Genomic DNA, 91,381 nt, shown 5'->3' on the forward strand with positions numbered 1-91,381 from the left:
CGGTGATATTGGTGAGGTCACGGACCTGAGCTCCGGCCGCTGTGAGCGCGAATTCGATGAGGTAGCCGAGGATGTTCTGTTCGGTGAAATCCTTGGAGCCCACGGTGATCTGCACACCGTCGAGGGCGGGAATCGGCTCGATACTGCCCGGCCCGACCGGCAGCGGGACGGCGCCTCCGGCCTCGAGACCGCAGGCGGCGACCACGGCGACCAGTAGCGTCGCCGCCGCGGTGGCCGCGCTGCGTCCGAGGTGCCGTGCTCGCCGCTTCATCGCAGCCCCCGCGGTCCGAGGAATTGTTCGGCCAGCGCCCCCAGCCAGTCGACGAGCAGTGCGAGGGCCACCGCGAGAATCGCTCCCACCCACAGCGTCACGTTGTCGCGCAGTTTGTAGCCGGTGTCGATCAGAATGCCCAGACCGCCGGCGCTGACCAGGAACGACAGCGTGGCCGTGCCGACGGCCAGCACCAGCGAGGTGCGCAGCCCGGCCAGGATGTAGGGCACCGCGAGCGGGAATTCGATCCGGCGCAGTACCGTCATCGCCGACATGCCCTGTCCTCGTCCGGCGTCGACGAGTGCGGGATCGACCTGCTGATATCCCAGAATCGTATTGCGCAGCACCGGAAGTAGCGCGTAGAAGGCGATCGGCGCGACACCCACCCAGAAGCCGGTCTGCTCGGTCCACAGATAGGTGAGCACGATGAGACCGATCGCCGGCGCCGCCGCACCGATATTGGCGATGCCGACGAACAGGGGAGTGAGGCGCCGGTAGCGTGGCCGAGTCAGCAACGTGCCCAACGGAACCGACACCACGACGACGATCAGCACCACGGTCGCGGTGATCGCCACATGCTGGCGGACCACGGTGCCGATCGTGGTGGGATTGATACTGGCCTGCTGCGTCGCGGTGAGGGTGCGGTCGAAGGCCCACGCCAGCACGCCGGCCGCGAGGGCCACGGCCAGCACCGGCTGGGCGAACAACCGGATCCGGTCGGCGCGGCGCTCGTGTCGCTGAACGGGACTCATGGCCGGTCGCCCGAATTCGCCGCGGCCGCTTCGTGTTCGGCGCGGGTGCGCGACAGGTGTGCGACCAGGGTGTCGATCGCGACCAGGCCTGCGTATTCACCGCGCGGCCCGGTCACGACGGCATTGGCGGTACTTTCGGCCAGCAGCGTCTCGAGTGCCGCCTGCAGCGTCGAATCCGCCGTGACCGTGCCGGTCACCGGAACGCCGGCGACGTGTAGCGAGCGTGCCTGCGCCAGTTGCGGTTCCGATACCCAGCGCAGCGGCCGGCGGTCGGAGTCGAGGATCAGCCCCCACTTCCACTCCTGAGCGGCCAGCGCCGCGCGCAGCGTGTCGACCGGATCGTCCTGCGCGGCCGTGGCGCAGCTGCCCAGTTCCACATCGGCGACCCGGACCAGCGTGAGCTGTTTGAGTGCGGCGTCGGCGCCGACGAAACCGGCGACCGTCTCGTCGGCGGGTCCGGCGAGGATCGCGGCCGGGGTGTCGTACTGGAGGACGCGGGAATTGTTGCCGAGCACCGCTATTCGGTCTCCGAGCTTGACGGCCTCGTTGAAATCGTGGGTGACGAAGACGATCGTCTTGTGCAGTTCGGTCTGCAGCCGCAGCAGTTCGTCCTGCAGCAGTCCGCGGGTGATGGGGTCGACCGCGCCGAACGGCTCGTCCATCAGCAGTACCGGCGGATCGGCCGCGAGCGCGCGGGCGACACCGACTCGCTGCTGCTGGCCGCCGGACAGTTGGCGCGGATAGCGGCCGCGGAAGGTCTCGGGGTCGAGTCCCACGAGATTCAGCATCTCGTCGACGCGCGCCCGGACCCGGCCACGATCCCAGCCGAGCAGTCCCGGAACCGTGGCGATGTTGCGGGCCACCGTCATATGCGGAAACAGGCCGGCCTGCTGAATCGAATAGCCGATCCGGCGCCGTAACCGGTCCGGGTTCACCGCGGTCACGTCCCGCCCGGCGATGGTGATGGTGCCGGAGGTCGGTTCGATCAGGCGGTTGATCATCCGCATCGTGGTCGTCTTACCGCAGCCCGAGGGGCCGACGAACACCACGATCTCACCCGCCGGAATCGTCAGCGAGATCCGGTCCACCGCCGGATCACGTTGGCCCGGATAGTGTTTGGTCACCGCGTCGAGCACGATCTCCGCGGGTTCGTGGTCGGTGCGGTCGGCGGTCGCGGTATCAGCCACGGATTCCCCTCGAGGTGGTGAGCCGGCCGATGCCCACGAGGATGGCATCGAGCAGCAGGGCCAGCACGATGATCAGCACCGTGCCGGACAGTGCCTGCGGGACGGCGGTCGGACTACCCAGCCGGGCCAGGCCGGTGAAGATCAGATTGCCCAGGCCCGGCCCCTTCGCATAGGCGGCCATCGCCAGAATGCCCATGCTCATCTGGGTGCTGATCCGCATTCCGGCCAGAATCGACGGCCACGCCAGCGGCATTTCGATCCGGGCGAGGATCCGGGCGCGGTTCATGCCGACCCCGCGCGCGGCGTCCGAGACCGCCGGATTCACCGATGCCAGCCCGATGATCGTGTTGCGCAGAATCGGCAGCAGCGCGTACAGCACCAGCGCGGTGACCGTCGGCCGCACGCCGAGGCCCAGCACGGGAATGAGCAGTCCCAGCAGCGCGAACGAGGGCACGGTGAGGACGATGCTCGCCGCCGCGGTGGCCGCCGCCGAACCCCACGGGCTGCGATAGACGACGACACCCAGGCACACCGCCACCGCGGTCGCGATCAGCACGGACTGCACGACGGCCGAAACATGCAGATAGGAATCGGTGAGCAGTTGTCTGCGATGGTCCACCAGAAAGGTCCACAGAGTATCCAGGGCGATGACCTCCCAGAGCTCGGCGGCGTCCGAGCAGTCTATCGATCCCGCGGCGCGGGCGCAGGAAACAAGCGAGACCGGCGTGTGTGTACCGGCGCCGGATGCGGCGGAACCCTGACCGTCCCTCGTACGTCCTATATCTCAGGAGGCCGATTTCCGGTCGGGGACGGAGGGATTCATGAGTGCCACAGGTGCTCGAAGGCTCGGGCGTACTCGCTGGGTGTTGCCGGCGGCGCTGGTGGTGATCGGCGTGCTGGCAGCGGGAGCCGTGGTGGCCCTGCCCTGGTGGCACGATCGCACCGCCGCCATCGCCGGGCAGCGGCTCGACGATTTCCCGGATATCGATGTGAGCGCGCTGGATTCGGATCGCGGTCGCATCGTCGCGGTCCTGCGCACGGAATACGCACACCCCGGCGACGGACCCAAATACGCACAGGGCGCGGATGAGCCGTGGTGTGCCGATTTCGTCAGCTGGACCATGCGTCAGGCCGGCCGGCCGCTGTCCAATCCGAATTCCGGATCGTGGCGGATTCCCGGTGTGGCGACGCTGCAGGAGTATTTCGAAGCGAACGGCCGATTCTCGGCGCTGGGTTCCGGATATTCGCCACGCCCGGGCGATGTGGTGATCTATGCGCCCGGCAGTCCGTTCGGGCAGCACACGAATATCGTGCTGGCGGCCGGTGACCACACCCTGACCACGATCGGCGGTAACGAGCGCGGTTCGCTGCGCATTCACCGTTACGACCCGGCGGCGGTTGGCGGTATCGTCGGGTTCGGCCAGATGTGAAACGTTTTCGTCCACCGTTGGGCGATCGACGGGGATCTGCGTGCAGGTGATCGGTGGAGGAGTGGGAGCAGATGGCAGAGCCCGGCGCGCACGACGAGACCGAATGGATGGACTACTCCGACTTCGGTGAACGTTTCGTGGTGCACGCGGTCAACCGGGATCGGATCGAGGCCGCGGTGTCCGGGATGGCCGGACGGGGAATGAGTATCGGGCCGTTCTCGATCGGTCCGGCGGGGCTGGCCGGGCTGGTGGCGGAGGGCAAGGTCGGCAAGCCGGTGATCGCCCGCAGCGAACCGCATGTCACCTTCGAGGTCCGGGTGCCGGTGTCGATGCACCTCACGGTGACTCTCGGTGGGCAGCAGTTCCGGATCGAAGCCACCGTCGAGATCGACCTCACCCTGCACGCGCGAACTGCCGATCCGCTGCTGATCGTCATCGACATTCCGCGGGTGCGCTCGCGCGACGTGAGTTTCGCCGTCCGCGCGGAGGCGGTCGGCGCCGCCGTCGACGTACTGCTCGACCCGATCGCCACTCTGGTTCAGCGTGAGGTCGCGAGCCGGCTCAACGCCATGCTCGCCGATCCCGCTGCTCGACGCGGCCGGGTGTTCGACATCGAGGCGATCATGAACGGCACGCGTTCGGAGCATGTGCTGCGCACGGACTTCGAATGGATCGACTACGCCGAGTTCGGCCGGCGTTTCTTCCCGCTCATCGTCACCCCGGATCGGGTCCGCGACGTGGTGGAAGGTCTGGCCGGTCGCGCGGTCGAAGTGGGTCCGCTGCGTACCGGGCCCGGTGAGGCGGCGACGGTCGAGGTGCAGGGGGCCGTGCGGATGCCGCGGCTGGCCCGGCGGGACGGCGACCATCCGGTGTCGTTCGATCTGACCATTCCGGTCGGGCTCGACATCACCGTCGACGTGCTCAAGGCGAATCGCTATCGCGCCGAGGTGGAGGTCGGGTTGCTCCTGGTGGCGCGGGCGGGTGAACCGCTGCTCATCGTGATCGATGTGACCCCGCCGCGCAGCGCCGATGTCGCCGTCGAACTGCAGGCCGAGGGATGGCGCGCGAAGGTGCTGGGGTCGGTCGGCAAGATCCGCCGCCAGATCGCCGCGCAGGTCGCCCAGGTCATTCGTGCGGAACTGGCCGATCCTCGGGGCCGCACCATCGACGTCGCCGGCCGGATCGATGCGGCCACCTCCTGACACCTGTTACTTGTGGTGTTCATGTGACCGGATTGGCCTAGCGGTTCATATGTGCATGTGGTGAAATGAGTCCACGTTCGAGGCTTCCGGCGCGTGGATGACAGCAGTGTTGTCGTCGGGGAAGGCGCGCCGGACACGCTGGCATTTCCACCGGTCCGCGGGGTGGCCGGCATCAGGTGAGATCTCTATATCGCTGCAGCGCGAAGGAGTTTTCGATGCGTTCCGTTCCGATGACCCGCCGCACCTTGTTCGGATATGCCGGTGCCGCCGCCACCGCAGCCGGTCTGGCCGCGCTCGCACCCGCCGTCCTCGCACCGACCGCCTCCGCCGACAACGTCCTCGGCACCCTGCTCGACTATGCCGGCGGCGTGCCCGAAGCGGCGGCGATCCGCGCCGCGGGACATGCCGGCGCGATTCGCTATGTCTCCGACCGGCGCCCGGGCGCGGAATGGATGGTGGGAAAGCCGTTGCGCGCGAGCGAGGTCGACGCGCTGCACGCGGCCGGGCTCACCGTGGTGTCGTGCTACCAGTTCGGCAAGGGTGCCACCGCGGATTGGAAGGGCGGGCTCGAGGCCGGCAAGCGTCACGCCGACCGCGGTCTGCAGTTGCACCGCGAGGCCGGCGGCCCGGACGGGGTGCCGATCTACGCCTCCATCGACGACAATCCGACGCCGGTCGATTTCGCCACCCTCATCGCGCCGTACCTCGAGGGCTGGAAATCGGTGCTCGGCAACGAGAATGTCGGCGTCTACGCCAATGCGCCGACCATCGAACTGGCCAAGGTCGCCGGCCTGGGTTCCTGGTACTGGCAACACAATTGGGGGACGCCGAAGGGGTTCGTGCACCCGGCAGCGAATCTGCACCAGGTCGAGATCGACGATCGCACGGTCGACGGGGTGGGAGTGGATGTGAACAACATCCTCACCGCGCAGTACGGGCAGTGGTGATCACCAGCGCGTGGTGAATCGGCAGCTACCTACGTTTGGCAGTGGCAGGTGGGGTCGGCGAGCAGATCGGGTTCGTCCGGGACGACCGTCAGTGCCGGGCGCGCCTCGGGTGCGTCGCGCACGCCCATCCAGGACAGCAGCGACCATCGCGACAGGCCCGAGAACGCCGAGCCGAGGCTGAAGAACGAGCCCACCGAACCGACCGACAGCACCGATCCGACGCTGCCGATCGACAAAACGGAGTAGGCCGAGCCGATCGAGAGGATCGACCGTTCGGATCGGAACGACAGGATCGAGCGATGTGATCGGGTGGACAACACCGATCGGTAGGAGCGTCGCGACATCACCGAATGCCCGGCTTTCCCACGCCGGCCGCGGGGGACGGCGCCGGTGTCCGACGTGACGGGTGCAGACCGTTCGAGCTGATCGACAGTCGACATACCTAGCGGTCTACCACAGTCGGGGACATCCCACGGCGCATTGACAGCAAACGGCCCGGAGTGTCGCCTTCGCGACATCTCCGGGCCGTCGGGAGCTCGAGATCAGTTCTGCGGGCGTACCGCTGCGGGCTGCTGCACCGCGTGCGCGGCGGGCACCGTGCCGGCCGGGTTCACCGGAGCCGCGGCCTGGGCGGGGCCCGACGCCACGGTGAACAGGCCCAGCGTGGGCAGGAACGAGCAGGTGATCGGCGCCTGATCGGCGGCCGGCTGGGTGGTCAGGGAACCCGCGATCACCGAGACGACGCGACCCGGGCCGGTGTCCACGATGGCCGACAGGGTGGCCGGACCGTCGGGGTTGATGTGCGCCTCGTCGGTCAGCGCCACGGTGCCGCCGCGGTGGTTGTCCAGGTTGTACCACTGGACCGTCATCGGCGGATTCTGCTGCGGCGTCAGACCTTTGGTGCCCAGTGCGGTGAACACGAAGCCGGCCTGACCGGCGGCCGGTCCGGGCGGGGGCAGTTCGGCCGGACCCGGAACCGCGAGCGCGGTGCCGACCGAGTCGGAACCGGGGCCGATGCAGTCCTTGCCGATGGTCGGGTACAGGAACTGCGCGATGGCAGGACCGTTCTTCGGGATCTCGGGACCGCCGCCACCGCTGCCGTTGAGGAAGGCGACGATGGCCTGCAACGTCTGCTTGACCTGCGGCGGCAGATTGGACTGCTCGAGTAGCTGGATCGCCTGATCGAGAATGGTCTGAGCGCCCGGCGAGGCGATGTTGCCCGCCTGGGCGGCAGCGCCGACGATGGCCGGAGCCAGCGATGCGATCGCGTCGACCGGAACGCCCTCCGGGACCAGCGGAACATCAACGGCCTGGGCCTTCGGTGCCGGTTCGGCAACCGCGATCGTCGACGCGGCGAGTGTCGCGCCGGCTGTCAGGGCCAGCACGGACAATGCGAACCGCGTTCCTCTGGTGCGAAGCACTGGTGTTGCCGTCCTTAACCTCGGGGTTACCTCGTCATGTGATGCGAGAACATCGTGCGATGCGGGCATCGCTTCGCGACACTCTAAAGACAGTGCCGCCGTGTTGTACAGCCATGGGTGTGATCTTGCCTGCACCGCCCGGCAATTCCGATCACCGCGCCCGGCGCGTTATCAGAACATAACCTGTATCTTTGGCCTCCGCTTCGCTTCGGCGGGGTCTCGGCCCCCTGGGCCTCGATTTTTCCCTCCTCCGCTCAGTCCAAAATCGAGGCGGGCCGAGACCTGCTGAGGGTGGACACGTCGTCGACGTATGCCCGGGGCTACGCACGACGGGAAGCGAGGGCAGAATTACCGCCCGTGACCCGACACCTCCGTTTGGCCGACATCCGCGTGGCCGGGGCTGTTCTGGCCGTATCGGTCGTGGCCCGTCTGGTGCTGATGTTCGTGCTTCCACACGGGCTCGACGTGGTCGACCTGCGCGTATACGTCGAGGGCGCGGCCAATTTGGGCAGTGGGCATCTCTACGACTTCGTCTATGCCGACAAGACTCCGAATTTCCCGCTTCCGTTCACCTATCCGCCGTTCGCCGCGGTGGTGTTCTATCCGCTGCATTTCCTGCCGTTCGGGCTGGTGACGCTGCTGTGGTTCGGGTTGATCGTGGTGGCGCTGTACGCGTCGGTGCGGATCGCTTTCGCGCTCTTGCCGGGTTCGGCGGCGGAGTCGGATCGGCGGGCGGCGGCGATGCTGTGGACCGCGCTGGGGCTGTGGCTGGAGCCGACGCGGACGACGCTGGACTACGGACAGGTGAATGTGTTCCTGCTCCTGGCCGGGCTGGCGGCGGCGTACTCCGCCCGCTGGTGGCTGTCGGGGCTGCTGGTGGGTGTGGCCGCGGGCGTCAAGCTGACGCCGGGGATCACCGGTTTGTATTTCCTGGCGCAGCGGCGGTGGGCGGCCGCGGTGTGGTCGGCGGTGGTGTTCGCGGCGACGATCGGAGTGAGCTATCTGATCTCGCCGTCGGAGACGCGGACCTATTTCGGGCCGCTGATCGGTGACGCCAACCGCATCGGCCCGGTCGGTTCGGTGGTCAACCAGTCGCTGCGCGGGGCGCTGAGCCGCATTCTCGGCCACGACGCGGGAGCGCCCTGGTATGTGGCGGGGCACCGCATCCCGTTCGGGCCGTGGTGGCTGGGTGCGGTGCTGCTGACCGTGGTGCTGGCCTGGTTCGCTTGGCGCGCGGTCGATTTCGGCGATCGGCTCGGAGTGCTGCTGGTGGTGCAGCTGTTCGGGTTGATGGTGTCGCCGATCTCCTGGTCGCACCACTGGGTGTGGTTGCTGCCGCTGATGATGTGGCTGGTGCACGGTCCGCTGCGTTCGATCGCGGGGGCACGGGTGGTGGCCGGATTCTGGCTGGTGACCACGCTGGTCGGCATTCCGTGGATCCTGACCTTCTTCCAGCCGACGATCTGGGAGATCTCCCGCCCGGCCGTCCTGGCCTGGCTGGGTGCGATCTACGTTTTCGGCGTGGTCGCGACCTATCTGTGGATCATCTGGGCGGGCGCGCAGCGCGGGCGGCCGGGCACACCGGTGTCGGCGCCCGCGGTCGCGGCGGGTTCGGTGGCGGGTTAGGCCGGTTCAGCTCTGATCGGCGAGGCGGTCGATCTGGCCGGCCAGCGCGAGATCCTTGCGGGTGATGCCGCCCTCGGAGTGGGTGGAGAGGGTGAAGGTGACCCGCCGCCACCGGATATCGATATCGGGGTGGTGGTTGACCTTCTCGGCGGATTCGGCCACTCGTCGCACCAGTTCGATGCCGGCCATGAAGGACGGGGCCTCGACGGTTCGGGAGATGCTGCTGCCGGTGTGGGTCCAGGCGGGTAGTTCGCGCAACCCAGTGGCGATCTCGCTGTCGGAGAGCAATGGGGTACTCATACTTTCGGTTCTACCCCAGCGGTCGTGGCTCAGGCCGCACGCGCGAGTTTGAGAGCCTTTTTGAGATCTTTGCCCTTGACCCCGGCGGCCTGGCACTTCTTCATTTTCGAGACCACGACAGGGCATTTCAGGCAGCGCTTCTTCTTGCGGCAGCACTTTTTCTTCGGTGTGAGGTGTGCGACCTCCTTGGCCTTCACCTTGCCCATGCGGCCCAGGGTAACCAACCATGATGCCGGAAACGGTGGCCGACCGGGTTTCGGTACTGTGTAGCTGGCCGCATGTCCGGTGAGATCAGTCCACCTGCCTTGTTCGGACCCGCTACGGCGCGGGTCGGCCGCAACCCATTCATTCAGCAGGAGGATTCAACGTGTCGTCTGTCGAGTTCCGCAATGTCGCCATTGTGGCTCATGTCGACCACGGCAAGACGACGCTGGTCGATGCCATGTTGCGGCAGTCCGGTGCCTTCGCCGAGCGTGCCGAGCCGGTCGACCGGGTGATGGACTCCGGTGATCTGGAGCGCGAGAAGGGCATCACCATTCTCGCCAAGAACACCGCGGTGCATCGTCATCACGGCGACGGCAGCGTCACTGTGATCAACGTCATCGACACCCCCGGTCACGCCGATTTCGGCGGCGAGGTCGAGCGCGGTCTGTCCATGGTCGACGGTGTCGTACTGCTGGTCGACGCCTCGGAGGGGCCGCTGCCGCAGACCCGGTTCGTGCTGCGCAAGGCACTGGCCGCCTCGCTGCCGGTGATCCTGGTCGTGAACAAGACCGACCGTCCCGACGCCCGGATCGAGGAGGTCGTCGAAGAGAGCCACGACCTGCTGCTGGATCTGGCCTCCGACCTCGACGACGAAGCGTCCGAGGCGGCCGAGCTGGCGCTGGATCTGCCGGTGCTCTACGCCTCCGGCCGCGAGGGCAAGGCCTCCACCCAGCGCCCCGAGAACGGCAGCGCGCCGGATGCGGAGAACCTCGACGAGCTGTTCGAGGTGCTGCTGAAGTACGTGCCCGCGCCCAAGGGCGACCCGTCGGCCCCGCTGCAGGCGCACGTCACCAACCTGGACGCCTCGCCGTTCCTCGGGCGCATCGGGCTGGTCCGCATCCACAACGGCACCCTGCGCAAAGGCCAGAATGTCGCGTGGATGCACGGTGACGGCGTCAAGACCGTGAAGATCACCGAGCTGCTGCAGACCATCGGCGTCGAGCGCAAGCCGGGTGAGGAGGCCGTGGCCGGCGATATCGTCGCCATCGCCGGTATTCCGGAGATCATGATCGGTGACACTCTCGCCGATGTGGACAACCCGGTGGCGCTGCCGCGTATCACCGTCGACGAGCCGGCCATCTCGGTGACCATCGGCACCAATACCTCGCCGCTGGTCGGCCGGGTGCAGGGCCACAAGCTGACCGCCCGCATGGTGAAGTCGCGGCTGGATCAGGAGCTGGTCGGCAACGTCTCGCTGCGCGTGCTCGATATCGGCCGTCCGGATGCCTGGGAGGTGCAGGGCCGTGGTGAGCTGGCGCTGGCGATCCTGGTCGAGCAGATGCGCCGCGAGGGTTTCGAGCTGACCGTCGGCAAGCCGCAGGTGGTCACCAAACAGGTCGACGGCAAGGTGCACGAGCCGTTCGAAGAGCTGACCATCGATTGCCCGGACGAGTACCTGGGCGCGGTCACGCAGCTGCTGGCCGCCCGCAAGGGCAAGATGGTCCAGATGAGCAACCACTCCGCCGGGTGGGTGCGCATGGAGTTCATCGTCCCCTCGCGAGGCCTGATCGGTTTCCGCACCGACTTCCTCACCGAGACGCGCGGCACCGGTATCGCCAACGCGGTCTTCGACGGCTACGCACCGTGGGCCGGCGAGATTCGCGCCCGCCACACCGGCTCGCTGGTCTCCGACCGTGCCGGCACGGTGACCCCGTTCGCGATGATTCAGCTCGCCGACCGCGGCCAGTTCTTCGTGGAGCCGGGCGCCGACACCTACGAGGGTCACGTGGTGGGTATCAACCCGCGCGCCGAGGATCTCGACATCAACGTCACCCGCGAGAAGAAGCTGACCAATATGCGCTCGGCCACCGGTGACGTGCTCGAGACCCTGGCCAAGCCGCTGCAGCTGGACCTCGAGGGCGCCATGGAGTTCTGCGCCGCCGACGAATGCGTCGAGGTGACCCCCGAGATCGTGCGCGTGCGCAAGGTGATCCTGGGCGCCACCGAACGCGGCCGCGAGGCGTCGCGTCGCAAGGCCCGCGACCGCGCCGCCCAGAACGCGTAGGAGGCCGAAAACACTAGAGTACGTCTCGTGATGTCGGGAGTTCGTATGCGTGCAGGGCGGCGCGTGGTACTGGTGCTGATGCTGGCGCTCGGAGTGCTCACCGCGTGCACCGCCAATCCGCCGCCGCCGATCGAGAGCACCGACAGCCCGAAGACGACTCCGGCTACGCCGACGAAGTCCACGGTGGTGGTGGCGGTCGACGACATCGGGATCGGATTCAATCCGCATCTGCGGTCGAACCAGTCGCCGGCGACGAATGCCGTTGCGTCGATGGTGTTTCCGAGCCCGTTTCGTCCGGTGCCGTCGCCGACCGTGCCCGGGGGAACGGAGTGGGTGCCGGATGCGGCGTTGATGGTGTCGGCGGATGTGACGCCGTCGGATCCGGCGCAGCCGGATCAGTTCACGCTGACCTACAAGATTCAGAATCAGGCGTCGTGGTCGGACGGGGCGCCGATCGCGGCCGAGGATTTCCGCTATCTGTGGCAGCAGATGATCAGCCAGCCCGGGGTGGTGGATCCGGCGGGCTACCGGTTGATCAACGATGTGAAGTCCTCGGAAGGCGGCAAGACGGTCACGGTGACGATGAGTCAGCCGTATCCGGCTTGGCGGCAACTGTTTTCGGATCTGCTGCCCTCGCATCTGCTCAAGGACGCACCGGGTGGTTTCCAGCGGGCGCTGGCCGTGGAACGTGGGCTGATCGATCAGAATCCGATCTCCGGCGGGCAGTTCCGGGTGAAGCAGGCCGACGCGGGCCGCGAGGAGATCCTGCTCGAACGCAACGACCGCTACTGGGGTACTCCGGCGGTGCCGGATCAGATTCTGTTGCGGCGCGGCGGAACTCCGGCGCAGCTGGCCGAATCGCTGCGCGCGGGGGACGCCCAGATGGCGCTGGTGCACGGCGGTGTCGCGACGCAGGCGCAGCTGGCCGCGATTCCGCAGGTGCGCACCGCGATCATGCCGCAGGCGCGGGAAATGCAGATGGTGCTCAACGGGCGGTCAGGGGATCTGGCCGATCCGCGGGTGCGCCATGCGGTGCTGGGGCTGCTCGATCCGGCGTTGCTGGCCTCGGTGGGCGCCGAGACCGGCGCGTGGGTGGATCCGGTGCGGGCGCAGATCCTGGCGCCCTCGGATCCGGGATACGCGCCGACGGCCCCGCCGCGGCCGTCTCCCGACCAGGCGTTCGGGCTGCTGGCCGACGCCGGATTCGGCCGTGCGCCCGAGTCTCCCGCGGCGGGTAATCCGACGACCTCGCCCGCGCCGCAGCCGCGTCCGGTCGCCAAGAACGGCCGGACCCTGACGATTCGGATCGGCGCGGTGGACAAGGATCAGACCACGCTGGCCGTCGCGAACACCGCCGCCGACCAGCTGCGCAGCGCCGGAATCGATGCGTCTGTGCGCAGCCTGCCGGCCGATGAGCTCTACGGCAAGGATCTCGCGGACGGAACCGTCGATGCCGTGGTCGGCTGGGAGCGGGCCGGTGAGGATCCGGCGACGATCCTGTCCTCGCGGTACGGCTGTCCGCCGGTCGCCGCGCCCGGTCAGGAGGACACCTCGCAGATCGATGCCATCCGCAAGGCGCCGAGCAATGTGGCCGGGATCTGTGATCCCTCGCTGCAACCGCAGATCGACGCGGCGCTGCGCGGGGTGGATGTGCCCAAGGCGATCGGTGATGCGGAGCCGAAGCTGTGGGATCTGGCGACCGTGCTGCCGATCGTGCAGGACACCGGTGTCGCCGCGGCGAGTTCGCGGATGGACGGGGTTTCGCTGAGCGGTTCTATTCAGGTCGGAATCTTCGGCGGCGCGAGTACCTGGCGGCGGCTGTCGTGACCGCAACCGGCGGACTGGTTCTGGTACACGCCCACCCCGACGACGAGTCGATCGCCACCGGCGGCACCATCGCGCACTACCGCGCCCGTGGGGTTCCGGTGACCGTGGTGACCTGCACGCTCGGCGAGGAGGGCGAGGTCATCGGGGAGCGTTGGCAACAGCTCACCAGCGCCCACGCCGATCAGCTGGGCGGCTTCCGCATCCACGAGCTGACCGCAGCGCTGGCCGCCCTCGGTGTCGATGCGCCGCATTTTCTCGGCGGGGCGGGTCGCTGGCGGGATTCCGGGATGACCGGTACGACCGCCGACCCCAAGCCCTTGGTGCCGACGCACCCGCGTGCCTTCGTCGATTCCGGGCCGGCCGCGGTGGCGGAGTTGAGCGAGGTGCTGCTGCGGCTGCGCCCGCGCGTGGTGGTCGGCTACGACCCGCGCGGCGGCTACGGCCATCCCGACCATATGCGTGCCCATCGGGTCACCATGGACGCGGTGGCCGCGGCGGCCGAAAAGGGTTGGGATACACCGAAGGTGTACTGGACGGTGACCGACGCCGACGTGCTGCGCCGGCATACCGAGGCCTTGGCCCGCCGCACGGTCGATCGTCTGCCCGGGGCCCTGCCGAGCGGATGGCGGTTGCCGGCGGTGGGCGAGCTGGCCTGTGTGTCGAGTGAGACCGTGACCACCACGGTCGATGTCTCGGATGTGCTGGCGGCCAAGCGCGCCGCCTTGCGCGCGCACGCGACTCAGGTGACGGTCGCGCCCTCGGGCCGCGAATTCGCGCTGTCGAACAATGTCGCCCAGCCGGTGTTGCCGGAGGAGCACTACGTGCTGGTGCGTGGTCGTCTCGGGCCGGTGGGCCCGGACGGACACGAGGACGATCTGTTCGCCGGGCTGGATCGACCGTGGGAGCCTGCACCGGGGCTGGCCTGATCGTGGGTGCTTCGGCTTAGACTGCTGGGCATGTACAACTGGAGCCTGCAGGACGCCATCGTCGCGTTCGTCGAGAGCCAGAAGCCGAACTGGCAGGCGCAGCACGATCTGTACCTGTCGGTGCTCTACGGATTCGTCGATATGCAGAGTCATCTGTTGACCCTGCTCGGCTTCCCGCCGGTACCGTGACGGCCGCGACGACCAGCCGGACCGCGTATGTGCCCGGCGGGTCGAAGTATGCCTGGCCGGTGCTCGGCGGCGTGCTGGCGGCGGTGCTGGTGTTCGACGGGCTGCTCTCGGTCGTGCTCGAGGTGCTCTATCTGCCGCTCTACATCGGCGCCACGCCGTTCCCGATCGCGGCCCTGGTCGCCGCGGTGGTGAACGTGCTGCTGGTGCGGGGAATGGGTGTGGTCGTGTCGCGCCCGGCCGCGATGGGGCTGCCGGTGATCGCGTGGCTGTTCGGATTCCTGATCTGCTCGACCACCGGGCCCGGCGGCGATGTGCTGCTGACCGATTCGTGGACCTCTCCGCTGTTGCTGGCGTGCGGCATCGTGCCGGTGGGTTTCTATCTGTTCCGCCGCGCGTTCCTGCGTCCGAAGGCCACGCCCGCCACGCTCTGAACCGGTGCCGGTCGCGGGAAAGGCATTGCTGGAAAGAGATATCGGCGAACGGCTGTAGCGGGCCGGAGGGTCGGTTAGTCTCTCAGGCGTTATCTGTGGTTCTGCCGCCCGGCGGGTGGTGTGGTTAGGAAGTGGGGGCCGGTTGCTCAGCTGGCCGGTTGGCTCGGGTGCGCCGAGATCCGAATGCGCGCGGACATCGCCCGACAACAGGAAGATCACCCGTGGTTGAGTGGTCGAAGCTTCCTGGATTGCCTGTGAACACAAAGGATTCGCGCTGGCTCGGCCTGATGAGCCGGGGTGTGCGCGGGCGGGTCAGTGTGCGCGTGCGCCTGCTCGCGATCGTGCTGATCTCCAGCGTCACGTTGCTCGCCATCGGCGTGGGCGCGGCGTCGTATCTGGTGCGGTCGGGCCGCGATGCCCGGCAGTGGGCCGAACTCGCCAGCAGCACCGCGGCTCCCGCGGTCGCCATCATGGAGACCTTCGGTGAGGAACGCCGGCTCTCGATGCTGCAACTGGCGGGTGATCCCAGCGCCACAGCACAATTGACGGTGGCGCGGCAGCGCTCGGATGCGGCGCTGGCCGCCCTCACCGCCAAGGGCGACGAGGCGCAGAAGATGAATCCGGACAACTCCGGAGCCGATATCGCCGCCTACGGCCAGCTGCTCGCACAGTTGCCGCTGGTGCGTCGCGGCATCGATTCCGGCCAGGCACCGGCCGATCAGGTTTTCGGACTGTTCAGCCGCTTCACCGCGGCGATCATCGATGCCTCGATGCTGGCTGCCCGGGTCGCACCGGACGCCGGCATCGCCGTGCAACTCGGCTATGCCGTCCAGGTGATGCGGGCCGCGGAGGCGCTGTCCGAAGCCACGACACTCGGTGAATTGTTCCTGGTGACGAACACGTCGACGCCCGCGCAGTGGACCCAGTACATCAACTATCTGGGTGAATACCGCGGCCAGATCGCCTATTCGCTCTCGGTGCTGAAGGGCCAACGCGCGGATCAGCTCGACGCGATCGTGAACAGCCCGGCGTGGGCCCAGATCAACGAGATGGCCGATGCGATCGCCGCGCGCGGTCCGACACCGGGCACCGACGATGCCGACTCGAGTACCCGGGCCGGCGACACCACGCGTTCGCGTACGACCCGGCCGACCGCGAAACCGCTGCCGATGACCCTGCAGGCCTGGCAGGACGGTTCCGCGCAGATCGCGTCCGGACTGCTGACACTGTGGCAGGACAAGAGCCGGGACGCGCATGCCGAGGCGCGGGATCAGGGTGACCGCACCGCCATCGGATCGCTGGCCGGCGGCGGTGCGGTGTTGCTGGTGTCGGTTCTGGCCTTCCTCGCCTCGCTGGTGCTGGCGAACCGGTTCATCGGCCGGATGCGCCGATTGCGCCGCGACACACTGGAATTGGCCGATGAACGGCTGCCCGACATCATGCGCCGGGTGTCGGCGGGCGAGACGGTGGATGCCCCGTTGGAGGTGTCGCGGCTGGACTTCGGTTCCGACGAACTCGGCCAGGTCGCGCAGGCGTTCAACCGGGCACAGGTGGCGGCGGTATCGGCCGCGGTCGCGGAATCGAATACCCGCGCCGGTATCAACACGATCTTCCTGGATATCGCCCATCGCAGCCAGGCGCTGGTGCATCGTCAACTGGCGCTGCTGGACCAGGCCGAGCGGCGCGAGGAGAATGCCGACCAGCTCGAATTGCTGTTCCAGCTCGACCATTTGGCCACGCGCGCCCGCCGCAACGCCGAGAATCTGATCATCCTCGGCGGTAAGCAGCCCGGCCGGCGCTGGCGCAATCCGGTGCCGCTGATCGAGGTGATTCGCGGCGCGGTCGCGGAAAGCCTCGACTACACCAGAATTCGCATCGGCCGCATTCCACGCACCCGGGTGATGGGCACCGCGGTCGCCGACCTGATCCACCTGCTGGCCGAGCTGATGGACAACGCCACCTCGTATTCGCCGCCGCAGGCGCGGGTGGAGGTGCATGCCGCGGTGGTGGGTCGCGGGGTAGCGGTGGAGATCGTCGACCAGGGCCTGGGCATGACCGCCGACGAGCTCGACCGGCGCAACGAGATGCTTTCGCATCCGCCGGAGTTCAGTGTGGCCGCACTCTCCAGCGACACCCGGCTCGGACTGTTCGTGGTCGCGAAACTGGCCAACCGCCACGGTATTTCGGTGAAGCTGCGCGAATCGGTGTACGGCGGCGTGCGCGCGGTGGTGCTGATCGGAACACCGGTGCTGGAAGCCGGCGACGTGAACGGTACGGAGTTCGAGGATCCGGGACCCGCCACCGGTGAGTTCGCCGTGCTCGGACCGGCGACCAACGCTTCCGCCGTCCGTGCCGAAGTGGTTGTCGCCGAGGATGTTCCGGTGACCGAAGTGTCCACGCCACCGGCGACCGATCCGGACCCGGGCACACGACGCTCGGCCTGGTTCACCTCGGCCTCCGAGCACATCGATTCCGCGCCCGCGACCGGGGTGTTCGGTGCGCCCGTGACCACTCCGGGCGTGGTTCGCGCCGGTGAGGGCCGCCCGCCGCTGCCGCGCCGGGTGCGTTCGGCCGATCGCGCCGATACGCCCGCGGCCGGCTCGAATACCGTTCGGCAACGCACCGCCGATCAAGCTCGCAACCTGATCAGCGCCGTCGAGCAGGGCACTCGGCAGGGCCGCCGACCCGCTGCCGAAACCGGCTCCACGGCATCACAATTCGACACAGACGAGGGTGAAGATGGCTAATCCCAACCGAAGTGACGTCGGCTGGCTGCTCGATGATCTGGTGAAGGGTCTCACCGGCGTGCGCTACGCGGTCCTGCTGTCCACCGACGGACTGCTGCTGGGTAACTCCTCGGAGCTCGAGAACTCCGATGCCGAGCGGTTCTGTGCGATGGCTTCCGCGCTGCACAGCCTGGCCCGCAGCGCCGGACACCATTTCGACGCCGGCGGTGTCTGCCAGACCATGGTGGAACTCGACCGGGCGGTGCTGTTCATCACCGCCGCGGGCGACAACGCCTGCCTGGGCCTGCTGGCCGCGGACAACGCCGATCTGGGCATGGTCGCGTATGCGATGAACCAGACCGTGCAGCGGGTCGGTTCACATCTCGCCGTCGACCGACGATGAGTCACCGTGAACGACGGTGACGCCTGGTTCGACGACGAGGCCGGACCGCTGGTCCGGTTGTACGCGGTCACGCACGGGCGTGGCCGCAGCAACCGGCCGGAGCTGGACATGCTGACCCTGGTGGTCGATATCGGCCGGGGCGCGGCGCTGCGCCGCCACGAACCCGAGTACGCCGCCATCGTGGAGTTGTGCCGCACACCGCAGTCGGTCGCGGAAGTCGCTGCGCGGCTGGAACTTCCGCTGACGATGACGAAGGTGCTCATCGGCGACCTCATCGACGACGGCCGCCTCGAATACCGCCAGCCTCGTCAGGACGAGGCATCCGACGTAGGCCTGCTGCAGGCGCTGCTGGACGGTATTCGCGGACTCTGACACGGCGGAGTACCGCCGGCACTGCTCAGCGCAACCGCGCCGCAAGGCGTTTCGCGTTCATATGGGCGATCGCCTCGATCGAGACCATCGGATTCACCCCGGACGCGGTGGGGAAGCAGGACGCGTCGGCGACGACGACGTTCGGCACGTCCCAGGTGGCGCCGTCGGGGTCGGCCGCCGACATGTCCGGGGAGCCGCCCATCCGCGCCGAACCCATGATGTGCAGCGCGCCCATCGCGCACTGCCCGGGTTCGTAGCCGGCGGCGGCGCACGCGGCGGCGAATTCGGCGTGCGACCCGGTGCGTCCGGGCTCGTAGGCGGGGCCGGCCTGCTGGCCGGAATAGATGCGGCGTGCCCCGGCGGCCTCGAGAATCTGTGCGGCGCCGAGGATTCCGGTGTGCAGATGGCCGCGATCGTGGTCGGAGAGCCGATAGGAGACCACCGGTTCACCGTTCTTGTCGACGCCGACACTGCCGTGGTCGCGGTCGCGGGTGATCACTCCGAGGGCCACCGACTTGTTCAGTTCCAGCAGATTCGTCCGGTAGGCCGCCGCGCCGCGCCAGTTCATGAAACCGACGCCCATGCCGGGATGGATGGGACCGGTCTCGTAGATGACGCCGTAGCCGTTGCCGTCCAGATCGCGGTGCTGACGGCTGATCCGGGCCTGCATACCGCCCTCCCACGGCCGGATCGGCTCGTCGAAGACACCGAAGACCGCCGCGGCGGGATGCAGTCGCAGATAGTCGCCGATGTTCTTGTTGCCCAGACCCGATCGCTTCAGCAGCGCCGGGGTCTGCACCGCACCGGCGGCCACGACCACGGCGCGGGCCCGCACCTCGATCGGGCTGCCGTTCGAACTCACGGCCGAGACTCCCTCGGCGCGACCGTTGTTCACGAGGATGCGCCGCACGTTCGCGTCGACCACGAACCGGGCGCCGTGCTCGGCGGCGTCGGCGAGCCAGGTCTTGGTGACCGACTGCTTGGCGCCGACGCGGCAGCCGTAGGGGCAGCGACCGCATTCGACCCCGGCGTCGCACGCGTCGCCGACATTGCGGGGCAGGGCGTCGATATGCCAGCCCAGAGCGGTGGCGCCGCGTTCCAGCACGCTGTCGCGCGCCGAGAGCGGGGAGTGGCGGTCGTTGACGCCGAGACGGCCGGTCACCGCGTCCAGGGCGGCGGTGAATTCGTCCTGCGCAAACTGCGGCACACCGAGTCCGGCCCATTCGGCGCGCACCTCGTCGGGCGTGCGCAGCGAGGTGCTCCAGTTGACCACCGTGCCGCCGCCCAGGCAGGTGCCCGCGACCAGGGTGATCTGGCCTTCGCTGGTGGCGGGCGGGCCGGGTGCGTACAGATTGAGCAGGGCGTCGAGTTCCCCGGTGCCGAAATCCCGGTCGTCGTAATAGTTTCCGCGTTCCAGCACGATGACGTCGAGACCCGCCTCGGCCAGTACGGCGGCGGCGGTGCCACCGCCGGCCCCCGAACCGACGATGACGACATCGCAGGTCAGTGTGGTCGCTGCGGTCGGACGCAGCACGGAGAGGGCGGGCGCCGGCGCCGAGGCGAGCGTGCCGGGCGGGCCCGGATAGTCGATGGCCTTCCACAGCGGGTGGCTACCCGTGGGGCCCGGCGTGACGTTGTAGGACAGCAGAGCGGCCTGCTTGAGCGCCTGAAACAGCGTGCGCTTCAGCGCGATTCGGGAATCGCCGAGGCGGAGCAGGGTGCGCTCGCGCTCGTCGGCGGTCAGCGCCGAGAAGCGCCGGCCCCGGTTGCCGAGCAGTACCCCCGCCAATCGGGAATCCCACAGATCGAGCAGGGTGGCGAGCTGTTTCGCCTCGGAGGGGCGCGGGTTGCGGCTCAGGATGTCGAAAACCGTAGCCACGGAACCTAATTCGGTCGCCGACGGCAAACTCAGCCCGTCGCCCGGTGTGAACGTATCGCAGATCAGGCCCAGGGCTGCGCGCTGCTTCGCTGTCGGATCCATAAAAGCTCACCTTTCACAACACTGGGGTGAGTTGTATCACGATGCGTGAATCCGCGCTTACTTATCTGCCACATACACGCAGATATGGCTCATTTTCCGGGTGCGACGCCGAGTTTTGACGGGAGAACTGCCGGTCACATGCAGTTCGGTGATCGGTGCCGCGCAGCAGCATCGGCGTCAGGTTGCACGCAGTTTCGCGACGGTGTGGTCCGGTGTCGGAACGGGCGTCGTCTCGTGTTCCGCACGCACGCCCAGCTGCCCGGGCGTCACCTGGTCGATCAGCGCCCACGCCCGTTCGATGGGCAGATCCACGATGCCGTACTTCTTCTTCCCGGCCGCGCTGGCCGCGATCACGGTCGCCAGTCCCGCCCGCCGCTGGAAAAAGGTCTGCCGCACGGTCCACCCGATCACACCCGGCGCCTCCAGGCAGTCACGGTCGCGATCCAGCGATCCGCGCCGGGTGATCAGCCAGACCGGACGCGCGCCGTCCGACGGGATCACCGCATGCCCCAGTCCGCGATATCGATCGTGTGCCAGCGCCGCCGCGAAGAGCGCGACGACCGCGAGGAGAATCCAGGCCCACAGCGGAACATGAAGTCCGGCAAGGGATATCGCGACCAGGAGGGCGAGCAGGACCCACACGGGCATGAAAGCGCGAGTGTAGCGCCGGCGCCGTGCGCGCGGGCCGTGCTGTTCGAGCGCCACCAACGCGGGGGCGGCGGCGGACGTGATCGCAGCGCCGCCCGCCGGGGTGGCGTCGGTGCGGCGGGATCCGCTGGTGAGGAGCTGGGCGAGGGTGCGGTCGACGGCGGCGCGCGGCGCTTGGGGGAGGAGCTTCTGGCGCGGGCTGGTGCCGGTCATGATGGCCTCGAGTTCGGCGCCACCGGCCAGCCGGAGCAGCAGCGGTTCCTTGACCGTCGCACCGCGCAGTCGGGACAGGTCGAGCGTGGTCTGACGGGTGGTGAACAGGCCGCCGCGGATATGCAGCGCCGCGCCGTCGTCGAGTACCCGCAGCCCGAAATACGTGGTGAGGTAGCGGACGCAGGCGGCGATCGCGGCGATCACCAGCAGCACCGTGACCGCCCCCGTCACGGCGAGGGCGATGAAAACCGCACTGTGCTCGGTCAAGTCCTGCACGGCGTGCGAACGCACCAGCACATCGGCGACCCCGACCTTCGCGGCCAGGCCGATCACCGGCCCGACGATGGCCAGGCCGGTCAGCGACAACGGTGCGTACCGAACCCAGCGCGGCTGCCAATGCCCGATCTCGATCGCTTCGTCCGCGAGATCGTCGGTATCGCCGCTCAGGGCTCGCTGGAGTGCGGACCGGCCGGCGGTGATCCCGTTGTGGACCGAAGTGCCTTGATGTGCGGGCGTATTCGAATGGGCACGGATCCTAGGTTCGGTCGCCGATCCGCTGTCGGCCGTGTGACCGAAAGACCCGGGATTCGCGTTCGGCGTGCCGGTTGCCGCACCGGTGCCCGGCTCCGTGTTCTCGGCCGGCCGCAACAGCAAGGCCCGCAGTTCGGGAACCTGCCGCGCATCCACCCCGTCGAGGTGAAACCGCTTCTCCCGATCGGCGTGCTGCCCGGTGCCGATGACGAGCACCACCAATCCGAGCAGCCGATGCATCAGGTCCGCGTGCACGTCCACCGACCGAATCCGGGTCCGCGGCACGGTCAGGGTCCGTCGCTGCAGCAAGCCCCGGCGCAGTTGCACGGAGTCGGCGCCGATCCGGTAACTGGTGGTGAACCACCGCGTCAACGCGAACGCCACGATCACCACCGCGACCGCCACCGGACTCCACGCCGGCCCGCCGCTCTGGGTCCCCACGATCACCGCGCCCAGCAGCACGGGAATGTATTTGAACAATTCCCGCACCGGATGCACGAGCAGCATCCGCATATCCAGCCGGCGCCAGTCGGCGGTTGCCCCCACTTGCGGATCACTCACGTCGCATCCTCCCGATGAATCGACGCGATATCGGTCAGCCGGTTCACGGTGCGCTCGGCGACCTCCAGATCCAGCGCCGCGATCCGCACCGCGCCCGCCGAGGAGGCCGTGGTCACCGTCACCGTCGCCAACCCGAACATCCGCTCCAACGGCCCCCGATGCGTATCCACCGTCTGCACCCGCGTAATCGGCGCGACCCGGCTCTCCTGGTTGAACCACCCCGTCCGCGTGTAGACCGCGGTGTCGGTCACCTCCCACCGATGCACCGCGTATCGCCACACCGGCACGACCCCGACGCCGAACCCGGCAGCGACCACCGTCGCCGCCACCAGAGCGAGCGCCCACGCCCGATGCGAGCCGTCCAGCACCACCCACACCAGCTCACCCACCAGCACGAACGCCCAGAAGATCGCCGGCCCGGCCGCCCACAACAGCGGTGCCCGCCGACTGGCCCGCCACGCCGGAGCGGCCGATATCGTGCGCGCGGGCGAGACTTCCGGCGACCGGGTCATACCAGCCATCGTGACATGTTTCAGGTGATCCATCGGTCGGCGAGCCGATCGACCCAAACGGGACATTCCTCGGCGCTGTCCGGTGGGGCGTCGACGAGCACCAGTTCCGTGATGCCGAGATCGCCGAGCAGGGCGACGTCGGCGCGGGCCGGGTTTCGCAGGGCCACGGCCAGGTACAGGTCGGCGATATCGCGTCCGGCGTCCGCGCAGAACCGGGCCAAGAGTTGTAGCCGGTTGCCAACCGCGGACACGCCGTCGAGGTTGAAGCCGTACCAGCCGTCTCCCCAGTCGGCGACCCGCCGCAGCGCTCGGTCGCTGTTTCCGCCCACGAGGATCGGCAGATGGGGCTGGGTCGGTTTCGGGTTGACGCGGATGCTGCGGAAGGAGACGTAGTGCGAGTCGTAGGTCGCGGGGTCGTCGCGCCACAGCGTTCGCAGGGCGTGCACGTAGTCGGCGGTGCGGGCCGCTCGCCCGTCGAATGCGATGCCGAGTGCGTCGAACTCGTCCCTGGACCAGCCGATTCCGATGCCCAGACCGAATCGGCCGCCGCTGAGCCGGTCCAGTGATGCGGCCTGTTTGGCCATGATCACCGGGTTGTGCTCGGGCAGCAGGACGATGCCGGTGGCCAAGCGGATGGTCGACGTGACCGCGGCGGCGTAGGTCAGGCAGGCGAACGGATCGAGCCAGTCGGCAGTGGCCGGGACGGCGATCCGGCCGTCGTCGGAGTAGGGGTAGGGAGACGACGAGTCGTCGACCATCACCACGTGCTCGCCGCACCACAGTGTCGCGAAACCGCGGCGTTCGGCATGCCGGGCGGTCGCCCGGACGATCTCCGGCCGGGAGCCGGAGCCGATTCCCAATCCGTGTAACCCGAATCGCATGGCATCGCCGCCTCGTATGTATCCGGTGTGACCGGCAGCCTAACGCGCCCGCCACCTGTCGACGCTCTCACCAGCGCACTCGTCGGCGGCGTCGTTCCGGGCGCAAACTGGTCGCCCGAAGCAGGAATAACCCGTGAAGGCCCCCGGGTTGTCTCACGTCACAGGGCACCGAAGGGAGAACACTCGGATGGTTGGCGCATGATCGACGGCGTGAACGAACAACCGCACACTGGGCTACCGACTCCTGGTGTACCGCCCGTTCCGCCGAGTTCTTCGGCCATGCGCAGAGCCTTGCGGCGTGCGCGCGACGGGGCGACGCTCAATCTCGACGAGGCCGTGGTGCTGCTGCACGCGCGCGGTGCGGATCTCGAGGATCTGGCCGCCTCCGCGGCGCGGGTGCGGGATGCCGGGTTGCGGGAGACGTATTCGGGGGACACCCTGCCCATCACCTATTCCCGCAAGGTGTTCATTCCGCTCACCCGCCTGTGTCGCGACAAATGTCATTACTGCACATTCGTGACGGTGCCCGGCAAGCTGCGCGCCGACGGCCACGGCATGTATCTGGAACCCGACGAGGTGCTCGAGATCGCCCGTAAGGGCGCCGAATTGGGTTGTAAGGAAGCGCTTTTCACGCTGGGCGATCGCCCGGAGGACCGCTGGCCGGAGGCGCGGCAGTGGCTGGACGAGCGCGGCTACGATTCCACTCTCGACTACGTGCGCGCCATGTCGATCCGGGTGCTCGAGGAAACCGGCCTGCTGCCGCATCTGAATCCGGGGGTGATGAGCTGGGCGGAGATGTCGCGACTCAAGCCGGTCGCCCCGTCGATGGGCATGATGCTGGAGACCACCTCCGAGCGCCTGTTCACCGAGCGCGGTCAGGCGCATTACGGCAGCCCGGACAAGGATCCGCAGGTCCGGCTGCGCGCCCTCACCGATGCCGGACGGCTGAGCATCCCGTTCACCACCGGCATCCTCGTCGGCATCGGTGAGACCTACGCCGAGCGCGTCGACTCGATTCTGGCGATCCGCAAGTCGCACAAGGCTTTCGGGCATGTGCAGGAGGTGATCGTGCAGAACTTCCTGGCCAAGTCCGATACCGCCATGCGCGACACCCCCGATGCGGATCTCGCGGAGTTCCGCGCCACGATCGCGGTGACCCGGTTGCTGCTGGGGCCCAAGATGCGGATTCAGGCCCCGCCGAATCTGGTGTCGCTCGACGAGTGCCGGGCCCTGATCGATGCCGGTATCGACGATTGGGGCGGGGTGTCGCCACTGACCCCGGACCATGTGAATCCGGAGCGGCCGTGGCCGAACCTCGAGGTGCTCGCCGAGGTGACCGCGCAGGCCGGCTATGTGCTGACCGAGCGGCTCACGGCCCATCCGAAATATGTACTCGCCGGCAATCCCTGGATCGACCCGCGCGTGCTGGGACATGTCGGCGCACTGGCGGATTCGCGCACCGGACTGGCCCGCGACGTGTATCCGTCCGGTCGACCGTGGCAGGAACCCGACCAGTCCTGGGAGTCGCTGGGCCGGGTGGATCTCAACACCGCCATCGACACCGAGGGCCGCAATACCGAGTCGCGCAGCGATTCCGGGCTCGACAGCGACGGCCTCGGCGCCTTCGGCGACTGGGAAACCGTTCGGGAACAAGTACTTTCACTCAGCGCGCCGGTGAAGCTCAACACCGACGTGTTGAGCGCCCTGCGCGCCGCGGAGAAGGATCCGGCCGGGCTCACCGACGACCAGTACCTGGCGCTGGCCACTGCCGACGGCCCGGAACTCGACGCCATCGCCGCGCTGGCCGATCAGCTGCGCCGCGACACCGTCGGCGACGACGTGACCTACGTGGTGAACCGCAATATCAACTTCACCAACATCTGCTACACCGGCTGCCGGTTCTGCGCGTTCGCGCAGCGCAAGGGCGATGCCGACGCCTTCACCCTCTCCGCCGACGAGGTCGCCGAACGCGCCTGGGAAGCGTATGTGGAAGGCGCGACCGAAGTGTGCATGCAGGGTGGCATCGACCCCGACCTGCCGGTCACCGGGTACGCCGATCTGGTGCGGGCGGTCAAGAAGCGGGTGCCGTCGATGCATGTGCACGCGTTCAGCCCGATGGAGATCGTCAACGGCGCCTCGCGCGGCGGGCAGAGCGTGCACGATTGGCTCTCGGCGCTGAAAGAGGCCGGGCTGGATACGATTCCGGGCACCGCGGCGGAGATTCTCGACGACGAGGTGCGCTGGGTGCTCACCAAGGGCAAGCTGCCCACCTCGGCGTGGATCGACGTCATCACCACCGCCCACAAACTCGGCATTCCGTCGAGTTCGACGATGATGTACGGCCACGTCGACAATCCGAAGCACTGGGTCGGCCACCTGCGGGTGCTGCGCGGCATCCAGGACGAGACCGGTGGGTTCACCGAATTCGTGCTGCTGCCGTTCGTACACCAGAGCGCGCCGCTGTATCTGGCGGGCGCGTCGCGGCCGGGGCCGACGATCCGGGACAACCGCGCCGCGCACGCGCTGGCCCGCATCATGCTGCACGGGCGCATCGCCAACATCCAGACCAGCTGGGTGAAGCTGGGCATCACCGGCACCCAGGTGATGCTCAACGGCGGCGCCAACGATCTGGGCGGTACGTTGATGGAGGAGACCATTTCCCGGATGGCCGGATCGGAGCACGGCTCGGCGAAGTCGGTGGCCGAACTGGTCGAGATCGGCGCCGGGATCGGTCGCCCGGTGCGGGAGCGCACCACTACCTACGGGATACCGAAACACCAGGTGTCGGCCCTGCCGCTGACCGTCGGCTGATTCGTCGGCGCCGCCTGGCGGACCCGCGCCGCGGAACTTCGGAGGCGGGCGTCGCGCACACCGGCGGCTCCGGCGATTCGGACACCGCCGGACCGGCGAATCGGACACCGCCGGACCGGGCGGCGAACAGCGCCGGAGACGGTGTGTCGCATCCCGTCGGGATCGACAAGTTAGGCAAGGCTGACCAGTTGTAATGTGAGTCCCCGGGATACTGTTGCGCGGGCGGAAGTGTCCCGCAGGCAAGGACAGACTAGGAGAACGGCAGTGCCGTACATCATCGCTGAACCGTGCGTTGACGTGAAGGACAAGGCGTGCATCGAGGAATGCCCCGTGGACTGCATCTACGAGGGCAATCGCATGCTGTACATCCAACCCGACGAGTGCGTGGACTGTGGTGCATGTGAGCCGGTGTGCCCGGTGGAAGCGATCTTCTACGAGGACGACACCCCGGACCAGTGGAGCGGGTACATCAACGCGAACGTCGACTTCTTCGACGACCTCGGCTCGCCCGGCGGCGCAACCAAGGTCGGCAAGACGGACTACGACGTGCCGTTCATCGCCGCGCTGCCGCCGATGGCGAACGAGTAGGTAGCGCCTCGGTGATCCGCGATCGTGTGCGGGTCAGCAGTCTGCTGCCCGATTTTCCCTGGGACACCATCGCCGGGGCCAAGGCTCGCGCCGCGGCGCATCCCGACGGCATCGTCGACCTGTCGGTAGGCACACCGGTCGACCCGGTCGACCCGCTGATCCGCGCCGCGCTCGACTCGGCCGCCGCCGTCCCCGGGTATCCCGCCACCTACGGCACTCCCGAACTGCGGGAGGCCGCGGTGGCGGCGGTCGCGCGCCGCTTCGGCATGTCCGGCATCGGCTCCGATGCGGTGCTGCCGGTGATCGGCACCAAGGAACTGATCGCCGGATTGCCGCGACTGCTGGGCCTCGGCCCCGCGGATCTGGTGGTGATTCCCGAGGTGGCGTATCCGACCTACGAGGTGGGTGCGCTGTTGTCGGGTTCGCGAATTCTGCGGGCGGACGGCATGACTCGGCTCGGCCCCGAATCGCCGGCGCTGATCTACCTGAACTCACCGTCCAATCCCACCGGCCGGGTGCTCGGCATCGACCATCTGCGCAAGGTGGTGTCCTTCGCCCGCGAACGCGGCGCGATCGTCGCCTCCGACGAGTGCTACCTGGGCCTGACCTGGGACGCCGAGGCGGTATCCATCCTCGACCCGCGCGTCAGCGACGGCGACCACACCGGTCTGCTGGCCATCCACTCGCTGTCGAAGACGTCGAATCTGGCCAGCTACCGGGCCGGTTTCGTGACCGGCGACGTCGAGTTGATCCGGGAGCTGCTGGAGGTGCGCAAACATTCCGGCATGATGGTCCCGTACCCGATCCAGGCCGCGATGACCGCCGCACTGGCCGACGACCGGCACGAGGCGCAGCAGCGCGAACGCTACCGCGCCCGCCGCGAGGTGCTGCGAAAGGCGTTGGAGGAGGCGGGTTTCCGCATCGACCACTCCGAGGCCGGCCTGTATCTGTGGTCCACGCGCGGCGAGAACTGCCGCACCACGCTGGACTGGCTCGCCGAGCGCGGCATCCTCGCCGCACCCGGTGACTTCTACGGCCCCACCGGCACCGAGCACGTGCGCATCGCCCTGACCGCGACCGACGAGCGTATCGCGGCCGCGGCGGTCCGGCTGTCCGCCTGAGACGGCGGCCGGGCCGCGGCTCGGTTTTCTCAGCAATCAACCGGCGACGCGACGCGCGTCGTACTCGTCGGTTTACCGCAGCATCGCCCCGATGCGGGACTAGCCTGGCGTTATGGACGCTGTCACGGTTGTCCCGACTCCGGCGAACGAGCCGGTTCACTCGTATGCGCCGGGGAGCCGGGAACGAGAACTATTGATCGGCAAACTTGCCGAAATCTCCGGGCGAACGGTCGATGTGCCGCTCGTGATCGGCGGCAAGCATCGGCCGGGGACCGGGCCCCGCTCCGAGATCGTGATGCCGCATCGGCACGAGCACGTGCTGGGCACCTACGCCGATGTGACTCAGGAGGAAGGCCGGGCCGCGATCGAGGCGGCGACGGCCGCCGCGCCGCAGTGGCGCGCGCTGCCGTTCACCGAGCGCGCCGCGGTGCTGCTGCGGGCCGCCGACCTGCTGGCCGGGCCGTGGCGGGAGACGGTGGCCGCCGCGACCATGCTGGGGCAGTCGAAATCGGCGCACCAGGCCGAAATCGACGCACCCTGCGAGCTGGTGGACTTCTGGCGGTTCAACGTCGCCTTCGCGAGCCACATTCTGGCGCAGCAGCCGGAATCGTCTGCGGGCGTGTGGAATCGGATGGATTATCGCCCGCTCGAGGGATTCGTCTACGCGATCACCCCGTTCAACTTCAGTGCGATCGCCGGGAATCTGCCGACCGCGCCCGCGCTGATGGGCAATACCGTGGTGTGGAAGCCCTCACCCACCCAGACGCTGGCGGCGTACTACACGATGCGGGTGCTCGAGGAGGCCGGGCTGCCGCCGGGGGTGATCAATCTGGTCACCGGTGACGGCATCGAACTGTCCGAGGCCGCGCTGACCGATCCGCGCCTGGCCGGCATCCACTTCACCGGCTCCACCCGCACCTTCCAGCACCTGTGGCAGCGGGTGAGCGCGAATATCGGCCACTACCAGGGATATCCGCGGCTGGTGGGAGAGACCGGCGGGAAGGATTTCGTCCTGGCGCACCGCTCGGCCGATCCGGACGCCTTGCGCACCGCGCTGATTCGCGGCGCCTACGAATATCAGGGACAGAAATGTTCGGCCGCCTCCCGCGCCTACATTCCGCGCTCGCTGTGGCGGGAGATGGGCGACGATTTCCTCACCGAGGTCGACGAACTGAGCTACGGCGACGTGGCCGATCTATCCAATTTCGGTGGGGCCGTGATCGATCGGCGCGCCTACGACAAGAACGTCGCCGCGATCGAGCGGGCCCGCGCGGCCGGTTTGGGCATACCGGCGGGCGGCACCTACGACGACAGCGAGGGCTACTTCGTCGAGCCCACCGTGCTCCTGGCCGATACCCCGCGCGACGAGGCGTTCACCACCGAATACTTCGGGCCGATCCTGGCGGTGTACGTGTACGACGACGATCACCCCGAAGCCTTCGATTCGATACTGGCGGAAGTGGATTCGGCGGCGCCCTATGCGCTCACCGGCGCTGTCTTCGCCCGCGATCGGGCCGCGATCGACCGGGCCGCCACCATACTGCGCTTCACCGCGGGCAATTTCTACGTCAACGACAAGCCGACCGGCGCGGTGGTCGGCCAGCAGCCCTTCGGCGGTGCCCGCGCGTCCGGCACCGACGACAAGGCCGGGTCGTATCTGAACCTGCTGCGCTGGGTCGCGCCCCGGACACTGAAGGAAACCTTCGTGCCGCCGACCGATTACCGCTATCCGCATATGGAGTCGGAATGAACGGCTTATCGGTGGCCCCACCCGGCAGGCGACGATGAACCCGCTGCGCCCCGCGATCCTCGCCGCCGCCGGATCGGTGCGGATGAAGCGGGCGATCACCGGGTTTCCGGTCACCGCCGAGGTCGTGCACCGGTTCGTGGCCGGTGAGAACCGCGCCGACTTGGCCCCGGTCGTCGGCGAGCTGCTGGGCAGCGGCCGGATGGTGAGCGTCGACTTTCTCGGTGAGTACACGACCGAACGCTCGATGGCCGATGACGCCGTCGCCGAATACCTCGCGTTGATCGATGATCTGGCCCGATGGAACCGCTGGCAATCGGCGCAAACCGTTGCGCCGGTAGAGGTTTCGGTGAAGCTCTCGGCGCTGGGACAGTCGCTGGGGCTGGCGGGCCCGGAGATCGCCACCGCGAATCTGCGGACCCTGTGCGAGCGGGCGCAGCAGGCGGGGGTGTGGATCACCGTGGACGCGGAGGACCACACCACCACCGAAACCACCGAGTCGACCGTGCACATGATGCGTGCCGACTATCCCTGGCTGGCGGTCGCCACCCAGACCTATCTGCGCCGCGCGGAGGATCGCTGTCGCATCGCCGCGGCCGAGGGCGCGCGAATCCGGTTGTGCAAGGGCGCGTATCGCGAGCCGGAGTTCGTCGCCTACCAGCGCGCCGCCGATGTGGACGAGTCGTATCTGCGGTGCCTGGAACTGCTCATGGCCGGTCCGGGGTATCCGATGGTCGCCACCCACGATCCGGTCATGATCAGCGCCGCCCACGACATGGCCGGCCGGAACGGGCGCGCCCCGGGCGATTTCGAATTCCAGATGCTCTACGGCATCCGCTCGCTCGAACAGCGGCGCCTCGCCGAGGACGGGCACGCGGTGCGGGTCTACATCCCCTACGGCAACCAGTGGTACGGCTACCTGATGCGAAGGTTGGCCGAACGTCCGGCCAACCTCGGCTTCTTCCTCCGCGCCCTCGCCGAGCGCTGAATCAGACCAGCGGTCGCCCGAAGCGCCGGCGCAACCGCATGTCCGCGAGGTAGAAGTTGAACGGGAAGACCCGGATCACCGTGGGCATCCGCGTCCACACCGCCGAGATCGTGCGCAGGACGAATCGGAACCGGCGTTCGTCGCGTGCGGTCCAGCGCATCCCCATCTCGTCGCGCAGATGCTGGGGCAGCAGGGCGGTGACGGTGAAGCGATGGAACCGCCCGGCCAGCAGCTGAATCAGGCGCGGCTGCATCTTCAGGTCGATCAGATCGTTGAAGTAGCGGCGCACCGGCTCGTCGATGGTCTTCGTCGCGAGGTTCTCCTCCCAGAACGCGTAGAACGCGTCCCGGTCGGCCGGCCACATCTCCGGACGCATCTGCAGCCCGGTGCCGAGCCGGACGCTGTAGCGGTAGAAACGCTCGGCGAGTTCGGGATCCATCGGTCCGCGCATGCGCCGGTACAGATCGTCGACGCCCCAGTACAGGCAGGCCGCCACCCACAACTGCAACTTCGGATCGAAGGCGTTGTACTTGACCGGGCTGTTCGGTCCCGAATGCACCGGGCGGTGCGAGGTGTTGACCGCCTCCCGATAGCTCTGCACGTCCTCGTCGTTGCCCAGCCAGGCCACGGCCAGATAGGTCAGCGTGGTGCGCAGCCGCTTGAGCGGGTGCAACGTCACCTTGCCGCTGTCGACCGTGCTCTCCAGCACGCCGTAGCCGACCGGCGGATGGCTGAGCTGCATGATCACGTTCGCGGCACCGCCCAGGAAGGCGGCCACGCCGTCGATGTGTTCGCGTACCGTCTCCGGGGTCAGCTCGTCGCCCGGAATCTCGGGCAGCGGCTCGGTCGCGCGCAGGGGGGCGGTCATCGTCGACTCGTCTCCTGTTCCTCCCCGCCGGATCGGCGAGAGAATATGAGAAGCTTTCGTATAAACCTTCTCATCGGTGTGGCATCGTGTCAATCGAGGCCGCTGACCATATGGGATGATGAGAGCGTCACCGTGTCCGCGACCCGGGCGAACGAGAGGAACCACCATGACCGGCTCGACCAGACTGTCGACTCGGCTCCTGCCGCTGGTTCGCGGCGCGGGTCCGGAGGACCGCAATCAGACCACGGTACTCGACGCGGCACTGCTGGCTTTCCTCGATTTCGGCATCAAACGCACCAGCATGGTCGAGGTCGCGCGGCGCGGCCGGCTGTCGCTGGCGACGCTGTATCGGCGCTTCGCCGGCAAATCCGATCTGATTCAGGCCGTCGGGCTGTGGCAGGCACGCCAGTTCGTGGAACAGGTCGACGCCGCCGTGCAGCGCCAGATCGATCGCGACGCCAGCGCCGAGGATCAGATCGTCGAACTGTTCGTCGCCTTCCTGGACGGGTTGCGCGGCAACAAACTGCTGGACCGGCTGCTGACCACCGAACCAGAGGTCGTGCTGCCCTACCTCACCGTGCAGGGCGCGCCGGTGATCGAGCTGGGGCGCGACTACGTCGCCGAGTTCATCACCCGCCTGCAGACGGAAGGCAAACTGCCACAGTATGACCCGCTGCCGCTGGCCGAACTCGTCGCGCGCAACGCGCTCTCGCTCGCGCTGACTCCGCAGACGCTGATCCCGGTCGACGACGAGGCCGCCTGCCGGCAGTTCGCCCGCGACCACGTGGTCCCCGGCTTCCGAATTCCCTAGTTACGGGATCAGCCCATAAGGTCCGGATCGTCGGGCCGTGGTGAAATCTGTTGTGCCAGTGTTAGACTGGGGTATCGGGTGCCGAGTATCTCGGTGCTATAGCATTCGCTCGACGCATTGGTCTGCTGTTCCATCGCTGTCTTCGTGACCTCTCCAGATCTTCGCGGCGGTGCCACGCCGCGTACCGGTTCATAGAGCCGGGCCCGCGCCTCGGGGGCTGCCGGGTGAGCGCGCACAGAACATCACGATCGAGCTGTGCGGACCGGCGGAGATGAATTTCCCGGGGGCACTTCGGCGTATCGCCAGCACAGTCCCCAAGAATCCGGGACGACTCCGGTCCGGATCGAAGCTCCTCGAACCCGAGAAGGAGATAGTCGACATGTCAGAACCCGGCAGTACGGTACCCAGGCGGCAACTCGGCCGATACCTTCGCGACCTGCGATCACAGACCGGGATGACGCTGCACGAGGTTGCGCAGAAGGCCGAGATCAGCGCGAGCACGGTGCAGCGCTACGAGAGCGGCCGCTTCCCGACCAAACTCCGATCGGCGGACATTCGCGAAATCTGCGCGGTCCTCGGCGCGGACGAAACCATGACCGCCGCCCTGGAAGGCCTTGCGCAGCAAGCGAATGTGCAGAACTGGTGGCACGAGTACGACGACGTGATCCCGCAGGACTTCGATGTGTACATGGGGTTGGAGGCGGCGGCGGAGCGGTTGGTGGTCTACTCACCGGACGCGGTGATGGGTTTGCTCCAGACTCCGGATTACGCAGCGGTGCTGACGCGAGAGGTCTTTCCCGACGCCACACCGGAAGAGATCGCGCAGCGGGTGCACATGCGAATGCGCCGGCAGTCGCTCATCACTCGGCGCCGCGGCCCGGCCGAACTTCGGATGGTGCTGGGGGAAGCGGCCATGCGTCGGGCAGTCGGCGGGCGACGCGTGATGGCGGCTCAGGCGAAGCGCTTGGCGGACATCAGCACGATGCCGAATGTTTCGTTGCGAATACTGCCGTTCTCCGCAGGCATTCCGCTCGGCCAGGTATACAGCCAGTTCATCGTTCTCGAGTTCGGCAAGGACGCCAAGGGCAATCTGATCGAGCCGCCGATCGTCTATCTCGAACATCCAACGGGCGACCTGTATCTCGAGAAGTCGGCCGACGTGCGCCACTACACTGAGGCGCATCAGGGAATCCAGCGGGCCACCCTGGATGAGCAGGCGAGCAGAGACCTGCTTCGCCGGATAGCAAGGGAGTTCGCAACGTGAGCGGAAAGTACGACGTCGACCTGTCCGATGCCCAGTGGTTCACCAGCAGTCGCACTTCGGGTGGAAAGGAGTGCGTGGAGGTGGCATTCCTGGATGGTGGCCTTGTGGGGGTGCGGGACAGCAAAGATCACACTCGCCCGGCGCTCGTCTTCACTCCCGGCGAGTGGCGGGCATTCATCGGTGGTGCGAAGGATGGCGAGTTCGACCAGGCGTAGCGATCACAGGTCGTTGTAGGGTCTCGAGAGTCGTGGCCACATCTCGAAATGCTTGGCCACAGGTTGGCTGGCCGGCCACGATTCTCGACGACGAGGTGACTCGTGCCGTCGTGGAGGGAACTCGGTGCCTCCTTCGTGTTGCCTCATACCAGCCGCAGTCCCAAACGCCGCCGAAGGCGCATGTCGAACAAATACGCGTTGACCGGAAACATTTTGAGCGACTTGGGAACTCGATCCTCCACCGCGCCGACCGCGTGCAGTAGCCGGGCCAGGCGGCGGTCGTCGGATTCGGTCCACGGCATCTCCATCTGCGTGCGGAGATTCGGCGGCAGCAGTCCGGCGACCACCCAGCGGTGAAATCGCCCGAACGCCAGGCGGATCGGCGGCGGGAACATCTTCAGGTCCACCAGATCGTCGAAGTACGCGCGGATCGTCGGATCGATCCGGACCTCGGCGATCTGCCGGTTCCAGTAGGCGTCGAAGGCGGTGCGGTCGGCCGGCCACAGTGCCTGCGGCATCTGCAGGGTGGTCCCGAACCGGGCGGCGTGGCGGTAGAAGGCCTCGGCCTCCTGCTCGGGCATCGGGCCGTGCATGCGTTCGTAGAGGTCGCGCGAACCCCAGTACAGGCAGGCCGCCACCCACAGCTGCAACGTCGGATCGAAGGCGTTGTACTTGACCGGGCTCTGCGCGGTGGAGCGGACCTGACGATGCTGCCAGTTCACCGCCGCGCGGTAGGCGGCGCGTTCGTCGTCGCTGCCCAGCATGGCGACGGCGAGGTAGGTCAGCGTCGTGCGGGTGCGTTTGACCGGATGCACCATCACCTTGCCGCTGTCGACGGTGCTCTCCACCACGCCGTAGCCGACGGGCGGAAGCGACAGCTGCATGATGACGTTGGCCGCGGCACCGAAGAAGGCGGCCGAACCGTCCAGGTGTGCCGCGACATCGTAGTCGGCGACCGGTTGCCCGGACGACGTGCGAATGGACGTGGTCATCGTCGACCCCCATCTCCGCGTGAGAAGGCTGTACTTCGACAGTCTCACCACCTCAATGCGCTGTCAACGGCCGTGGGACGACGAGACGAATTCGCAATGGGCCGCTCGGTCGGGGAGAGTGCCGGCAGTGCCGGATCGTCGAGCCGGATTGATAGGTTGGCGCGATGTCCTACGGTTCGCTGCCGCTGTTGCCCTCGCTGAATCCGGCCGCCGTGGCCGCCGGATACGACATTCCCGATGCGGTCACCATCGACGGTGAGACGCTGTCGCGCAGCGATCTGGTCGGTGCCGCGACCTCGGTGGCCGAACGCATCGCCGGCGCCGGTCGCGTCGCGATTCTCGCCCGCCCGACCGCCACCACCGTGCTGGGCATCCTCGGATGCCTGATCGCCGGGGTCGCCGCCGTGCCGGTGCCGCCGGATGCCGGATCGGCCGAACTGGACCATATCCTCGCCGATTCCGGGGCGCGGGCCTGGCTCGGTGCGGCGCCGGACAACCCCACGCTGCCGGTGATTCCGGTGCGCAAACACGCCCGCTCCTGGCACAGCCATCCCGAACCGGCCGCGAACACAACGGCTTTCATCCTCTACACCTCGGGGACCACGGGTGCGCCCAAGGGGGTCGTGCTCAGTCGCGGTGCGATCGCCGCCGGGCTCGACGCCCTGTTCGAGGCGTGGTCGTGGACCTCGAAAGACACGCTCGTGCACGGCCTTCCGCTGTTCCACGTGCACGGTCTGATCCTCGGCGTGCTCGGGCCGCTGCGAGTCGGCAGCCCCCTCGTGCACACCGGAAAGCCCACGCCTGCCGCCTATGCGGCCGCGGCCGGCACCCTGTACTTCGGCGTGCCGACGGTGTGGTCGCGTATCGCCGAAGACCCGGATGCCGCAAAGGAATTGGCGAATGCCCGGTTGTTGATCTCCGGCAGCGCGCCGCTGCCGATTCCGGTCTTCGAACGGCTGCGTGAGCTCACCGGTCAGGCGCCGGTGGAGCGTTACGGCATGAGCGAAACCATGATCACGCTCTCCACTCGGGCCGACGGCGAGCGCCGGCCGGGCTGGGTCGGCCTGCCGGTGGCGGGTGTGCAGACCCGGTTGCGCGACGAGACGGGCGCGCCGGTTCCGCACGACGGCGAAAGTATCGGCGGACTGCAGGTGCGCGGGCCCATGCTGTTCGACGGCTATCTCAACCGGCCGGAGGCCACCGCCGACAGCTGGACCGAGGACGGCTGGTTCGTCACCGGCGATGTCGCCGCGATCGACGCCGAGGGATTCCATCGCATCGTCGGGCGCGAATCGGTGGATCTGATCAAATCCGGTGGCTATCGCGTCGGGGCCGGGGAGGTCGAAACCTGCCTGCTCGGTCACCCGAATGTGGCCGAGGTCGCGGTGGTCGGGATCGAGGACGCGGATCTGGGGCAGCGCATCCGGGCCTACGTCGTGCCGCGCGCGGACACCCCGATGTCGGAGCGGGAACTGATCGACTTCGTCGCCCAGCAGCTGTCGGCGCACAAACGGCCGCGCGAGGTGCTGATGGTGACCGAGTTGCCGCGCAATGCCATGGGCAAGGTGCAGAAGAAGCAGTTGCGCTGATCCGACCATCCGGTGCCGGGAACGTGGCGGGTTGACCTGTACCGCACTCGAGGTTCTAAGGTCGGCGCATGATCGCAACGCTGTCTGCAGCCCAGATCGAGTATCTGGCGGGCCAACGCCTGGGTCGGCTGGCCACCATCCGCCCGGACGGATCGCCGCAGAACAACCCGGTGGGTTTCCGCTACAACGAAGCCCTCGGCACCATCGATATCGCGGGCCACAACATGGGCGCCTCGCAGAAGTTCCGCAATCTCGCCAAGGAGGAGCGGGTCGCGTTCGTCGTCGACGATATCGCCTCGGTGAATCCGTGGCAGGTGCGCTGCCTCGAAATCCGTGGCGTGGCACAGGCTTTGCGAGATGTCGACACCTACCTCGACGGCGGCTCGCGGGAACTGATCCGCATCACCCCGCAGCGCGTGCTCGGCTTCGGCATCGACTAGGCCGGCACCGACTAGGCCCGGCACGAGACACGAAACGCCCCTTCCGCCGAGCGGGAAGGGGCGTTTCGCGTGAGATCAGTTGGCGTGCAGGGCGGCGTTGAGTTCGATGCCGGTGCCCTTGCGCGCGACCACCTCGACGCTGCCGGTCAGCGAGTTGCGGCGGAACAGCAGATTCGACTGGCCGGACAGTTCGGCCGCCTTGATCGTGCGGCCGTCCGGCAGCGCGACCTTGGTGCCCGCGGTGACGTAGAGGCCGGCCTCGACGACGCAATCGTCGCCCAGCGAAATACCCAGGCCCGCGTTCGCGCCGAGCAGGCAGCGCTCGCCGATCGAGATGACCTGCTTACCACCACCGGACAGGGTGCCCATGATGGAGGCGCCGCCGCCCACATCGGAACCGTCGCCGACCACCACACCGGCGGAGATGCGGCCCTCGACCATGGAGGCGCCGAGGGTGCCGGCGTTGAAGTTCACGAAACCCTCGTGCATGACCGTGGTGCCCTCGGCCAGATGCGCGCCCAGCCGCACCCGGTCCGCGTCGGCGATGCGGACGCCGGCGGGCAGCACGTAGTCGACCATGCGGGGGAATTTATCGACGCCGTAGACGGTGACCGGACCGCGGGCGCGCAACTTTCCGCGCACCAGCTCGAAGTCCTCGACCGCGCACGGGCCGTAATTGGTCCACACCACATTGGCCAGCAGGCCGAACTGCCCCTCCAGGCTGAGCCCGTGCGGGCGGACCAGCCGGTGCGAGAGCAGATGCAGGCGCAGATATTCGTCGTGGGTGTCGATCGGCGGCGCGGACAGGTCCGCGATCGTGGTGCGCACCGCGACGACCTCGACCCGGCGGGCCTCGTCGGGGCCGACCAGATCGGCGAAGCGCGCGTACTCCGGGTCGCTCGGGCTCAGCCGCGTGGTCTCGGACGTCTCGAACGTGCCCAGTTCCGGATACGGGTACCAGGTGTCGAGGACCGTCCCGTTCACGGTCACCGTCGCTAGGCCGACTGCGGATGCTCCCTGTGTGCTCACGGCCCCTCAGCCTACTGGGTGCGGATCGCGAGGTGGCGGGCTCCCTGTGCCGCCAGAGCCGGAGCCGCTCGGCCCGGTCGTGAGACGTGCGAACAATTAGGCTGGCCCGGTGACCATCGATCTGCGCGCCGACCCGATCTCGATCACCGCGACCCTCGTCGACATCCCGAGCGTCTCCCGCGACGAGGCGGCGATCACCGACACCGTCGCCTGGGCCCTGCGTGAGCAGACCGAGGGCTTCGAGGTGCTGCGGCACGGCAACACCGTGCTGGCTCGCACGAATCGCGGGCTGCCGCACCGGGTGATCATGGCCGGTCACCTGGATACCGTGCCGATCGCCGACAACGTGCCGGGCCGGTTCGAGACGATCGACGGTGAGGAAGTGCTGTTCGGCTGCGGCAGCGTCGACATGAAATCCGGTGACGCGGTCTTCCTGCACCTGGCCGCGACCGTCGCCGACCCGGTCTGCGATCTGACCCTGATCTTCTACGACTGCGAGGAGATCGCCGCCGAATACAACGGTCTCGGCCGCATCGAACGCGAGCTGCCGGAATGGCTGGACGGCGATCTGGCCATCCTCGGCGAACCGTCGGGCGCGTGGATCGAGGCCGGCTGCCAGGGCACCCTGCGCGTCCGCCTCGGCCTCGGCGGCACCCGCGCCCATACCGCGCGAGCGTGGCTGGGCGACAACGCCATTCACAAGCTGGCGCCCGTCCTGCAGCGGCTGCGCGACTACGTGCCGCGCGAGGTGGACATCGACGGTTGCGTGTACCGCGAGGGGTTGTCCGCGGTGAAGGTGGAGGGCGGTGTGGCCGGCAATGTGGTGCCCGACGAGGCCGAGGTGCTGGTGAACTTCCGGTTCGCGCCCGATCGCACCCTCGACGAGGCGACCGAGCATGTGCGCGAGGTGTTCGACGGACTGGATGTGAGCTTCGAGCGGACCGACGGTGCGCCCGGCGCGTTGCCGGGTCTGTCGGCGCCGGCCGCGAAGAACCTGGTGGAACGCGTCCATTCCCACGGCGGTGGCGGGGTGCGCGCGAAATACGGCTGGACCGATGTGTCGCGATTCGCCGCTCGCGGCATTCCGGCGGTCAATTTCGGGCCCGGCGACCCCAACCTGGCGCACAAGGTGGACGAGCGCGTACCCACCCGCCAGATCACCGTCGTCACCGAGATCCTGCGCAACTACCTGACCGGTCACAAGGGCTGAACCGGTAGGTTCGGTCCCATGTCCACCGCGTCCGAGCCCGCACCGACCAGATCACCGAAGTCCACTCCGAAGTTCAGGGGCCCGATCATGTTGCGCCGGGCCCGCAAACAGGGCACCGGAACCACTGATCAGCATCTGCTCGACGGCCGCGGACCCACCGACTGGGTGCACACCGACCCCTGGCGGGTGCTCCGGATCCAGAGCGAATTCGTGGAGGGTTTCGGCGCCCTCGCCGAAATACCCAGGGCCGTATCGGTTTTCGGTTCGGCGCGGACGCAGGTGGATACCCCCGAATACGAGGCGGCGCGGGCCATCGGCGCCGCGCTGGCCGAGGCCGGTTTCGCGGTGATCACCGGCGGCGGCCCCGGCGTGATGGAGGCGGCCAATCGCGGCGCCTGCGAGGCGGGCGGATACTCCGTGGGCCTCGGCATCGAACTGCCGATGGAACAGGGCCTCAACGAATGGGTCGACCTCGGTATCAACTTCCGCTACTTCTTCGCCCGCAAGACGATGTTCGTCAAGTATTCCCAGGCGTTCATCTGCCTGCCCGGCGGCTTCGGCACCCTGGACGAGCTGTTCGAGGCGCTCACACTGGTGCAGACCAACAAGATCACCCGCTTCCCGGTCATCCTCTTCGGCAGTCGGTACTGGGCGGGGCTGGTCGACTGGCTGCGGGATTCGCCGGCCGGCTCGGGCAAGATCTCGCCCGGTGATCTGGGACTGCTGCACGTGACCGACAGTGTGGAGGAGCTGATCGACATCGTGCTGCAGGCCGCCGCGCGCCGCGGCGAGGAGTCCACGGGGACGGAGGACAAGTGGTGAACGGGCAGCCGTTCGCGGTGTGTGTCTACTGTTCGGCCAGCGCCACGGATCCGGACGCGTTGCGGCTGGCCGCCGAGGTGGGCAGTGAAATCGCCCGGCGCGGTTGGCAATTGGTCTCCGGCGGCGGGCATGTGTCGATGATGGGTGCGGTGGCGGTGGCCGCGCGCGCCGGGGGCGCTCGCACCACGGGCGTGATCCCGAAACGTCTGGTGCATCAGGAAGTCGCCGATGTGGACAGCGACGAGCTGATCGTCACCGACACCATGCGCGAACGCAAACAGATCATGGAGGATCGCGCCGACGCCTTCCTGACCCTGCCGGGTGGAATCGGCACGCTGGAGGAATTCTTCGAGGCGTGGACCGGCGGATATCTGGGACTGCACGGCAAGCCGCTGGTGGTGCTGGATCCGAACGGCCACTACCGCGGGCTGTTCGCGTGGCTGGACGAACTGAGCGCGGCCGGATTCATCGGACGGCCCGCACTGGATCGGATTACCGTGACCGCGGATGTGGCATCCGCATTCCGAGCCCTGACCGCGCCGCGCATCGGCACTGCCTGAGCGATTCGACACCGCTCGACCGGAACCCGTTGGAGGAGAATGTGAGCACCGAGGCCCGCAACACGATCAGTCTCTGGGATCTGGTGCGCAGGCTGCCCGCGATGGCGGTGGAAACGCCGGGCATGCTGCGCGGCGCCACCGGCATGCTCGTGCGCGCCGACGACAAATCCTCGGTCGGGCTGTACTTCCAGAAGGCGGCACGGCGGTATCCCAATCGGCCGTTCCTGCGCTTCGAGGGTCGCGAATACACCTACGGCGAGGCCAATACCGAGGTGAACTGCTTCGCGCAGGTGCTGGCGCAGCGCGGTGTGCGCCGCGGCGATGTGGTGGGCGTGCTGATGACCAACCGCCCCGACACGCTGTTCGTGGTACTGGCGACGGCGAAGCTGGGCGCGACCGTCGGACTGCTCAATCACAATCAGCGCGAACAGGTGCTCGCCCACAGCTTCGGTCTGCTCGACAGCGCGGTCAACGTGATCGGCGAGGAATGCGAGGACGCGGTGCGCTCGCTGCCCGAGCCGCCGCCGAATCTGCTGTATTCCGAGGAACTGCGGGAACTGGCCCGCGACGCCGATCCGGCGGACCCGGAGGTGTGCGCCGATATTCGTGCCCGGGAGCGTGCGTTCCTGATCTTCACCTCCGGCACGACGGGCTTGCCGAAGGCCAGCGTGATGACCCATCTGCGCTGGACGAAGAGTATGGCCGGGCTGGGCGGTCTGGGCATCCGCCTGCGTGGTGGCGACACCATGTACTGCTGCCTGCCGCTGTATCACAACAACGCGCTGACCGTCGCGCTCGGCGCGGTGCTCGGCTCGCGCGCGACGTTGGCGCTGGGACGCAAATTCTCGGTGTCGAACTTCTGGAGCGAGGTCATCGCGACCAGGTCGACGGCCTTCATCTACATCGGCGAGCTCTGCCGCTATCTGCTCAACCAGCCGGAATCGTCTCGCGAACACGAACATTCGGTGCGGCTGGCCGTCGGCAACGGCCTGCGCGCGGAGTTGTGGGACGAATTCCGGCGGCGCTTCCGCATCGGCCGGGTGGTGGAGTTCTACGGCGCGAGTGAGGGAAATATCGCCTTCATCAACGCCTTCGGCGTGGACCGCACCGCCGGATTCGGGCCGCTGCCCTACGCCGTGGTGGAATTCGACGAGGAGACCGGCAAGGCGCGGCGATACCCCGACGGGCGACTGCGCAAGGTTGCCTCCGGCGGTGTGGGCCTGCTGCTGGCGAAGGTCACCGACCGTTCCCCGTTCGACGGCTACACAGACAAGTCGGCGACCGAATCGAAGTTGGTGCGCAACGCATTCGACGAGGGCGACTGCTGGTTCGACACCGGAGATCTTGTGCGCGACCAGCATTGGCGCCACATCGCCTTCGTCGACCGCCTCGGCGACACCTTCCGCTGGAAGGGCGAGAACGTCGCGACCACCGAAGTCGAGGGCGCCTTCGACGGCGCGCCCGGTATCACCGAGGCGGTGGTGTACGGCGTGGACGTGCCCGGAGCCGACGGCAAGGCGGGGATGGCCGCGGTGACCCTCGCCGCCGGCGCCGCCTTCGACGGCTCCGGCCTGGCCGCTCAGCTCTACGACCGCCTGCCCGGATATGCGGTGCCGCTGTTCGTCCGCGTGGTGCCCGAACTGGAGACCACGTCGACCTTCAAGAGCCGCAAGGTGGACCTGCGCAAGCAGGGATTCACCCCGGACGATTCGACCGAGGTCTATGCGCTGAAGGGCCGTGACCAGGGATATGTGCCGTTCTACCCGAGCTATCCCGACGAGGTGGCGGCCGGTACCGCACCCCGAGGCTAGGTCGTGTCCGAGGGCGCCGACGGCCCGGCAATTAGACTCACCTCCATGAGTTCTGCGTCACCGCTGTCCACCCTGTGCGGTAAGCCGGTGGCGACGGATCGGGCGCTGGTGATGGCGATCGTCAACCGAACCCCCGATTCCTTCTACGACCGGGGCGCCACCTTCTCCGACGACGCCGCGATGGCCGCGGTGGCGCGCGCCGTGTCCGAGGGGGCGGATCTGGTCGACATCGGCGGGGTGAAGGCCGGGCCGGGCGACGAGGTCGACGCCGTGGCGGAGGCGCGGCGCGTGGTGCCGTTCGTGGCGGCCATCCGTGCCCGCTATCCGGACCTGTTGATCAGTGTGGACACCTGGCGCAGTGAGGTGGCGCGGGCGGCGGTGGCCGAGGGGGCGGATCTGATCAACGACACCTGGGCCGGGGCGGATCCGCAGCTCGCGGGCGTGGCCGCCGAACTGGGCGTGGGGATCGTGTGCAGCCACACCGGCGGCGCTCGGCCGCGCACCCGCCCGCATCGGGTCCGGTACGCCGACGTGGTGTCCGAGGTCACCGACACATTGGTGCGGGCCGCCGAGGCGGCGCGCGCGGCAGGGGTCGCGGCGGATGCGATTCTCATCGATCCGACCCACGATTTCGGGAAAAACACGTATCACGGGCTCGAACTGTTGCGGGCCGTGGACATTCTTGTAAATACCGGATGGCCGGTCTTGATGGCGCTGAGTAATAAGGATTTCATCGGAGAGACTCTTGGTGTCGGACTTTCCGAGCGATTGGAGGGGACATTGGCGGCAACCGCGTGGGCGGCCGCGGCCGGCGCCCGGGTCTTCCGAGTTCACGAGGTCGCCGCAACCCGGCGAGTAGTGGACATGATCGCGGCGATTCAGGGCATCCGGCCCCCCGCACGAACCTTGCGAGGTCTGGTATGACGTTCGATTGGACTGCCACGAATACGTGGGACCGACCACAGTGGGCGATCGACGAATTGGTCGACGCGAAGGACGGGCGCACCGTGTCGGTGGTGCTGCCCGCATTGAACGAGGAACGCACGGTCGCCGATGTGGTGGCCAGTATCCGGCCGCTGCTCGGCACGCTGGTCGACGAATTGGTGGTGCTGGATTCCGGGTCCGTGGACGCGACGGCCGAGCGGGCGCGGGCGGCCGGGGCGCAGGTGGTGACCCGCGAGCAGGCCGTGCCCGAACTGGAGCCGGTGCCCGGCAAGGGCGAGGTGCTGTGGCGCTCGCTGGCCGCGACCTCCGGCGACCTGGTGGCGTTCGTCGATTCGGATCTGATCGATCCCGATCCGATGTTCGTGCCGAAACTGCTGGGTCCGCTGCTGACCGTGGACGGTATGCATCTGGTGAAGGCCTACTACCGGCGGCCGCTGCGCCAGGGCGCGGCGGTGGAGCAGCACGGTGGTGGCCGGGTGACCGAACTGGTGGCGCGGCCGCTGCTGGCGGCGTTGCGTCCGGATCTGTCGAAGGTGTTGCAGCCCTTGGGCGGTGAGTACGCGGGAACGCGCGAGCTGTTGACCGCGGTGCCGTTCGCCCCGGGATACGGTGTGGAGATCGGTCTGCTGCTGGACACTTTCGACATGCTGGGCCTCTCGGCGATCGGCCAGGTGAATCTGGGCGTGCGCACGCATCGCAATCGTCCGCTGTCGGATCTGGGTGTCATGAGCCGGCAGATTCTCGGAACCGTGCTGGGACGCAGCGGAATTCGAGATTCGGGTGCGGCATTGACGCAATTCCCGCTGGTCGGTGAGGAATTCACGGCGTTGACCACCGATGTGCATCTCGCGGATCGGCCGCCGATGAACACCCTGCGCCCCGAAGAGGTTGCCGCCTGAATCCGCTACGGGCCGAAACCCCGCCGGAGCGAAGCGGAGGCCGAGAACTCAGCGTTCGTGACGGTAGATCGGGGTCAACAGATCCACTTCGATCGGTTCGCCGGTGTGGCGGTCGTAGCGGACGCCGACCACCGTCGAGAAGGCGCGGGTGTCGGCGCGTTCGTGCAGAGTCGCCAGCCGTGTTCCGAGAAGCCGTATCGCGCCCAGCGATCCGGGCGGATGTAGTCCGTCGATGACGAGAATGGTTCCGTGGCCGTCGGGGCGGGGCAGGCGCGCCAGATAGGCGATGTCGTAGGGTTCGGTGCCGCCCGGCCGGTAGATCCGGCGGGCGGCCCGGTCCTCGATCGCGCGGCGGACCCGCCCGGCCCGAGCCAGGGTCCGGCGCAGCCGCGGATCGGCCGACACCAGATAGCGCAGACTGGGCGACAATTCGGGCCCGCCGAGCACGATCAGGCCCTCGCGGTCGAGATTCAGGGGACGTCCGGGGAGGAATCGTTCGACCGTGACGGTGAATCCCAGCTGTCGCAACAGTTCTGCCAGCCGGTGCGGGGCGGCGGCATCCGGCGCGCCGATCAGCGGCGTGGCCCGTGTGACTGCGCGCAGGTCCGGGGTGAGCACGGTGAGTGGTCCGTGCCCGAAGAACAGGCCCTCCGGCACCGGGCCCTGGGTGCTGACCTGGTGAATCCGGGCGCGTGAAAGTCCTGCTGCCGCACCGATCCTGGCGAAGGTCCAGCCCTCGGCGTGCAACTCCCTGATCACCGCTCGGCGGATGCGGGTGAGCTCGTTGATGGTCTGCTGGGCCGCCGCGACCCCTTCGGTGGCAGCCTTGAGGCGTTCGACCTTGTCTTCGATCGCGAACACCCGTGCCACCTCGTCGGCTGACATGTGCGAAGTCTAGATAGCTCGACAGCCGGATGTGTCTAGTCCGGTTGACGAATCCGCCGCGGGGGCCGAATCCATCGAGCGCACCGGGCATTTGGGCCGGACCGGACGGTCCGTAATGGGTGCTATCAGTGCTTTTCGGTCAGGTGGCGTCGAAATCGATCGGCGGTTTTTCGTTGCGGTCGAGCGGTTTCGGCGGCTCGGGCACCGAATAGCTGGGTGCGGTCACAGAATTCGGCGAGCCGGTCTGTGAGGTGCCGGAATCGCCGGACGAGCCGTTACCCGGATTCGCGGCCCCGAAGGTGCCGGTGAACAGCGAATCGTCACCGTCGAAGAGGTGCTTGGTGACCATCGACCGCGGCGTCATACCGCGCAGACCTTCGAGTGGTTTGCGCAGCTCGTTGAGCTCTTCGAGTGGTTTGCGCAGTTCGTCGAGCTCGGGTCCCAGATCGTTGCGCAGCTGGCTGGTGGCGCCGGAGGCGTAGTCGCGGACCTGACGCAGACTCTGCGCGGTCCAGCGAATCGCCCCCGGCAGCCGTTCCGGGCCGAGAATCACCAGCGCGGCGACCACCAGGATCACCATCTCGGGCCAGCCGATATTGAACATAAGACCAGGCTACTGGGGTGCTTGCGGGGCGTTCTTATCGGATTCCAGCGTCACCGGCACATCGACCTGACGGCCGTCGCGGATCAGTTGGAAATTCACCGTCTCGCCGATCTGGTGGGACTGGACGGCGACGGTGAGTTCGGCCGGTTCGGTGACCTGCCGATCACCCACCTTGACGATCACGTCGCCCTCGGCGATACCCGCCTTGGCGGCCGGGCTGTTGCCGACCACATCGGCCACCGCGGCGCCGCTCATGACGTCGTTCTCGACCTGCTTGGTCTTCGCGCTCACGCCGAGCCACGGGTGGTACATCACACCGTCGCGGATCAGCGTCTGCGACACCCGCTGCACCAGATCCACCGGAATCGCGAAGCCGAGGCCGACCGATCCGCCGCTCTCGCTGCGGATGGCGGTGTTGATCCCGATCAGCCGGCCCTCGCCGTCGACCAGGGCGCCGCCGGAGTTGCCGTGGTTGATCGCGGCATCGGTCTGCACGGCGTCGAAGGCGCCGGCGGTGTCGTCGCCGGCCTCCGGGCTCTCCTGGATCGCGCGATGCAACGCGCTGACGATGCCGGAGGTGACGGTCTTGCTCAGGCCCAGCGGCGAGCCGATGGCCAGCACGTCGTCACCGACCTGCACATCGCTCGACTTCCCGAGCCGGGCCACGGTGAGGTTCTTGACGTCGACCTTCAGGACCGCGAGGTCGGTCTTCGGGTCGCGGCCGACCAGCCGGGCCGGTGCCCTGGTGCCGTCGGAGAAGGTGGCCTGGATCTTGGCCCGCCCGCTTTTGTCCTGTGCCGCCATCGAGATGACGTGATTGTTGGTGACGATATAGCCGTTGCCGTCGATGACCACGCCCGAACCGAGGGCGCCGTTGTCGCCGACGGTCTCGCGGATCGAGACGACCGAGGGCAGTACCGCGTCGGCCACCTTGGCGACCTGACTGTGCGGTTTGTCGGTGTTGCTCTCCTGCTGCAGCGCGATCTTGCGCGAGGTCAGCGCCCCGGTGTTCTCGGCCGTGAACCGGCCCACCAGGCCGCCGAGCACGCCGATGATCAGGGCGACCACACCCAGGACGGCCAATGCCTTGGGCGCTACCCTGCCGCCGAACAGCACCTCGCGAGCGCCGAGTTTGGTACCCGGCGGCAGCGGCTGCGGGGCGGGGGTGTGGATGGCGGGATCACCGAGACGGGCCGCGGCGGCGGGATCGCGCCAGGGATCGACCGGTGCGCCGCTATCGGGCGTGTCGGTTGCGGCGTCCGGATCGCGCTGCAGGCGCTCGTCCGAACCCGCGGGCCGGCCGAAGGCCTCGGCCAGCACCGCGTCCGGCGGGCGATTGACCAATTCGGGACTGTCGTGGCGCGGCGCGGACGCGGCCTGGGTGTGCGATGCGAAGGATCCGGCCTGCCCCTCGGGGCGGCGGAAAGCGCGGGCGGTGTGCTTATCGATATCCGGGCGGTACACCGGGCGCGGCCCCAGCACGGGCGCGTCCGACGGCCTCAGGTTCCCCCTGGCCGCCGAATCCGATGAAGCGGACGGCGTCGATTCGGTGGTCACGTTCGCAAACTCTACTTGCGCCACCATCCCGTCCACCGCCTGCTCTCGAATCCCATTTCTCGATTCGAGGAGGAAGCGAAACGGAACGAATCCGCCCGCAGGCCGAGGAAACTCGCGCCGCGCGACATATCTTCGGTGCTACGTCCGGTCAGGTCGGCCAGCGGAATTCTGCTCAGCGTGTCCTGCAGGTCGGTCGGCGCGGAAATCTGCATTTGTGCCGCCCGGCGCAATGCCACCCGGGCCTGCTGCTGCGCCTCGACCTCGGCGGCGCATTCGGGGCAGCGGGACAGATGTTCGGCCGCGCGCAGATAGGCGTTCATTCTCAGCTCGCCGTCGACATATGCGACGACGGCCTCATTGGCCAGGTGTTCGGTGGGGGCGAAACGACCCTCGCCGGTCATACGGATGCACACCCTTCCGACGGACTACAGCTTCGCCGGGCACGGCCGCGGCGCTGCACCGCTGTTTACCCGACTTTCTCCTCAGCGGCGAACCGCTGCTGAGAACCATTATGCGCAAGGTATTCCCGCAGTGCCTGACGGCCGCGGTGGATCCGGCTGCGCACGGTACCCAACTTCACACCGAGGGTAGCGCCGATCTCCTCGTAGGACAGACCTTCGATATCGCACAGCACGACGGCCGCGCGGAATTCCGGCGCCAGCGCGTCGAGCGCCCGCTGCAGGTCCGGATCCAGCCGGGCATCGTGATAGACCTGCTCGGGCCCGGGACCTTCGGACGGCACCCGGTCGTAGTCCTCGGGCAGCGCCTCCATCCGGATGCGGTTGCGCCGGCGGACCATGTCGAGGAACAGATTCGTGGTGATCCGGTGCAGCCAGCCCTCGAACGTGCCGGGCTGGTAGTTCTGCAGCGAGCGGAAGACCCGGATGAACGTCTCCTGGGTCAGATCCTCGGCATCCTGCGGGTCACCGGTCAGGCGGTAGGCCAGGCGGTACACCCGGTCGGCGTGCTCGCGGACCAGTTCGTCCCAGGTCGGCATCATGGTGCGGTCGCCGGTGGCGTCGAAGGCGGCGGTACCGCTGAGCGCGTCGTCGTCCGCGGCCTCGCCCGCGACGGATTCGGTATCGTCGAAGTCGGCGCCGTTCGCGACGACGGCCCGGGCTTCGGGACCGACTTCGGCTTCCGGACGAACTTCGACTTCGGTACGGACATCGCTACGAGCGGCAGCGGGCAGCTCGTAATCGGCCGAGACGCCGATCGGCAGACTCGACTCGGGCAGGGTGGCGTACTCGCGCGCCGCATCGACCTTGTGGATGGGGTGACCTCCTACTCGGGACCGTGGAAGGCGCACGACGACTGGTGGTCGTCGCGTACCGGGTACAACCCCGGACCCGAGTCCGGTGTTCCCGGGCGCCGTCCGGCGGTCGGCCGGCCCTTGCTTGGTCAATACTCTGGCGGTTCCCGATGTGCCGGTGGTATGGGGAGGCTGAGGGACACCTGAGAAAAACACCGGCCGTCGTAGCGCAACCGGACAGCCACGCCGTTAGCCTCATATTCGTGAGCCACATCCCAGCGGCATCGGCCCTGCAGCGCAACCTCGCCTACGTGGAGGAATCCGTGGTCGAGGACGAGATCCTCATCGCCGCGCGGGAGCGGGCCACCGAACTGGGCGCCGCGCCGGTGCCGCCGTCGGTGGGAGCGCTGCTCAGCATGTACGCCCAGCTGCTCGGCGCCCGAGCGGTGGTCGAGGTCGGCACCGGCGCCGGAATCAGCGGCCTGTGGCTGCTCGACGGCATGCGCGAGGACGGGACGCTGACCACGATCGACTCCGAGCCGGAGCATCAGCGTGCGGCCAAGGACGCCTTCCGCGCGGCCGATGTCGCGCCCGCGCGCACCCGGCTGATCAACGGCCGCGCTCTGGACGTGCTGCCCCGGCTCGCCGACGGCGCCTACGACCTGGTGTTCATCGACGCAGCCCCGCTCGAGCATCCGCAATACGTCGAGCAGGCCGTACGTTTGCTGCGTGAGGGCGGGGCGGTGCTGATGTACAACGCGCTGCTGGGCGGGCGGGTGCCCGATCCGGCGCAGCGCGACGCCGCGACCCAGGCGGTGCGGGCGGCGACCCGGGCCGTGGCCGAGGACCCCGCCCTGACCAGCGTGCTGATCCCGGTCGGAGACGGACTGCTCTGCGCCTCGCGCGGCTAGTCGCCGCTCCCCGTGGTCCGGCGGTTCGATCGAGCTGGTTCCGGAAATAGCTCGCTGAAAGCTATCTACCTGCGCGTTCGGCTTCCGAAATTTGTCACGGGCCGAGTCTTGCGTGCGGATTGAACGAGTGTTTAGTATATTGAACATGTGTTTAAGGGAGCAGCCGTACCGGAAGGATCCGCCTCGGATCTGAGCACGCCCGCCCGGATCCGGGACGCGGCGATCGGCGTCTTCGGCGAAGAGGGATTCGGGGTCGGGGTGCGGGCCATCGCCAAGGCGGCGGGGGTTTCGCCCGGCCTCGTCAATCACCACTTCGGTTCCAAGGACGGCCTGCGCGAGGCGTGTGACGAGCACGTACGTGCCGTCATCCGGGCCGCGAAGACGGAATACGTCCAGCAGCCCTCGCCGAATTCGACCCTGAAGGCCCTCGCCGAAATCGAGGAGTTCGCGCCCTACACCGCGTATCTGATGCGCAGCTTCCAGGCCGGCGGAACGCTGATGACCTCGCTGTTCGACCAGATGCGCGCGGACGTGGAGTCCTATCTCGAGGTCGGTATCGAGGCCGGCACCCTGCGCCGGCCCAGGGACGTATCGGCGACGGCGAACTATCTGGCGGTGCAGAACGGCGGCGGATTCTTCTTCTTCCTGCAGCTCTACGCCGCCCGCCACGAAGGAAAGCTCGACTTTCGAAAAGCGCTGCGCGAGTACGCCGACCAGATGATGCTGCCGGCCGTCGAGGCCAACACCCACGGCCTGTTCGCCGATTCCTCGGTGCTCGACTCGTTGCTCGCCGAAATGTGAACCCTTATCTCACAAGGAGATTCGATGTCATCGGCAATCGAGGTCCGGAAGCTGCACAAGCATTTCGGATCGGTACGCGCCCTGGACGGCCTCGACCTCGAGGTCGCCGAGGGAGAGGTGCACGGCTTCCTCGGGCCCAACGGGGCCGGCAAGTCGACCACCATCCGCATTCTGCTCGGCATCCTGGCGCGCACCTCGGGGCAGGCCCGGGTGCTCGAGCGCGATCCGTGGACCGATGCGGTCGAGTTGCATCGCGATATCGCCTACGTTCCGGGCGATGTCACGCTGTGGCCGTCGCTGTCTGGCGGGGAGACGATCGATCTGCTGGCGCGGATGCGCGGCGGCATCGATACCGCGCGCCGCGCCGAGATGATCGAGCGTTTCGAACTCGATCCGCGCAAGAAGGCGCGCGCATACTCCAAAGGCAACCGGCAGAAGGTCGCACTCGTCTCCGCGTTCTCCTCGAACGCGCGACTGCTGTTGCTCGACGAACCGACCTCGGGCCTGGATCCGTTGATGGAACAGGTCTTTCGCGAATGCGCGCGAGAGGCGGCCGAGCGCGGCGCTACCGTGCTGCTGTCGAGCCACATCCTCTCCGAGGTGGAGGCGCTGTGCGATCGGGTCACGATCATCCGCGCCGGTAAAACCGTCGAGAGCGGCACTCTGGCCGAGATGCGTCATCTCAGCCGCACGTCCATCAAGGCCGAACTCATCGGCGACCCGGGCGATATCGGCGCCATCGCGGGCGTCGAGGACGTCACGATCGAGGACCACACCCTGCACTGCCAGGTCGACAGCGAACATCTCGGCGAACTGATCCGGGTGCTCGGCGCCGCCGGAGTGCGCAGCCTCGTGAGTCAGCCGCCGACGCTGGAAGAGCTGTTCCTGCGCCACTATTCGCTCGACGGCGACGCGCCGGCCGATGCCCGGCGACCCGCGCACACCTCCGCGTCGCGAGACGAGCAGGCATTGAGCGAGGCGACGAAATGACCACCGCGACCCTCGACCGCCCGCACGGCGGATTCGCCGAACGCTCCACTCGGTCCTCGGATTTCACCGGCACCGGGCAGCTGCTGCGCCTGTATCTGCGGCGGGACCGCATCGTATTGCCGCTGTGGGTGCTGCTGCTCTCGGCGCCGCTGGGCAGCGTCTACGTCTCCAGCGTGAAGAATCTGTACTCGTCGCCGGCCGATCTGCAGAATTTCGCGCACACCATCCTGTCCAGTCCGGCGCAGCTGGCGTTGTACGGCCCGATCTACAACACCAGCATCGGTGCGGCCGGCGTGTGGAAGGCAGGGGCGTTCTACACCCTGATCGGCATCGCTACCATCCTCACCGTCATCCGGCACACCCGCGCCGAGGAGGAGACGGGACGCGAGGAGCTGCTCGCCTCGACTCGGGTGGGCCGCTTCGCCGCCCTGACCGCGACCCTGCTGCTGACCTGTGCCGCCTGCGTGGCGGTCGGAATCGTCGCGACGCTGAGCATCGCCTCGGCGGGAGTGCCGTTCGACGGCTCGCTGGCCTTCGGCGCGGCGCTGGGGGCCTCGGGCATCGTCTTCGCGGCCGTCGCCGCGGTCGCCGCGCAGCTGAGTGCGAGTGCCCGGCTGGCCCGCGGCATCGCGCTGGCGGTGCTCGCGGTGACCTTCACCCTGCGCGCCATCGGTGACGCGCGGGCCGGAGACGGTCCGACCGACATCCTGACCTGGCTGTCGCCGCAGGGCTGGTCGCTGCAGGTCCGCCCCTTCGCGGGCGATCGCTGGTGGGTGCTGCTGCTGCATGCGGTGACCACTGTCGTGCTGGTCGCGGTCGCCTACACGCTGCTGCGGCGGCGCGACATGGGGGCCGGACTGATCGCCGACCGGCCCGGTCCCACCGCCGGATCGGCCCTGCTGAGCGGGCCGTTCGGGCTGGCCTGGCGGTTGCAGCGCGGCACTCTGGCGGCGTGGACGGTCGGGCTCGCGCTCTACGGCCTGATCATCGGCAGCGTGGTTCACGGCATCGGCGACGAGATCGGCTCCAGCCAGACCGTCCGCGACATCATCGCCCGGCTCGGCGGTTCGCAGGGGGTGGAACAGGCCTTCCTGAACACCGCCTTCTCGATGGTCGGCCTGGGCGCGGCGGCCTTCTCGATCTCGGCCGCGCTGCGGATGTACGCGGAGGAGAGCGACGATCGCGCCGAAACCGTGCTCACCGGCGCCGTCGGCCGAATTCGCTGGGCCGCAAGCCATCTGATCTTCGCCTTCGGTGGTCCGGTGGTGGCGCTGTTCGCCTCCGGCGTGATCGGCGGCCTGTCCTACGGGATCGCCGCGTCGGATATGGGCGGCAAGTTCCCGCAGGCGCTGGAAGCGGCGATGATCCAGATTCCCGCGGTGTGGGTGTTCACCGCGATCACCGTGCTGCTGTTCGGACTGCTGCCGCGCTGGACCCCGGTGGCGTGGGGTGTGTTCACCGCGGGGGTGGCGATCTATCTGCTCGGCTCGATCTCCGGTATGCCGCAATGGGTTCTGGACCTCAACCCCTACGGTCATCTGCCGAAACTGCCGGCGGAGGACTTCCGCGCGATGCCGGTGATCGTGCTGCTGGTGCTCGCGGCGGTGATCACCGCGGTCGGACTCGCGGGCTGGCGCCGACGCGATCTGCGCTGATCCGCAAGGTATTTCGCCGCCCGGTCGCTCCTCTCCCGGAGCGCCGGGCGGCACTTTCCGTGGCCGGGACCACCGGACTGCCGATACCATTGGCACAGTGGGTAATTCGGCGGTACCGGGAGGCGGGGAGTGTACGAGCGCGGAATCCTGATCGAGGTCGCGCCTCGCGGGTGGCTGGTCCTGGCTCTCGTCAGCCTCGGCGCGGCGGTCTTCGTGGCACTGCTGGTGATGCTGCTGGTCAGTGACGACAAGTTCGACGATCCGTCGAGATATCCGAGAGTGCCGCACGGTACCTGTGCGCCGTTCTGCTACACGCCGGAAAGTCCGGGCGTCACCGAACCGGCCCCGCCGCCGCAGTATCCGATGCCGGGCCGCTGAGCCGGTTGCTCACCCCGACATCGGGGGCTCAGACCCAGACGCCCTTGCCGACGGTGACCACGCCGCCGTTGCTCACCGCGAACCGCTCGCGGTCGCGGTCCAGATCGACGCCGATGATCTCGCCCTCGCCGACCATCACGTTCTTGTCCAGGATCGCGCGCCGCACCACTGCGCCGCGGCCGATCCGCACTCCGGGCATCAGCACACTGCCCTCCACGGTCGCCCCGTCCTCGATGAACACATTCGAGCTCAGCACCGAATTGCGGACCGTCGCCGCGGACAGGATGCTGCCCGCGCCCACGATGCACTCCTGGGCGAGCCCGCCCTGCGCGAATTTCGCCGGTGCCAGATTCTCGGCCGTGCCTCGAATGGGCCAGTGCTTGTTGTAGAGATTGAAGATCGGGTGCACCGAGACCAGATCCATATGGGCCGCGTAGAAGGCGTCGATCGTCCCGACGTCGCGCCAGTAGCCGCGGTCGCGGTCGGTGGAACCGGGAACGTCGTTGCGCGCGAAATCGTAGACACCGGCCTGCCCCTGGGAGACCAGCGCCGGGATGATGTCGCCACCCATGTCGTGATCGGAATCGACATCGTCGGCATCGGCGCGGATCGCGTCGACGAGCACCTTCGTGGTGAAGACGTAATTGCCCATCGAGGCGAAGGTCATATTCGGATCGTCGGGTGTGCCGGGCGGATGGACCGGTTTCTCCAGAAATTGCGTGATGCGGCCCGATTCGTCGGAATCGATACAGCCGAAGGCGCTGGCCTCGCTGCGCGGCACCCGGATCCCGGCCACGGTCACCCCCGCACCGGAATCGATGTGATGGGCGACCATCTGTTCGGGATCCATGCGATAGACGTGGTCGGCGCCGAACACCACGATGTAGTCGGGGTCCTCGTCGTAGATCAGATTCAGCGACTGCATGATCGCGTCGGCGCTGCCGGTATACCAACGCGGTCCCAGCCGCTGCTGGGCCGGGACCGGAGTGATGTATTCGCCGCCGAAGCCGGACAGCCGCCAGGTCTGCGAGATGTGCCGGTCCAGGGAATGCGATTTGTACTGGGTCAGCACACAGATGCGCAGATAACCGGCGTTGACGAGGTTGGAGAGGACGAAGTCGATCAGGCGGTACGCGCCCCCGAACGGGACCGCCGGCTTCGCGCGGTCCTTGGTGAGGGGAAAGAGTCGTTTGCCCTCACCACCGGCTAGCACTACTCCGAGTACGTGCGGCTGGCTCCTCACGGAATTCAACCTACCGTCCCAGGCCACGGCGTGTCCGATGCCGGTTCACTCCGGCGTGGCCGGGCAGGTGTGGTGGGGCGGGGGCGTACCGATTAGGTTGGACCGGTGAGTTTCGCGGATGGCGGCCGCGAGCCGATATCGCCTGCCGACCCCGACCGGCTCCGGGTCGCGATGTTGACCCGCGAATATCCCCCCGAGGTGTACGGCGGGGCCGGAGTACACGTGACCGAACTGGTCCCGCAGTTGCGCCGGCTGTGCGACGTGACGGTGCACTGCATGGGCGCCGAACGCGGTGATGCGGTGGTCCATCAGCCCGATCCGATGCTCTACGCCGCCAATTCCGCCCTGCAGATGATGTCGGCGCAGTTGCGCATGGCCGATGCCGTCGGCGCGGTCGACGTGGTTCACTCCCACACCTGGTACACCGGGCTCGGCGGACATCTGGCCGCGAGTCTGTACGGCATCCCGCACGTCCTCACCGCGCATTCGCTGGAACCGCGCCGGCCGTGGAAGGCCGAACAACTGGGCGGCGGTTACCGGTTGTCGTCGTGGTCGGAGCGCACCGCCATGGAGAATGCCGATGCGGTGATCGCGGTCAGCGAGGGCATGCGCCACGATGTGCTCGATGCCTACCCGACCGTCGACCCCGGGCGAGTACACGTCGTGCACAACGGGATCGACACGCGGGCCTGGTTCCCGGGCGGGCCGGTGCCCGAGGCCCGCGATGTCCTCGCAGAATTGGGGGTACGCGACGATGCGCCGATCGCGGCGTTCGTCGGCCGCATCACCCGGCAGAAGGGGGTCGCCCACCTGCTCGCCGCGGCGCGCGATATCGACCCGGGGATTCAGCTGGTGCTGTGCGCCGGCGCACCGGATACGCCGCAGTTGGAGGCCGAGGCGGCCGCGGCGGTGCGCGAACTCGCGGCGACACGCGGCGGCGTGTTCTGGGTCCGCGATATGCTGCCGACCGAGCAGGTGCGCCAGATCCTCTCCGCCGCAAGCGTTTTCATCTGCCCCTCGGTGTACGAGCCGCTCGGGATCGTGAATCTGGAGGCGATGGCCTGCGGTACCGCGGTGGTCGCCTCGGACGTCGGCGGGATTCCGGAGGTGGTTCTCGACGGGCAGACCGGACGACTGGCGCATTACGACCCGCAGACGCCGCGCGACTTCGAACGAGACCTCGCCGACCTGGTGAACGACCTCGCCGGGGACGCGGAGACCGCGGCGCGGTTCGGGGCGGCCGGCCGGGCACGCGCGACGGCCGAATTCAGCTGGGCGCAGGTCGCCGCCCGCACGACCGACCTCTACGACCGCATCCGCAAGGGCTGACGGCCGGGCAGGCAACGGTCGGCGGGCCGTAGCGCCCAGGACGTGACGGTCAGCGCGGTCATGACGCTCAGAATCCCGACCTCCGCGCGGGCGTAACCGGTGACCAGATGTGAGGCGATCGCGCCGGTGTAGACGAAAAACGTTCCGGCATAAGCCCATTCCTTGCACAGCGGGAGCCGGGGAGCGGCCAGCACGATCGCGGCCGGGATCTTCCACACGCCGAGCAACACCAGGAAATAGCGTGGGTACCCGAGCTGGGTGACCACATCGGTCACGAACGGGATGCGGGCGAGATCCCAGACGCCGCCCACCCCGGCCTCGGCGACAATGGCCGCGGTGGCGACCCGATAACCGACGGTGCGGTAGCGGCCGTCGGCGATCGCGAGCACGGGTGGGCGGGCAAGGCGTCCGATGGTGCCGGCCGACGTGGTCGTACCGTCCGGCGCGGAGCGGGAAAGACTGCGCATGGCTGCCTCCTGGCTGATGATGGTGAGTGGTCGCACTGATACGGCCACACTTGATACGGCGTAGCGCGTGGCGAGGATGTGACCGGCGTGAGCGAGCGCGAGCAGGCCCTGCAACGGCTGCACGACCAGCGGCCGCGATTACGGGCGCTCGCGCACCACATGCTCGGCTCGGCGTCCGATGCCGAGGATGCCGTCCAGGAGACCTGGCTGCGCGTGCATCGCAGCCCGCCCCGCACGGTCGGCAACCTCGATGCCTGGCTCACCACGGCTGTGGCGCACACCTGCCTGGATCTGTTGCGCACCCGACGGTCTCGGCCCGAACAGCCGAGCGGCACCCAGCTGCCGGATCCGCTGCTCGTCGCCGCCGACGGTCCCGCGGCGCCGGAAGAGCAAGCGCTGCTGGCGGATTCGGTGGGCCTGGCGATGCAGATGGTGCTGTCACAGCTGGAGCCGGCCCAACGTATCGCCTTCGTCCTGCACGACAGCTTCGCGGTGCCGTTCGATCACATCGCCGCGCTGTTGGACCGGACCCCGGCCGCCACCCGCCAATTGGCCAGTCGCGCTCGTCGCCGACTGCGGGCCGCGCCGACACCCGACGGGGAACTCGCCGACCAGCGGGCGGTGGTGGAGGCGTTCTTCGCCGCCGCCCGCCGTGGCGACTTCGAGGCTCTGGTGGCGCAGCTGGCCCCGGAGATCGCGCTGCGCGCCGACGCCGGTGCGGGAGTCGGTTGGGAAATTCACGGCCCGCGCGACACCGCCACCCGCGCCCTGCTGTTCGCCCGGCCGTCCTCGGATGTGCGGCCGGTGCTGGTGAACGGCGCCGCCGGTGCGGTGATCATGTTCGACGGGCAGCCCGGGGTGCTGCTCGCTTTCACGGTGACGAACGGACGCATCGCGGAGATCTACGTCTATGCCGACCGGGAGCGGGTTGCGGCCTTCTTCCGGTGAGCAGGGTGGCCGCCGGTCAGCGGTGGTAGGACGCGACGGTGACCGAGGCCGTCACCGGCATCGCTTCGGGGAGGCCGGCGATCAGGTCGTCGCGGGATGCGGCGGCGTGATGAGCCGACGGACCCATGCCGACCACATTCGCGATCGCGGCGTGATCGAGGGTCATCTCGTATTCGACCGTGACGCGTCCGGCGGGCCGGAAATCCGCGGACAGCGCGTCGGTCAGGCGCGCGTCCTTGTCCGTCTGCACGCCCACCATGTCCAACGGGGCGATAAGTTCGGCCAAGTGGCGCGGCGTGGGTGTGACGACCACGAAGGCGCCGCCGGGGCGCAGCACCCGCGCGACCTCGGCCGGATTGCGCGGCGCGAAGACGCACAGCACTTGGTCGAGCGCACGGTCCCGGATCGGCAGCCCCCGCCAGACGTCGGCGAGGATCGACGCCGCACGCGAATGGGCGCGAGCGGCCCGGCGCGCCGCCGGTTTCGAGACGTCGAGTGCGATGCCGTGCGCGTCGGGCGCCGCCTCCAGCCCGGCGGCCAGGTAGTAACCGGTGCCGGCGCCGATTTCGAGGATCGTGCCGGTCGGTGCGCCGTCCGCGACGACGTCGGCCGTCGCGCGCGCGATCTGGTCGAAATGGCCCGCGCTCTGGAATCGCGCGCGGGCGTCCAGCATGTCGGCGGTATCGCCGGTCATCTTGGTGGCGGCGCCGGTCAGCAGGCTGACGTAACCCTGTTTGGCGATGTCGAAGCTGTGGCCCGCCTCGCACATCAGGCGACGATCCCGGAGCTCGACGCCCGCACGACATTCCGGGCAGGCCACCGCGGATGCGATCGCGGCCAAGGACGAGGCGTGGTCTGTGGGCGGCTCCGGCGTCGTGCCGGGTGCCGCCTGCCGTGTTCCGCGGTTCGGTCCGGTCATGTGATCCGCCGGGCATTCTCGGCCGCACGGCCGAGGAGGCCGACGCGACGGGCGCAGATCCAGCCGGTGACCCGGCCGGATCTGCGCGCGCGGGTTCGCGCCGGCAATTTCATCACCGGTGTATTTCGTTGGGTCGAGCGGCTAGCTGGTGACCGCGGTGAGCTCTTTACCGAGAGCTGCCGCTTCCTCCGGCGTGAGCTCGACGACCAAACGCCCGCCACCCTCGAGTGGAACCCGCATGACGATTCCACGCCCTTCCTTGGTTGCCTCGAGGGGACCGTCCCCGGTGCGGGGCTTCATGGCCGCCATCCTCTGCTCCCTCCAGATCCGCGCGGTCTGCTGCGCACTTCTCGGAACTAATGTGTTGTCACCAACAGGCAGCCGCCGGACGCGACAGGCATGTCCGGTTGGGCTGCACCACGCCTATTCTTCCTTATCAGCGAACCGGCCGGGTACCTGAGTTCGAAAACCGACCGGCGTGGCGCGTGATCAACGCCGCAGATCGACCCAGCAATCGGCCAGATGGTCATCGACCATTCCGGTCGCCTGCATCAATGCGTACGCCGTGGTCGGACCTACGAACCGGAACCCGCGCTTCTTGAGTTCTCTTGCGAGAGCGACGGATTCGGGTGTGACGGCGGGCACGTCGGACAGTTCGCGCGGGCGCGGGCGAGCGGGCGGCGCGAACGACCAGAGCAGCTCGTCCAGCCCGGGGCTCAACTCCCGTGCAACCCGGGCATTGGCGACACACGCAAGGATTTTGGCGCGATTGCGCACGATGCCTGGATCGGCCAGGAGCCGCTCCACATCGTCGTCCCCGAATTCGGCCACCCGGTCGATGGCGAATCCGGCGAAGGCCGCCCGGAACGCCGGCCGCTTGCGCAGGATCGTGATCCAGGAAAGCCCGGACTGGAACGCCTCGAGACACATCCGCTCGAACAGCGCGTCGTCGCCGTGCAGCGGCCGGCCCCACTCGGTGTCGTGATAGTCCCGGTAGAGCTGCGAGGACTGCGACCAGCCGCAGCGCACCTTCCCGTCGTCCACCACCGCCTCGACGCTCATCGAGGCCCTCCGGCGGCCGAAGGGGGGTCTCCCGGTAACGGCGGCGGCGCCCAGCCGGTCGCGGGTGTCTCCGTCGCCGGGGCGAATCCGGTCGTCGAGTCCGGCCCGGGGGGAGCGATGTAACCGGTGGTTCCGGCCACTCCCGCTTCGCTCGTGGTCTCCGACTCGGGGCGGGCGGTCGTCGACCGGTCGGTCGGCGCCACCCCGTCGTGCCCGGCGGAAGCCTGCGGGGTGGTGCCCTGCTCGACGGAGCCCGATGCCGCTGCTTGCGCGGCGGCGTCGGTCGGTGAAGCGACACCGACCGTGCCGGGGGCCTGCCCGATGCTGCCCGGCTCACCGACAGTGGACCCGGTGGGTGTGGCGGCGTGAGGGCCCGCGACGGTCAAGGCGGTACCGATGGCCGGTGCATATCCGTTCACCGGGTAGCCGGTTCCGGGGAGGGCGGTGCCGGTGGGCATTCCCGCCCCGGCGGGCAGGCTGCCGAAACCGACGCCGGGGGCGAAGCCCGCGCCAGAGGTGAAGCCCGCGCCCGGGGTCAAGCCCGCGCCAGGGGTAGGTCCCGCCCCGGGGGTGAAGCCGGCGGCGGGGGTGAAGCCGGCGGCGGGGGTAGAGCCCGCGCCGGGTGTGAAGCCTGCGCCGGGGGCAGAGCCGGTGCTGGAGGTGGAGCTCGCGCCGAGGGTGAAGCCGCTGCCGGAGCTATCGGCAGGAATCTGACCGGTCGCACCGCCGACAGCCGGGGTACCCGGACCGGCCGGAGCCGGTCCGCCCAGGCCGTTGGGATTCGCGCTGCCGGGACCGGCGAAGGTGGCGCTGCCGGGACCGGCGAAGGTGGCGCCGCCGGGACCGGCGAAGGTGGCGCCGCCGAAGAAGGTTCCGGTGCTGAAGTTGGTGGTCGTGGCGTTGCCGGCGGCCGGGGGCGTGTCCGTGGGAGGGAGCGTGGTTCCCGTATTCGGTTGCGCCGGTGTGATTTCGGGTTCTCCGGCGGCGGATGGGTAGGTGCTGCGGCTGCGCTCGAGTTGCATTTCCAGCTCGTCGATCCGGGCGGCCAATCGGCTCAGCGCCCAGTCGACCTCGCCCGCCTTGTATCCCCGGAACACCTGCTGGAACCGCAACGCGCGCACATCCGAGCCGCGAATACCCGCGGCGGGCAGCACCGTCACCGTTGTCCCCTCCGGCAGCGGCCCCAATTCCTCCCCGCGCCCGAACACCGCACTGGCCACCAGGAACAGCAACGCGGCCACCAAGCCGACGATGAGCACGTACAACAGCAGCGTGAGCATAGGTCGAGCTTAGGTGGCGACACCGACAGCGATCTCGGCAGCTGTGGCGGGCCGGTACCGCCCTACAGGTGACGGGTGGTGTCGATGCCCAGCGACATGCCCGCCAGCCCGCGGCGGCGCACCGCCAATTTATCGGCGATCCCTTGAAGGGCCTGTGCCGCGGGGTTTTCCGGGTCACTCAGCACGATCGGGGTGCCCTCGTCACTGGCCTCGCGCAATTCCTGGGTGATCGGGATCTGGCCGAGCAGTGGCACCTCGGCGCCGACCGCGCGGGTGAGCCGGTCGGCGACGGCCTGGCCGCCGCCCGACCCGTAGAGCTCCATGCGGGATCCGTCGGGCAGATCCAGCCACGACATGTTCTCCACCACACCGGCGATGCGCTGGCGGGTCTGCAGGGCGATGGCCCCGGCCCGTTCGGCGACCTCGGCGGCGGCGGGCTGCGGCGTGGTCACCACCAGGATCTCGGCGTTGGGAATGAGCTGAGCGATGGAGATCGCGACGTCACCGGTGCCGGGCGGCAGGTCCAGCAGCAGCACGTCCAGATCGCCCCAGAACACGTCGGCCAGGAACTGCTGCAGCGCCCGGTGCAGCATCGGGCCGCGCCACACCACCGGGGTATTGCCCTGGGTGAACATGGCGATCGAGATGACCTTCACGTCGTGGGCGACCGGCGGCATGATCATCCGCTCGACCTGCGTGGGCCGCTGGTCCGTGCCGAGCATGCGCGGTACGGAGTGGCCGTAGATATCGGCGTCCAGGACGCCGACCGACAGACCGCGCGCGGCGAGCGCGGCCGCGAGATTGACCGTGACGCTCGACTTTCCGACACCGCCCTTACCGGAGGCGACCGCGTACACGCGGGTCAGCGATCCGGGCTGGGCGAACGGGATCACCGGGTCGGCGGAATCGCCGCGCAGCTGCTTGCGCAGTTCGGTGCGCTGCTCGTCGCTCATCACATCGAGGTCGACGGTCACGGCACCGACGCCCGTGACGTCGGCTACCGCCTTGGTGACCATCTCGGTGAGCTTGGTGCGCAGCGGGCAGGCCGCGGTCGTCAGATAGATCTCGACGTGCACACTGCTGTCGTCGCGGACCGAGACGCTCTTGACCATGCCGAGTTCGGTGATCGGCTTGCGGATCTCCGGGTCGTCCACCTTTGCGAGCGCGCCCCGCACATCCGTTTCCGTAACCACTGGCATAGCCGTGAGTCTAGCGACCGGAGCGACGGGGCCGGAGGCGGCAGCCTGCGTAACCCCGGAGGCCGCCGCGTAGGTCGCCATAGACACAGCGACCGGAGCGACGGGGCCGGAGGCGGCAGCCTGCGTAACCCCGGAGGCCGCCGCATAGGTCGCCATAGACACAGCGACCGGAGCGACGGGGCCGGAGGCGGCAGCCTGGCCCCGTCACTGTCCGGCTCAGATTCGCGGCAGCTGGCTGGGCTTGGGCGCCACACCCGTGCGGTACGCGACCTCCCATGCCATCACATTGGCGACGTAGGCCATCGAGTTGTTGTAGCGCATGATCGCCTTGGACTGCTGCGACAGATCCGTCATGTTCAGTCCGCCCGAGCAGAGGTAGTTGCCCGCGGTCAGGGCGGCGTCGAACAGATTCTGCGGATCGGCGATGCCGTCGCCGTCGCCGTCTCCGGCGAATTTGCGCCACGTCTCGGGCAGGAACTGCATCGGGCCGACCGCCCGGGTGAAGCCCTGCATACCGCCGTCGAGGTCGTCGCCGTTCGCGTGCACGACGTTGTTGCCCGCCAGGCTGCCGTCGAGAACGGGCCCGTAGATCGGGTCGAGCGCGACGCCCTTGGAATCGGCCTTGCCGTAGGCGTGATGCGATTCGACCTGTCCGATACCGGCCAGCACCGACCACGGCATGTGGCAGTCCGGTTCCTCCTGGGCCAGAATGCGTTCCGCGTTCTGGTAGGCCGCGTAGGCGATGCCGGGCATACCGTTCGGTCCCGGCGGCAGATCGGCGGCGACCCGGCCTTCCGGCTGCGCAACGGTTTTCACGATCGGCGGGCCGGGATGCTTTGCGGCGCGCATCATTTCGTCCGGCGCGGCCTGCTGGTCGACGGCCTGCTGGGCGTCCGGAGTGTGTTGCGGCAGAGCCACAGCGGTGAATTCGCCGGTGTTGACCTCGGCGGCAGAGGCGCCGACGGCGACGAGTCCCGCGGGGACGAGTCCGGTCAGAGCGATAACGGATCCGCGCCGGACAGGGGTGGCCGGCTGCTTACGGTGACGTCCCACGATGTGGTGACCCTCCAATGCTCGCTGTGAGCTTTTCGTGACACAACGAGAGCAGATTACCGCATCCGAGACCTTTTCGTTACTGCTTCGTGACCGCCTCTCCCGTTTACGCCGAAACCCCCGTCTCAGCGGGGGTTTCGGATCGGGCGAGGGTATCGAGCGACTACTACTGCGGCGGCGCCGGCGGACCGGGCAGGACGGGCAGCGGGACGACGATTCCGAACGGCAGCGTGATTCCCGGCTGCTGGGTCGGGCTCGGCGGCGCCGCCGGTGCCGGCGCGGCAGCCTCCGGGCCGGGTTCCGGTGTCTTGGAAGGCGTTTGCGACTGCTGCTCGGGCGCGGCCGGTGCCGGCGCCCCGTCCGGCTGTGCCGGTGCCCCGGGCTGGCTGCCGGGCGCCGGCTGGCCCTGCGGCTGCGTGCACGCCGGGGCCGCCGGCTTCGGTGCGTTCGGATCGGCCGGGGCCGCATTCTGATTCGCGGGCGCGTTCGGATCGACGGACTTGCCCTCGGCGGCCTGCGGATCGATCGGGCGCACCGGGTCGCCCGCCGCCCAGCGCTGAGTCTGCGCGGGTGCGGCCGGTTGTGCGGGTTGCCCGGGTTGCGGCATCGGCGCCGGTACCACGGCCGGGTCGCACGGATTCGGCTTCGGCGGCGGACAGAAGATGCCGCACGGGATCGGCGGCAGCCCCGGAATATTGATCATCACCTGGGTCGGCTGCTGCGGCGTCGGCGCGGTGGTGGTGGCCTGCGACGGCGGCGCGGTGGTGGTCGGAATGCTGCCGTTGGCGGCGAGGATGTCCGGGCCCGCGGGCGGGGCCTGCATCGTGCCCGGCGGAATCAGATCGGGCGAGATCTGCACCTGGGTCGGCGCGCCGCCGGTCTTGTAGGCATTGGCCCAGCTCAGCACGTTGGCGGCGTAGGCCATCGAGTTGTTGTAGCGCAGGACCGCGCGCAGTTCCTGCTGCGGGTCACGCAGATTCAGCCCGCCCGAGCACAGGTACTTGCCCGCGGCCAGCGACGCGTCGAAGACGTTGTTCGGATCCGCGACGCCGTCGCCGTTACCGTCGGACGCGTACAGCGACCAGGTGCCGGGCAGGAACTGCATCGGGCCGACCGCCCGCACGAAATTGCCGTCGGCGGCCTTGATGACCTCGTTACCCGGCAGCGTGCCGTCCAGCGACGGTCCGTAGATGGTGCCGATGGTCGTGCCCGCGGCGTCGGTGCGGCCGTGCCCGGCGTGATTGGACTCGATGCGCCCGATCCCGGCGAGCAGGCTCCAGCTGAGACCGCAGTTCGGCTCCGAGGACTGCAGTGTCAGTTCGGCATTGCGATAGGCGGCGAGCACGATCTCCGGAATTCCGAAGGCTCCGCTACCGCCCGGCAACGCGATGTCCTGCAGCGGCACGGTACCGCCGAACAACGGCGCCCCATCCGCGGGCGCCGTCATAGCTCTGAGTTTGCGAGGAGGTTCGGGAGCGGCCGGTACCAGCCCCACCGCCTCGGGGTCGGAGTTGCCGGCGTCGGTGGGGGAGCTTGCTGCCGCCAAGCGCGCCTCGGCCGTCCTGGGCGCACTGGTTCGCGCGGTCGTGTGCGCCGCCGAACCTGTAGCCATCAAACCCGCAACCACCAGCGCCGATACGGTAATCGGTCCAGATATTCGCATCGGCACAACCAATCCCCTCGTAGTCGTTGAGCGACCTGATTCGCGCGGGGCCGCCACGGACAACGTGATCCAGGTTACCTGTCGGTCAGCACCTTGTTATCGATAATTGCGGTCAGCCGCGATCTATTTGAGGCGAAATCGGTACTCGACCCCTCTTTCGATCGGTACTTTTCTTGGACTTCGCCGTCTCGACAGCATCTTCGTCGTCCAGAGGCGCATGGAGTTGGAGCCGCGCCAGAGCGTCTTTGATGTCCTCGAGTTCGCGGCGCAGATAGTCGCGAGTAGCCACCTCGCCCACCGCGATCCGCAGCGCCGCCAGCTCCCGGGCCAGGAATTCGGTGTCCGCCTTGGTCTGTGCCGCCCGGCGGCGATCTTCCTCGAGAGATACCTTGTCGCGGTTGTCCTGCCGGTTCTGGGCCAGCAGGATCAGGGGTGCGGCATATGCGGCCTGGGTGGAGAAGGCCAGGTTGAGCAGGATGAACGGATACGGATCCCACTGCAGGCTGACCGCGAAGACGTTGAGGCCGATCCAGACCACGACCACGACCGTCTGCAACAGCAGATAACGACCGGTCCCCAGGAAGCGGGCCACGGTCTCACTGCCCCGCGCCACGGCCTCGGGGTCGATCTCGAATCGGAACCGCGATTCGACAGGTGTCTCCAAGCGCGCCCGGGCGATCGGCTTGTCCGGGCGGCTCGCGCGTTCGCTGCGCTCACTCATGCTTTCGCCCTTCCGGCCGCCGCTTTACCCGCCCCCGCGTTACCCGTCGCCGCCGCGCGCGACGCCGCCGCGATGGAATGGATCGTGCTCGCCGGTTCGGTGGCGTCCTCGTCCTGTTCGCGCCAGTCCTCGGGCAGCAGATGGTCCAGCACGTCGTCGACGCTCACCGCGCCGAGCAGGTGATTCTCCTCGTCCACCACCGGCCCGCAGACCAGGTTGTAGGTCGCGAAGTAGCGGGTGACCGCCGTCAGCGCGGCATCGGGATGCAACTGGGTGAGGTCGCTGTCGACCAGCCCGCCCACCATGGTCGCGGGCGGTTCCCGCAGCAGCGCCTGGGTGTGCACACAACCCAGATAGCGGCCGGTCGGCGTCGCGGTCGGCGGGCGGACCACGAACACCATCGACGCCAGCGCCGGAGTCAGGTCGGGGTCGCGGATGCGGGCCAATGCCTCGGCGACGGTCGCCGCGGGCGTGAGCACCACCGGGCGCGGCGTCATCATGCCGCCCGCGGTGTAGGGCGAATATTCGAGCAGGCGCCGCACCGGCTCCGATTCCTCCGGATCCATCAGCGCCAGCAGCGCCTCGGCCTCGCCGGTGGGCAGCTCGCCCAGCAAGTCGGCGGCGTCGTCGGGGTCCATCGCCTCGAGCAGGTCGGCCGCGCGTTCGACACCCAGATTCTGCAGCACGTCGACCTGGTCGTTCTCCGGAAGTTCCTGCACGACGTCGGCGAGCCGTTCGTCGTCGAGGGCCCGGGCCAATTCGATCCGGCGCTTCTCGGGCAGTTCGCGCAGCAGATGCGCGACGTCGGCCGGGCGCAGGCCCTCGAACTGGCCGAGCAGCTGGGTGACGTCCTGCCCGGGCAGATTCAGTTCGTGCTGGGTCAGCCCGCGCACATCCGACCACTCGACCACGTGCACCTCGCGTCGCCGGCCCAGGCGCCGATGTCCGCGCACCGCCACCCGCGAGAGCACCCAGTCGCGGGTGCGGCTCTGTTCGATGCCGAGGTCGACGACGAAGACGTCCACCCCTTCCAGGTCCGGGAGTTCGGGATCGACGACGCGCACCTTGGAGTCGAGCACCTGCGCCAACGCCAGCATTTCGCCGGGCCGCTGTTCGAAGCGGCGCAGGCTCACGGTGCCGGTGTTGAGGTTGACCGAGTTCGGCTCGATCGCGTTGACCCGGAGCATCGGGACGAAAATACGTTTGCGCGTGGGTAATTCGACCAGTAGTCCCAGCACCCGGGGTTGCTGGCGGTCGTAGCGGATGGAGATCACCACGTCCCGCAGACGGCCGATAGACTCGCCGTCCGGACCCAGTACCACCAGGCCCGCCAGCCTGGCGGCGAAAACTTTCGTTGCTGCCATAAGTGCAAGGCTATGTGGTGCCGCCCCGCGAGACGATTCAGGAGCCGCCCATGTCAACGCGTCGATCGGTGCTAGCCGTACCCGGCAGTAATCTTCGGATGATCGACAAGGCCAAGGGTTTGCCCGCCGACGAGATCTTTCTCGACCTCGAGGATGCCGTCGCTCCGCCCGCCAAGGCCGCTGCCCGCGCCAATATCGTCGCCGCGCTGAACTCGCCCGGCTGGGGCAATCAGATCAAGGTGGTGCGGGTCAACGACTGGACGACGGAATGGACCTACGCCGACGTCATTTCGGTGGTCGAGGGCGCCGGCCGCGATCTGGACGCGATTCTGCTGCCCAAGGTGCTCGACGGTGCCCAGGTGCGCGCGCTCGATCTGCTGCTGACCCAGCTGGAGAAGGCCAACGGCCTCGAGGTGGGCCGCGTCGGCATCGAGCCGCAGATCGAGAACGCGCAGGGACTGCGCAACATCGACGAGATCGCCACCGCCAGTCCGCGCGTGCAGACCCTGGTCTTCGGTCCCGCCGACTTCATGGCCAGTATCAACATGCGCACCCTGGTGGTCGGTGAACAGCCCGAGGGCTACGCGCCCGGCGACGCCTACCACCACATTCTGATGACCATCCTGCTCGCCGCCCGGGCCCACGGCCTGCAGGCCATCGACGGTCCCTATCTGCAGATCCGCGATCTCGACGGCTTCCGCCGCGCCGCATCCCGCACCGCGGCCCTCGGTTTCGACGGCAAATGGGTGCTGCACCCCACGCAGGTCGAGGCGTGCAACGAGATCTTCAGCCCGCGCCAGGCCGATTACGACCGCGCCGAGGAGATCCTCGACGCCTACGCGTATCACACCTCGACCGCCGGCGGCGCCCGCGGCGCGGTCATGCTCGGCGACGAGATGATCGACGAGGCCAGCGCGAAGATGGCGCAGGTCGTCGCGGAGAAGGGCCGGGCCGCGGGGATGGCCCGCAGCACGAGTTTCGTCCCGCCGCAGGCATAGCGACAACTCACAATCGGCCCGCCCGCGTGTCGTGAAACCTTCCGAAAGGTAGGCGGATCCGGCGACCGGTGGCTGCGGCGTGCTTACGCTCCAGCGCAGCCGAGCGTTGAGGAGTGTGGCTTGTCCGAGCTAACCGTGGATGTGGCGGCATACACGCGGTCCCTGGTGGGATATGCCTACCGTGCCGAGGACTACTACGAGGTCGGGCGGGAGAAGATTCGCGAGTACGCCCGTGCGGTGCAGGATCACGGCCCGGTGCACTGGCGGGAGGCGGCCGCCGCGGAGTACGGCTACGGCGCGGTGGTCGCGCCGCCCACGTTCCTGTCGATTCCCGCGATGCTGGCCAATCGCCGGCTGTTCGAACGCGTCATCACCGGCTACGACGTGTACGTGCAGACCGATCAGGTTTTCGAGTTCCATCGGCCGGTGGTCTCCGGTGATCGTCTGGTGAGCGACGTCGAGGTCGCCGCGGTGCGCACCATCGCCGGAAAGGATCTGATCACCGTCACCAACACCTTCACCGATCAGTTCGACGAGGTCGTCCACGTGATGCACACGACCGCGGTCGGTGTCGCCGGCGACGATATCGACGCGGGTATCGGCGGTGCGATCGAACGCGTGATCATGCAGGGTGTCGGGGCGCCGTCGGCGGCGCAGGGGCTTTCCGAGGCGGAAGTGCTGGAAGCCGCCGTCGCGCCCCGCCGCGACCACCGCTTCTCCGAGGTATCGCGAAAGCGCGTACTGCACAATGTCATTCGCTTCGAAGAGGTCGCGGTGGGCGACGAGCTCCCGCCGCGCACCGCGCGGGTCACACGCGGTGATCTGGTGAACTACGCGGGTGTCTCGGGTGACGCCAACCCCATCCACTGGCACGACGGCGTCGCCGCGCTCGCGGGCCTGCCCGACGTCATCGCGCACGGCATGCTCACGATGGGGCTCGGCGCGGGCTTCGTCACCGGATGGCTGGGCGACCCCGGAGCGCTGACCCGATACGCGGTGCGGCTGTCGAACTACACGATCGTGGACGCCCGGTCCGCGGGCGTCGTCGAATTCACCGGCCGGATCAAATCCCTCGATCCGCAGGCCCGCACCGCCGTCGTGGTGGTCGTCGCGAAGTCGGCGGGCCGCAAGATATTCGGTCTGGCCACCGCCGAGGTCCGCTTGGCGTGAGCCGGGGTTCGTCCGGGTCGATGCATGCGGTCCACCCGGTGTGATCCTCGGCGGTGCAATGTCCGAACTGCTGCCTTTCGGCGGTAAAATCGGACACGCGGTGCGCCGCTGAGTCGTCGCATCCAGCCGCAGCGGCGATATCGACCTAGGATCGTGGAGTTATGACCAATCCGTTGGGTAGTCCGAATCGCAATCGGCCCGGCTTGCCGACGCCGCCGTCGGGGTGGCCGGTCGCCTCCTATCCGACCTACGCCGAGGCGCAGCGGGCGGTCGACTATCTGGCCGACAACCAGTTCCCGGTGGAGAACATGACCATCGTGGGTGTCGATCTGATGCAGGTCGAACGAGTGCTGGGCCGGCTTACTTGGGGCAAAGTCATTGGCGGCGGCATGGTTTCGGGCGCCTGGCTGGGCCTGTTCCTGGGGTTGCTGCTGAGCCTGTTCACCACGGGCGGCGTGATCGGGCCGCTGGTGGTCGGCCTGGTCGGCGGCATCATCTTCGGGCTCATCTCGGCGGTGATCCCGTACGCCGCCACCCGCGGCACCCGCGACTTCGCCTCCACCATGCAGCTGGTCGCCGGCCGCTACGACGTGCTGTGCGACCCGAAGGTGGCCGAGCAGGCGCGGGATATGCTGGCGCGCCTGGCGCTGTAGGGCTCTGGCACGCTCTAGGGCTATGGAACTCGATCAGGTGCGGTCCGCGGTACTGACGCATTTCGGCATCCCCCGGACAGGGTCGGGATTCGACGATACCCGCTTCGACTCCGCGTCGGTGACCTTCCTCGGCCTGGAGCCGATCGACATCCTGCGCATCCCCGACGGCGAGTTCGTGCACTACGTCACCCTCGGCGGCTCCCGGCATCCGATGACCGATTCCGCGGCGGCGCTGGCCGACCCCGTGCGCGGCCCGCGCGCCGAACTGGTGCTGACGCTGCGCGGCGGAGCCGGTGCCCAGGCGGGCCTGCCGCGCGGACTCGGCGTGCTGATCGCCGCGCCCGCGGTGGAAGGCGTTGTGCTGCAACCGGATGCGCTGCTCGACCTCGGAGAACCGTTGTGGCACAACGCTCCCTTCACCGCGGTCCTGCTGGGCGAGGCCGATATCGCCGAGGTGGCACTGCCGGAACCCGCCGATCCGGTGCGATTCCTGTCGGTCGCGCCGATCACCGCCACCGAGGCGGCGTGGGTGCGGGTGCGCGGGGCCGCGGCGCTACGGGACGCGTGGGCCGAAGCGGGGATCGACATCCGGGATCCGCACCGGGCCGCCGCGAATCTGTAAGACCGTGCGGGCACCCGGCAGCGAAACGTCCAGCCTCACAACCACTTGTTGCGCCGCAGCGCGACGAACAGCGCACCGCAGATGACCAGGATCACGATCCACACCATCCCGTATCCGTAGGTCCACGACAGCTCCGGCATATGGGTGAAGTTCATGCCGTAGATGCCGGCGATCATGGTCGGCACCGCGGCCATCGCGGCCCAGGCCGAGATCTTGCGCATATCGGTGTTCTGCTGCACGCTGACCTTCGCCAGCGCCGCGTTGATCAGCGCGCTGAGCGCCTCGTCGAAATCGCTGATCCGCTCGGCGACCGCGGTGTGGTGGTCGGCGACGTCACGCAGATAGCGGCGGATCTCCTTCGGCATCGGCAGTTCCGAACTGCGGCTGAGCACCTGCAGCGGCAGCGCCAGCGGGTTGACCGCCCGCCGCAACTCGACCACCTCGCGCTTGAGCTGATAGATGGCCTCGATGGTGAGCCGGCTGCGCGGGGTGAAGACCTCTTCCTCCATGCCCTCGACATCGTCTTCGACCGACTGCGTCACCAGGAGATACGTATCCACCACATGGTCGGCCACGGCGTGCAGGACCGCGCCCGGTCCCAGCGCCAGGCGTTCGGGATGCTTCTCCATCTCCTCGCGCACCACCTTCAGCGCGGTGTGCTCGCCGTGGCGGACGGTGACCACGAAATCCGCGCCGATGAAGATCATGATCTCGCCGGTCTGCACGATCTCGCTGACCGAGTTGGGGTCGTGTTCGAGGTATTTCACAGTGCGCAACACCAGGAACAGGGTGTCGTCGTAGCGTTCCAGTTTGGGGCGCTGATGGGCGTGGACGGCGTCTTCGACCGCGAGTTCGTGCAGGCCGAAGATCTCGCCCACCTCGGCCATCTGGTCGGCGTCGGGAGCGTGCATGCCCACCCAGACGAAGCCGTCGCCGCGCTCGCGCACCTGTGCCAACGCGGCCGCCGGGGTCACATGTCCGGACTGGCGGCGGCCGTCGACATAGACGCCGCAGTCGACGATCGCGCGGGCGGTGGGAACCGGAATCCGGGGCAGCTGCGGCCCGCGCCGCGACCTCCCGGAGCCACGGAACGGGGGAAACGGCGGTATCGAGGGCACGCCCCGGATGCTAGTTGGGCAAGATGGAACGCGTGCGTATCGACCTCCACACCCATTCGACCGCATCCGACGGCACCGACACTCCCGGCGATCTGATGCGCGCGGCGGCGGCGGTGGGGCTGGACGTGGTGGCGATCACCGATCACGACACCACCTCCGGATGGGACGAGGCGGTCACCGCGCTGCCCGCGGGGCTGCGGTTGGTGCGCGGGATGGAGATGTCCTGCGTCGGTATGGGGGAGGACGGCTGGCCGGTGCCGGTGCATCTGCTGGCCTACCTGTTCGATCCGGCCGATGCCGCCTTCGCCGCCGAACGCGAGCGGTTGCGCACCGAACGCGTCTCGCGAGTGCGCGCGATGGCCGATCTCATGGTGGCCGATGGCCTGCCGATCGACCCGGACGCGGTACTCGCCGCGGCGGGCCCGGCAGCGGGACGCCCACATCTGGCGCGAGCGCTGGTCGAGGTCGGTGTGGTCCCGACGGTCGGCGCGGCCTTCGACGATCTGCTCGCGCCGCGCGGCCGCTATTACGTCGAGAAGGCCGACACGCCGCTGCGGCAGGCGGTGGAGATGGTGGCCGCGGCCGGTGGGGTGACCGTGGTCGCGCACGCGCGCGCCCGCACCCGGGGGCGGCTGCTGGCGCTCGACGACATCCGCGATCTGGCCGAGCGCGGGCTGGGCGGACTCGAGATCGATCACCCCGACCACAATCCCGCCGACCGGGCGGTGCTGCGCGAGCTGGCACGCGAACTGGACCTCATCGGTACGGGATCCTCGGATTACCACGGCGCCGACAAACCCGTGGGACTGGGCGAATGCCTCACGGACGTAGAGCAATTCGAGCGTCTGGCCGAGAAGGCGAGCGGCGTCGCGGTGGTCGCCTCGTGAGGGTCGTGCGGGCGCTCAGCGGAACGGTGGCCGCCGGATTGGTGGTGCTGGCGGCGGTCGTCGTCGGCGCGGCGGTCCTGGGGGTGCGGCGCGGATTTCCCGGACCGGGGGCGAGCAGTGTCGGCTGGCATATCGGAATGGCGGCGCTGGCGCTCGGCGCGCAAATTTTTTCCGACCGGCGTCGGGGAATTCCGGCGTTTTTCGGATCTCTGGTCGTCTTTGTGGCGGCGGGTTACCTATTGGTTACGCAATGGTGGAATTGATCTCCGCGTAACAGTTGCGGCCGGATGAATTGTGGCCGAATATTTTCCTTTGTGAGCGTGCGTAGCCGGTCCACTATTCGCGCGGTATCCGAGTTCGCGGCGGAGACGTCCGCCGATGTGCTGGTGGTGGGTGGCGGCCCGGCGGGTGCCTGGGCGGCGTTGACGGCGGCGACGGCCGGAGCGCGCGTGATCCTGGTCGACAAGGGTCGTTGCGGTGAATGCGGTCCGACGTCGAAAGGCGTTGTCGCGCTGTGGGATATCCCGCCCGGGCCGGAGCGGGAGCGGGCGCTGGCGCACAGTCTCTCGCGCGGTGGTGACCTCGGTGACCCCGAGTGGATGGACCGGGTGCTCGGCGAGACCCATCACCGCATCGCCCACTTGCTGCGCTGGGGATACCGGCAGGCCGGAGACGGGCCGTCGACGCGCGTCCACCTCGAGGGCCGGCGGTATCTGGCGGCGCTGCGGCGCACGCTGTTCCGATTGGGTGTCCAGGTCGTCGATCATCACCCGGCGCTGTATCTGCTGGTCGACGCCGACGGCGTGGTGTGCGGGGCCGGTGGGCTCGCCGGTGACGACCGATACCGCGGCTGGACCATCCGCGCGGGTGCGGTGGTGCTCGCGACGGGTGGGTGCGCGTTTCTGGCCGGTGGCGCGGGAACCGATGTCGATACCGGTGAGGGCCTGCTGATGGCGGCGGAGGCGGGCACCGAATTGTCGGGCATGGAGTTCTCCGGCGCCTACGGTCTCGCGACGATGAGCGATCTGCGTGAGCCCCGGTTCGCCTCGCTGTACGACGAATCGGGGGCTCGCATCGACGGTGACGACTTCACCGTCCGGTCCGCGGCCCTCACCGCGCTGGCGGAGGGGAGGGCGGTCTACGCCGAGATTCCGCCGGAGTCCGCCGTACGGTACGGCCCCGCGTCGGCGGCGCCATCGGGAACCACGGCGGTGCCCGCGAGCGCCGGTGCCGACGCGTCGCCGTCGGCCGGCCGGGTGCGACTGCGTCCGGTCCTGCAGGGCACCGTGCGTGGTTCCGGTGGCATCAAGCTGACCGGATTCGATTGCGCCACAACGGTTCCCGGACTGTATGTCGCGGGGGACGTGGCATCCCGGGAACCGATCACCGGTGCGGTCGGCGGGTTCGACGGGCACGGCGGCGGGTGGGCGATCTCGTCCGGAATGTGGGCCGGATCGGGCGCGGCGCGGTTCGCTCGCCACCGGGGCCGCGTCGGCGACGCGCGGCCGGTTCCGGGGGCCGGGCTGAATTCCCATCCTGGCGACGATCCGCGCGCGGATATCGATCCCCGTGCGGTGATCGGGCTGGTGCAGGAACATACGTTGCCGCTGCGGCGCAGCTATTGGCGCAGTGCGGGCAGCCTGCGCGACAGCATCGCCGAACTCGACGCGATGTGGCCGGTCACCGAATACGGGCTCGGCGGCGCCGGCGCCGACCAGGTGCGGGCCCGGCAGGCCGCGGCCTTGCTGGCGGTGGCCCGCTGGACGAAGTACAGCGCGTTGGCGCGCACCGAGACCCGGGGCCTGCATCGGCGCACCGATCATCCCGGCCCGGCTCGCAACTGGCGGCGACGCCTGCTGACCGGCGGCGTGAACGAGATCTGGGTGCGCCCGGCGTAGCGGACAGGCCCGGAGGTGGCAGCCTGCGTCAACCCTGAGCTCACATCGGCGTTCCGGGTGGCGGTGGGACTGTTCACCGCTGCTTCCCAGCAGGGGCGAGTTTCCCCTTACGCGCAGGTAATTCGGGGGCCCTACCCTCGGAAGATGGCAGTAGACACCCGCGCTAGGGCCGGCCCCGCATCGAGAGGATCGCGGCCCGGTCGAGGAGCGATTTTGCAACTCCCTGTCGGTACTGGCAGAATGTTGCGGATTCCCGGCCGACGCCACCGCCCGGTCCGGGACGGTTGGTGACCTTCGGTTCGTGACGCACGGCTCCGATCCGCGGATCACCCCGCAGCCTTGCCCGGACCACCCGTCCGGTTCTCGCTCGACGGATCGTGCGCGGCCAGATCGCAAAGAAGCAAGCCCGCAAAGGCGCGAACGCGCGTATGCCGTACCAGCCGGTACCCCCACGGCATGCCGCGATGTAATCACCGAACGGTTTTGCGCGGCCACGTGAACGCGCGGTCGGCGCACATCGTTCGAATTTCGAAGACCTTTTATACGAAAACCCGGCGGTAACCGTGAGCCGGTTCAGCCCGGACCGAGCAGGAGTGAAATCGTGTCATCTGTGACTGACGCACCGAATGCCACTACAGCGAGCCGTGAAACCGATACGACCGATCTGTCCGCTATCACGCACGAGGAAATTTTCGCCGGCCATCTCGGTGGCAAGCTTTCGGTGGAATTGTCCGCACCGCTGGAGACCCAGCGTGATCTGTCCATCGCGTACACGCCGGGCGTCGCGCAGGTGAGTCGCGCCATCCACCAGGACGAGGCGCTGGCCAAGCGCTACACGTGGACCGACCGTCTGGTGGTCGTGGTCAGCGACGGCACCGCGGTCCTCGGCCTGGGTGACATCGGTCCGCGGGCGTCGCTGCCGGTCATGGAGGGCAAGGCCGCGCTGTTCAAGAAGTTCGCCGGGCTGGACTCGATTCCGATCGTGCTCGACACCAAGGATGTCGACGAGATCGTGGAAACCCTGGTGCGCCTGCGTCCGAGCTTCGGTGCGGTGAACCTGGAGGACATCTCCGCCCCGCGCTGCTTCGAGATCGAGAAGCGCGTCGTCGAGGCGCTGGACTGCCCGGTCATGCACGACGACCAGCACGGCACCGCCATCGTGGTGCTGGCGGCGCTCAACGGCGCGGCCAAGGTGCAGGGGCGCGATATCGCCGACCTGAAGGTGGTCGTCTCCGGTGCCGGTGCCGCGGGTGTGGCCTGCTCGAACATCCTGCTGGCCGCCGGCGTGTCGGATGTGGTGGTGCTCGACTCGAAGGGCATCGTCAGCCGGGAGCGCGCGGACCTCAACGAGGTGAAGGCCGATCTGGCCGCCCGCACCAACCCGCGTGGCGTCACCGGCGGTGCGGCCGAGGCGCTGGCCGGTGCGGATGTGTTCCTGGGCCTGTCGGCCGGGACCATCGCCGAGGAACTGATCGCCTCGATGGCGCCGGAGTCCATCGTGTTCGCCATGTCGAACCCGGATCCGGAGATCCACCCGGAGGTCGCGCGCCGCTACGCCGCCATCGTGGCGACCGGCCGCAGCGACTTCCCGAACCAGATCAACAACGTGCTCGCCTTCCCGGGCGTGTTCAAGGGTGCGCTGGATGCCGGTGCGCGCCGGATCACCGAGGGCATGAAGGTGGCCGCCGCCAACGCCATCTTCGGTGTGGTGGCCGACGAACTCTCGGTCGACAAGATCATCCCGAGCCCGCTCGATCCCCGGGTCGCTCCGGCGGTCGCCGAGGCCGTGGCCGCGGCCGCGCGCGCTGAAGGCGTTGCGTAACACCAGGTTCGATCACAGCGAGGGCGCCCCGGGAACTCCCGGGGCGCCCTCGCCGTATTCGGACGCCGACGCGCGGCCGCTACTTCTTGTGGCAGGCCTTGCGGTAGTCGATCATCGGCTGCCGCACCCCGCGGAAGTCCTTCAGCTCCTGCTGGTGGCCCTGGCGATAGGCCTGCATCTCGGCCTTGCGCTGATCCTTCGGCATACCCTTCACCTTGGCCAGTTCGGCGGCCAGATCCGGGTGGCCCGCCAGGAATGCGGCGACCTGCGGGGCGGTCTGGGCCTGGACCTGGGCGCGTGCCTGCGGGCTGCACTGCGGGGCGTCGGCCGAGGCGACGCCGGGCACGGCGATGGCGAGGGCGGCGATTCCGGCGGTGCCGGCCAGCAGGGCGGCGACAGTGCGCTTCATACCGGTAACTCCATTCATACGGGAACGTGTCGGGTCCGAATCTGCGCGCCGAATCTGAAAGGACCCTGAAAACGCCGAGTGGGCCGGACGGATCTTCAGCCGAACTTCAGAAAGGCGGGCGGCCTTCGGCGCTCACCGCGCGGCCGGTGTGACCATCGGCCGTCGGCGGGGCCGGCGGAAGCGTCAGTACGAATACCGCGCCGGCGGTTCCGGGCGGCGGCTCGACGCAGCGGAGGTCACCCCCGTGGGCCCGGGCGATCCCGCGCGCGATCGCCAGGCCCATACCCGCGCCGTCGCGGCGCCGGTCGCGGGCGGCGTCGAGGCGGACCAGGCGGTCGAAGATGTGCTCGCGTTCCGCGGCGGGCACGCCCGGACCCGTATCGGCGACACGGATTTCGGCCATGGGGGGCAGGATGTCCGGCCGGCCGCCGGGCGCGCCGGGCTCGACGACGGTGACACTCACCGTTCCGTCCTGTCCCATGGCTTGGCAGGCGTTGGCCAGGAGGTTGATCAGGATCTGGCCGATGCGTTCGGGGTCGGCGACCGCCGGCACCGAGGGGCCGGTGAGGCGGAAAGCTGTCCCGGGATGCAGGACTCGCATCCGGTCCAGCTGGGTGCGGGCCAGTTCGTGCAGGTCGACCGGCTGCGGTTGCAGGGTGAGCCCGGCGTCGATGCGCGCCATGTCCAGCAGATCCTCCACGAGGCGGCCGGCCCGCTGCGCCTCGCGCACCAGCAGCAGGTACATGCGCTCACGCTTTTCGGTGTCGATATCGGCGGGTTGATGCAGCACCGCTTCGGCCATGGCCTTGATCCCCGCGATCGGGGTGCGCAGTTCGTGCGCGGCATCACCGACGAAGGCGCGCATCTGCTGTTCCGAGGCCCGGGCCCGGGCCTCCGCGCCCTCCAGGGCGTCCAGCATTTCGTCGAATGCGCTCGCCGTGCGGCCCAATTCGGTATCCGTACGGGCGGGGGAGAGGCGGCGTCCACGGCGGCCGCGGGCGATGTCGCGGGCCAGCCGGGTCATCGAATCCAAGGGTGCCAGCGCTCGGCGCAGTCCCCACCACAGCGCCGCGGTGATCACGACGAGGGCGGTCGCGGTCACCCCGATCAGGACCAGGCCCAGGCGCGACCGCAGCTTGGTCAGCAGCGGGGTGTCGACCTGCAGGGTGAGCCGGGCGCGGTCCACGGTGCCGCCACCGCCCAGGGTGATGGTTCTGGTCCGGATACCGCTGTCGCCGGCGTGCCGGGGCGAGAGACTGCCGTAGGCGGTGCCGTCGGCCAGGACCAGCCGCGCCCGGACCGAGCGATTGTCCACGCGGGCGATCAATTCCGCGGGCGGAGTGTTCTGCTGCGCGAGTTGCCGGGCCAGCTGCGCCCGATCGGTGAGCACGGTGTTCTCGCTGCGCGCCGCCACGATGCCGAACAGACTGTGCACCGCCAGCGCCACCACGACCAGTGCGAGCCCGGAAACCGTTGCCGCCGTGAGGGTTACCCGGCGGCGCAGCGATATCGTCGGCAACGTGTGCGGTCCGGATTCGCCCGCGTCGCCCGCGTCGTCCGGGAGATCGGGCGGTGGGGGCGCGCGGTGGCCGGGGGTGCCGCTCATCGCGGATTCGCCCGTAACGCGTAGCCCATACCGCGCACCGTGTGCAGCAGTCGCGGTCCGTGTTCCTCCAGTTTGCGGCGCACCGCGCTGACGTAGACCTCCACGAGGTTCGGGTCGTAGTCCTCGTAACCCCAGACCGCGGTGAGGATTTGGGTTTTGGTGACGACTCGGTCGCGGTGCGCGGCGAGGTAGGCGAGGAGTTTGAATTCGGTGGCGGTGAGGCTGATCGGTTCGCGGCCACGCAGCACCACGCCGGAATCGGTTTCCAGCACCAGATCGTCGATGGCGATGCGACTGTGCATGCGCCCCATCCGCCGCAGCAGCGCCTCGATCCGTGCCACCAGTTCGGCGAGGTCGAAGGGTTTCACCACGTAGTCGTCGGAACCGGATCGCAGTCCACGCACCCGGTCCTCCACACCGTCGCGCGCGGTCAGCATCACCACTCCGGCGCTGCTGCGGGCGCGCACCACCTCGAGCAGGCCGAAACCGTCGCGGCCCGGCAGCATCACGTCGAGCACGACGACATCGGGACGGAATCGCTCCAGGTCGGGCTCGAGCCGGTCGCCGTGTTCGCGTGCCAGAACCTCGTGCCCGGCGGCGTGCACGGCCGCAGCGACCGCCGTGCGAATGGCGTCGGCGTCTTCGATCAGGAGAATGCGTCCCGGCTGCACCCGCACATTATTCGTCGCCCCGGCTGAGACCCGGCTGAATACTGCTCGAGAGTCCGGTTCGCGGGCCGGCAGGGGTGCGGGGCGTCGGCACGGACGCGGCCCACCTACGATTCCTGTGCCGGGGCGCCCCGGCCGCCGGATGTGGTTGTCGCTGACTATCGGGAGTGGGTGTCGCCGGATGGGATTGGCCGGATCGGTGCGAGTGACGGCCCGGGTTCTGGTCGCCGTCACCGCCGCCACGCTGGCGGTGGCATGTGCCAACGAGGACGGTGGAGCGACGATCACCGTCGGCGCCGGCGATTCGGCGCAGTCGGAGGTGCTCGCCGAAATCTACGCGCAGGCGCTCGCGCGCGCCGGCACGCCGACGACGGTGAAGAAGCATCTCGGACAGCGTGCGGACTATCTGGCGGCCCTGGACGCGGGCACGATCACTCTGGTCGGCGATACCAGCGGCGATCTCCTGACGACCTTCGACTCCTCGTCCTCGGCGACCGCGCCGGACCGGGCGACGGCCGAGAGCGTCGCGGCACACCATGCCCCCGGCCCGGCGGTTGACATGACGGCGGGGTCGCCGGTCACGCTCGAGGCGCGCTATGTCGGCTCGGTCGCCGACGACTTGAGCCGGGCCGTTCCGGAGGGACTGGCGGTGTCGGATCTCGCCGACGCCACGGACCTGCGCCCGCAACTCGCGCTCGGCGCCGCCGCGGCCGCGCGCTATCCGGCGAATGCCGCCGATCTGGCACCGCATTGCGGTGAGCTGACCGTCGGCATCGCCGGCGGACGCGAACTCGACCCGCTGCGGCCGCCGCCGGACCCGCAGCGCGACGTCGTGACGCCGCTGCGCACGGTCTACGGCTGCGATATCACCCGTCACGTCGAATTTCCCGGCGATGCCGAACTACGAAAGGCATTGCGCGACGGAACCGTCGACGCGGGCGTGTTCACCTCGGCCGTCGCACTGCTGCCGGGTGGCCCCGGCGATTCGGCCGCCCGCACGGATCCGGCCGTCGTCACGGATCCGGCGTATGCCTTCCGCGCGCAGAACGTCGTCCCGCTGCTGCGTCAGGGCGCCTTGGACCAGCGGCAGATCAAGAAACTCAACTACGTCGCCGGCGAGCTCACCACGGCCGAATTCGCGACCATGATCCGCCGCGTGCGTGACGAACACGCCTCGGCGGCCGACCTCGCCCGCACCTGGCTCGACGAACACGCCCTCTGAGCACCCCGCTCGTCCGCCGTTCCCGCTCATCGTTCATGATCAGGTTCGACACGGAGTCGGGCGTACAGTGCGAATAGATCACCTGAGCGGAGTTCCGCATGGTCCTGGTCATTGCGTTGGGAGTGCTGGCCGCATTCCTGTTCGCCGCGGCCGGTTATCTGCAACAGCGCGCGGCACGCACCGTGGTCGCCGAACAACCCCGGGCGGCCCGGGTCTTCGGTATGACCACACTGATGCACCGTCTGCTGCGCAGTGGCACGTGGCTGCGCGGCTGGATCACGAATCTCGCGGGTTTCCTCACCCAGGCGGCAGCGCTGCATCTGGGTTCGGTGGCGGCCGTGCAGCCGCTGATGTCGACGCAGTTGTTGTTCGCGGTTCCGCTCGAGGCGTTCGGCCGCCGTCGTCGCCCGCGCGGGCGCGACATCTGGTTCGCGCTGCTGGTCTGCGCCGGGCTGGGAGTGCTGTTCGGCGTCGGCGGCGTGGCGCCGCTCGAGGGCGACCCGGATCGCGGCCGCGTACTGCTGGCCACCTTCTCCGCCGCGGCGCTGGTGGCGTTGCTCGCCCTGATCAGCATCCGCTGCCCGATCTGGGTGGCGGCGAATCTCGTCGCGGTGGCCGCCGGCGTCTGTTTCGCGATGAGCGCGGTCTTCATGAAGCTGACCACCGAGGATCTGATCTATCGCGGCATTCCCGCCACCGCCGGCGACTGGCCCGGCTATCTGCTCGCCGTTTCCACCCTCAGCGGGCTGGTATTGGAGCAGACCGCCTTCGCCGCCGGGCCGCTGCCATGGGCGATCGCAGCCATGAGCGTGACGAATCCGATCGTCAGTTACGTGGTCGGCGTGCTGGCCTTCAAGGTCGCGCTACCGCACACCGCCGGGGCACTGGCCGGGGTCGCGGTCGCCGGAGCGCTGATCGCCGCCGGTATCGGCGGACTCGCCCATTCGCCGCTGGCCCGCGCCTTCTACGCCGGTAACAAGGAGATAACCGACGAATCGCCCAGCTTGATGTCGTAAAAGCTTGCGACACATGTGTTATGACGGTTGTGTGGGCAATCCGTCGCGTCCGGTGCTGTGGCGGGACTGTGTGGTCGGGCTCGCGGTATTCGGGCTGTACCTGGCGGTCGACGCGCTGCACACCCCGGCCCGCCGCGAACTGGCCGATCGCAATGCCCATCGCATCTTCGATCTCGAGCAGTGGCTCGCCATCGACTTCGAGCGTCCACTCAACCACTGGCTGGAGTCGCGCGTGCTGCTCGCGACCCTGGCCAACTACGAGTACGCGTTCACCTACATCGTCAGTGCCTTCGCGCTGCTGTTCTGGATGTATTTTCGCCGCCGCGCCGACTACGCCCGCGCCCGCGACTCCTTCCTGCTGCTGAACATCCTGTCCATCGCGTGTTTCGCGCTCTTTCCGGTCACCCCGCCGCGGCTGCTGCCCGAGCTGGGCTTCACCGACACCGTCGTCGACGGCCACACCTGGGGGTCCTGGGGTTCGTCGCTGGTGTCGGGGGCGAATCAACTCGCGGCGGTGCCCTCGCTGCACGTCGGCTGGGCACTGTGGGTGAGCGTGGTGCTGGCCCGCGTCTCCGGCGGCTGGGTGGTGCAGGTGCTCAGCGCCTTCCACGTCGGGCTGACCACCTATGTCATCGTCGCGACCGCGAACCACTTCGTCCTCGACGCGGTGATCGCGGTGGCCTTCGTCGCGGTGAGTATCCAGCTGGTCGATCGCTGGTACGCGCGGCCGCCCGTGGTGCCTCCTGCCGACGCGTTCTTCCTGCACATCGAGAAGTCCGGCATTCCGCAGCAGGTGGGCGGCATGGTCGTGTTCCGGCCGCGGGCCGACGGCGGGCCCGGCCTCGACGTGGTGCGGGAACTGGTCCAGGGCGAGCTGGCCCATCTGCCGCGGTTCCAGCAGCGTCTGGACCAGCCGGGGCGGTGGCGCAGGGCACGCTGGGTGGACAGTCCGGTCGACTGGGACTGGCATGTCACCGAGCGCACGGTTCCGGGCACCGATCCGGCTACCGTCGCCGACCCGAGTGGTCGAGAGGCCGGCCCCGGGACGGCTTTCGGTGCGGCGACGGCCGAAGCGACCATGACGCCGAGCGCGGTGGCGCGGCGAGTGGACGGAATCGGCCGGGTGGTGACGGATCTGGCCGCCGAGGTGCTGCCCAAGGATCGGCCGTTGTGGCGCCTCGTCCTGGTGCGCGACCCGGAGGCCGGCGCGATCGGCGTGGTCCTGCTGCTGCACCATGTGGTCGCCGACGGCATCGGCACCGTGGTGCAGGCGATGCGCCTGCTGCGACCGACCATCGATCTGCCGGTGGCCGAGCGCAAACCGCCGAGCTGGGGCACCCTCGTCGCCGGTACCGCGGCCGGTCTGGCGCAGTTGGCCGCCGACGCGCAGCCGAAGGGAATACTGCCCGACGACTGTCTGCGACGGGTGTTCACCGTCTGCTCGCTGGACCTGGAAACCGTTCGGGCCGTGGCTCGTTCGCACCGTGCCCGGGTGACCGACGTGCTGCTGAGCGTCACCGTCACCGCGCTGCACCGGCTGCGCCCCGACCTGGACGAGCGATTGCGCGGGCAGATCCGGGTGGCGGTGCCGTTGATGGTGCGCGACCCCACGTCGGGAGCGGAGGGCAATTCGACCGCCGCCGTGATGATCGATATCCCGCTGACGGCGGCGACCCCGGCGCAGCGACTGGCCGAGATCCGCTCCCGCAGCGACCGGCTGCATTCCGGAACCCGGGCGCTCGCCTCGCATTTCGTGATGGATCGGGTCCTCCGGCTGTTTCCCGAACCGGCGGTGGGGGCCTTCGCGCGGTCGGTATACGGCGGGCGGTTCTTCCACGCGATCGTCTCCAATATGGCCGGCCCCGATATGGCGATGACTTTCGCGAATATGCCGATCACCCAAGTATTTCCGATTCTGCCGTCGGCGCCTGGAGTGCCTCTGGTCGCCGGGGTGCTGAGCTGGAACGGCGAATTGGGGATCGGGCTTTCGGTGGATCCGGCGATCCTCGATGCCCGGGCGGTCGCCGCCGAGTTGCCCGACGTACTGGCCGAACTCGCCGATACCGCATTCGTGGCCGATAAGCGTCCGTAGCCCCGGTCCGGCGAGTAGTCTTCGAGCGAGTTGATCACCGAGCCTACCGTCACCGAGGGAGGCCGCATTATGTTCGATCATGGGATCGCGGCGAAAATGCTTGCGGCATGCGCACTTACCGCGCTGGTGACCGTGGCGGCCGCCTGCGGCAGCGATGATTCCGGCAGCAAATCCGCCGAATCGTCCAGTAGCGGGACCCCGACGGTGACCCAGGCGGTCAGCCGGAACTTCGAGCGCTTCTTCGACGGATCCACCCCCGCCGACCAGAAGATCGCCCTCCTCGAGAACGGGCCCGCATTCGCCGCCGCGATCAAGGCACAGGCCGATTCGCCGATGGCCAAATCCGCCTCGGCCAAGGTCACCAATGTCGCGAGCACCAGCACCGACCACGCCGACGTCACCTTCGACGTGCTGTTCAACGGCACCCCGGCCCTGTCCGGGCAGCAGGGCGGCGCGGTGCAGGTCGAGGGCACCTGGAAGGTGACGGCCGCGACCTTCTGCGCGTTGCTCACCCTGGAGGGCGCGGCCCCGCCGGTCTGCGGAACGGCCTCGGGCGCCCCGAGTCCGGGTGCGACGCCGGCCCCCGGCGCGACACCCGCGAACCCCACCATCCTTCCCGCGCCGACCAGCTGAGATCGCGATGACGTCGTCGGACCCGTCGGACCGCCGCGGCGCCGGATCGGGCCGCCCGCCGCACCGCGCCGCATCGGCCGCCTCGGCTGCCGGGGCGGGCTCCGAATCCGCTGTGCCCGGTACCGGCCCCGCCGCGAGTGCACGGGCCGAAGCCGCGGCGGCGAGCGGTGCGGCTTCGATGGATTCCGTTGCGGCGCAGCCTGTGTCGCCCGGTGCCGAGCGTCCCTATGTGGCGCTCGCGGTGGTCACCGCCGTCCTGTTCGTCACCTTCCTCGACACCACGATCGTCAGCGTCGCCCTGGGCGCCGTCCAGTCCGACCTGCATGCCGGTGTGGTGTCGCTGCAGTGGGTGGTGAACGCCTACACGCTGGTGTTCGCGAGTCTGATGCTCACCGCGGGCACTCTCGGCGACCGGTGGGGCCGCAAACGCGTCATGGTCGGCGGGCTGGTGGTGTTCGCCCTCGGCTCGGTGTTGTCCGCGGTGGCCGGCAGTGTCTCGATCCTGATCGCCGGGCGCGCGGTGATGGGTGTCGGTGCGGCGGCCTCCGAACCGGGCACGCTGTCGGTGATCCGGCACATCTTCCCCGATCGTGGCGCCCGCGCGAAGGCGCTGGGCGCGTGGGCGGCGGTCTCCGGGTTGGCGCTGGCGCTGGGGCCGGTGATCGGCGGCCTGCTGGTCGGGGCGTTCGGCTGGCGCTCGATCTTCTGGTTCAACCTGATCGTCGGCGTGGTGGTGCTGGCAGCGGCGCTGAAATTCGTCCCGGAAAGCGCCGATCCGCAGCCCGGCCCGGTCGACTGGGCCGGATTCGTCCTGGGCGCGACCTTTCTCGGCTGCGTGATCTACGCGGCCATCTCCGGTGAGCAGGTGGGGTATTCGGCCGCCTCGGTGATCACGCTGTTCGTGATCGGAGCGATCGCCTTCGTCGCCTTCCTGGTGGTCGAGTCGCGCGCGGCCAATCCGATGTTCGACTTCCGCTACCTGGAGCGACCGCTGGTGCGCAGTGCGCTGGTGGTCGCGTTCGCGGTGTACTTCGGGATCTTCTCGATCTTCTTCTTTACCGCGCTGTATCTGCAGGAAGTGGTCGACTATTCGGGGTGGCGAACCGCCGCGGTGTTCGGCCCGATGGCCGTGGCCATCATCGTCGGCTCGCTGATCTCCGGATTCTGGGTGGCACTGCGCGGCTCCCGCACGCCGATGATCGCCGGCTGTGTCCTCGGCGCCGCAGGTATTCTGCTCACTCGCCAATTCCTCGGCGTCACAGTCGAATTCACGCCCCTGGCGCTGGCCCTGATGCTGGCGGGACTCGGTTTCGGGATCGCGGTGGTGCCGCTGACCTCCGCCGTTCTGTCCGGTGTTCCGGCCGAACACTCCGGTATGGCCGCCGCGGCCACGAACACCATGCGTCAGGTCGGCGCGGTGGTGGGGGTGGCCGCGCTGGGGTCGCTGGTCAACTCATTTTTGAACTCCGATCTGCGAGATCGGTTGCAGCAGATCGGCGTTCCGGCGAATTTCCAGGCCATCGTCATCGACGCCATCGAGACCGGCAACGTTCCGGCCGGCGGTGACGCGGCGGCCTCGGCCGCCTACGGGCCGATCGTGAACCGGGTCATCCATGCCACCTACGAGGCCTTCCACCGCGGACTCGAGGTGGCGCTGCTGGTGTCGGCGATCATGATCCTGGTCGCCGCCGTGGTCACCGCGCTCTGGTTGCCGCGGCGCGGCGATCGCGCCGGATACCTGCACGAGGACTGAGACCACGCGGGCAGCACGCTGCCGGGATCACGCGGGCAGCACGCTGCCGGGATCACGCGGGCAGCACGCTGCCGGGATCACGCGGGCAGCACGCTGCCGTCGGCCGAACCGGCCAGCCATTCGGTGAGCACGGGATGCATGGCGAGCGCGGGTAGTGCGCCGACCAGGGTGTCGATCAACTCGGTACGGCCGATCTGCTCCTCCCGCAACCAGATCAGCGTCGTCTCCTCGACGAACGCGATCCAGCCGCGGAAGACCAGGCGCAGTCGCGGCAGTTCGGGATCGTCTGCCGCCAGCGGGGTTTCGGTGAGGATGCGGTCCACCATGGCATCGCGGGTGGCATCGGCGAGGGCTACCAGTTCGGGGCTGCCGCTGGCGGGTCCGCGCAGCAGGCCCTGATAGGAGATCCGGTTCTCGCTGACGTAGTCGATGTAGCGTTCGACCGCGTCGCGCAGCATGCTGAACAGATCGAGGCTGCGGTCGGGCATGGTGCGAGCGAGTAGTTCCTCGTTGGCGCGGCGCACGATGGCGCGCTGAAAATCCTGTTTCGAGGCGAAGTAGTGGAAGAGCAGGCCGCGCGAGATTCCCGCCTGCCGTGCGATCTCCCCGATGGAAATGTCCTCCAGCGTGCGGTCGCGCAGCATTTTCACGCCCAGGGACACCAGCTGTTCGCGGCGTTCGTCCGGGCTCAGCCGCACCCGTTTGGTGCCGGGACCGTTGTCACTCACGGTTGCCATCCTACTGAACGGTAGTCAATACTGTTGACTCCTGCTCAATAGGATCGTAGGGTTTGATACATGAGTCGTAGGGTTACAGACAACGGCCGTAGCGACGCGCTCGGAGGCGGTAGCTTGCGTGACCACGGAGAGCGCCGCGAAGGCCGTGATGGGCGGAGCCGCAGTGCAGCGGGGGCGCGTCATGTGCATACGTTGATCGTCGGCAGTGGATTCTCGGGCCTGGGCCTGGCCATCCGTTTGAGCCGGCAGGGTCGCGACGACTACCTGGTGCTCGAGCGCGGCAACGACGTCGGCGGTACCTGGCGCGACAACACCTACCCCGGCGCGGCCTGCGATGTGCCGTCGCAGCTGTACTCCTACTCGTTCGCGCTCAATCCGAACTGGTCGCGCTCGTTCTCCAAGCAGCCGGAGATCCAGTCCTACATCCAGGGCGTGGCCGACCGTCACGGCGTGCGGGACAAGCACATCTTCGACTGCGAGATGACCGGCGCCCGGTGGAACGAGGAGCAAGCCCGCTGGGAGGTGCAGACCAGCAAGGGCGCGTTCACCGCCGATATCCTGGTCTCCGCCGTCGGCGCGCTGTGCGAGCCGAATCTTCCGGATATCAAAGGCATCAACGACTTCCGGGGCCGCATCTTCCACTCCGCGCGCTGGGATCACGACGCGGATCTGACCGGCAAGCGGGTCGCGGTGATCGGCACCGGCGCCTCCGCCATCCAGATCGTGCCGTCGATCGCGCCGAAGGTGGCCCATCTCGACGTCTACCAGCGCACGGCGCCGTGGCTGCTGCCGCGGATCGACCGCCCGTACACCCTGCCCGAGCGCCTGGCCTTCAAATACGTTCCGGGCGTGCAGAAGTTGTCGCGCGCGGCCATCTACGCCGCCCGTGAAACGCAGGTCGTCGGCCTGGCGAAATTCCCGCCGGCCATGCTCGCGCTGGAGGGCCTGGCCCGGCTGAAGCTGCGGCTCGAGGTGCCGGACGCGCAGCTGCGGGAGAAGGTCACGCCAAACTTCCGCATCGGCTGCAAGCGCATGCTGATCTCCAACGAGTACTACCCGGCGCTCGGGCGCGACAACGTCGACGTGGTCACCGACGGCATCCGCGAGATCCGCGCGAATTCCATCGTCACCGCCGACGGCACCGAGCGCGAGATCGACGCGCTCATCGTGGCGACCGGATTCCACGTCACCGATTCGCCGGTGTACGAGACGATCTCCGGTCGCGACGGCCGCACGCTCACCGAACTGTTCGACGAGATCGGACAGCAGGGCTACAAGGGTGCGGCGATCCACAACTTCCCGAACATGTTCTTCCTGCTCGGCCCGAACGTCGGCCTCGGCCACACCTCGATGGTGTACATGATCGAATCGCAGATCAACTACATCGCCGACGCGATCGCCACCTTCGACCAGCGCGGCCTGCGTACGGTCGAGGTGAGGAAAGACGCGCAGGACAGCTACAACCGCGATCTGCAGGACCGCATGTCCAACAGCGTCTGGCTCAACGGTGGTTGTGCCAGCTGGTATCTGGACAAGCACGGCAACAACACCACGCTGTGGCCCGATTTCACGTTCCGCTTCCGCAAGCTGACCGAGAAATTCGACGTCGCGGCATACGACACGACCCGATCGACCGACGGGGCCGCGGGTCCCGATCTGAAAGTGGTAGCAGCACAGTGAGCAATGACGCTTATTTCACGGGCAAGGTATGTGTGATCACGGGCGCCGGCTCGGGTATCGGCCGCGCGCTGGCCGAGAATCTGGCCCGCCGGGGCGCGAAACTCGCCCTCTCCGACATCGATACCGAGGGTCTGGCCGAAACCGTCCGCCGCGTCGAGGCGCTGGGCGCGCAGGTGAAGTCCGATCGGCTCAACGTGGCCGAGCGTGAAGCGGTGCTGCTCTACGCCGACGAGGTGAAAAAGCACTTCGGCGTGGTGCACCAGATCTACAACAACGCCGGTATCGCCTTCCACGGCGAGGTGATCGACTCCCAGTTCAAAGACATCGAGCGCATCATGGATGTCGATTTCTGGGGCGTCGTCAACGGCACCAAGGCGTTCCTGCCGGCCCTCATCGAATCCGGTGACGGGCACGTGATCAACGTGTCCAGTCTGTTCGGCCTGATCGCGGTGCCGGGTCAGAGTGCGTACAACGCGGCCAAATTCGCGGTCCGCGGCTTCACCGAATCGCTGCGCCAGGAGATGATGGCGCGCAAGCATCCGGTCAAGGTGACCTGCGTCCATCCCGGCGGTATCAAGACCGCCGTGGCGCGCAACGCCACCTACGCCGAGGGGATCGACGCCCAGAAGTTCTCCTCGTTCTTCGACAAGCAGCTCGCCCTGCACACCCCGGAGATGGCCGCGCAGACCATCACCGAGGCCGTGCGCAAGGGCCACGGCCGCGTGCTGATCGGCTGGGAGGCGAAGGCGCTCGATCTGTTCGTGCGCACCACCGCGTCCTACTATCAGCGCATCGCGAACGTCGTCAACAGCCGGTTCCTGCCCTGATCCGCCGCGGGAACCGACTGTGATGCCTGGTCTTTCGAAACCCTTGTCCCTGCCGCTGCCCGTCGCGCGGGCCGTCCTCGGGCCGATGTTCCGGTTCGCGATGCACAGCCGGCTGCCGTGGGAGGCCCAGCGCTACCTGCTCGACGCCGGTTCGGTGTTGCAGAGGCTGCCCGCCGGCACCCGGGTGCATCGGATGCGGCTGGGCGGCCGTCCCGCCGAGCGGGTGACCGCCGGACCGGCCGACGGCCCGGCTGCGGTGCTGTATCTGCACGGTGGTGGGTACACCATCGGGTCGCCGGCGACCCATCGGTCGCTGGCGGCGCATCTGGCGCGCGAAATCGGTTGTCCGGTCTATGTTCCGGACTATCGGCTGGCGCCGGAACATCCGTATCCGGCCGCGCTCGACGATGCCGAGGCGGCCTTCCTGGAGCTGGTGTCCACCGGACTCGCGCCGCAGCAGATCGCGGTGGCGGGCGATTCCGCCGGCGGCGGACTGTCGCTCGCGCTGGCGTTGCGGTTGCGCGACCGGCACGGAATGCGGCCCGCCGCACTGGGTTTGATCGCCCCGTGGGCCGATCCGAACGAGCTGCCGGCGCGCGAGCGGGATCTGGTGGTCAACAAGGCGTGGTCGCGGTTGTGCGCCGCCGCCTATCTGGGCGACGGCGATCCGCTGGATCCGGGCTACGCGCCACTGCTGGGGTCCCTGGGTGGGCTGCCCGCGACCTACGTCCAGGTCGACGAGGGCGAGTTGCTGCATTCGCAGTGCGTGCGCCTGGCGGCGGCGCTGCGGGCCGCGGAGGTGCCGATGCAGTTCTCGGTGACGCGCGGGCTCTGGCACGTCTCGCAGTTGCAGGCGTCGCTGGTGGCGCCGGCCGCGCTCGCCGCGCGCGAACTGGCGGGATTCCTCGGTCAATCGCTGCAACCAGCGCAAACCGGATCCATAGGATAGAAGCCGTAGGACAGGTTCCGCCCGGCCGCACCCACGTCGAAAATCCTCGACCGGGCGGCCGGGCGGAACCTGCCGTTGCGGCTGGCGTAAATTACTGGCGAGTAGACCACGTGGAAGGGCACCGATGCGAGAGTTCGAAGTCCCGGCTACCTACACCATCCCCGAAGACGCCAATATGTCCGATGGCGCCTTCCGGCACGCCGAGCGCACGCCCGGCCTGGTGGTGTTCAACAGGCCGGACGGCAAGGGCGGTTGGACAGATGTCACCGCGGCGGAGTTCGCGAAGCACGTCACCGCGGTGGCCAAGGGACTGATCGCCTCGGGCATCGAACTCGGCGACCGGGTCGCCATCCTGGCCTCCACCCGGTACGAGTGGGTCGTGCTGGACTTCGCCATCTGGGCGGCCGGCGGCTGCACCGTCGCGATCTTCGACAGCTCCTCCGCCGAACAGGCGCGCTGGATCCTCTCGGATTCGGGCACGAAGCTGATCGTGGTCGAGAACGCCCGGCACCGGGCCACCATCGCCGAGATCGAGGACGGTCTGCCCGAATTGGGCGAGCCGCTGGTGATCGACGACGGCGCGATCGACACCCTGGTCGCCCGCGGCAAGGATCTCGGCGACGAGGTCGTGCACGAGCGCCGCAAGCAGGTCGAGGCCGCCTCGCCGGCGTCGCTGATCTACACCTCGGGCACCACCGGCCGGCCCAAGGGCGTCATGCTCTCGCATGCCAACCTCTACGCCGAATCGGCTGCCGACCGCGCCGCGATGCCGCAGTTCCTCAAGCCGGGCCACCGGTCGCTGCTGTTCCTGCCGCTGGCCCACGTCTTCGCCCGCGCGGTCGCGCTGGCGGCCTTCGACGCCGGTGTCACCGTCGCGCACACGGCCGACTGGTCGACGCTGGTCGAGCAGTTCGGCGAGTACAAGCCGGACTTCATCCTCTCGGTGCCGCGGGTGTTCGAGAAGGTGTTCAACGGCGCCAAGCAGAAGGCGCACGACGGTGGCAAGGGCAAGATCTTCGATCTCGCCGCCGACACCGCCGTGGAGTACAGCCAGGCACTGGACAACGGCGGCCCGGGGCTGGTGCTCAAGGTCAAGCACACCGTGTTCGACAAACTGGTCTACGGCAAGCTGCGCGAGGCCATGGGCGGGCGCTGCAAGTCCGCCGTCTCCGGCGGCGGCCCCCTCGGCGCGCGGCTGGGCCACTTCTTCCGCGGCATCGGCGTCACGATCTACGAGGGCTACGGCCTGACCGAGAGCACTGCCGCTGTTTCGGTGAACACCCCCGAGCACCTGAAGGTCGGCTCGGTGGGCCGCCCGCTCGGTGGTCACGCCGCCAAGGTGGCCGACGACGGCGAGCTGCTGCTGCGCGGCCCGGTCGTCTTCGCCGGGTACTGGAACAACCCGACAGCGACCGAGGACGCCTTCGACGACGGCTGGTTCAAGACCGGCGATCTCGGTGCGATCGACGAACAGGGCTTCATCACGATCACCGGCCGCAAGAAGGAAATCATCGTCACCGCCGGCGGTAAGAACGTCTCCCCGGCGATGCTCGAGGATTCCCTGCGCTCGCATCCGCTGATCAGTCAGGTGATGGTGGTGGGCGACGGCAAGCCGTTCGTCGGCGCGCTGATCACCCTCGACCCGGAGGCGCTGCCCGGCTGGAAGACCCGCAACAACGTGCCCGAGGACACCCCGATCGAGAAGCTGATCGAGCTGCCCGAACTGAACGCCGAGATCGACAAGGCGGTCAAGGACACCAACAAGCTGGTCTCGCACGCGGAGGCGATCAAGAAGACCCGCATCCTGCCGGTCGACTGGACCGAGGAGAGCGGTGAGCTGACGCCGAAGATGTCGCTCAAGCGCAACGTGGTGATGAAGAACTACGCGGACGAGGTCGAGGCGATCTACGGCTGAGCCCGCCCGAACGCCGAACGGCCCGCCTTCGAGAAGGCGGGCCGTTCTGCGTTTCGACGTGCGACGATATGCGCGATATCCGGCGATGATTTTCTCCGGCTGCCGCCGA

Annotated in this window: 87 protein-coding genes and 1 pseudogene (1 of these 88 only partly in view); 52 read left to right on the forward strand and 36 right to left on the reverse strand. The window is 68.5% G+C overall.

Annotated elements, in window-relative coordinates:
- The 4 genes in view from A5780_RS02480 to A5780_RS02495 are tightly spaced (each overlapping or abutting the next) and all read right to left on the reverse strand, a layout consistent with a single transcriptional unit that may run on beyond the window.
- Nucleotides 1–271 carry the start of a glycine betaine ABC transporter substrate-binding protein gene (locus tag A5780_RS02480; protein ID WP_063012404.1) on the reverse strand. The gene continues 722 nt to the left of window position 1, outside the view, so the window shows 271 of its 993 coding nt (coding positions 1–271); the start codon lies at nt 269–271; the stop codon falls past the left edge of the window.
- Entirely contained in the window at nt 268–1,023 is a 756-nt protein-coding gene (locus A5780_RS02485; RefSeq protein ID WP_064907607.1) for an ABC transporter permease, read from the reverse strand. Before A5780_RS02485 ends, A5780_RS02480 begins: the two co-directional genes overlap by 4 nt.
- Nucleotides 1,020–2,210, reverse strand: coding sequence for an ABC transporter ATP-binding protein (locus A5780_RS02490; RefSeq protein WP_064907608.1), 1,191 nt, complete (start codon nt 2,208–2,210; stop codon nt 1,020–1,022). The genes A5780_RS02485 and A5780_RS02490 overlap by 4 nt, the downstream gene beginning before the upstream one ends.
- The gene (locus A5780_RS02495) at nt 2,203–2,853 is read right to left on the reverse strand and encodes an ABC transporter permease (protein WP_082976242.1); all 651 of its coding nucleotides are present in this window, start codon (nt 2,851–2,853) and stop codon (nt 2,203–2,205) included. The genes A5780_RS02490 and A5780_RS02495 overlap by 8 nt, the downstream gene beginning before the upstream one ends.
- A 178-nt stretch (nt 2,854–3,031) precedes the next feature.
- Between A5780_RS02495 and A5780_RS02500 the strand changes: the two genes are divergently transcribed.
- From A5780_RS02500 to A5780_RS02510, 3 genes are all read left to right on the forward strand, one after another.
- A complete protein-coding gene (locus tag A5780_RS02500; RefSeq protein ID WP_063012396.1) occupies nt 3,032–3,640 on the forward strand; it encodes a CHAP domain-containing protein in 609 nt (202 codons plus the stop codon).
- Nucleotides 3,641–3,711: 71 nt separating this feature from the next.
- On the forward strand, nt 3,712–4,842 hold the full coding sequence (locus tag A5780_RS02505; RefSeq protein WP_030514855.1) for a hypothetical protein: 1,131 nt from the start codon (nt 3,712–3,714) through the stop codon (nt 4,840–4,842).
- A gap of 215 nt (nt 4,843–5,057) precedes the next feature.
- The gene (locus A5780_RS02510; RefSeq protein ID WP_063012394.1) at nt 5,058–5,789 is read left to right on the forward strand and encodes a DUF1906 domain-containing protein; all 732 of its coding nucleotides are present in this window, start codon (nt 5,058–5,060) and stop codon (nt 5,787–5,789) included.
- A 29-nt stretch (nt 5,790–5,818) separates the two neighbouring features.
- Here A5780_RS02510 and A5780_RS02515 read toward each other — a convergent pair whose 3' ends face one another.
- Together A5780_RS02515 and A5780_RS02520 are read right to left on the reverse strand one after the other, a co-directional pair.
- Entirely contained in the window at nt 5,819–6,133 is a 315-nt protein-coding gene (locus A5780_RS02515) for a hypothetical protein (RefSeq protein WP_063012524.1), read from the reverse strand.
- A 198-nt stretch (nt 6,134–6,331) separates the two neighbouring features.
- Entirely contained in the window at nt 6,332–7,210 is an 879-nt protein-coding gene (locus A5780_RS02520) for a hypothetical protein (RefSeq protein ID WP_227462863.1), read from the reverse strand.
- 357 nt (nt 7,211–7,567) lie between these two features.
- Here A5780_RS02520 and A5780_RS02525 point away from each other — a divergent pair, with 357 nt between their 5' ends.
- A complete protein-coding gene (locus A5780_RS02525) occupies nt 7,568–8,836 on the forward strand; it encodes a mannosyltransferase (protein WP_063012392.1) in 1,269 nt (422 codons plus the stop codon).
- Nucleotides 8,837–8,842: 6 nt separating this feature from the next.
- Here A5780_RS02525 and A5780_RS02530 read toward each other — a convergent pair whose 3' ends face one another.
- Nucleotides 8,843–9,136, reverse strand: coding sequence for a 4a-hydroxytetrahydrobiopterin dehydratase (locus A5780_RS02530; RefSeq protein ID WP_030514860.1), 294 nt, complete (start codon nt 9,134–9,136; stop codon nt 8,843–8,845).
- A 29-nt stretch (nt 9,137–9,165) separates the two neighbouring features.
- On the reverse strand, nt 9,166–9,342 hold the full coding sequence (locus tag A5780_RS40580; protein ID WP_086006963.1) for a hypothetical protein: 177 nt from the start codon (nt 9,340–9,342) through the stop codon (nt 9,166–9,168).
- Between the two features lie 161 nt (nt 9,343–9,503).
- Between A5780_RS40580 and typA the strand changes: the two genes are divergently transcribed.
- The 8 genes from typA to A5780_RS02565 all read left to right on the forward strand — a co-directional run bounded on the left by typA (nt 9,504) and on the right by A5780_RS02565 (nt 18,279).
- Nucleotides 9,504–11,405: a translational GTPase TypA gene (typA, locus tag A5780_RS02535; RefSeq protein WP_063012390.1), complete on the forward strand. Its 1,902-nt coding sequence runs from the start codon at nt 9,504–9,506 to the stop codon at nt 11,403–11,405.
- Nucleotides 11,406–11,450: 45 nt separating this feature from the next.
- The gene (locus A5780_RS02540) at nt 11,451–13,232 is read left to right on the forward strand and encodes an ABC transporter family substrate-binding protein (protein WP_227462864.1); all 1,782 of its coding nucleotides are present in this window, start codon (nt 11,451–11,453) and stop codon (nt 13,230–13,232) included.
- Nucleotides 13,229–14,158 (forward strand): N-acetyl-1-D-myo-inositol-2-amino-2-deoxy-alpha-D-glucopyranoside deacetylase, encoded by a 930-nt coding sequence (gene mshB / locus A5780_RS02545; RefSeq protein ID WP_227462865.1) that lies wholly within the window; start codon nt 13,229–13,231, stop codon nt 14,156–14,158. Before A5780_RS02540 ends, mshB begins: the two co-directional genes overlap by 4 nt.
- Nucleotides 14,159–14,188: 30 nt before the next feature.
- Nucleotides 14,189–14,347, forward strand: a complete 159-nt coding sequence (locus tag A5780_RS40585) for a hypothetical protein (RefSeq protein WP_167331885.1) — start codon at nt 14,189–14,191, stop codon at nt 14,345–14,347.
- Complete coding sequence (locus A5780_RS02550; RefSeq protein WP_227462866.1) at nt 14,344–14,778, forward strand: hypothetical protein; 435 nt, start codon at nt 14,344–14,346, stop codon at nt 14,776–14,778. Before A5780_RS40585 ends, A5780_RS02550 begins: the two co-directional genes overlap by 4 nt.
- Before the next feature lie 254 nt (nt 14,779–15,032).
- Nucleotides 15,033–17,525: a nitrate- and nitrite sensing domain-containing protein gene (locus A5780_RS02555; protein WP_231982801.1), complete on the forward strand. Its 2,493-nt coding sequence runs from the start codon at nt 15,033–15,035 to the stop codon at nt 17,523–17,525.
- Nucleotides 17,518–17,907: a roadblock/LC7 domain-containing protein gene (locus tag A5780_RS02560; RefSeq protein WP_030514865.1), complete on the forward strand. Its 390-nt coding sequence runs from the start codon at nt 17,518–17,520 to the stop codon at nt 17,905–17,907. The genes A5780_RS02555 and A5780_RS02560 overlap by 8 nt, the downstream gene beginning before the upstream one ends.
- Nucleotides 17,908–17,913: 6 nt before the next feature.
- The gene (locus tag A5780_RS02565; protein WP_063012386.1) at nt 17,914–18,279 is read left to right on the forward strand and encodes a DUF742 domain-containing protein; all 366 of its coding nucleotides are present in this window, start codon (nt 17,914–17,916) and stop codon (nt 18,277–18,279) included.
- A gap of 25 nt (nt 18,280–18,304) precedes the next feature.
- On the opposite strand, the gene A5780_RS02570 is transcribed toward A5780_RS02565, so the two are convergent.
- From A5780_RS02570 to A5780_RS02585, 4 genes are all read right to left on the reverse strand, one after another.
- Entirely contained in the window at nt 18,305–20,260 is a 1,956-nt protein-coding gene (locus A5780_RS02570; protein ID WP_064907610.1) for a GMC family oxidoreductase, read from the reverse strand.
- Between the two features lie 177 nt (nt 20,261–20,437).
- Nucleotides 20,438–22,213 (reverse strand): PH domain-containing protein, encoded by a 1,776-nt coding sequence (locus A5780_RS02575; RefSeq protein ID WP_063910722.1) that lies wholly within the window; start codon nt 22,211–22,213, stop codon nt 20,438–20,440.
- Complete coding sequence (locus tag A5780_RS02580; RefSeq protein WP_082856870.1) at nt 22,210–22,758, reverse strand: PH domain-containing protein; 549 nt, start codon at nt 22,756–22,758, stop codon at nt 22,210–22,212. The genes A5780_RS02575 and A5780_RS02580 overlap by 4 nt, the downstream gene beginning before the upstream one ends.
- Entirely contained in the window at nt 22,746–23,606 is an 861-nt protein-coding gene (locus A5780_RS02585) for an LLM class F420-dependent oxidoreductase (protein WP_064907611.1), read from the reverse strand. The genes A5780_RS02580 and A5780_RS02585 overlap by 13 nt, the downstream gene beginning before the upstream one ends.
- Nucleotides 23,607–23,804: 198 nt before the next feature.
- Between A5780_RS02585 and A5780_RS02590 the strand changes: the two genes are divergently transcribed.
- The 5 genes from A5780_RS02590 (at nt 23,805) to A5780_RS02610 (ending at nt 30,861) form a co-directional block, all read left to right on the forward strand.
- A complete protein-coding gene (locus tag A5780_RS02590) occupies nt 23,805–26,417 on the forward strand; it encodes a bifunctional FO biosynthesis protein CofGH (protein WP_082856869.1) in 2,613 nt (870 codons plus the stop codon).
- 264 nt (nt 26,418–26,681) lie between these two features.
- Entirely contained in the window at nt 26,682–27,005 is a 324-nt protein-coding gene (gene fdxA, locus A5780_RS02595) for a ferredoxin (RefSeq protein WP_030514872.1), read from the forward strand.
- A 14-nt stretch (nt 27,006–27,019) separates the two neighbouring features.
- Complete coding sequence (gene dapC, locus A5780_RS02600; RefSeq protein ID WP_063012512.1) at nt 27,020–28,126, forward strand: succinyldiaminopimelate transaminase; 1,107 nt, start codon at nt 27,020–27,022, stop codon at nt 28,124–28,126.
- Between the two features lie 112 nt (nt 28,127–28,238).
- Nucleotides 28,239–29,876 (forward strand): L-glutamate gamma-semialdehyde dehydrogenase, encoded by a 1,638-nt coding sequence (gene pruA, locus A5780_RS02605; protein WP_064907612.1) that lies wholly within the window; start codon nt 28,239–28,241, stop codon nt 29,874–29,876.
- A gap of 34 nt (nt 29,877–29,910) precedes the next feature.
- Nucleotides 29,911–30,861 (forward strand): proline dehydrogenase family protein, encoded by a 951-nt coding sequence (locus A5780_RS02610; RefSeq protein ID WP_064907613.1) that lies wholly within the window; start codon nt 29,911–29,913, stop codon nt 30,859–30,861.
- Between the two features lies 1 nt (nt 30,862).
- On the opposite strand, the gene A5780_RS02615 is transcribed toward A5780_RS02610, so the two are convergent.
- Nucleotides 30,863–31,729, reverse strand: coding sequence for an oxygenase MpaB family protein (locus A5780_RS02615; protein ID WP_064907614.1), 867 nt, complete (start codon nt 31,727–31,729; stop codon nt 30,863–30,865).
- 166 nt (nt 31,730–31,895) lie between these two features.
- Here A5780_RS02615 and A5780_RS02620 point away from each other — a divergent pair, with 166 nt between their 5' ends.
- From A5780_RS02620 to A5780_RS02630, 3 genes are all read left to right on the forward strand, one after another.
- Nucleotides 31,896–32,540 carry a TetR/AcrR family transcriptional regulator gene (locus tag A5780_RS02620; protein WP_063012370.1) on the forward strand — a complete coding sequence of 215 codons (645 nt, stop codon included), beginning with the start codon at nt 31,896–31,898 and terminating at the stop codon, nt 32,538–32,540.
- Between the two features lie 379 nt (nt 32,541–32,919).
- Nucleotides 32,920–33,804 (forward strand): helix-turn-helix transcriptional regulator, encoded by an 885-nt coding sequence (locus tag A5780_RS02625; protein ID WP_064907630.1) that lies wholly within the window; start codon nt 32,920–32,922, stop codon nt 33,802–33,804.
- A complete protein-coding gene (locus A5780_RS02630; RefSeq protein WP_064907615.1) occupies nt 33,801–34,019 on the forward strand; it encodes a DUF397 domain-containing protein in 219 nt (72 codons plus the stop codon). Before A5780_RS02625 ends, A5780_RS02630 begins: the two co-directional genes overlap by 4 nt.
- Before the next feature lie 143 nt (nt 34,020–34,162).
- Here A5780_RS02630 and A5780_RS02635 read toward each other — a convergent pair whose 3' ends face one another.
- The gene (locus A5780_RS02635) at nt 34,163–35,011 is read right to left on the reverse strand and encodes an oxygenase MpaB family protein (protein ID WP_064907616.1); all 849 of its coding nucleotides are present in this window, start codon (nt 35,009–35,011) and stop codon (nt 34,163–34,165) included.
- Nucleotides 35,012–35,175: 164 nt separating this feature from the next.
- Between A5780_RS02635 and A5780_RS02640 the strand changes: the two genes are divergently transcribed.
- Both A5780_RS02640 and A5780_RS02645 read left to right on the forward strand, forming a co-directional pair.
- The gene (locus A5780_RS02640) at nt 35,176–36,600 is read left to right on the forward strand and encodes an acyl-CoA synthetase (protein ID WP_064907617.1); all 1,425 of its coding nucleotides are present in this window, start codon (nt 35,176–35,178) and stop codon (nt 36,598–36,600) included.
- 68 nt (nt 36,601–36,668) lie between these two features.
- The gene (locus A5780_RS02645; RefSeq protein ID WP_030514882.1) at nt 36,669–37,040 is read left to right on the forward strand and encodes a PPOX class F420-dependent oxidoreductase; all 372 of its coding nucleotides are present in this window, start codon (nt 36,669–36,671) and stop codon (nt 37,038–37,040) included.
- A gap of 75 nt (nt 37,041–37,115) precedes the next feature.
- Here the strand turns inward: A5780_RS02645 and dapD are convergent, their stop codons facing one another.
- Entirely contained in the window at nt 37,116–38,069 is a 954-nt protein-coding gene (gene dapD, locus A5780_RS02650) for a 2,3,4,5-tetrahydropyridine-2,6-dicarboxylate N-succinyltransferase (protein ID WP_030514883.1), read from the reverse strand.
- A gap of 109 nt (nt 38,070–38,178) precedes the next feature.
- On the opposite strand from dapD, the gene dapE reads away from it, so the two are divergent.
- Genes dapE through A5780_RS02680 form a run of 6 tightly spaced genes read left to right on the forward strand, consistent with a single transcriptional unit; the run spans nt 38,179 to nt 44,316 of the window.
- Nucleotides 38,179–39,279, forward strand: coding sequence for a succinyl-diaminopimelate desuccinylase (gene dapE, locus A5780_RS02655; protein ID WP_063012362.1), 1,101 nt, complete (start codon nt 38,179–38,181; stop codon nt 39,277–39,279).
- An 18-nt stretch (nt 39,280–39,297) separates the two neighbouring features.
- Entirely contained in the window at nt 39,298–40,101 is an 804-nt protein-coding gene (locus A5780_RS02660) for a TIGR00730 family Rossman fold protein (RefSeq protein ID WP_063012360.1), read from the forward strand.
- Nucleotides 40,098–40,661: a TIGR00730 family Rossman fold protein gene (locus tag A5780_RS02665; protein ID WP_104364295.1), complete on the forward strand. Its 564-nt coding sequence runs from the start codon at nt 40,098–40,100 to the stop codon at nt 40,659–40,661. The genes A5780_RS02660 and A5780_RS02665 overlap by 4 nt, the downstream gene beginning before the upstream one ends.
- A gap of 41 nt (nt 40,662–40,702) precedes the next feature.
- Nucleotides 40,703–42,472: a long-chain-acyl-CoA synthetase gene (locus A5780_RS02670; protein ID WP_082856868.1), complete on the forward strand. Its 1,770-nt coding sequence runs from the start codon at nt 40,703–40,705 to the stop codon at nt 42,470–42,472.
- A gap of 45 nt (nt 42,473–42,517) precedes the next feature.
- The gene (gene folP / locus A5780_RS38825; protein ID WP_082856867.1) at nt 42,518–43,396 is read left to right on the forward strand and encodes a dihydropteroate synthase; all 879 of its coding nucleotides are present in this window, start codon (nt 42,518–42,520) and stop codon (nt 43,394–43,396) included.
- Nucleotides 43,393–44,316: a glucosyl-3-phosphoglycerate synthase gene (locus tag A5780_RS02680; protein WP_082940569.1), complete on the forward strand. Its 924-nt coding sequence runs from the start codon at nt 43,393–43,395 to the stop codon at nt 44,314–44,316. Before folP ends, A5780_RS02680 begins: the two co-directional genes overlap by 4 nt.
- Before the next feature lie 48 nt (nt 44,317–44,364).
- Here the strand turns inward: A5780_RS02680 and A5780_RS02685 are convergent, their stop codons facing one another.
- The 5 genes from A5780_RS02685 to sigE all read right to left on the reverse strand — a co-directional run bounded on the left by A5780_RS02685 (nt 44,365) and on the right by sigE (nt 48,671).
- On the reverse strand, nt 44,365–45,201 hold the full coding sequence (locus A5780_RS02685; RefSeq protein ID WP_030514890.1) for a hypothetical protein: 837 nt from the start codon (nt 45,199–45,201) through the stop codon (nt 44,365–44,367).
- 139 nt (nt 45,202–45,340) lie between these two features.
- Entirely contained in the window at nt 45,341–45,805 is a 465-nt protein-coding gene (tatB, locus tag A5780_RS02690; protein WP_063012354.1) for a Sec-independent protein translocase protein TatB, read from the reverse strand.
- A 9-nt stretch (nt 45,806–45,814) separates the two neighbouring features.
- Nucleotides 45,815–47,389: a S1C family serine protease gene (locus A5780_RS02695; RefSeq protein WP_064902050.1), complete on the reverse strand. Its 1,575-nt coding sequence runs from the start codon at nt 47,387–47,389 to the stop codon at nt 45,815–45,817.
- Nucleotides 47,374–47,763: a hypothetical protein gene (locus tag A5780_RS02700; RefSeq protein ID WP_030514893.1), complete on the reverse strand. Its 390-nt coding sequence runs from the start codon at nt 47,761–47,763 to the stop codon at nt 47,374–47,376. Before A5780_RS02700 ends, A5780_RS02695 begins: the two co-directional genes overlap by 16 nt.
- A 65-nt stretch (nt 47,764–47,828) precedes the next feature.
- Nucleotides 47,829–48,671: an RNA polymerase sigma factor SigE gene (gene sigE / locus A5780_RS02705; protein WP_063012350.1), complete on the reverse strand. Its 843-nt coding sequence runs from the start codon at nt 48,669–48,671 to the stop codon at nt 47,829–47,831.
- 215 nt (nt 48,672–48,886) lie between these two features.
- Between sigE and A5780_RS02710 the strand changes: the two genes are divergently transcribed.
- From A5780_RS02710 to A5780_RS02730, 5 genes are all read left to right on the forward strand, one after another.
- Nucleotides 48,887–49,525 (forward strand): O-methyltransferase, encoded by a 639-nt coding sequence (locus A5780_RS02710; RefSeq protein ID WP_104364296.1) that lies wholly within the window; start codon nt 48,887–48,889, stop codon nt 49,523–49,525.
- Nucleotides 49,526–49,672: 147 nt separating this feature from the next.
- The gene (locus A5780_RS02715) at nt 49,673–50,326 is read left to right on the forward strand and encodes a TetR/AcrR family transcriptional regulator (protein WP_064907618.1); all 654 of its coding nucleotides are present in this window, start codon (nt 49,673–49,675) and stop codon (nt 50,324–50,326) included.
- Between the two features lie 24 nt (nt 50,327–50,350).
- The gene (locus A5780_RS02720; protein ID WP_063012346.1) at nt 50,351–51,316 is read left to right on the forward strand and encodes an ABC transporter ATP-binding protein; all 966 of its coding nucleotides are present in this window, start codon (nt 50,351–50,353) and stop codon (nt 51,314–51,316) included.
- A complete protein-coding gene (locus tag A5780_RS02725; protein WP_082856866.1) occupies nt 51,313–52,971 on the forward strand; it encodes an ABC transporter permease in 1,659 nt (552 codons plus the stop codon). The genes A5780_RS02720 and A5780_RS02725 overlap by 4 nt, the downstream gene beginning before the upstream one ends.
- Before the next feature lie 129 nt (nt 52,972–53,100).
- On the forward strand, nt 53,101–53,349 hold the full coding sequence (locus tag A5780_RS02730) for a hypothetical protein (RefSeq protein WP_030514899.1): 249 nt from the start codon (nt 53,101–53,103) through the stop codon (nt 53,347–53,349).
- A 28-nt stretch (nt 53,350–53,377) separates the two neighbouring features.
- Here A5780_RS02730 and glgC read toward each other — a convergent pair whose 3' ends face one another.
- Complete coding sequence (gene glgC, locus A5780_RS02735; protein WP_030514900.1) at nt 53,378–54,592, reverse strand: glucose-1-phosphate adenylyltransferase; 1,215 nt, start codon at nt 54,590–54,592, stop codon at nt 53,378–53,380.
- A 171-nt stretch (nt 54,593–54,763) separates the two neighbouring features.
- On the opposite strand from glgC, the gene glgA reads away from it, so the two are divergent.
- Nucleotides 54,764–55,921 carry a glycogen synthase gene (gene glgA / locus A5780_RS02740; RefSeq protein WP_064902053.1) on the forward strand — a complete coding sequence of 386 codons (1,158 nt, stop codon included), beginning with the start codon at nt 54,764–54,766 and terminating at the stop codon, nt 55,919–55,921.
- Here glgA and A5780_RS02745 read toward each other — a convergent pair.
- Nucleotides 55,897–56,388 (reverse strand): DoxX family protein, encoded by a 492-nt coding sequence (locus A5780_RS02745; protein WP_082940570.1) that lies wholly within the window; start codon nt 56,386–56,388, stop codon nt 55,897–55,899. The two genes, glgA and A5780_RS02745, sit on opposite strands and share 25 nt — an antisense overlap.
- 87 nt (nt 56,389–56,475) lie before the next feature.
- Here A5780_RS02745 and A5780_RS02750 point away from each other — a divergent pair, with 87 nt between their 5' ends.
- Nucleotides 56,476–57,336, forward strand: coding sequence for a sigma-70 family RNA polymerase sigma factor (locus A5780_RS02750; protein WP_064907631.1), 861 nt, complete (start codon nt 56,476–56,478; stop codon nt 57,334–57,336).
- Nucleotides 57,337–57,352: 16 nt separating this feature from the next.
- Here A5780_RS02750 and A5780_RS02755 read toward each other — a convergent pair whose 3' ends face one another.
- The 9 genes and pseudogenes from A5780_RS02755 to A5780_RS02795 all read right to left on the reverse strand — a co-directional run bounded on the left by A5780_RS02755 (nt 57,353) and on the right by A5780_RS02795 (nt 66,597).
- On the reverse strand, nt 57,353–58,105 hold the full coding sequence (locus A5780_RS02755; RefSeq protein ID WP_369829503.1) for a methyltransferase domain-containing protein: 753 nt from the start codon (nt 58,103–58,105) through the stop codon (nt 57,353–57,355).
- A 291-nt stretch (nt 58,106–58,396) separates the two neighbouring features.
- Nucleotides 58,397–58,564, reverse strand: coding sequence for a DUF3117 domain-containing protein (locus A5780_RS02760; protein ID WP_064902036.1), 168 nt, complete (start codon nt 58,562–58,564; stop codon nt 58,397–58,399).
- Nucleotides 58,565–58,744: 180 nt separating this feature from the next.
- The gene (locus A5780_RS02765; protein WP_030514905.1) at nt 58,745–59,317 is read right to left on the reverse strand and encodes a DNA-3-methyladenine glycosylase I; all 573 of its coding nucleotides are present in this window, start codon (nt 59,315–59,317) and stop codon (nt 58,745–58,747) included.
- A gap of 1,006 nt (nt 59,318–60,323) precedes the next feature.
- Nucleotides 60,324–60,597, reverse strand: a pseudogene (locus tag A5780_RS02770) (DivIVA domain-containing protein); the annotation flags it as partial.
- Between the two features lie 62 nt (nt 60,598–60,659).
- The gene (locus A5780_RS02775; protein WP_064907619.1) at nt 60,660–61,796 is read right to left on the reverse strand and encodes an Mrp/NBP35 family ATP-binding protein; all 1,137 of its coding nucleotides are present in this window, start codon (nt 61,794–61,796) and stop codon (nt 60,660–60,662) included.
- A gap of 216 nt (nt 61,797–62,012) precedes the next feature.
- Entirely contained in the window at nt 62,013–62,849 is an 837-nt protein-coding gene (locus A5780_RS02780) for a lytic transglycosylase domain-containing protein (protein ID WP_030514908.1), read from the reverse strand.
- Between the two features lie 166 nt (nt 62,850–63,015).
- Entirely contained in the window at nt 63,016–64,461 is a 1,446-nt protein-coding gene (locus tag A5780_RS02785) for a lytic transglycosylase domain-containing protein (RefSeq protein ID WP_231982808.1), read from the reverse strand.
- Between the two features lie 163 nt (nt 64,462–64,624).
- Complete coding sequence (locus A5780_RS02790) at nt 64,625–65,233, reverse strand: DUF1003 domain-containing protein (protein WP_064907621.1); 609 nt, start codon at nt 65,231–65,233, stop codon at nt 64,625–64,627.
- Nucleotides 65,230–66,597, reverse strand: coding sequence for a magnesium transporter MgtE N-terminal domain-containing protein (locus A5780_RS02795; protein WP_082856864.1), 1,368 nt, complete (start codon nt 66,595–66,597; stop codon nt 65,230–65,232). Before A5780_RS02795 ends, A5780_RS02790 begins: the two co-directional genes overlap by 4 nt.
- Nucleotides 66,598–66,647: 50 nt before the next feature.
- On the opposite strand from A5780_RS02795, the gene A5780_RS02800 reads away from it, so the two are divergent.
- From A5780_RS02800 to A5780_RS02815, 4 genes are all read left to right on the forward strand, one after another.
- Nucleotides 66,648–67,595 carry a CoA ester lyase gene (locus tag A5780_RS02800; RefSeq protein ID WP_064907633.1) on the forward strand — a complete coding sequence of 316 codons (948 nt, stop codon included), beginning with the start codon at nt 66,648–66,650 and terminating at the stop codon, nt 67,593–67,595.
- Between the two features lie 135 nt (nt 67,596–67,730).
- On the forward strand, nt 67,731–68,765 hold the full coding sequence (locus A5780_RS02805; RefSeq protein ID WP_063012336.1) for a fused (3R)-hydroxyacyl-ACP dehydratase subunits HadA/HadB: 1,035 nt from the start codon (nt 67,731–67,733) through the stop codon (nt 68,763–68,765).
- A 161-nt stretch (nt 68,766–68,926) separates the two neighbouring features.
- Nucleotides 68,927–69,418, forward strand: coding sequence for a general stress protein (locus A5780_RS02810; protein WP_030514914.1), 492 nt, complete (start codon nt 68,927–68,929; stop codon nt 69,416–69,418).
- Nucleotides 69,419–69,440: 22 nt separating this feature from the next.
- On the forward strand, nt 69,441–70,040 hold the full coding sequence (locus A5780_RS02815) for a suppressor of fused domain protein (protein WP_082856862.1): 600 nt from the start codon (nt 69,441–69,443) through the stop codon (nt 70,038–70,040).
- A gap of 35 nt (nt 70,041–70,075) precedes the next feature.
- Here A5780_RS02815 and A5780_RS02820 read toward each other — a convergent pair whose 3' ends face one another.
- Complete coding sequence (locus A5780_RS02820; RefSeq protein ID WP_063012334.1) at nt 70,076–71,158, reverse strand: magnesium and cobalt transport protein CorA; 1,083 nt, start codon at nt 71,156–71,158, stop codon at nt 70,076–70,078.
- A 32-nt stretch (nt 71,159–71,190) separates the two neighbouring features.
- Between A5780_RS02820 and A5780_RS02825 the strand changes: the two genes are divergently transcribed.
- From A5780_RS02825 to A5780_RS02840, 4 genes are all read left to right on the forward strand, one after another.
- On the forward strand, nt 71,191–72,045 hold the full coding sequence (locus A5780_RS02825) for a PHP domain-containing protein (RefSeq protein ID WP_064907634.1): 855 nt from the start codon (nt 71,191–71,193) through the stop codon (nt 72,043–72,045).
- Entirely contained in the window at nt 72,042–72,308 is a 267-nt protein-coding gene (locus tag A5780_RS02830; protein WP_063012332.1) for a hypothetical protein, read from the forward strand. Before A5780_RS02825 ends, A5780_RS02830 begins: the two co-directional genes overlap by 4 nt.
- 51 nt (nt 72,309–72,359) lie before the next feature.
- Nucleotides 72,360–73,943 (forward strand): FAD-binding protein, encoded by a 1,584-nt coding sequence (locus A5780_RS02835; protein WP_369829504.1) that lies wholly within the window; start codon nt 72,360–72,362, stop codon nt 73,941–73,943.
- Between the two features lie 601 nt (nt 73,944–74,544).
- The gene (locus A5780_RS02840) at nt 74,545–75,765 is read left to right on the forward strand and encodes an NADP-dependent malic enzyme (protein ID WP_369817480.1); all 1,221 of its coding nucleotides are present in this window, start codon (nt 74,545–74,547) and stop codon (nt 75,763–75,765) included.
- A 79-nt stretch (nt 75,766–75,844) separates the two neighbouring features.
- On the opposite strand, the gene A5780_RS02845 is transcribed toward A5780_RS02840, so the two are convergent.
- The 3 genes from A5780_RS02845 to A5780_RS02855 form a co-directional block, all read right to left on the reverse strand.
- Nucleotides 75,845–76,174 carry a heme-binding protein gene (locus A5780_RS02845; RefSeq protein WP_064902039.1) on the reverse strand — a complete coding sequence of 110 codons (330 nt, stop codon included), beginning with the start codon at nt 76,172–76,174 and terminating at the stop codon, nt 75,845–75,847.
- 106 nt (nt 76,175–76,280) lie between these two features.
- A complete protein-coding gene (locus tag A5780_RS02850; protein WP_082976245.1) occupies nt 76,281–77,780 on the reverse strand; it encodes a HAMP domain-containing sensor histidine kinase in 1,500 nt (499 codons plus the stop codon).
- Complete coding sequence (locus A5780_RS02855; protein ID WP_063026572.1) at nt 77,777–78,451, reverse strand: response regulator transcription factor; 675 nt, start codon at nt 78,449–78,451, stop codon at nt 77,777–77,779. The genes A5780_RS02850 and A5780_RS02855 overlap by 4 nt, the downstream gene beginning before the upstream one ends.
- A gap of 178 nt (nt 78,452–78,629) precedes the next feature.
- Here A5780_RS02855 and A5780_RS02860 point away from each other — a divergent pair, with 178 nt between their 5' ends.
- The 5 genes from A5780_RS02860 (at nt 78,630) to A5780_RS02880 (ending at nt 85,164) form a co-directional block, all read left to right on the forward strand.
- Nucleotides 78,630–79,670, forward strand: a complete 1,041-nt coding sequence (locus tag A5780_RS02860; RefSeq protein ID WP_064902040.1) for a glycine betaine ABC transporter substrate-binding protein — start codon at nt 78,630–78,632, stop codon at nt 79,668–79,670.
- A 98-nt stretch (nt 79,671–79,768) separates the two neighbouring features.
- Nucleotides 79,769–80,686, forward strand: coding sequence for a DMT family transporter (locus A5780_RS02865; protein WP_063012324.1), 918 nt, complete (start codon nt 79,769–79,771; stop codon nt 80,684–80,686).
- Nucleotides 80,687–80,717: 31 nt separating this feature from the next.
- Nucleotides 80,718–82,778 carry a phosphatase PAP2 family protein gene (locus tag A5780_RS02870; protein WP_064907622.1) on the forward strand — a complete coding sequence of 687 codons (2,061 nt, stop codon included), beginning with the start codon at nt 80,718–80,720 and terminating at the stop codon, nt 82,776–82,778.
- A 69-nt stretch (nt 82,779–82,847) separates the two neighbouring features.
- A complete protein-coding gene (locus A5780_RS02875; RefSeq protein WP_063012320.1) occupies nt 82,848–83,411 on the forward strand; it encodes a hypothetical protein in 564 nt (187 codons plus the stop codon).
- A gap of 7 nt (nt 83,412–83,418) precedes the next feature.
- The gene (locus A5780_RS02880; RefSeq protein ID WP_231982810.1) at nt 83,419–85,164 is read left to right on the forward strand and encodes an MFS transporter; all 1,746 of its coding nucleotides are present in this window, start codon (nt 83,419–83,421) and stop codon (nt 85,162–85,164) included.
- Nucleotides 85,165–85,241: 77 nt separating this feature from the next.
- Here A5780_RS02880 and A5780_RS02885 read toward each other — a convergent pair whose 3' ends face one another.
- Nucleotides 85,242–85,901 (reverse strand): TetR/AcrR family transcriptional regulator, encoded by a 660-nt coding sequence (locus A5780_RS02885; RefSeq protein ID WP_063019023.1) that lies wholly within the window; start codon nt 85,899–85,901, stop codon nt 85,242–85,244.
- 60 nt (nt 85,902–85,961) lie between these two features.
- Between A5780_RS02885 and A5780_RS02890 the strand changes: the two genes are divergently transcribed.
- The 4 genes from A5780_RS02890 to A5780_RS02905 all read left to right on the forward strand — a co-directional run bounded on the left by A5780_RS02890 (nt 85,962) and on the right by A5780_RS02905 (nt 91,272).
- Nucleotides 85,962–87,581, forward strand: coding sequence for an NAD(P)/FAD-dependent oxidoreductase (locus A5780_RS02890; RefSeq protein ID WP_082976247.1), 1,620 nt, complete (start codon nt 85,962–85,964; stop codon nt 87,579–87,581).
- Complete coding sequence (locus A5780_RS02895; protein ID WP_030514931.1) at nt 87,578–88,408, forward strand: SDR family oxidoreductase; 831 nt, start codon at nt 87,578–87,580, stop codon at nt 88,406–88,408. The genes A5780_RS02890 and A5780_RS02895 overlap by 4 nt, the downstream gene beginning before the upstream one ends.
- 22 nt (nt 88,409–88,430) lie before the next feature.
- Nucleotides 88,431–89,357, forward strand: coding sequence for an alpha/beta hydrolase (locus A5780_RS02900; RefSeq protein ID WP_064907623.1), 927 nt, complete (start codon nt 88,431–88,433; stop codon nt 89,355–89,357).
- 124 nt (nt 89,358–89,481) lie between these two features.
- Complete coding sequence (locus A5780_RS02905) at nt 89,482–91,272, forward strand: long-chain fatty acid--CoA ligase (RefSeq protein ID WP_063019029.1); 1,791 nt, start codon at nt 89,482–89,484, stop codon at nt 91,270–91,272.
- The last annotated feature ends 109 nt before the right edge of the window (nt 91,273–91,381 follow it).

Source organism: Nocardia sp. 852002-20019_SCH5090214 (genome assembly GCF_001665865.1).
In the GTDB taxonomy this organism is placed as follows: domain Bacteria; phylum Actinomycetota; class Actinomycetes; order Mycobacteriales; family Mycobacteriaceae; genus Nocardia; species Nocardia nova.

Bases quoted from the DNA above. Each gene is read 5' to 3' on its own strand.
- A5780_RS02485 (WP_064907607.1), bottom strand. From the start codon at position 1,023: ATGAGTCCCGTTCAGCGACACGAGCGCCGCGCCGACCGGATCCGGTTG.
- A5780_RS02500 (WP_063012396.1), top strand. From the start codon at position 3,032: ATGAGTGCCACAGGTGCTCGAAGGCTCGGGCGTACTCGCTGGGTGTTG.
- A5780_RS02505 (WP_030514855.1), top strand. From the start codon at position 3,712: ATGGCAGAGCCCGGCGCGCACGACGAGACCGAATGGATGGACTACTCC.
- A5780_RS02510 (WP_063012394.1), top strand. From the start codon at position 5,058: ATGCGTTCCGTTCCGATGACCCGCCGCACCTTGTTCGGATATGCCGGT.
- A5780_RS02515 (WP_063012524.1), bottom strand. From the start codon at position 6,133: ATGTCGCGACGCTCCTACCGATCGGTGTTGTCCACCCGATCACATCGC.
- A5780_RS02530 (WP_030514860.1), bottom strand. From the start codon at position 9,136: ATGAGTACCCCATTGCTCTCCGACAGCGAGATCGCCACTGGGTTGCGC.
- A5780_RS40580 (WP_086006963.1), bottom strand. From the start codon at position 9,342: ATGGGCAAGGTGAAGGCCAAGGAGGTCGCACACCTCACACCGAAGAAA.
- A5780_RS02540 (WP_227462864.1), top strand. From the start codon at position 11,451: ATGCGTGCAGGGCGGCGCGTGGTACTGGTGCTGATGCTGGCGCTCGGA.
- A5780_RS40585 (WP_167331885.1), top strand. From the start codon at position 14,189: ATGTACAACTGGAGCCTGCAGGACGCCATCGTCGCGTTCGTCGAGAGC.
- A5780_RS02560 (WP_030514865.1), top strand. From the start codon at position 17,518: ATGGCTAATCCCAACCGAAGTGACGTCGGCTGGCTGCTCGATGATCTG.
- A5780_RS02570 (WP_064907610.1), bottom strand. From the start codon at position 20,260: ATGGATCCGACAGCGAAGCAGCGCGCAGCCCTGGGCCTGATCTGCGAT.
- A5780_RS02580 (WP_082856870.1), bottom strand. From the start codon at position 22,758: ATGGATCACCTGAAACATGTCACGATGGCTGGTATGACCCGGTCGCCG.
- A5780_RS02585 (WP_064907611.1), bottom strand. From the start codon at position 23,606: ATGCGATTCGGGTTACACGGATTGGGAATCGGCTCCGGCTCCCGGCCG.
- A5780_RS02590 (WP_082856869.1), top strand. From the start codon at position 23,805: ATGATCGACGGCGTGAACGAACAACCGCACACTGGGCTACCGACTCCT.
- pruA (WP_064907612.1), top strand. From the start codon at position 28,239: ATGGACGCTGTCACGGTTGTCCCGACTCCGGCGAACGAGCCGGTTCAC.
- A5780_RS02610 (WP_064907613.1), top strand. From the start codon at position 29,911: ATGAACCCGCTGCGCCCCGCGATCCTCGCCGCCGCCGGATCGGTGCGG.
- A5780_RS02615 (WP_064907614.1), bottom strand. From the start codon at position 31,729: ATGACCGCCCCCCTGCGCGCGACCGAGCCGCTGCCCGAGATTCCGGGC.
- A5780_RS02620 (WP_063012370.1), top strand. From the start codon at position 31,896: ATGACCGGCTCGACCAGACTGTCGACTCGGCTCCTGCCGCTGGTTCGC.
- A5780_RS02625 (WP_064907630.1), top strand. From the start codon at position 32,920: ATGTCAGAACCCGGCAGTACGGTACCCAGGCGGCAACTCGGCCGATAC.
- A5780_RS02635 (WP_064907616.1), bottom strand. From the start codon at position 35,011: ATGACCACGTCCATTCGCACGTCGTCCGGGCAACCGGTCGCCGACTAC.
- A5780_RS02640 (WP_064907617.1), top strand. From the start codon at position 35,176: ATGTCCTACGGTTCGCTGCCGCTGTTGCCCTCGCTGAATCCGGCCGCC.
- A5780_RS02645 (WP_030514882.1), top strand. From the start codon at position 36,669: ATGATCGCAACGCTGTCTGCAGCCCAGATCGAGTATCTGGCGGGCCAA.
- A5780_RS02660 (WP_063012360.1), top strand. From the start codon at position 39,298: ATGTCCACCGCGTCCGAGCCCGCACCGACCAGATCACCGAAGTCCACT.
- folP (WP_082856867.1), top strand. From the start codon at position 42,518: ATGAGTTCTGCGTCACCGCTGTCCACCCTGTGCGGTAAGCCGGTGGCG.
- A5780_RS02680 (WP_082940569.1), top strand. From the start codon at position 43,393: ATGACGTTCGATTGGACTGCCACGAATACGTGGGACCGACCACAGTGG.
- A5780_RS02685 (WP_030514890.1), bottom strand. From the start codon at position 45,201: ATGTCAGCCGACGAGGTGGCACGGGTGTTCGCGATCGAAGACAAGGTC.
- tatB (WP_063012354.1), bottom strand. From the start codon at position 45,805: ATGTTCAATATCGGCTGGCCCGAGATGGTGATCCTGGTGGTCGCCGCG.
- A5780_RS02695 (WP_064902050.1), bottom strand. From the start codon at position 47,389: ATGGTGGCGCAAGTAGAGTTTGCGAACGTGACCACCGAATCGACGCCG.
- A5780_RS02700 (WP_030514893.1), bottom strand. From the start codon at position 47,763: ATGACCGGCGAGGGTCGTTTCGCCCCCACCGAACACCTGGCCAATGAG.
- A5780_RS02720 (WP_063012346.1), top strand. From the start codon at position 50,351: ATGTCATCGGCAATCGAGGTCCGGAAGCTGCACAAGCATTTCGGATCG.
- A5780_RS02725 (WP_082856866.1), top strand. From the start codon at position 51,313: ATGACCACCGCGACCCTCGACCGCCCGCACGGCGGATTCGCCGAACGC.
- glgA (WP_064902053.1), top strand. From the start codon at position 54,764: ATGTTGACCCGCGAATATCCCCCCGAGGTGTACGGCGGGGCCGGAGTA.
- A5780_RS02745 (WP_082940570.1), bottom strand. From the start codon at position 56,388: ATGCGCAGTCTTTCCCGCTCCGCGCCGGACGGTACGACCACGTCGGCC.
- A5780_RS02755 (WP_369829503.1), bottom strand. From the start codon at position 58,105: ATGTGCGAGGCGGGCCACAGCTTCGACATCGCCAAACAGGGTTACGTC.
- A5780_RS02760 (WP_064902036.1), bottom strand. From the start codon at position 58,564: ATGGCGGCCATGAAGCCCCGCACCGGGGACGGTCCCCTCGAGGCAACC.
- A5780_RS02765 (WP_030514905.1), bottom strand. From the start codon at position 59,317: ATGAGCGTCGAGGCGGTGGTGGACGACGGGAAGGTGCGCTGCGGCTGG.
- A5780_RS02775 (WP_064907619.1), bottom strand. From the start codon at position 61,796: ATGCCAGTGGTTACGGAAACGGATGTGCGGGGCGCGCTCGCAAAGGTG.
- A5780_RS02785 (WP_231982808.1), bottom strand. From the start codon at position 64,461: ATGGCTACAGGTTCGGCGGCGCACACGACCGCGCGAACCAGTGCGCCC.
- A5780_RS02790 (WP_064907621.1), bottom strand. From the start codon at position 65,233: ATGAGTGAGCGCAGCGAACGCGCGAGCCGCCCGGACAAGCCGATCGCC.
- A5780_RS02795 (WP_082856864.1), bottom strand. From the start codon at position 66,597: ATGGCAGCAACGAAAGTTTTCGCCGCCAGGCTGGCGGGCCTGGTGGTA.
- A5780_RS02800 (WP_064907633.1), top strand. From the start codon at position 66,648: ATGTCAACGCGTCGATCGGTGCTAGCCGTACCCGGCAGTAATCTTCGG.
- A5780_RS02810 (WP_030514914.1), top strand. From the start codon at position 68,927: ATGACCAATCCGTTGGGTAGTCCGAATCGCAATCGGCCCGGCTTGCCG.
- A5780_RS02815 (WP_082856862.1), top strand. From the start codon at position 69,441: ATGGAACTCGATCAGGTGCGGTCCGCGGTACTGACGCATTTCGGCATC.
- A5780_RS02845 (WP_064902039.1), bottom strand. From the start codon at position 76,174: ATGAAGCGCACTGTCGCCGCCCTGCTGGCCGGCACCGCCGGAATCGCC.
- A5780_RS02850 (WP_082976245.1), bottom strand. From the start codon at position 77,780: ATGAGCGGCACCCCCGGCCACCGCGCGCCCCCACCGCCCGATCTCCCG.
- A5780_RS02860 (WP_064902040.1), top strand. From the start codon at position 78,630: ATGGGATTGGCCGGATCGGTGCGAGTGACGGCCCGGGTTCTGGTCGCC.
- A5780_RS02865 (WP_063012324.1), top strand. From the start codon at position 79,769: ATGGTCCTGGTCATTGCGTTGGGAGTGCTGGCCGCATTCCTGTTCGCC.
- A5780_RS02875 (WP_063012320.1), top strand. From the start codon at position 82,848: ATGTTCGATCATGGGATCGCGGCGAAAATGCTTGCGGCATGCGCACTT.
- A5780_RS02880 (WP_231982810.1), top strand. From the start codon at position 83,419: ATGACGTCGTCGGACCCGTCGGACCGCCGCGGCGCCGGATCGGGCCGC.
- A5780_RS02885 (WP_063019023.1), bottom strand. From the start codon at position 85,901: ATGGCAACCGTGAGTGACAACGGTCCCGGCACCAAACGGGTGCGGCTG.
- A5780_RS02890 (WP_082976247.1), top strand. From the start codon at position 85,962: ATGAGTCGTAGGGTTACAGACAACGGCCGTAGCGACGCGCTCGGAGGC.
- A5780_RS02900 (WP_064907623.1), top strand. From the start codon at position 88,431: ATGCCTGGTCTTTCGAAACCCTTGTCCCTGCCGCTGCCCGTCGCGCGG.
- A5780_RS02905 (WP_063019029.1), top strand. From the start codon at position 89,482: ATGCGAGAGTTCGAAGTCCCGGCTACCTACACCATCCCCGAAGACGCC.